81 protein-coding genes and 3 pseudogenes are annotated in these 91400 nt (G+C 39.2%); 35 read left to right on the top strand and 49 right to left on the bottom strand.

The genetic code is table 11. The features are described 5' to 3' along the window. Nucleotides 1-66: 66 nt before the first annotated feature. The 4 genes and pseudogenes from MTF64_RS17790 (at nt 67) to MTF64_RS17775 (ending at nt 3554) form a co-directional block, all read left to right on the top strand. The gene (locus MTF64_RS17790) at nt 67-756 is read left to right on the top strand and encodes a hypothetical protein (RefSeq protein ID WP_248452196.1); all 690 of its coding nucleotides are present in this window, start codon (nt 67-69) and stop codon (nt 754-756) included. A 99-nt stretch (nt 757-855) separates the two neighbouring features. Then, nucleotides 856-1212 carry a hypothetical protein gene (locus MTF64_RS17785; protein WP_248452195.1) on the top strand — a complete coding sequence of 119 codons (357 nt, stop codon included), beginning with the start codon at nt 856-858 and terminating at the stop codon, nt 1210-1212. A 76-nt stretch (nt 1213-1288) separates the two neighbouring features. Then, nucleotides 1289-2261: pseudogene (locus MTF64_RS17780) on the top strand (transposase). A gap of 489 nt (nt 2262-2750) precedes the next feature. After that, a complete protein-coding gene (locus tag MTF64_RS17775) occupies nt 2751-3554 on the top strand; it encodes a Stf0 family sulfotransferase (RefSeq protein ID WP_248452194.1) in 804 nt (267 codons plus the stop codon). Nucleotides 3555-3666: 112 nt separating this feature from the next. Here MTF64_RS17775 and MTF64_RS17770 read toward each other — a convergent pair whose 3' ends face one another. After that, nucleotides 3667-4698, bottom strand: coding sequence for a methionine synthase (locus tag MTF64_RS17770; protein WP_248452192.1), 1032 nt, complete (start codon nt 4696-4698; stop codon nt 3667-3669). A gap of 29 nt (nt 4699-4727) precedes the next feature. Beyond that, a complete protein-coding gene (locus MTF64_RS17765) occupies nt 4728-5702 on the bottom strand; it encodes a DUF1852 domain-containing protein (protein WP_248452191.1) in 975 nt (324 codons plus the stop codon). Between the two features lie 556 nt (nt 5703-6258). Here MTF64_RS17765 and MTF64_RS17760 point away from each other — a divergent pair. From MTF64_RS17760 to MTF64_RS17745, 4 genes are all read left to right on the top strand, one after another. Beyond that, the gene (locus tag MTF64_RS17760) at nt 6259-7272 is read left to right on the top strand and encodes a DUF5924 family protein (protein ID WP_248452190.1); all 1014 of its coding nucleotides are present in this window, start codon (nt 6259-6261) and stop codon (nt 7270-7272) included. Between the two features lie 71 nt (nt 7273-7343). Then, nucleotides 7344-7580: a hypothetical protein gene (locus MTF64_RS17755; protein ID WP_096041770.1), complete on the top strand. Its 237-nt coding sequence runs from the start codon at nt 7344-7346 to the stop codon at nt 7578-7580. Between the two features lie 17 nt (nt 7581-7597). Further along, nucleotides 7598-8053 carry a hypothetical protein gene (locus MTF64_RS17750; RefSeq protein WP_248452189.1) on the top strand — a complete coding sequence of 152 codons (456 nt, stop codon included), beginning with the start codon at nt 7598-7600 and terminating at the stop codon, nt 8051-8053. Between the two features lie 76 nt (nt 8054-8129). Next, a complete protein-coding gene (locus MTF64_RS17745) occupies nt 8130-9035 on the top strand; it encodes a cation diffusion facilitator family transporter (RefSeq protein ID WP_138685729.1) in 906 nt (301 codons plus the stop codon). A gap of 13 nt (nt 9036-9048) precedes the next feature. Here the strand turns inward: MTF64_RS17745 and MTF64_RS17740 are convergent, their stop codons facing one another. Continuing rightward, on the bottom strand, nt 9049-10248 hold the full coding sequence (locus MTF64_RS17740; RefSeq protein WP_248452188.1) for an Nramp family divalent metal transporter: 1200 nt from the start codon (nt 10246-10248) through the stop codon (nt 9049-9051). A 429-nt stretch (nt 10249-10677) separates the two neighbouring features. Here MTF64_RS17740 and MTF64_RS17735 point away from each other — a divergent pair, with 429 nt between their 5' ends. Together MTF64_RS17735 and MTF64_RS17730 are read left to right on the top strand one after the other, a co-directional pair. After that, nucleotides 10678-11478, top strand: a complete 801-nt coding sequence (locus tag MTF64_RS17735; RefSeq protein WP_248452186.1) for a hypothetical protein — start codon at nt 10678-10680, stop codon at nt 11476-11478. 157 nt (nt 11479-11635) lie between these two features. Further along, nucleotides 11636-12295: an NAD(P)H-dependent oxidoreductase gene (locus tag MTF64_RS17730; RefSeq protein WP_054982492.1), complete on the top strand. Its 660-nt coding sequence runs from the start codon at nt 11636-11638 to the stop codon at nt 12293-12295. Between the two features lie 60 nt (nt 12296-12355). Here MTF64_RS17730 and MTF64_RS17725 read toward each other — a convergent pair whose 3' ends face one another. Beyond that, nucleotides 12356-14371, bottom strand: a complete 2016-nt coding sequence (locus tag MTF64_RS17725; protein ID WP_248452185.1) for a TonB-dependent receptor — start codon at nt 14369-14371, stop codon at nt 12356-12358. 235 nt (nt 14372-14606) lie between these two features. Between MTF64_RS17725 and MTF64_RS17720 the strand changes: the two genes are divergently transcribed. Then, nucleotides 14607-16424, top strand: coding sequence for a serine/threonine protein kinase (locus tag MTF64_RS17720; protein ID WP_248452183.1), 1818 nt, complete (start codon nt 14607-14609; stop codon nt 16422-16424). A gap of 55 nt (nt 16425-16479) precedes the next feature. Here MTF64_RS17720 and MTF64_RS17715 read toward each other — a convergent pair whose 3' ends face one another. Further along, nucleotides 16480-17004 carry a hypothetical protein gene (locus tag MTF64_RS17715; RefSeq protein ID WP_248452179.1) on the bottom strand — a complete coding sequence of 175 codons (525 nt, stop codon included), beginning with the start codon at nt 17002-17004 and terminating at the stop codon, nt 16480-16482. Nucleotides 17005-17027: 23 nt separating this feature from the next. Then, nucleotides 17028-18023: a YHYH protein gene (locus tag MTF64_RS17710; protein ID WP_248452178.1), complete on the bottom strand. Its 996-nt coding sequence runs from the start codon at nt 18021-18023 to the stop codon at nt 17028-17030. A gap of 164 nt (nt 18024-18187) precedes the next feature. Between MTF64_RS17710 and MTF64_RS17705 the strand changes: the two genes are divergently transcribed. Further along, complete coding sequence (locus MTF64_RS17705) at nt 18188-18619, top strand: DUF3859 domain-containing protein (protein WP_004586517.1); 432 nt, start codon at nt 18188-18190, stop codon at nt 18617-18619. Nucleotides 18620-18874: 255 nt separating this feature from the next. On the opposite strand, the gene MTF64_RS17700 is transcribed toward MTF64_RS17705, so the two are convergent. The 3 genes from MTF64_RS17700 to MTF64_RS17690 form a co-directional block, all read right to left on the bottom strand. Next, complete coding sequence (locus MTF64_RS17700; RefSeq protein WP_004586518.1) at nt 18875-19291, bottom strand: VF530 family protein; 417 nt, start codon at nt 19289-19291, stop codon at nt 18875-18877. A gap of 73 nt (nt 19292-19364) precedes the next feature. After that, complete coding sequence (locus MTF64_RS17695; RefSeq protein WP_248452176.1) at nt 19365-20354, bottom strand: MDR family oxidoreductase; 990 nt, start codon at nt 20352-20354, stop codon at nt 19365-19367. A 50-nt stretch (nt 20355-20404) separates the two neighbouring features. Next, entirely contained in the window at nt 20405-21037 is a 633-nt protein-coding gene (locus MTF64_RS17690; RefSeq protein ID WP_248452175.1) for a TetR/AcrR family transcriptional regulator, read from the bottom strand. Between the two features lie 609 nt (nt 21038-21646). On the opposite strand from MTF64_RS17690, the gene rmf reads away from it, so the two are divergent. Beyond that, nucleotides 21647-21817, top strand: coding sequence for a ribosome modulation factor (gene rmf, locus MTF64_RS17685; protein ID WP_004586522.1), 171 nt, complete (start codon nt 21647-21649; stop codon nt 21815-21817). A gap of 70 nt (nt 21818-21887) precedes the next feature. Here rmf and fabA read toward each other — a convergent pair whose 3' ends face one another. Beyond that, nucleotides 21888-22403: a bifunctional 3-hydroxydecanoyl-ACP dehydratase/trans-2-decenoyl-ACP isomerase gene (gene fabA, locus MTF64_RS17680; protein WP_004586523.1), complete on the bottom strand. Its 516-nt coding sequence runs from the start codon at nt 22401-22403 to the stop codon at nt 21888-21890. Nucleotides 22404-22607: 204 nt separating this feature from the next. Between fabA and MTF64_RS17675 the strand changes: the two genes are divergently transcribed. The 3 genes from MTF64_RS17675 to MTF64_RS17665 are packed head-to-tail and all read left to right on the top strand — an operon-like array spanning nt 22608 to nt 24713. After that, complete coding sequence (locus MTF64_RS17675) at nt 22608-23465, top strand: 6-carboxytetrahydropterin synthase (protein ID WP_024033642.1); 858 nt, start codon at nt 22608-22610, stop codon at nt 23463-23465. Continuing rightward, a complete protein-coding gene (locus tag MTF64_RS17670; RefSeq protein WP_024033641.1) occupies nt 23458-24276 on the top strand; it encodes a M23 family metallopeptidase in 819 nt (272 codons plus the stop codon). The genes MTF64_RS17675 and MTF64_RS17670 overlap by 8 nt, the downstream gene beginning before the upstream one ends. A gap of 5 nt (nt 24277-24281) precedes the next feature. Continuing rightward, the gene (locus MTF64_RS17665) at nt 24282-24713 is read left to right on the top strand and encodes an acyl-CoA thioesterase (RefSeq protein WP_029772286.1); all 432 of its coding nucleotides are present in this window, start codon (nt 24282-24284) and stop codon (nt 24711-24713) included. Nucleotides 24714-24925: 212 nt separating this feature from the next. On the opposite strand, the gene MTF64_RS17660 is transcribed toward MTF64_RS17665, so the two are convergent. The 5 genes from MTF64_RS17660 to MTF64_RS17640 are packed head-to-tail and all read right to left on the bottom strand — an operon-like array spanning nt 24926 to nt 30509. After that, nucleotides 24926-26248: a Na+/H+ antiporter family protein gene (locus MTF64_RS17660; RefSeq protein WP_054982498.1), complete on the bottom strand. Its 1323-nt coding sequence runs from the start codon at nt 26246-26248 to the stop codon at nt 24926-24928. An 8-nt stretch (nt 26249-26256) separates the two neighbouring features. Further along, entirely contained in the window at nt 26257-28218 is a 1962-nt protein-coding gene (locus tag MTF64_RS17655) for a DUF3488 and transglutaminase-like domain-containing protein (protein WP_248452174.1), read from the bottom strand. Further along, on the bottom strand, nt 28211-29206 hold the full coding sequence (locus tag MTF64_RS17650) for a DUF58 domain-containing protein (RefSeq protein ID WP_248452173.1): 996 nt from the start codon (nt 29204-29206) through the stop codon (nt 28211-28213). The genes MTF64_RS17655 and MTF64_RS17650 overlap by 8 nt, the downstream gene beginning before the upstream one ends. Before the next feature lies 1 nt (nt 29207). Further along, complete coding sequence (locus tag MTF64_RS17645) at nt 29208-30113, bottom strand: MoxR family ATPase (RefSeq protein WP_248452172.1); 906 nt, start codon at nt 30111-30113, stop codon at nt 29208-29210. A 12-nt stretch (nt 30114-30125) separates the two neighbouring features. Further along, nucleotides 30126-30509, bottom strand: coding sequence for a response regulator (locus MTF64_RS17640; RefSeq protein WP_029772290.1), 384 nt, complete (start codon nt 30507-30509; stop codon nt 30126-30128). A gap of 465 nt (nt 30510-30974) precedes the next feature. Between MTF64_RS17640 and MTF64_RS17635 the strand changes: the two genes are divergently transcribed. The 6 genes from MTF64_RS17635 to MTF64_RS17610 all read left to right on the top strand — a co-directional run bounded on the left by MTF64_RS17635 (nt 30975) and on the right by MTF64_RS17610 (nt 37716). Further along, on the top strand, nt 30975-32297 hold the full coding sequence (locus tag MTF64_RS17635; RefSeq protein WP_029772291.1) for a hypothetical protein: 1323 nt from the start codon (nt 30975-30977) through the stop codon (nt 32295-32297). 139 nt (nt 32298-32436) lie between these two features. Continuing rightward, nucleotides 32437-33741 carry a sugar ABC transporter substrate-binding protein gene (locus MTF64_RS17630; RefSeq protein ID WP_248452171.1) on the top strand — a complete coding sequence of 435 codons (1305 nt, stop codon included), beginning with the start codon at nt 32437-32439 and terminating at the stop codon, nt 33739-33741. A 122-nt stretch (nt 33742-33863) separates the two neighbouring features. Next, on the top strand, nt 33864-34736 hold the full coding sequence (locus MTF64_RS17625) for a sugar ABC transporter permease (RefSeq protein WP_024033631.1): 873 nt from the start codon (nt 33864-33866) through the stop codon (nt 34734-34736). A gap of 2 nt (nt 34737-34738) precedes the next feature. Continuing rightward, the gene (locus MTF64_RS17620; protein ID WP_004586533.1) at nt 34739-35569 is read left to right on the top strand and encodes a carbohydrate ABC transporter permease; all 831 of its coding nucleotides are present in this window, start codon (nt 34739-34741) and stop codon (nt 35567-35569) included. Between the two features lie 10 nt (nt 35570-35579). Beyond that, nucleotides 35580-36593, top strand: coding sequence for a sn-glycerol-3-phosphate ABC transporter ATP-binding protein UgpC (gene ugpC, locus MTF64_RS17615; RefSeq protein WP_121637477.1), 1014 nt, complete (start codon nt 35580-35582; stop codon nt 36591-36593). A 163-nt stretch (nt 36594-36756) separates the two neighbouring features. Beyond that, nucleotides 36757-37716 carry a sugar-binding transcriptional regulator gene (locus tag MTF64_RS17610; RefSeq protein ID WP_064385369.1) on the top strand — a complete coding sequence of 320 codons (960 nt, stop codon included), beginning with the start codon at nt 36757-36759 and terminating at the stop codon, nt 37714-37716. A 902-nt stretch (nt 37717-38618) separates the two neighbouring features. On the opposite strand, the pseudogene MTF64_RS17605 reads toward MTF64_RS17610, so the two are convergent. The 15 genes and pseudogenes from MTF64_RS17605 to MTF64_RS17535 form a co-directional block, all read right to left on the bottom strand. Beyond that, a pseudogene (locus MTF64_RS17605) lies at nt 38619-39134 on the bottom strand (DNA/RNA non-specific endonuclease); the annotation flags it as partial. 238 nt (nt 39135-39372) lie between these two features. After that, a complete protein-coding gene (locus tag MTF64_RS17600; RefSeq protein ID WP_248452170.1) occupies nt 39373-39660 on the bottom strand; it encodes a DNA/RNA non-specific endonuclease in 288 nt (95 codons plus the stop codon). 467 nt (nt 39661-40127) lie between these two features. Continuing rightward, nucleotides 40128-40952: an alpha/beta hydrolase gene (locus MTF64_RS17595; RefSeq protein ID WP_154944449.1), complete on the bottom strand. Its 825-nt coding sequence runs from the start codon at nt 40950-40952 to the stop codon at nt 40128-40130. Nucleotides 40953-41289: 337 nt separating this feature from the next. Next, nucleotides 41290-44121 carry a response regulator gene (locus MTF64_RS17590; protein WP_248452169.1) on the bottom strand — a complete coding sequence of 944 codons (2832 nt, stop codon included), beginning with the start codon at nt 44119-44121 and terminating at the stop codon, nt 41290-41292. Further along, nucleotides 44118-45281 carry a hypothetical protein gene (locus MTF64_RS17585; RefSeq protein WP_248452161.1) on the bottom strand — a complete coding sequence of 388 codons (1164 nt, stop codon included), beginning with the start codon at nt 45279-45281 and terminating at the stop codon, nt 44118-44120. The genes MTF64_RS17590 and MTF64_RS17585 overlap by 4 nt, the downstream gene beginning before the upstream one ends. Before the next feature lie 9 nt (nt 45282-45290). Continuing rightward, a complete protein-coding gene (locus MTF64_RS17580; protein WP_248452160.1) occupies nt 45291-46106 on the bottom strand; it encodes a type II secretion system F family protein in 816 nt (271 codons plus the stop codon). Then, a complete protein-coding gene (locus MTF64_RS17575; protein ID WP_248452158.1) occupies nt 46103-46978 on the bottom strand; it encodes a type II secretion system F family protein in 876 nt (291 codons plus the stop codon). The genes MTF64_RS17580 and MTF64_RS17575 overlap by 4 nt, the downstream gene beginning before the upstream one ends. Next, a complete protein-coding gene (locus MTF64_RS17570; protein WP_248452157.1) occupies nt 46971-48269 on the bottom strand; it encodes an ATPase, T2SS/T4P/T4SS family in 1299 nt (432 codons plus the stop codon). The genes MTF64_RS17575 and MTF64_RS17570 overlap by 8 nt, the downstream gene beginning before the upstream one ends. A 6-nt stretch (nt 48270-48275) precedes the next feature. Continuing rightward, nucleotides 48276-49043 carry a hypothetical protein gene (locus tag MTF64_RS17565; RefSeq protein ID WP_248452156.1) on the bottom strand — a complete coding sequence of 256 codons (768 nt, stop codon included), beginning with the start codon at nt 49041-49043 and terminating at the stop codon, nt 48276-48278. 64 nt (nt 49044-49107) lie between these two features. Then, on the bottom strand, nt 49108-49497 hold the full coding sequence (locus tag MTF64_RS17560; RefSeq protein WP_024033620.1) for a hypothetical protein: 390 nt from the start codon (nt 49495-49497) through the stop codon (nt 49108-49110). A gap of 395 nt (nt 49498-49892) precedes the next feature. Next, nucleotides 49893-50570, bottom strand: a complete 678-nt coding sequence (locus MTF64_RS17555; RefSeq protein ID WP_248452155.1) for a hypothetical protein — start codon at nt 50568-50570, stop codon at nt 49893-49895. Next, nucleotides 50567-52486: a pilus assembly protein N-terminal domain-containing protein gene (locus tag MTF64_RS17550; RefSeq protein ID WP_248452153.1), complete on the bottom strand. Its 1920-nt coding sequence runs from the start codon at nt 52484-52486 to the stop codon at nt 50567-50569. Before MTF64_RS17550 ends, MTF64_RS17555 begins: the two co-directional genes overlap by 4 nt. A 183-nt stretch (nt 52487-52669) precedes the next feature. After that, the gene (locus tag MTF64_RS17545; protein ID WP_024033616.1) at nt 52670-53242 is read right to left on the bottom strand and encodes a tRNA-(ms[2]io[6]A)-hydroxylase; all 573 of its coding nucleotides are present in this window, start codon (nt 53240-53242) and stop codon (nt 52670-52672) included. Nucleotides 53243-53317: 75 nt separating this feature from the next. Beyond that, complete coding sequence (locus MTF64_RS17540; protein WP_248452151.1) at nt 53318-53947, bottom strand: sulfotransferase; 630 nt, start codon at nt 53945-53947, stop codon at nt 53318-53320. A gap of 11 nt (nt 53948-53958) precedes the next feature. Then, entirely contained in the window at nt 53959-54333 is a 375-nt protein-coding gene (locus tag MTF64_RS17535; RefSeq protein ID WP_054982679.1) for an MAPEG family protein, read from the bottom strand. 118 nt (nt 54334-54451) lie between these two features. Between MTF64_RS17535 and MTF64_RS17530 the strand changes: the two genes are divergently transcribed. Then, complete coding sequence (locus MTF64_RS17530) at nt 54452-55810, top strand: DUF2254 domain-containing protein (protein WP_248442335.1); 1359 nt, start codon at nt 54452-54454, stop codon at nt 55808-55810. Here the strand turns inward: MTF64_RS17530 and MTF64_RS17525 are convergent. From MTF64_RS17525 to ggt, 3 genes are all read right to left on the bottom strand, one after another. Then, nucleotides 55800-56528: an SIMPL domain-containing protein gene (locus MTF64_RS17525; RefSeq protein ID WP_004586601.1), complete on the bottom strand. Its 729-nt coding sequence runs from the start codon at nt 56526-56528 to the stop codon at nt 55800-55802. The genes MTF64_RS17530 and MTF64_RS17525 overlap by 11 nt on opposite strands. Nucleotides 56529-56679: 151 nt before the next feature. Beyond that, a complete protein-coding gene (locus MTF64_RS17520) occupies nt 56680-58374 on the bottom strand; it encodes an NAD-dependent malic enzyme (RefSeq protein WP_248452149.1) in 1695 nt (564 codons plus the stop codon). 142 nt (nt 58375-58516) lie between these two features. Next, a complete protein-coding gene (ggt, locus tag MTF64_RS17515; RefSeq protein WP_248442332.1) occupies nt 58517-60295 on the bottom strand; it encodes a gamma-glutamyltransferase in 1779 nt (592 codons plus the stop codon). A gap of 97 nt (nt 60296-60392) precedes the next feature. On the opposite strand from ggt, the gene rrtA reads away from it, so the two are divergent. Then, complete coding sequence (gene rrtA, locus MTF64_RS17510) at nt 60393-60977, top strand: rhombosortase (protein ID WP_248452148.1); 585 nt, start codon at nt 60393-60395, stop codon at nt 60975-60977. Between the two features lie 78 nt (nt 60978-61055). On the opposite strand, the gene MTF64_RS17505 is transcribed toward rrtA, so the two are convergent. The 5 genes from MTF64_RS17505 to MTF64_RS17485 form a co-directional block, all read right to left on the bottom strand. Next, nucleotides 61056-63560, bottom strand: coding sequence for a prolyl oligopeptidase family serine peptidase (locus MTF64_RS17505; RefSeq protein WP_248452147.1), 2505 nt, complete (start codon nt 63558-63560; stop codon nt 61056-61058). Between the two features lie 104 nt (nt 63561-63664). Next, the gene (locus tag MTF64_RS17500) at nt 63665-64828 is read right to left on the bottom strand and encodes an endonuclease/exonuclease/phosphatase family protein (RefSeq protein ID WP_248452146.1); all 1164 of its coding nucleotides are present in this window, start codon (nt 64826-64828) and stop codon (nt 63665-63667) included. A 115-nt stretch (nt 64829-64943) separates the two neighbouring features. Beyond that, nucleotides 64944-66095, bottom strand: a complete 1152-nt coding sequence (locus MTF64_RS17495; RefSeq protein ID WP_248452145.1) for a 5-(carboxyamino)imidazole ribonucleotide synthase — start codon at nt 66093-66095, stop codon at nt 64944-64946. A 2-nt stretch (nt 66096-66097) separates the two neighbouring features. Continuing rightward, entirely contained in the window at nt 66098-66580 is a 483-nt protein-coding gene (gene purE / locus MTF64_RS17490) for a 5-(carboxyamino)imidazole ribonucleotide mutase (protein ID WP_024033606.1), read from the bottom strand. Between the two features lie 150 nt (nt 66581-66730). Beyond that, nucleotides 66731-68320 carry an ABC-F family ATPase gene (locus MTF64_RS17485; protein WP_083901794.1) on the bottom strand — a complete coding sequence of 530 codons (1590 nt, stop codon included), beginning with the start codon at nt 68318-68320 and terminating at the stop codon, nt 66731-66733. Nucleotides 68321-68957: 637 nt separating this feature from the next. On the opposite strand from MTF64_RS17485, the gene MTF64_RS17480 reads away from it, so the two are divergent. Both MTF64_RS17480 and MTF64_RS17475 read left to right on the top strand, forming a co-directional pair. Then, nucleotides 68958-70169 (top strand): porin, encoded by a 1212-nt coding sequence (locus MTF64_RS17480; RefSeq protein WP_248452144.1) that lies wholly within the window; start codon nt 68958-68960, stop codon nt 70167-70169. A gap of 204 nt (nt 70170-70373) precedes the next feature. Beyond that, nucleotides 70374-71510 carry an MFS transporter gene (locus tag MTF64_RS17475; RefSeq protein WP_248452143.1) on the top strand — a complete coding sequence of 379 codons (1137 nt, stop codon included), beginning with the start codon at nt 70374-70376 and terminating at the stop codon, nt 71508-71510. 497 nt (nt 71511-72007) lie between these two features. On the opposite strand, the gene MTF64_RS17470 is transcribed toward MTF64_RS17475, so the two are convergent. From MTF64_RS17470 to MTF64_RS17460, 3 genes are all read right to left on the bottom strand, one after another. Continuing rightward, nucleotides 72008-72892 carry an alpha/beta hydrolase-fold protein gene (locus tag MTF64_RS17470; protein WP_248452142.1) on the bottom strand — a complete coding sequence of 295 codons (885 nt, stop codon included), beginning with the start codon at nt 72890-72892 and terminating at the stop codon, nt 72008-72010. 30 nt (nt 72893-72922) lie between these two features. Then, the gene (locus MTF64_RS17465) at nt 72923-73534 is read right to left on the bottom strand and encodes a MarC family protein (RefSeq protein WP_096041735.1); all 612 of its coding nucleotides are present in this window, start codon (nt 73532-73534) and stop codon (nt 72923-72925) included. Nucleotides 73535-73706: 172 nt separating this feature from the next. Next, the gene (locus MTF64_RS17460; RefSeq protein WP_248452141.1) at nt 73707-74189 is read right to left on the bottom strand and encodes a GNAT family N-acetyltransferase; all 483 of its coding nucleotides are present in this window, start codon (nt 74187-74189) and stop codon (nt 73707-73709) included. 99 nt (nt 74190-74288) lie between these two features. On the opposite strand from MTF64_RS17460, the gene MTF64_RS17455 reads away from it, so the two are divergent. Continuing rightward, complete coding sequence (locus tag MTF64_RS17455; RefSeq protein WP_004586614.1) at nt 74289-74492, top strand: hypothetical protein; 204 nt, start codon at nt 74289-74291, stop codon at nt 74490-74492. A 63-nt stretch (nt 74493-74555) separates the two neighbouring features. On the opposite strand, the gene MTF64_RS17450 is transcribed toward MTF64_RS17455, so the two are convergent. Next, complete coding sequence (locus tag MTF64_RS17450) at nt 74556-74750, bottom strand: CPXCG motif-containing cysteine-rich protein (RefSeq protein ID WP_004586615.1); 195 nt, start codon at nt 74748-74750, stop codon at nt 74556-74558. A gap of 236 nt (nt 74751-74986) precedes the next feature. Here MTF64_RS17450 and msrA point away from each other — a divergent pair, with 236 nt between their 5' ends. From msrA to MTF64_RS17435, 3 genes are all read left to right on the top strand, one after another. After that, nucleotides 74987-75586, top strand: a complete 600-nt coding sequence (gene msrA / locus MTF64_RS17445; protein WP_138576380.1) for a peptide-methionine (S)-S-oxide reductase MsrA — start codon at nt 74987-74989, stop codon at nt 75584-75586. Nucleotides 75587-75822: 236 nt separating this feature from the next. Next, nucleotides 75823-76737, top strand: a complete 915-nt coding sequence (locus MTF64_RS17440; protein ID WP_248452140.1) for a 2OG-Fe(II) oxygenase family protein — start codon at nt 75823-75825, stop codon at nt 76735-76737. A gap of 137 nt (nt 76738-76874) precedes the next feature. Beyond that, nucleotides 76875-77633, top strand: a complete 759-nt coding sequence (locus MTF64_RS17435; RefSeq protein WP_096041731.1) for a transporter substrate-binding domain-containing protein — start codon at nt 76875-76877, stop codon at nt 77631-77633. 53 nt (nt 77634-77686) lie between these two features. Here MTF64_RS17435 and MTF64_RS17430 read toward each other — a convergent pair whose 3' ends face one another. The 4 genes from MTF64_RS17430 to MTF64_RS17415 all read right to left on the bottom strand — a co-directional run bounded on the left by MTF64_RS17430 (nt 77687) and on the right by MTF64_RS17415 (nt 83420). Then, nucleotides 77687-79795, bottom strand: coding sequence for a TonB-dependent siderophore receptor (locus MTF64_RS17430; protein WP_248452139.1), 2109 nt, complete (start codon nt 79793-79795; stop codon nt 77687-77689). A 90-nt stretch (nt 79796-79885) separates the two neighbouring features. After that, entirely contained in the window at nt 79886-81148 is a 1263-nt protein-coding gene (locus tag MTF64_RS17425; protein ID WP_096041729.1) for a DUF3526 domain-containing protein, read from the bottom strand. Next, on the bottom strand, nt 81145-82593 hold the full coding sequence (locus tag MTF64_RS17420) for a DUF3526 domain-containing protein (RefSeq protein ID WP_248452138.1): 1449 nt from the start codon (nt 82591-82593) through the stop codon (nt 81145-81147). Before MTF64_RS17420 ends, MTF64_RS17425 begins: the two co-directional genes overlap by 4 nt. Next, the gene (locus MTF64_RS17415) at nt 82593-83420 is read right to left on the bottom strand and encodes an ATP-binding cassette domain-containing protein (RefSeq protein ID WP_248452137.1); all 828 of its coding nucleotides are present in this window, start codon (nt 83418-83420) and stop codon (nt 82593-82595) included. Before MTF64_RS17415 ends, MTF64_RS17420 begins: the two co-directional genes overlap by 1 nt. 307 nt (nt 83421-83727) lie before the next feature. Here MTF64_RS17415 and MTF64_RS17410 point away from each other — a divergent pair, with 307 nt between their 5' ends. The 5 genes from MTF64_RS17410 to MTF64_RS17390 all read left to right on the top strand — a co-directional run bounded on the left by MTF64_RS17410 (nt 83728) and on the right by MTF64_RS17390 (nt 88918). Continuing rightward, nucleotides 83728-84990 (top strand): hypothetical protein, encoded by a 1263-nt coding sequence (locus MTF64_RS17410; RefSeq protein WP_248452136.1) that lies wholly within the window; start codon nt 83728-83730, stop codon nt 84988-84990. A 2-nt stretch (nt 84991-84992) separates the two neighbouring features. Beyond that, the gene (locus MTF64_RS17405; protein WP_064387305.1) at nt 84993-85433 is read left to right on the top strand and encodes a hypothetical protein; all 441 of its coding nucleotides are present in this window, start codon (nt 84993-84995) and stop codon (nt 85431-85433) included. Next, complete coding sequence (locus tag MTF64_RS17400; protein ID WP_248452134.1) at nt 85426-87057, top strand: sensor domain-containing diguanylate cyclase; 1632 nt, start codon at nt 85426-85428, stop codon at nt 87055-87057. The genes MTF64_RS17405 and MTF64_RS17400 overlap by 8 nt, the downstream gene beginning before the upstream one ends. 154 nt (nt 87058-87211) lie before the next feature. Further along, the gene (locus MTF64_RS17395) at nt 87212-87913 is read left to right on the top strand and encodes a metal-dependent hydrolase (RefSeq protein ID WP_064387306.1); all 702 of its coding nucleotides are present in this window, start codon (nt 87212-87214) and stop codon (nt 87911-87913) included. Between the two features lie 402 nt (nt 87914-88315). Next, nucleotides 88316-88918, top strand: a complete 603-nt coding sequence (locus MTF64_RS17390) for a hypothetical protein (RefSeq protein WP_064387307.1) — start codon at nt 88316-88318, stop codon at nt 88916-88918. 367 nt (nt 88919-89285) lie between these two features. Here the strand turns inward: MTF64_RS17390 and MTF64_RS17385 are convergent, their stop codons facing one another. The 3 genes and pseudogenes from MTF64_RS17385 to MTF64_RS19960 all read right to left on the bottom strand — a co-directional run. Next, the gene (locus tag MTF64_RS17385; RefSeq protein ID WP_064387308.1) at nt 89286-89513 is read right to left on the bottom strand and encodes a hypothetical protein; all 228 of its coding nucleotides are present in this window, start codon (nt 89511-89513) and stop codon (nt 89286-89288) included. 119 nt (nt 89514-89632) lie between these two features. Continuing rightward, nucleotides 89633-90820, bottom strand: a complete 1188-nt coding sequence (locus tag MTF64_RS20005) for an RNA-binding domain-containing protein (protein ID WP_348984476.1) — start codon at nt 90818-90820, stop codon at nt 89633-89635. 105 nt (nt 90821-90925) lie between these two features. After that, nucleotides 90926-91312 (bottom strand): annotated as a pseudogene (locus tag MTF64_RS19960) (DUF262 domain-containing protein); the annotation flags it as partial. Between the last annotated feature and the right edge of the window lie 88 nt (nt 91313-91400).

Here is a 91400-nt window from a genome sequence, read left to right as displayed (position 1 = left end):
TTTTTCACCCAAATTTGTATGCTTATTAGCATAACATTTCTTTCTTAATGGGTGGCCAAATTAACTATGCCACTACAGGTAAATAAATTTAAAGAATCAGTACTTAAAGAAAAATTTAATGTTACTCAGCAAAGGCTAAAGAGTCGCATTGAAAACGCTTTTAAAGTCGATAAGAAGAATAAAACAGCCACTTTAAAAGATGGCAAGTTATCTCAACAAACATTAGAAGCTATCCAACATATTATGGGGTTTCTAGTTTCTGATGTAGCATTTACGCAAGAAGAATTGATAACCGAGCTTGTAAATGTCATTGTTTCGAACAAACTTCAAATAGACAAAGATCTATTTCTAAAGCAATCAGATAAAATTGCTCTTTGTACACTTCTATTGTTGCATAACGCTACTTTTGATTTTAAAGGTCATAAACTTGGCTATACCAAAATAAGCACAGAGAAAGAGTCAATTTCTTATAATACAAAATTTGTCGATGCAGATGAAAATGAAGTAGAGCATATCGAGTCTTTTGGTAATTTGCATGTAACTGGTTGGGTGGTACTAAACAATAACGGCAAAGATGTAACTATGGGTCATCCTATTATGTCTACAAATTTAGACGCTGAAACTTGGTGTGTAGAAGAACTGTTTCATATAGAACCATTTAATGATGACATGCCAAATCACATGTGCAAAAGAATAAAACTTAAGGGTGATTTAACTATTTCGGACTGTTTTCGCATAGGGGAAATTGCCGTTTAACAAGTCGTTTAAAAGGACAAAAAAACAGTTGGCTTTTGCTCCTTCGTCGCTAATTTTAGCCAACAATTCTTTGCCTCTTAACGAGGCGTTAGTTTTCTTATGATGATTCGTTTTATATTTTTAAGTTTGTTTATGATTGCAGGGACAACTATGGCTTCAAATGAAATAGGAGCACCTGAAGGAGTTTCGGCTGAAGATTGGGAAGCCTACCTAAAGCACAAAAAGGATTGGGAAGCCATGCTTCAGCAAAGGTTTGAAAGTGAACTCAAAGCGAATCCTCCTTTACCTCCTTGGGAAAAATTCCCTGAATATGAACCTAGCAATATATTTTGGCGAATGGGAACAGGTGAAGAGTATCTAATCGATTATTTTGGCGTTTATTTAAAGTACGCAAGTAAAGACGATATTCAAGCATATAAATTGAAATACCCCGCTCCTAATAAAAAAATAAATTAGACACCCAACTTAAATTTTGCTCTTTTTAAATTGAAGACTACGTTTTAATCAGTGTGAAAAACGAGCAGGGTGTCTTATGGCAATTGCAAGAAAGCGACAAGTAAGTTTGGTTGATACAAAATACTACCATTGTATTTCACGGTGTGTTCGTCGTGCTTTTTTATGTGGGGAAGACCGTTTTACTGGTCAATCTTACGAGCATCGACGAGGGTGGGTTGAGGATAAGTTGCTTGAATTAGCTAAGGTATTTTGTATCAACGTGTGCTTATGCCGTTATGAGTAATCACACGCACTTAGTACTGTATGCAGATGATAAAAAAGCGAATAGGCTAAATGATAAAGCGATTATTATTCGCTGGCATAAACTCTGTAAAGGCACATTGTTAACACAAAAATACATACAGGGTGAAAAGCTAAGTAAAGTTGAACTTATCTTTTTTAATCAAACAGTAAAGCAATACCGAGAGCGCCTATCAAGTATCAGCTGGTTTATGCGGTTGTTAAATGAAAACATTGCTCGCAGAGCAAATAAAGAAGATAACTGCACAGGGCGTTTCTGGGAAGGTAGATTCAAATCTCAAGCACTTCTTGATGAAGCAGCACTTGCAGCCTGTATGGCCTATGTCGATTTAAATCCCATTAGAGCTAAAATGGCTAACAAACCAGAAGAATCAGACCATACCAGTGTACAAAATCGCTTAACATGCGCGGCAGAAGGTAAACAACCTAAGCAGTTACTACGTTTTGCAGGTATGCCACGTCAGATTATGCCTAAAGGACTGCCGTTTGAGCTTAAATCGTACCTTGAACTCGTTGAGCTAACAGGGCGAATAATGCGAGAGGATAAGCTTGGGCATATAAATAATATGACCATTCCTTTGTTAGAAAGGCTTAATATATCGCCTGAAAACTGGTTAAAACTTACCACACAATTTACGCGCGTATTTCATGGTGCAGTAGGGAGGCCCACTTCACAAGCAAGTTACTGTGAAAATTTAAAGCGCAAACGGCGTTCAAATATTAGCAATTGCGAAAAGCTACTCGCATAAATTAAAAATTACTCAGTAAAAATTAAAACTGCAATCTTGCAGTTATTTTCATGCGTGTAATTCAGGTTTGGGAATGCTAATGACTTCTTTAATGGATGAAATACAAGTGACTCATGGTTTATTAGCTCGCCTTTTTTTAGTCAGTACAAAATAGTTATCGATTTTGCTATTTGTACCCTTAACTAATAAGGCCCTAGAGGTTTTTAAAAATTGGATTGTTATTTAAAATTCTCTGTTTATTTAAAATACGGATCTAATATATTTTCAATACGATAGGATTTATCGTTTTTTTAACAAAATTATAGAATGTAGATTATTCTGAAGAATAATGCGTGTGTACAATATTTAAACTTTTTAATCCCTTTATTATCAATCTATTGCACTATATATGTTGCTAAATGAAAATATACAATATTTACAAGCCTATTCTATAGGTGTAGTATTTTTAATGATTTATTATTATTTTCACTAAACAACAAGGATCTGTTTATGCACTTATATGAGGAACAGTTTTTAGAAGAGCATGATTACCCACGAGTTTCTAAACCTACAAAAGTGCTTATTATCGCATCAACTGAACGTTGTGGTAGTCATATGCTTGGTCATGCTTTACATAATACGCATGCGTTCGGTTTTCCCCTAGAATATGCGAATCCTGCTAATTTAAAAAAATGGAAAGAAAAATTTAAAACCGATGATTTTTATGAGGTTTTAGATGAGATACAAAAACGCAGAACATCACCCAATGGGGTATTTGGAATAAAGTTACATTATCAGCACATTGAAGAGTTTGGTGGATTTGAACAATTAGTTAATTATTTTCCTGATGCTTATTATGTTTTGTTATCAAGAGAAAATGTGCTTAATCAAGCTGTCTCTTTATCAATAGCAAGCCAAACTGGGGTATGGATTGCGGGGCAAGAGCCTGTAAACGAGAACCCTGAATATGATTACTCGAGTATTGATAAAAGTCTTAAAAGTATTATTAAAAATAACTCGTCTTGGCGATATTCTCTCGCGGCGAGTGACTGTAATTATATGGAAATGAATTTTGATAATGTCAAAAATAATTTGGATAAGACTATTTCTGATATCGCTAAATTTATGGGGGTTTCCGTAAATGTTGAAGATATTCCTACTGAACAAGTTACGAGTAAACAAAGTAATAAGCTAAACAAAGAATGGGAAGAACGTTTTTGCTCAGAGTTTAACTTATCAAGTAAATTAATTTCTGAACAAAAACCTGAACTTATAAAAAAGATTAAGAAAAAGGTTAAGAAAGTGTTGTCTTAATTTGTATATTTATAGGTTAAGCGATTTTTTTCTCGATTTTTTATATTTAATGGCCCATTAGTAAAAATATACTAAAGGGCCAATTTAATGATAGTCACTTTAAGATAAAGCTTTACTGCACTAATAGCTCTTTTCTTACTATTTCCGCGCCTTTGCTCAATGCATTAAGCTTAGCGTTTGCAACTTCGCGCGAAAGCGGGGCCATGCCGCAGTTTGTGCAGGGGTAGAGTTTGTCGGCATCTACAAACTGTAGGGCTTTGCGTAAAGTAGCGGCTACTTCTTCGGGTGTTTCTATTTCATTGGTGGCAACATCAATAGCGCCTACCATTACTTTTTTACCGCGAATTAGTTCAAGTAAGTCCATAGGTACGTGTGAGTTGTGACACTCAAGTGAGATAATATCAATATTTGATTGCTGTAATTTAGGAAAAGCTTCTTCGTACTGGCGCCATTCATTGCCAAGTGTTTTTTTCCAATCGGTGTTGGCTTTAATGCCGTAGCCATAACAAATATGCACAGCAGTTTCGCATTTTAACCCTTCAATTGCGCGCTCTAAACAGGCAATGCCCCAATCGTTTACTTCATCAAAAAAAACATTAAACGCGGGCTCATCAAATTGGATAATATCAACACCTGCGGCTTCTAGTTCTTTGGCCTCTTGGTTGAGTATTTTGGCAAATTCCCAGGCTAGTTTTTCGCGGCTTTTGTAGTGGTCGTCATAAAGTGTATCTATCATGGTCATTGGGCCGGGTAGTGCCCACTTTATAGGTTGGTTAGTTTGCGAGCGCAAAAACTTAGCGTCTTCTACAAATACAGGTTTTTGGCGGCTAACAGGGCCCACTACGCTTGGTACACTTGCATCGTAACGGTCGCGTATTTTTACGGTTTTTCGTTTTTCAAAATCAACACCGTTAAGGTGCTCTATAAATGTAGTTACAAAATGTTGGCGTGTTTGCTCGCCATCGCTCACTATGTCAATACCAGCGAGTTGTTGTGAGTGAAGTGCAATGCACAGGGCGTCTTTTTTGCCTTCAATAAGTTCGTTGTTTTGAAGCTTCCACGGCGACCAAAGTGTTTCTGGCTCTGCAAGCCATAAGGGCTTTGGTAAACTGCCTGCTGTAGATGTAGGTAATAATGTTTTCATAATAAGAGTGGCCCTTTATTAAAATAAGGTTAAACGTTTGCTGATGTAAATTGCTCAAGCACTGATTTATACGGTTTTATAAAATGCTCTTCAGCAAACTTGCCTTGCTCGGCGGCTAATTTACTGCGCTCATCTCTGTCGTAAATAATTTGCGTGAGTGAGTGGTCGGCATTTTTTAAATTAGGCTTAAAGGCGTTACCCGCTTTGGCATTGGCGTTATAAATTTCTGGGCGATAAATTTTTTGAAAGGTTTCCATTGTGCTAATGGTGCTTATTAGCTCAAGGTTGGTGTAATCGTTTAGTAAGTCACCAAAGAAAAACAAGGCAAAAGGTGCGGCACTATTTGCAGGCATAAAGTAACGCACCTGTAGGCCCATTTTTTTAAAGTATTGCTCTGTTAACGAAGATTCGTTTGGTTGGTATTCAATACCTAAAATAGGGTGCTCGTTGGCAGTGCGATGATAGGTTTTGTTATCTGACACACTGAGGCATATTACCGGTGGCTTTTTAAAGTGTTGCTTATAGGTGTTTGAGCTTACAAACGATTGAAATAATTTACCATGCAGCTCACCAAAATTATCGGGAATACTAAATTGTGGTTTATTTTTATTATGTTGCTGAAGTAACACGCTAAAGTCGTAGTCGCGAACGTACGATGAAAAGTTATTACCAACAATACCTTCTATGCGCTTGTTTGTTTTGGTATCAATAATATTCGTTTTTAATATTTCTATAGAAGGAAAGCTTTGGCTGTTTTCATCTAAACCAATATCTACAGAAATAATCTCAAGCTCTACGCTGTAGCGCTCAGCGGTTGGGTTATCCCAATTAGCAAGGGTGTTAAAGCGGTTGTTGATCATATTTAGCGCTTTTCTTAAGTTTTGTTGGCGGTGTTCGCCTCGTGCTAAGTTTGCAAAATTAGTGGTAATACGGGTGTTTTCAGCGGGTTGGTAGTTTTCATCAAGGCGCTGACTTTTAATATTAAATGTAATGTTTTTACTCATGGTGACTCTATCCATATTGTATATTTAAAACCTGAGCCTTTAGCGTGCTCAAAGGGTGGTTTTGTAATAAACAGGCTTAATGCTTATAAGCGCTGGCCGATAGATAATTTATACGTTGATTGGTGCTTTAATAAAAACGGTTTAATTTCACATAAAACATGAGTTTGATTCATTTATATAAATTAAATGTGTTACTGAGAGAACATAAACCTGTTTTTAGGCATGTAAAAAAATAGTGCAGCGTATAATATATAGGTGTTTAGACGTCTAGATGTGTTTGTTGTGGTAAATTCACGTTAAGCATTAATAAAATTCAGGCACGGCTGTAACCCTTATTTTAATTAACGCTTAAAGTTACAGTTTTAAAAATTACTGTAGTTTTACGGCGAGTTATAGGCACTTATTAATTAAGAAAGCGGTTAAAAGGGAGTGGTTTTTAATGCAACAACTAACAATAATACCTGCAGGCATCTATGTGTTGTTCATCTACGCTTAGTTACACTGATTTAGCTAACTTGATAATAATAAAGTACATTATGTACGGACACTAAAATAAATGAACAAACTAAAAAATCTCATTACTCAATTTATAGTGGCAATGCAAAAGCGACCAGGGCTATTAGCTGTATTGGCGTTTTGCTCAGGTGTTGCAAGCTATGTAATGGTTGATAGAAAAGAGTCTTTCTCGCAGGTTATTGCCATTGTTTTACTGGTGAGCTGGTTTTGGTTGATCATCGACAACTGGCTACGCGATAAAGTACAAGAGCGCTTTGGGGTAGCCGTATCTCCTAATGTAATGCGCTTTGCACTGCAAATGGTGCAACAAGAAAGCCTATTTTTTGCGTTACCGTTTTTTTTAGCGGTTACTCAGTGGGATCACCCACAAGCACTCTTTACATCGCTGATTATTATATGTGCCTTCATATCGGTAATAGATCCATTTTACTATAAAAAGTTAGCTAAAAACCGCACGCTGTTTACAGTATTTCATAACTTTGCATTATTTGTGGTTTTGCTTGTTACGTTACCTATTTTATTAAACCTAACTACGAGCCAAAGCTTAGCAATTGCGCTTGTAACCTCAGTGCTTATTACTTTACCTAGCTTAACAAACTTAATGCCTGATGCGCGCTGGTGGCGTTTTCCTATTTTAGTTTTAATTTTATGTGTAATAAGCGCCGGGGTTTGGCAGCTTCGCAGCTTTGTACCGCCAGCAGCTCTGCGTTTAACCGATATTACCTTGGCACATAAAGTAGATGTTGAGCATAAAAAACCGCTAGGTAGCATTGATACTCTTGATTTATATACACTTCATCATGAAGGGTTATACACATGGACCGCAGTAAAAGCGCCAAGAGGCCTAAACGAAAAAATATTTCATGTATGGATACACAATAAAAAAGAGGTCGACAGAATTACGCTCAATATTAATGGCGGGCGAAAACAAGGCTACAGAGCATGGACTCATAAAGTAAATTTTCCGCATGATGCTAAAGGTAAGTGGCAAGTAAAAGTGATAACTGAGTCGGGACAATTAATAGGGCTTACGAAATTTATTGTTACACCTTAACGCTATAAATTCGCTGATAATCAACTATAGATTTGATACGTTGTTTTTACATTACTTAATGGATGAGTGTTATGAGCATTGCTTTAGATATTGTTATGTGGCTAATGATAGAAACCATTTTAGGGTTTATTTTGTACTCTACCGGCTGTGCAATTTTAAACGTATTCACCTTTGGTAAGTTTAAAGCTGACATTAAAGATTATATGAGCTTTAAGGCAAATAAAGCTAAAAACGTTTACCTAATATGTTTACTTGGTTTTAGCTTTTACGCAGCGTTAATTGGTTTTGTTGCTTACCTAAGCCAATAACTTAGGTTTATAACTATATGAAGTTTAATAATCTATTGGTTATAGCGGGGGTTTTAAGTTTTATAGCGTCACTTTTACATATTGCCTGTATTTTTGGCGGCCCTGATTGGTATCGCTTTTTTGGTGCTGGTGAACACATGGCGCAGTTGGCTGAGCAGGGAAGTACGTATCCTACCTTTGTTACATTAATTATATCAGCCATACTGGCTATATGGGGCATGTATGCGCTCTCTGGCGCAGGTGTTATTTTAAAGCTGCCTTTATTAAAAACGGCTTTAGTATTAATAACAGGCGTTTATTTACTAAGGGGGATAGCAGGATTAATCGCTCCTTTTGTAACAACCAGTCAGTTAATTCATCACAACTCAATTGTATTTTGGATTGTAAGCTCAATTGTATGCAGTATTTATGGGCTGTTTTATTTATTAGGTACACTTAAACTTTTCCGAACACATACCTCATTAACCTTATAAATTAAACACAGCGAGCGCTAAAAATAGATTTTTCACAGCTCAGGTTAATCAAGTTATTTACTATGTAAGGAGCAACATGAGTCACGATCACAGCCATCATATTAGTCACTATAATCGCGCGTTTGCTATAGGCGTTTTACTCAATCTTATATTTGTCGTGATAGAAGCCGGGTACGGTTTTTTTGCCAACTCCCTCGCGCTTTTAGCCGATGCAGGACATAACCTAAGCGACGTGGTTAGTTTATTACTTGCGTGGGGGGCAAATGTTTTGGCAAGTAAAGCAGCTACCGACAAGCGCACCTTTGGCTATAAAAAATCAACGGTGTTAGCGTCTTTAATGAGCTCTGTTTTACTTATGGCTGCCCTTGCTAGCATAGCCTGGCATGCCATAGAGCGTTTTGAAAACCCTCAGCCGGTTACAGGCATGACAGTTATAGTGGTTTCGCTTATTGGTGTGGTAATTAACACATTAACTGCGTTGTTGTTTGTGCAGGGGCAAAAGCACGATTTAAATATTAGAGGTGCTTTTTTACATATGGCGGCCGATGCAGCGGTGTCTTTAGGTGTGGTAATTGCCGGCATTGTTATTTTATTTAAAAACTGGCAGTGGGTAGACCCTGTTGTAAGTTTGAGTATTGTCGTGATTGTGTTTATTGGCACGTGGGGATTATTTAAAGACTCGCTTAATTACGCCACAGACGCCGTACCCAAAAATATTAGTATAGAAAAACTAAAGCAGTATTTTTTAAGCATTGAGCATGTAACAGGTGTGCATGGGCTACATGTGTGGCCACTAAGTACCACAGAGTCTGCGCTTATTGTTCACTTAGTAACGGACAACAACGCATTAAATAACGACTTTTTAATTGAAGTACAGAGCCATTTACATGACCACTTTGACATTGAACACGCCACCATTCAAGTTGAAAGCAGCCAAGGCAGCGCAGGTTGTATGTTTAACCATGGGCATGCCCATGGTTAAACGTTAATTGGTTTTAAAAAATTAACCCTGATAGCTTGTAACAACTTAACGAAAAAATGAGTAGTAGCACGGGTAATATAACTACATTTAAAAGTGTTGAGTTGGTGTATTTTCCCATGACTGATTTTTGATTCACTAACCACACCAAATATGCGGTAATGATGGGCAGTAGTAATCCATTTGCAGCTTGTGCAAATATAATTACCGCAACAGGGTCAAGCCCCAGTGAGGCCACAAACGCACCAAAAGCTAAAATAGTAATGGCGACTGTTTTAAAACGGGTGTTACTCATTTCGCTTGACCAACCAAGCATGCCACATACCGCATACGCGCCTGCTAATGGGGCTGTTATTGCGCTGGTTAATCCTGCGGCAAATAAGCCAATAGCAAAAAAGTAATGCGCTGCTTCGCCAAGTAATGGCTCAAGTTGCACGGCCATATTTGCTGCACTAATTTTACCGGCATCGGTGCCATAAAAGGCAACAGACGCGGTTGATAAAATGGCAAGGGTGATCACCCCACCTAGCGTAATTGATAAACCTGTATCTAAGTTAGTTTGTTTAATAACAGTGTCTTTATCCCTTTTAGAATGATCTTGCGCTGCTAAAACACCAGAGTGCAAAAATAAGTTATACGGTACAATGGTTGTGCCAATGAGGGCCAATACCGTTGTAATTGAGCCAGTTGGCATTGTAGGTATAAACCCTGCGAGTACTTTAGCCATTGGTGGCGCAGCCATAATTAGGGTAGATATAAATACCAGGCTCATAAGGATCACCAGCAGTATTAATGCATTTTCTACCACTTTGTGCTTACCACTGTATAAAAGAATAGCGCTACATACAGCAATTAACGGCGTCCATATTTGTGCACTTACCCCTGGGAAAATACCAACTAGCCCCATACTTGCACCACTGAGGTTTCCGGCTTCATATGCAGCGCTACCCACACCAATTGCACTTATTACTAAAAAACTAGCAAGCGCTTTAAGATAAGGGGTTATAATGTGTGCACGTAACGCTTGTGCTAAATCTTGCCCTGTTGCTACTCCTAATCGAGCAGCCATAGACTGCAACAAAATAGTGGCAATAACCGAAAAAAGTAATGTCCAAATTAATGCAAACCCAAAGTTTGCACCGGCAACACTTGCCGTTGTGATTGTTCCGGGGCCAATAAATGCGGCTGTTACAAGTAATCCTGGGCCAAATCGCATACTGTTACCTTAATATTTGCTTTTAAATTTAGAACAACGTTTTATTACGTTGAACCTAGATTGCTGCCACTTTACGTGCCATGCAGCGAGAGCCCCACCTTGGCTAATTAACCTTAAACTCTGGGTAATTATTTTAATATGACTATCAAAAAGCCGCGTAGGATACCAACTTATATATAGATTTAAAGAGCCAAACGATTACCTGCTTGTTAATTGCACAATATGCGCGAGTTATATTTATAAATCAGCCATGTGCGTTGTTGGTTTCTCATTTTTATCCTACCTTATAGATTGTAAAATGAGCAAGTTACTTAGTTTTTTAATGATGTGAGCCATTTTTTAAATAAATTGTTTAAAAAGGCATCTTTTTATTGCTGAGCTTCGTTAAATAGCACTATTATGCGCAACTTTTTGGTTTTGGACCTTTTAATGAAAACTAATTTAAAAATCTCTCACTTGATCTGCATTATGTCGCTGGCTTTAGGTACGAGTAAAAGCGCTGCGAATGAATCGCTACACGAGCTTGAGGTAGGTGTAGGTGGGAATATAAAAAGCGTTGCACACCCTGATCACGAAAATGAAAAATTAAATATTCATATTCATCCTTTATGGGAAAGCCATTATGTGACAGAAGGGCGCGATAACTTGCCCGGTAGCGCTTTAGCCTCTATTGCGGGCGAAATAAATTACAATGACTTTACGTTTATCCCTTGGTTAGCAACAGACACTGATAATGACTACGATGAGCTAAATTTAAATGCTATTTATTCAACTGAGCTTGCAGAGCACCTAACTTTGTATGCAGGTTACAACCATATAAAAGCACGCGAGGAAGGAGTAAATTCCCATGATAATGAGCTTAGCCTAGATATAAGCTATGCATATGATTGGGATATACATGCAATGGCGAGTATTTACCACTCGTTATCGCTCAGTGGCTCTTTTATAGAGCTGGCAATTACAAAAGAGTATGCATTTAGTGATTTAATGCGATTGGAGCTGCAAACTGCGGCGGGTTTTAATAGTGGTTATGTAAGTGATGGCCACAATGGCCTTAATAACGTAAAACTTGCTGCTAATTTATCTTATCAACTATTAAATAATGTCATGCTATCTGGCTATGCCAGTTACAGCGTTGCAATAAACAAAGATGCTGCACACTATAGCGGTGATGAGCATTTACGCTCCTTATTTTGGGCAGGGCTTGGTGTTAGTTATCAATTTAATTAGGGGAGATTAGGCGTAAGCATTAAAGCGTAAGTGATGGCCCCCTTATTAATTTTTGTTTAGAGTGCTAAAAATTGTGCAAACAAATAAAAGTCTCGCATTTTTAATATGTTTTAGGTTTAAGGTATAGTGGGTACAACACTCAATTAAGGAGGCTTTTATGAAATTTTTAGTTTTTTTAGGCACCGTTAGAGATAGCACACCCCCTAAGCCAGCACGATTAGGAGAGCGAGTGGCTGAGTCATGCCTCAAATGTTTAAATCAGCGCTACAGCGAGCACGAGTTTGAACTTATAGACGCGCTCGACTTTCCTTCAGAAGATGTATTTAAACCTCATTTTGCCTATGCAAAAAGCCAAGCTCCAGCACATTTAACAGCCTTAGCAGATAAAATTACCCAAGCAGATGGCTATATAATGGTAAGCCCAGAGTACAATCATAGTATGAGCCCGGCATTAGCTGATTTGCTAAACCATTTTGGCAGCTCGTTGTTCTCGTACAAGCCAAGCGCTATTGTCACCTATTCGGCAGGGCAATGGGGAGGATTACGTGCGGCAATTAGTTTACGTACCTTTTTATCTGAACTTGGGTGTTTACCTGTCTCTGCAATGGTTCATGTACCAAAGGCGCAAGAGGTGCTAAATAGCGATGGTTCAATGCAAGAGGGTGAAGAAGAAAAATCGTGGTTTAATTATTATTCGCGTACTTTTAGCCAACTGATGTGGTGGGCACAGGCGAGCAGCCAACATAGTAAAAACGTAGATCCCCACGCTATGTTAAAAAGTTTTAAAACAGCGCCATCTCAGCGAAATGCACCTTAAAAAATGTATTAAGGTGCGCTTTTATATGTATACTGTTTTTATATACAGTGTTTTGCTCGGTTAAAACAATAAGCTAATTGATAAGCGGGCTGTGCGAGGCTCAATAGGATGAAAGTGGTTATCTTCTACACCTTGTGCAGGCTCGCCCGGTAAGCGCGAAGCGTAGTAGTAATCTATATCGTGATCGTTACTATCAAATAAATTCAGTAGTTCAAAATCGACTTTCCAGTGAGTTTGTTTATAGCTAATAGCACTATTAACTACCGTTAATGGTTCAGAGCGAATATCACCATAGTCAGAAAGCGTACGTTTACCTATGTGGCGTACTCTAAATGATGATTGCCACATTTGACTTATATGCCAATTTAAACCTGCACTTGCAACAACAGGTACTGCGCCTTCTATATAGTTTTTGTCAGAGTTTATATTTAATCTTGAATGAGTAAACGAGGCTTCCATGTCTAGGCTAAAGCGTTCATTAATCCAGTAATACGCGCTTAGCTCTAGACCATAACGTTTTGATGCATCACTTGGCTCTGTATTACCCGCATCACCTACAAATAAAAGCTCTGAGTCGAGTGTAAGCCACCATAAAGCGGCTGATAAATTAACGTTTTGATCATCGGCAAAACGCAGGCCTAGTTCAGCACCTTCACTTTTTACCAGTAAATCTACTTTTTCGGAATTTTGTTGGCTAACAGGGTCAATATTAATGGTAGTGCCGCGGGCATCGTTTGAATGAAAAGACTGCCCCCAGTTTGCATAAGCGACTAACAAATCAGTAAGTTTATAATTTAAACTGCCTTTAAAGCTTACTAAGTCATCGTTTGCTTTGCCCGAATTTACCTGTGTGATACTGCTTACATCGGTATCAAAATAGTCGTACCGCACGCCTGCTGTTGCCTCTAATTTAGGTGTGAAAAGTATTTTTGTTTGCCAATAACTCGAATAGCTTGTTTGTTTTATGGCATCTTGTCTTATTGTATTGAGTCTCTCTCGCGCTTTAGTGTTATAAAGTCCTACCTTGTCTATATCGTCATGGCGAACCTCAAGCCCTGCAGTGTGCTGCATATTTAAACCAGCAGTAAGGGAGTCTAATTGATAACTTAGCTCACCACCATAAATAGTGCGGCTATCTTGTTGGTTAAACTGATCGCCATTTATAGGGTCGTTTAAAAAATAGCTAAAGTTAGAAAACAGTGTTAAATCGTAATTTATGGCATAAATACTGGTTTTTATATGCTTGCCTTGCCAAACACTTGATAGGCTATAGCGACTCGAACTCCCCCCAAGGGTGGTATCAAGCGACCCTAAGGGTGACGTTATATTTTGTGACACTGCGCGCTGTGGAATTTGATCGGCTGATTGCCATGTGTTGTCGTAGGCCATTGCTGTAATAGATAAATCTCCATTTAAAGCTTTGCCAACATAACGAAGTAGGGCATTTTTTTTATTTACGTTTTCGTTTATATCATCCCATGGGCCATCGTAGCCTTGCCACTCAGCTGCTGCTATTAACTTGGCATTAGATACATCAACCGCACTAAGCACAACTGCACGTTTATAGTTATCTTCACCAATGCTTAGCTCTATTTGCTTGTGCTTTAAGTTATTAGCTATATTAAATTGCGCACTCCCCGCACTTGAAAAGTCGCCTTGTGTAGCGCTGTATGATCCTTTTTGGTAATTTATAGTTGAAATAGCTTCTGGAATAATAAAATTAAGATCGGTATAACCTTGCCCGTGTCCATGGCTTCGCATATTTATGGGCATGCCCTCAATGCTGGTGGCAAAGTCGGTGCCATGATCTAAATTAAAGCCTCTAATAAAGTATTGATTAGCCTTACCCGAGCCACTGTGTTGTGTAACCGCCATACCTGGAATAAGCTCTAACATTTCGGCGCTTCTGAGCATGGGACGCTGCTGTATTTCTCCTTGACCAATAATACCGCTTGAGGCACTGATAGACTCGCCAATTAAACCATCTCTATGTCCATAAACAGTAAGGGTCTCTATATTCGCGTAGCTGCTAGTGCTATATAACGTGCTCAGTGTAAGTAAGGCTAATCTATTCATCGCTAAAATCCCTATGTATTTACTATCTATAATAAGCAGATAATTTAAATACGGCTTAGCTGATCGATTGGATGCAACATTTGTTATCAAGGTGTAATGGTGCATGTTTAGCACTTAGCTAGTGAGCTTTTTAGGTATGAGTAAAAACTACCTGGTGAGTATTGTAATCTGGCTATATAACACTAATAATCATGTGGCTAACTCACTATTTAACCTATAAAACAAAGAGCCTGTATTGAAAGCCAAAGGAATTCGCAATTTTTATATTAACGAAGAGCAATCTGTTTATTTGCTGTCACATAGAGATGCCAAAAAACACCGTCAATGGCTTAATATTTGTATTAAACAACTGACAGCACTTGGCTATAAAAATGTAGAGATGATTGGGTCAGGCGCGTTTGGGTTTGTGTTTGCTGGCAATGACGAAAATGCCTTACCTTGGGTGTTTAAGTTCTCGCGTATTACGCTTGCCCAAAGCGTGCGCGACCGCCTAGAAGACGAAGCGTATATGCTCTCGCAAATTAATAACCCGCTAGTGCCCACCTTTTATGCTTTTGAGCGTATAAAAAAGCAAGGTATTTTAATGATGGCCCGCGCCATTGGAGAAGACCTTGAAAAAGTATCGCTAAAAAAAGGGCGTTTTAGTGCCGCCCATATTATGCAATTAGCGGTGCGGCTGCGTAATGTATTAATTGACCTGCGTAATCATAAAAATGGTTTAACCCCTCAACCTATAGTGCATGGCGATATTAAACCTTCTAACTTGGTATGGGATGAGCAAAGCGATGCGCTGTCTTTAGTTGATTGGGGAAGCTCTGTTTACGCACAGGTTGATAGTAAGGGTGAGCCTATAGCCAGTAATTTTATGGATTTAATGTCGGGAGATTTAAGCACTACTAATGCCAGAATGGGCGATGTGTATTTTATAGGTGATGCGCAAATGTCCGGTGAGCAGTCATCACCACGCTTTGATGAACAAGGTGTGGCTTCTACTTTATATGCACTTGCCTCCGCTCAGTCGTGTCGTTTTGGTGCGCAAGCCATTCCTGCAAGCTCGCTTGGCTTACCCAAAGAGCTTGCCAATGTAATTGATGGCATGCTGTCTAAAAATAAAACCATACGCGATGGCGCAGGCGATTACTTTATCCGTAACATTACCAAAATGGCTAAGGCGTATTTACCTGAGCTTAAAAAAGCGGAGCCTCGTCCTGCTATTCCGTATTGGTTTGGTAAAGGCGATAAGCCCGACACCGTAGTATATAGCTCGCGAAAACAGTTTTTACGACAAGCCGATCATAATCAACAATTGCTTGATGTAAACGATGCTCAATTAGATCGCTACTACAAAGAGTTTTTGTTTGATACCGGCGATACCGAAAAAGCCTTTTTGGCCTCTATCAGCCGCCTAGCTAAATATCCTGTAGTGGGTGGATTGAGCTTTCATTGGAAAGATGAGTCGTTGTTTGTTGAGTCATCGCTTATTATGCATGATGAAAGTTTAAAAACAGCCTTTACCGATGCCATTAATAATACCGTGATGCTTGCTCAAGCAATAAGTCAAAAAGGTTTATTTAAGTGTTGTTTATTTGATGCGCGTAAAACTATTCAATTAGAGCGAGATGGAACCGGGGCGTTTAAATTTGATAATCTCCCTGAGCTTGATTATGAAGTTGTCAGTATGAAGGCAAACGAAATTGCACGTCCACATTCTTACTTTGAAGACGGTAAAGACCCTGATGAGCAGCTGCAACTTCCTAAAAAAGTGATTAGATGCGTGTTTGAGCTAAACCAAATTCATCATACTGGCTGTATTATATTTGAAGCCCTGCCAGATAGAATGAAAATACACCATTACTATCGCTTACTCGATGAAAGCAAAGAAGTAGAGTTTAAACGGTTACTTAATAAATTAATGCAGTATGCAGTTAATATTACTGATGTAGGGGTAGCAGGATTTATGAAGCTTCCTTATAAAAACACTCGCGAATTTTCGCTTTGCGAAAAACAACCAGAGAATTTCTTTCCTAAAAATCCAAAATTATTAGCGCAGTAAAAATAAAAAAGGGCAGCTTAATATTAAGTCTGCCCTTGGCTACTTAATTGTTAGTTTAAAACACTGTGCTAAAAGGCGTACGCGGTGTTAAGGCAAACTGATGAGTCATTTTTTGCTGTTTGTTAGTGGCGGTAATGTGGTACTTATTTAAATCAGGGTTTTGACTAAATAACCTAACGTTTAATTTTAGCTGTGCGCTAATATCGGGCACTGTATATCGGCCCGTAATCGTTATGTACTCAATGTTATTAGTATCAGTATGCGACACTTCAGGGTTTAGTAATAAGCCCTCTAAAGAAAACTTATAATGATGATCGTTTAAATAAACCCCTCGCATTATAGTTTTGCTGATTTGCTTTTTATGGGCGTTAAATTCATCCATAGATACTTTTTTATTTAAATCATCATCAAGGTTATTAAATGCAGAAATAGGCAGCGAGAGCACAATAAAGGCATGGTTATCAATCACGTTTAATGTTCCGTGTTGAGCCACTATTAAATGTGCATAAACAACCGGTGCTATAACAATGTTGGCCACTAAAATAAGCGCAACCAGTGCTTTTTTATGTAATTTCATCATGCTCACTTTGCCTATAAGTAAATTTATAGCTCGCCTTTAACACAGCGTTGAAAAAACGGATAAGTATCGGTTGCATAGTAATGGTATATGCCTTGTGGAAATTCAGGGGTCACACCAAAGCGCCCGTTACACTCATCTAAATCGCCAGAGCCAGCTACATACTCCCAATCTTGTGCAAAAGTTCCCAGTGGATAAATATCGGTAGAAGGGCGGTTATCGCTTACAGTACTAATATGTTGGTAGCTACCTGTCATCACTTTAAGTGACGAACTTGCATCATCCGCGGTGCTATAGCCATAACGCGCATAAATGGGAAACCCATCAGCCGCCCATGCAATTAGAGTCATTGTTGAGCTGTTGCCGCCTTTAAGGGAGATAAATCCCTCCGGCATGCCATGATAATGATATGTGCCATCGGGCTGTACGTGTGCGTTGTTATCGTCAGTACCAAAACTAAAGGTATCTTGGCTTAGTGCTTCAATACTCCAGTTGCCACTGTTATCGCCAAGCGAGCAATTATCGCCAGAGTCATCACAACTGCCGCCGGTACCGGCATCAATTTTAACGCCATTTAGTACTATGCCTAACACGCCCCGAGGGCCGCCCATTAAGGTTGCTGTATCGCTTTGTATAGGCGTTAACGTAAAGCTCTCACTCACAGTTTGCTCAGAAATGGTGTTTGGATTGTCGGGGTTAGGAAACGTGCCCACATCATGATCTGGAATGCCATTAGCAACTACATCGCGTGTTGTACCTGTGCATGCCCAATCAGCAGAGCTGGTGGTTTGCACTGATGTTGAGTCGTTGTATTCATTGTAACTGTATTCACATAGCACTTGCTCGGTTGAGCTGGTGCCACTTGTTGCTGTTGTACTTTCACTGCTTGAACTTGTACTTTCATCAGTGGCGGTTGTTAGGTTTTGCTCATCACTGCCACATGCAACAAGAGAAGAAATTGCTGCGCTTAAAAACGAAATTTTTAATAGTTTAACTTTATTACATAGAGAGTGATTCATCATACACAGCCAATTAAGTACTAATTGACGCTATTTTTGATCTCAAATGTGCAAGCAATGTGCAAAAATAAATCAACATTGAGTATGTTTGTTAATCAGGTGATTTTACTTAAGCTGCATGTATTATAAAATCAGTGCATTAACAGCCTAAAGTAAAGAATGGTGTAATGGCAAAATCAAAACCTGAGGTGTCGATTCAAAGTTGTGGGATTTATTCTACATGGGATAGCAAAAGTAAAGCATTGCCACAAATTGAGCAGTTTACAACCAATGTAATTGCCAAGCTTGATGTTGAATTTGGTTTAATAATTAATATCAAAAAAGCAAAAGGCGAAAAACTTCACTTTTGTATTTATCACCCCGATATACCAGACAGTAATGGCGAAATAATGCCGCCCTTTGAAGGCGTTGAATACATTAAAGAGAACGACTGGCAGTTTTATTTAGGTGATACGCTGTGGGAGCCTATTGAAAATAAATTAGGTGATTGGCGAATGACACTCACCCTAAATAATAAAATTATTGCCGATAAAACATTTAACGTTGCACTTGAAGAGCAAGGCTCTGTTAATGATTTTTGGCGTAAACGAGGTTACTAAGCCCTAAAACTGCAGAGCTAAAAAAAGCCAATATACATTGGCTTTAAAAATATAACTTAACCTGAACTCTGGTTAAGAGATATACCAACATAATTTATCATGATGATCTTTAAGCTTAATTCTCTAGCCAGCGGTTTTCGGTGAAAACAAGGCGAATTTACGCGTCAATAGCTAGCCTATTGCAAGTAAATTCAACGCTGTTAGCGCTGAAAATAGCTGCTAGAGATAGATTTATTATCCAGAGTTGAGGTTAACTTAGTTACCCCACGGGTTAGTTGCATTTGAGCGTTGTTTTCGTGCCCTGGCGCGTTGTTTAGTGGCCTTTTTTTCCATAATTCGCTTTGCATCACTAAAACTTAATTCGCACGGCTCCCCCGGTTTATGATCCGCAGGAATAACTCTATCTCGTGGTGGTAACTCGTATTGCACATCGTCGGGTTTAGGTAAGTTTTTAAGGCGGTATAGGTAAAAGTTATCTACCTTTTCTTGTGCCCATTGTGTTTTACGTAAAAACTTAACCGCCGATTTTACATCTGGGTTGTTTTTAAAACAGTTTAATTGCAAATAAGCGTGTAGTAGCTCCCACCCATATTGCTCAACCAGTTCTTCAACCACTTGCTCTAATTTTACGCCTTGCAGTGGGTTATTACTGTAAAGATCTTGGTTGCTCATAGGTGTTGCCTCATTAATAAAAATACAAATGCCATTATAAATTTAATAACGAGGCTTTAATAGATAAAATTGCTTAACTTTGGCAATTAACAACTACGCGGCCGCGAATTTTACCTTCCATAAGTTGCTCGGCATTTTCGATTACTTGCTCAAGTGTAATTTCGGTTGAAATTTTATCAAGGTAATCGGCTTTTATTAAGCTTGCTAGTCTGTCCCATGCTTCTACTCTGTCTTTTTTAGGGCGCATAACGCTGTCTATACCAATTAAAGATACACCACGTAAAATAAAGGGCGCTACTGATGCGGGTAAATCCATGCCTTGGGCTAAACCACACGCAGTAACCACACCACCGTATTTAAGCGATGCACAAATATTAGCAAGCGTGTGGCTCCCTACCGAATCTATAGCACCCGCAAAGCGTTCTTTTTGAAGTGGCTTACCTGGGTTTGAAAGCTCATCGCGGCTAATAATTTGTGACGCACCTAGTTCTTTTAAGTAATCGCTTTGCTCCATTCTTCCTGTTGCAGCGGTTACGTTATAGCCCAGCTGATTTAATAAATAAATAGCAAAGCTGCCAACACCACCGTTTGCACCGGTCACTAATATTTCGCCATCACTTGGAGTGATGCCTTGTTTTTCAAGGGCAATAACACTCAACATTGCTGTGTAGCCTGCGGTGCCAATTTGCATTGCTTGTTTTGGCGATAGCGCTGCAGGGAGGGGGATTAACCAATCACTATTAAGCGATGCCTTTTGTGCTAAGCCGCCCCAGTGTTTTTCGCCCACACCAAAGCCATTTAAAATTACATTATCGCCAACAGCAAATTCATCCGTACTTGTTTCACTTACTGTGCCCACTAAATCGATGCCTGGCACCATAGGAAAACTGCGCACAACAGGGCCTTTACCTGTAATGGCTAACCCATCTTTGTAATTGAGTGTGCTGTAAAGTACATCAAGTTGCACGTTTTGATCTGGTAGGTCACTTTGCTGCACTTCACTAAGCGCCGCAGCGTAGTTTTCGTCTTTCGTAATTACAATAGCTTTAACTGAGTTACTCATAACATATCCTTTTAGACCGATCGGTTTTTAATGGCTAATTAAAATGCGCATTAGGTGAGTAATGCGCGTAAAAACATTTCTGTATACAACGTAAGGGGTTTATTTGATTGGGTAAGTTTAGCGCGCATAACGGCGCCTTCCCAGCCAATCCAAAAATATTCACTCATAAGCTGCGTATCAACAGTTTTAGCAATCGTGCCTTGTTGCTGTGCTTCATTTAAACACTGCTCCACTTGCTGCTGCCATGCTACGTAGCTTTGTAGTAGGCGGATTTTAAATTCATCACTTAAATGATTGAGCTCTTGATTTAAATTGCCGACCAAACAACCGCGTTTGTACTGGTATTTTTGCATGCCCATAATGGCACTTTGCGTAAAGTGAATTAAGCGCTCGAGGGGCGGGGTATTGCTATCGGTTAAATATTTTTTGAGCTTAGTAATAAAGTAGTCATCGTAGGCATTTACTAACGCAATACCAAACGCTTCTTTACTTTTAAAGTAATGATAAAACGAGCCTTTAGGCACGCCGGCTTTTTTTAAAATGGTATCAAGGCCAGTTGCGCTAAAACCAAATTCGGTTAAGGTTTCTAGGCCAACCCTAATAAGGTGCGCTTTGGTATCGGCGTTTTCGCGAGGTATTTTAGGGGGTCTTCCGCGCCGTGCAGGTGCCTGAGCAGTGTTCATTATAAGTAACCCCTAATAGCCTTTTTTATAGTTAATTCATATTAGACCGATCGACTTTAATTAATCAAGCATAAATACCAATTGTTTAAAAATAAATCGTTAAAGCTGTTTTTTAAACAAAAGGGCAAATTGCAATAAAATCGTCATGATTACATTTTTGTTTGGAACTTAGCCAAAAAAGCTGTGTCGGATAAATAGGTCGTGTTGATTTTTGCTGGTTAAAGTTGCAGTGGAGTTTGGCATTTAGACAAGGCGATAATGCACCATAAATACCAACTATATGCTGCCCATTAGGTGCTTTCATTAAGCAGTTATTTAATCGCTCTAATGGAGATATTTAAATCAGCAAAGTAGAACACGCCTTAGCACATAAGTGCATTTAAGCGGTTAGATAGCCGTATTGTAAATTAAAGAAGCAGTACGAAATGAAGTGGTACGACCACTGTGTTTTTATTAATGTTAAATTATTTTTGCATCAGCATGTTAGTTAATGTCAAACAAATTAATTAATTTTGCTATTTGAATTTAACATTTTTATTAACTATTCATTAAATGTAGATTTCACTAATGCTACAAAATTTATAATTAAAAAAGGTGAGGATATTACCGATGAAGAGACAAAAAAGAGATCGTTTAGAAAGAGCTCATTCTCAAGGTTTTAAAGCAGGTTTAGCCGGGCGCTCAAAAGAGCTATGCCCTTATCAGCAAATCGATCCTAAGTCCGAATGGTTAGGCGGTTGGCGTGAAGCAATTGAAAACCGAAACATGTATAAAACCTAATTCATCAGATAAGAATTAACGTAAAAAGGCCTCCAACTGGAGGCCTTTTTGCATACATCCATTACTAATTTTAGAATGCGCTTGTGTCTTGAAATAAGCCCACTTTTAAATCTTTTGCTTCGTAAATTACGCGGCCATCTACTTCAACTGTGCCATCAGCCATGCCCATAAATAATTTACGCTTAATTACACGTTTCATATCAAGGCGGTATGTTACTTTTTTAGCGGTAGGTAAAATTTGACCGGTAAATTTAACTTCACCCACACCTAAAGCACGGCCTAAACCTGGGCCACCAGACCAGCCTAAGAAAAAGCCAACGAGTTGCCACATAGCATCTAGCCCTAAACAACCTGGCATAACTGGGTCGCCTTTAAAATGGCAATCGAAAAACCATAGGCTTGGGTCAATATCAAGCTCAGCTACAATTTGGCCTTTACCGTGCTCGCCGCCATCAGCAGTGATTGAAGTAATACGGTCCATCATTAACATGTTGTCGCTTGGTAAACGGCAGTTACCTTCACCAAACATTTCACCTTGACCACATAGGATCAAATCTTCTTTTGTATAGCTATTTTTAGGTTCCATAACACTTATCTTCGCTTAGAAATTGCCAAGTACTTTAGCGTACACTTGTACGCTAAACAACTCGGAGCAGTTGAAAAAAAGACTTTTTTGCGTGATTTATCGCCAATCAGTAGTGGCGATTGCTTTTTGCACTATAAAACCGCGCAATTACAATCAGAAATCATTATAATTACCCCTGACTTATAACCAGTTTAAAGGAAGTTTATGATCCTTTTTGTTAACTCACTAACAGTGATTGATTTTTCTTACTTATGTAACAAACGCGGCGCCGTTGGCGAGAGCTGGATTGTTGACTTAACGTTGCATGGCAAGCTAAATGAAGAGTCTATGGTGTTAGACTTTGGCTTAGTTAAAAAGCAAATTAAAGGCATAATTGACGACTGTTTAGACCACAAATTAGCAATTGCTAAAGGTTTAAATGGCACAGTACAAGAATTTGATTCGCACAAAACGCTCGATTGCACATTTGGTGATAACCACCATTTAGCAATGAGCGCACCACATCAAGCTTATTGCATGATAGATGCACCAGAAATTAGCGTTGAATCAGTGACTGAATTTTTAATCGACACTATTTTACCAAAACTGCCAGGAAACATTGAAAAAATTGAGTTATCGCTTAAACCAGAGCACAGCCAAAGTTTTTATTATCATTACAGCCATGGCCTTAAAAAGCACGATGGTAACTGTCAGCGTATTATTCATGGCCATCGCTCGCAAATTGGTATTAGTTTAGATGGTATGTCTATGCCACGCTTACAAAAGCAATGGGCAGAAAAATGGCAAGATATTTACTTAGCCACGCGTGAAGACCAAATCGCTGCAAGCGAATTAAAACACATAAGCGCTAAAAACGATGATGTGTGTTTTGCTTACACCGCTGCACAAGGTTACTTTGAAATGGCGATAAGCGAGTCACGCTGTGACATTTTACCTGTTGATACAACGGTAGAATGTATTGCTCAACACCTTGCTGAGCAGGTTAAGGCAGAATACCCAGACAAAGACGTAAAAATTACCGCTTATGAAGGCGTAGGAAAGGGATCGATTAGTTATGCTTAAAACTCTTTTAGCAACAGCGCTTGTAACCACAACTAGCTTTAGTGCATTAGCGCTTGAGCTAAAAGGGCACCTAACGCAGGGCGGCTTAGTGACAGGCAAGCTTGAAAATGTAAAGTCTGTATCGCTAGATGGTAAAACATTAAAGTTATCAGACTCTGGCAATTTTGTGTTTGGCTTTGGTCGCGACGCGAAAGCAAAACACGCCCTTACGTGGGTAGATAATAACGGTAAAACACACACGCAAGATTTAATGATCACTAAACGCGATTATAAAATTGATAAAATTACCGGTGTGGCTAAAAAGTATGTGTCGCCCCCTAAAGAAGTAAGCGCACGTATTAGCCGTGAGGCGCAAGCAATACGTAAAGCGCGCGCAGTTAACTCTGATTTACAGTACTTTTTAGACCCGGTATTAAAGCCTGCACAAGGACGTATATCGGGTGTTTATGGTAGCCAACGTTATTTTAACGGCGAACCGCGACGCCCACATTTTGGTTTAGATATTGCCAATAAAACCGGCTCGCCTGTTTATGCTCCGATTAGTGGCACCGTGGTGTTTGCCGACCCCGATTTATACTACTCGGGCGGTACGCTTATTATTGACCACGGCCATGGCGTTACCTCTACATATATTCATTTAAGCAAATTAGATGTAAAAGTAGGCGATACAATAAGCCAAGGCGACAAAGTTGCCGAAATAGGTGCGACTGGGCGTGTAACAGGCCCACACCTTGATTGGCGTTTTAACTGGGAAGGCGAGCGCCTAGACCCAGCATTATTGATGCAAGATAAGCTTGCTAATAAAAAGTAGATACTATGACAGACATTAACCGCGATGCAATTATTGCAAAGCGTATTGAAGACTCAACGACCTCGGTTACTAAAACGGTGTTTCCTGGGCGCACTAATCATCACAACACATTATTTGGTGGCGATGCGTTAGCATGGATGGACGAGGTTGCTTTTATTGCCGCCACTCGTTTTTGCCGAAAGCCGTTAGTGACTATTTCATCTGATAGAGTTGATTTTAAAGAGGCTATTCCAGCGGGGACTTTTGCTGAGCTAATTGCTAAAGTTGTGCATGTGGGCAATACATCACTTAAAGTGGATGTGGATATTTGTTTAGAAACCATGCATAAAGATGATAAGCACTCGGCGATTTCAGGCAGCTTTACCTTTGTAGCCGTAGATGATGACCACAGACCGACACCGGTTGTGTGCGATAAAATGATTTACGGTTTTGAATAAATAAATATTAAGGCAAGCAGCCTTTAAATAAGCATCTTTATTAGGTGCTTATTTAATTACAGGAAAAGAACACATCATACTAGTTAATTGTAAAAGCAATCTTAGCAGCTATAAAAATATATAGATTAAGTCAGCAAAGAGGGAGGTATAAAAAAGGCATGAAATACATGCCTTAAAAATAATGAATTATACACACTATAAGTGCAGAGGTGCTAAAGCACCATAGCCGCAATCCAACCAAATATAAGTAATGGAATATTAAAATGTATAAAGGTGGGGATCACCGAATCTCGTATATGGTCATGTTGACCATCGGCATTTAAACCCGAGGTTGGTCCAAGTGTAGAGTCAGAGGCTGGAGAGCCCGCATCACCTAATGCACCCGCAGTACCCACTAAAGCCGCAGTTGCCATAACCGAGAAACCTAAATCTAAACATAAAGGCACAAATAAGGTAGCTATAATTGGCACTGTAGAAAACGAACTACCAATACCCATTGTTATCAATAATCCCACCAATAAAATAGAGGCCGCAGCGAGAGGCTTATTGCCATCAAATAACGCCGCGCCACTGTGAACTAAACTTGCTACATCACCGGTTGCTTTCATTACTGAGGCAAATCCTTGAGCCGAAATCATAATAAAGCCAATCATCGCCATCATGGCGACGCCTTTACTAAATACGTCGCCGTTTTCTTCCCACTTAACAACACCAAATACACTAAATATCATTACGCCAACAAGGCCGCCTAATATCATAGAGCCACTTAGGTTTTGTGCAACCAATGATGAAAGCACAGCAAACAAACCCACGATCATCACTTTTTTTGGCTTCTCAATGTCGCTAGCTTTGCTTTGTGTTGTTAACGGTTGCGCTTGGTAGTCACGGCGCTTTGCGTAACTTATAAACACCGCGATAATTAACCCAACCAACATACCGCAGGCAGGAATAATCATTGCCATAGGCACTTGTGTGTTAACTATGTCTAGGCCGTTATCAACTAAGTTTTTATGCAAAATAGAGTATAAGTAAATGCCACCAAATCCATAAGGCAATACCATGTAAGAGGTAGCTAAACCAAACGTTAATATACAGGCAATGGCGCGGCGGTCTAAACGTAGTTGATTAAACACAACCAGCAAAGGGGGGATTAAAATAGGTATAAAGGCTATGTGCACAGGCACTAAATTTTGAGAAGAAATAGCGCAGCCTAATATAATTAATAAAATAAAATAGCTTAAAAAGGTTTCGCTGCCTGCACCTTGTGCATTCACTTTGTTTAATAGCTTTTCGGCGAGGATACGGGTTAATCCCGATTTTGAAATAGCCACTGCAAAGGCACCTAACATTGCGTAACTTAGTGCAATTTCAGCGCCGGCCGACAAACCAGAATTAAATGCATCAACACTTTCTTTTATTCCTAAACCCGCTGTTAAACCAGCTACAAGTGCACTAATTATCATAGCTACAATGACATTTACACGTGCTAAGGAGAGCCCAAGCATTAAAATAACGCCTATAACAACCGCATTCATAGTTTTCTCTATTTTGAAGATTTAATTAATTTTATCAGATCTTTAGCCTGATTTTTACGTTCTTTAGTAAAAGGTTTTTTAGCGTAGCGCACTTGATTAAATAAATAGCTAAATTCGCTTAAAGGTTCCGCAGTATCAGGGCTTTGCTCAGCAAAGTATATTAACTGCTGATTAGGTGAATAGTGACTAGGCGCCGCTATGTCGTTTTTATCTGCCCAGTGCTTAATTGCCTCAAATTCTGAAACTAACGGCGGGCGTTTACTTTTATTGCGTGGCCAATTTAAATAAATAAAGTAAGCAGCAAAGCTAAAAGCAAGTCCTAAAATAACCGCTAAAGGTACCAGCCAAAGATGTTTACTACCAAAAAGTGATTTTAAAAAGTTGCTTTGCTTTTCTTCGTCAAAGCCAAGTACCCAGCTGGTCCATTGGTAATCAAGGGTTTCTAGTTTGAGCCTTAACCAATTAACGGCTGCAAAGTTACTTAAACTCACTAAGCCAAAATCGAGATTACTTTTAAATTCATCATTGAGTTCTTCGTTTTGTGAAAGTGAACCATTTAAACGCTCGGGGGCGACCACCACAGTGGCATCAAAAATTTGCCACTGATTATTAATATACACTTCAACCCAAGCGTGGGCATCGTATTGGCGAACCGATAAATAATTATTTGTTTGGTTTTTTTCGCCACCTAAATAACCGCTGGCCAAGCGCGCGGGAATACCGGCGCTTCTAAAAATATACGCTGCTGCACTGGCGTAATGGCCGCAAAAGCCGCGTTTTTTATCAAATAAAAATTGATCAATAGTGCTGTCACCGGTCATAGGCTCGGGGGTTAACGTGTAACTAAATTCTTGTTTAGCAAAGTAGCTAAGCAATGCATTATAAAAGTCACTTTGCGAGGTTGTTGATTGTTTAAGTTCGGCAGCAAGCTTGGCTGCTTGTTGGTTTGTTTGGTTATTTGAACGTGTGTAATAAGCGGTTTGCCAATCTGAAAGTTGCTCTGTACTCAGTGCTGCACTTGATACCTGATACTGCAAGCTTTTAGCTTGATATTGTTTTTTTCGAAGTAACCCTAGCGCATTACTTTCAACATTTTTATTGTTACTGGTTGCGTAATCAAGCCCATATAACCATTTTTGATTAGCAGGCTCGGCAATAATAGTGTAGGTGTGTTGTATCGTAATTTGTTTATTGGGATCAGCGCTTTGATTATTATATTTTAATAAATCAGATGTTTTCCACGCTTTACCATCAAAAGTATCGTGTACAAGTGCTCGCCAATAATAAGGCGAGGCGGGCGTGTCGTTATCAAAACGCGCTCTAAAAACCAGTTCATCAGAATTAGACAGCTTTGCAATATCAAACGGATCTACCTGTTCAGAGAGCCCTGTTTTAGCAAGCTTTGGCCCAGGTAACTGCCAAAAAGCGGGCATTTTAGGTAAAAACAACAGCAAAAATATTGCTAAAGGCAAAGCAATAAATAACAGCTTAGCACTTTGTTTAGAGGCTAATTTTAAACTATGAGAAGATTCAATTAAGCTCAATACAGCAAAGTTGAGTAAAAATAGGGCGCTCATGGTTAAGGTGGTTATTATGCTTTGGTTAAACAAATACGCCGATGAAATAGAAAAAAACGTGAGTGTGACAATAATATGGTAATGTTTTTTTGTTTTAGCCTGCAGTAATTTAAAAATACTAGAGAGCAATAACATAGCAACAAACAATATGACTGTATCGCCTATACCTATGGTGTAAATCATTAATATTAAAGCTAATCCAGCCAAAATATTTGCAAGCCACGCGTTAGGTTTAGGGTTGTTAGTCAGTGTTAAGTACACGTTCCAAAGGCATAAAAGCGATAAAACCCCAATAAACAATATGGGCATATGCGATAAATAAAACGCAAATAAGCAGGCGTATATAAAGCTCATTGCTAAATTAATTGCCCGGTAATTTAATAGCTCAGCCATTAGTTGCTCCGCCGTATTCGCTCAGAAGTGCTAAACACTGTGATTTATCGTGCGTGTCGTTAGTTGCTTTGTAACTTGCTGAGGGCAAAATTAGTGTAAACGGTGTGTTGTTTTCGCATGCATTACACACTAAAAAGCAAAGCTGACTCAAGCGTTGCTCGGTGTTACCCGTTAGCAGGTTAAAATCAAAAACAATATCGGACTTTTTATAATCTATAAATTCTTTTACGAGTAACTGCTGTGATTTAGCGTAATGTTTCCATGAAATTCGCTGCAATCCCATTTCTGGTAAATGCGTAATTAGCTCATCAAACTCTTCGCTGCCGGGCTCTTTAATACTGCCTGTTTGCGTTGTGTGTTCAAACGTACTGTTGTAAGTGTCGTTTAATACATGCTCTGGCGCAGGGTAAACGTAAACAGAGTCATTGGGTTGTATATAACTCCACACGCTTACCAGCCCAAATGGGTAATTACTGTGTATTTTAAAACGTTCAAGGGTATATTTACCGCGGGCATTATAAGGTAGGTTAATAATTAAAGCGCTGTCTTTGGGCGTAACTTGCGCTAAGTGCTTTGCATATTCAGGGTCACTCGAGTAGCTAAGCGATACTGATTGCGTAAGTGTAGGGGCTTTTAAAATAAATTTAACCGAGCCTTTATTTGGTGAGAAGCTGGCAAAACTTTTTATATATTCAACTTTTAGCCCTTTGGCATTTGTATAACCAAGCAGAACGGCAATAATCATCACCACAAACATTAAATAAGCCATCACCAAAATTAAGTTATTTTGATAATTAATGCCCATAACAAAATTTAAAATAGCCACAATAATAAAGTAAAAGCCGAGTTGCGAGGGCACTACATATATATTGTTATGAGCCAGCGTAATGGATTGCTTTGAATGCTTGTTTTTAAGTAGTTTATTAAGTAAACGCTTTTTTAATGCGCCTAATATACTGACCTTTTTGGCTTTTTTTTTAAATAACACGTTAAACTGGCACAGCAACGGTTTTTAAGATTTCATTTACTTGCGCTTCTCCCGACTCGTTATGCAGTCCTAAGCGGTGTTGGCACACACTTGCAAATACAGCTTGTACATCGTCAGGGGTTACAAACTCTCGCCCTTCAATAAATGCCCACGACTTAGCCGCTTTTGCCAGCGCCATACTTGCCCGAGGGGAGAGAGAGCCTGCAAATGCTGCGCTTTGACGGGTATGCGTTACTAATTCAATAATGTAATCGGTTACAGGGCTACTTATCACAATTTGGTTAATTAAGGTTTGAATTTGCTGTAGCTGCTTAGCGTCTATTCTTTGTGGTAATTGGCTGTAGTCTCGCGGTTTGATGTTTAAAATAAGTTGTTTTTCAGCCTCTTTAGGAGGAAAGCCTAAACTTATACGCATTAAAAATCGATCTAACTGCGATTCTGGAAGTGGGTAAGTACCCGACTGATAAAGCGGGTTTTGCGTGGCAATTACAAAAAAAGGATTTGGTAACGTGTACTTAGTACCATCTACTGTAACTTGCTGCTCTTCCATCGCCTCAAGCAATGCACTTTGCGTTTTAGGGCCCGCGCGGTTTATTTCATCTGCTAATACAACTTGGCTAAAAATCGGCCCTTTATGAAATGTAAACGTGTGCTCATTAGCGTTAAATACATTAGTTCCTAAAATATCGGCAGGTAAAAGATCGCTTGTAAATTGTATACGCTGATACGACAGCCCAAGCACAGCAGCAAGTGCATGTGAGAGCGTAGTTTTGCCCATACCGGGTAAATCTTCTATCAGTAAATGTCCTTCACTGAATAAGCAGGTGAGTGCTAGTTTTATTTGTTGTTTTTTTCCAAAAATAACACTCGATAAATCGTCGATAATTGCTGTAACAGTGCTTTGCATACTGACCTTATATTATTCGCTTAGTTCGAGGCGCTTCATAACAGAATTAACTTTTTTAGCGTTAAAAGGTTTTTCTATAAAGCCTTTAGCGCCTAATTCCCATGTGTTTTGCACGTTTTCAAGGGTGTTATGACCCGAGCACATAACAACGTGAGCGTGAGGGTAGCTATCATTAATATGTTCTAGAATATCAGAGCTTTCAGAATCAGGTAAGTCCACATCCAAAAATATGACATTGGGTGATTTTTTATCAAGAAGGGGTTTTGCAGAAAGGTAATCGTTGCTTTCTAAAATATCTTCAAAGCCTAGCTCCGTTAATATTTGGTTTAGGTAGTCACGTATTTCCTTAACGTCATCAATAATAAGTATAGGCTCAAGCGGGCGCACAAATTCCATATGTTAATTACTTCTATTTTTTATACATCTAAAGTAATTTAATTTTATGCTAAGCACTGTATAAGCTCAAGAAAGTAAATCAAAAAACAACCAATTAGCGCTTTACGCGCCTAAACCTGCCGTATTAATTAAACGCCCATACCATTTAATTGGTTAATAAATGTTAAATAACGATCATCAATAGCCCTCTACAGAACATTTTAAATAAGACTTTAGTCATAACTGGCAATTTTATTTTGGAATTCAAAACTATTAAACCATTGTTTATAAATGTAAATTTTTATAAACACGATTTCATGTAAATGTTTTGTAATAAAAGATGTTGACGTTACATTATTCATTTGTGATTATGCTCACTAGCTGAGCCAATGCCCATTACGAAGTTTAAAAACACATTTAAATAAAATGCCCATTTGCTTTAGCTGCACACTGAAAATACACAACACACTAAATAGAGAGTTCATTATGTTAAATAATAAGAAAGCTAAATTTGCGCTAACTTTAGTAGCAGCAGCGTTGGCGGCGCCTGCACAAGCAGAAATGTCAGATTACTTTGACCGCCTTGACGTTAACTTTCTAGCAATGCAAAACTTTCAGTCTATTCAAGCTAAAGACGGTGCATTTCGTCCTGGAGATGAAGAGCAATCATCAGGTTTTGGCCGTATTAGAGCTAACTTAATGCTTAAGTTTCATATAAATGAATACATTACTGCCGACATTGATATAGCCGAAGAGCCAAATGATTTTGGCGGCGGCGACCGTGATTTTTCGTTCCATAACGACTTTGCAGGTATTGAATTTGATTTACTTGGCTTATACGGCACACCAAACGAAAACGAAAATTTAACGCTTCGTTTAGGTAATATTGGCGCGTCTCCATTTCAGTTTAAAGGTTTTCAAGACGGCGCAGATAACCAAGGTAATGCCTTAATTGGTAACGGCATTAACGACTACGCAACCGCAGAAAACGGTGCACAATTAAGCTACACAGAAACTTTTGACAGTGGTGTACTTCGTTCTTATAACGTAGCGGGTCACATTACTACATCAAGCTTTGGCGAAGCATTTCAAGAAGATAGAGGCTTTAATTACCGCTTACAAGGTACATTAGAGTTTGAAGGTGGCTTTAAAGTTGGCTTAAATTACTTACAAGCTAACCAAGGCGACCAACTTCGTTTTGAAAATGGCGTAGCGAGCTTAGATGGACTCACAACAACAAATTACCGTTTTGGTGATGGCGAAAACTATAACTTTTCGGCTTCTCCTTCTAGCGAACGTGATACTCACGTAGGTGTTATGCCAGGGCTTGATCAGTCTATCATTCAATTAAATTTAGCGTATCAGCCATCAGATCAAACCAGCATCATTTTAATGTTGGGTAAATCGTCTGACGATTACACCTTTGCAGACTCTGCAGGTAACGCAGTGGCAGGTATTACCTACTTTGGTACAGATGGCGTGGCAGACGAAAACGGTACCACGTTTGATTCTAACAGTGTAATTAAAGGCGAAAGCTCAGTAGAATATTACGCCGTTGAAGCACAGCAATATATCATTCCTGAAAAACTTTACGTAGCCGCGCGCTATGCAGAATCAGAAAACACTTCCGATTTAATCAGCCAAAACGATAACACCGTTGAGCGCTTACAAGTAGCCGCAGGTTACTGGTTTACAGATTCAACACTTTTAAAAGTTGAGTATGTAAACCAAGAAGAAGGCGCAAACTCAGGCGGCCAAATTGGTCGTGGTTTTGACGGTTTCACCTCAGAAATCTCAGTTAAATTTTAAATAGCTTACTAACTTACTGTTTGGTTTAAAGGTAATTTCAGCGCTGTAAATACGTTGAAATTACTCACCGCTTTATTTACTAAGGCGCTTTACAGTTATTTTTTAAGCGTCATTTAACATATTTATGAGGGTTAACCCGATGAAAACTAAATTATTAATGCTCGCGTGTTCAGTTATGGCTATTAACGTAGCCGCTAAAGAAACCATAACCATTGCCACTGTTAATAATGGTGACATGATCACCATGAAAGAGCTAAGCAATCATTTTGAAGAACAAAACCCAGATATTTCATTAAAATGGGTAACACTAGAAGAAAATATTTTACGTCAACGTGTAACAACCGATGTTGCCACAAAAGGCGGCCAATACGACGTAATGACAATTGGCACATATGAAGTGCCAATTTGGGGTAAACAAAACTGGCTAACTGAGCTTGATAACCTAGGTGAAAATTACGACGTTGATGACTTACTACCGGCTATTCGCAGTGGTTTAACCATAGATAACAAATTATACGCGGCCCCATTTTATGGCGAAAGCTCTATGGTTATGTACCGTACAGACCTAATGGAAAAAGCCGGCCTAGAAATGCCAAACGCGCCTACGTGGAGCTTTATTCAAAAAGCTGCAAAAGCGATGACCAATAAAGATGAAGGTGTTTATGGCTTTTGCTTACGTGGTAAAGCAGGTTGGGGCGAAAATGTTGCTTTAATTACTTCAATGGCAAATTCGTTTGGCGCTCGCTGGTTTGATGAAAATTGGAAACCACAATTTAACACCCCTGAGTGGAAAGCCACACTCCAGTACTATGTAGATGTTATGAAAGAGTCTGGTCCTGCGGGTTCGTCAGCGAATGGGTTTAACGAAAACCTAGCGTTATTTCAAACGGGTAAATGTGGTATTTGGATTGATGCAACGGTTGCTGGCGCATTTGTAACCAATAAAAAAGATTCTGAAGTCGCTGATAAAGTAGGCTTTGCACTTGCACCAGATAATGGCTTAGGTAAACGCGGTAATTGGCTATGGTCATGGACACTTGCAATTCCTTCTAGCAGTAAAAAATCTGATGCTGCAATGAAATTTATTAGCTGGGCTACATCAAAAGAGTACAGCCAATTAGTTGCCGATAACAAAGGCTGGGCAAAAGTACCGCCGGGTACTCGCGCATCACTTTATGAAAACGAGCAATACATGAATGCAGCACCGTTTGCACAAATAACGCTTGATTCTATTAATTCGGCTGACCCGAAAAACCCTACTGTTAAACCCGTGCCTTATGTTGGCATTCAGTTTGTTGCTATCCCTGAATTTCAAGGAATTGGCACTGCTGTTGGGCAGCAGTTTTCCGCTGCACTTACTGGGCAAATGACTGTTGAGCAAGCGCTTAACACATCACAACGCCTAGTTGAGCGCACAATGCGTAAAGCACGCTACCCAAAATAAATAAATAAGTAGGCGGGTAAGTTTAACGCTTACCTCGTATTTTTCGTCAGCATTAGCATGTTATCTAGTAGCCGTTTGTCGTTGTTGCTAAGGTTAATGCTGACTTTTTGAAGGTCACTGATATGGCAACTACACAGTCTCGTACGCTTGCACGCATAATGCTATTTCCTAGTGTAATTTTATTACTAGGATGGATGATAGTGCCGCTGTGCATGACACTCTATTTCTCGTTTGTAGATTACAACTTACTTATTCCTGGTGAACGCGAATTTGTAGGCTTTTTAAACTACGAGTTTTTTTTAACAGATCCCGCGTTTGTTGAATCCTTTTTTAATACCCTTTATTTAGTAACGGGTGTATTAGCTATCACAATTTGTGGTGGTATCGGTTTAGCTGTTCTCCTCGACCAAGCAATATGGGGGCGAAACTATGTTCGTATTATGGTTCTCGCCCCATTTTTTGTTATGCCAACCGTATCGGCTTTGGTGTGGAAAAACATGTTTATGAACCCTGTAAATGGATTATTTGCACACTTTGCAATTTGGCTCGGGTTTGAACCTATCGACTTTTTTGCGCAAATGCCTTTGTTTTCAATCATTATTATTGTTTCTTGGCAGTGGTTACCGTTTGCAGCGTTGATATTACTCACGGCAATTCAATCCCTTGACCGCGAACAACTCGAAGCTGCAGATTTAGATGGTGCAGGGCCTTTTAGTAAGTTTTTTTACATCGTGCTGCCGCATTTATCACGCGCTGTTACCGCTGTTATTTTAATTGAAACTATATTTTTACTGTCTATTTTTGCAGAAATTTTAGTGACAACCAGTGGCGGGCCTGGGTATGCATCCACCAATATTACTTACTTAATTTACACCCAATCGTTATTACAATTTGATGTAGGCGGGGGCTCAGCAGGGGGCATAGTTGCAGTAATTATTGCCAATATTGTAGCCATATTTTTAATGCGCCTTATTGGTAAAAACTTAGAGGGTTAATCATGGCTAGTGCAGCAAATAAAAAATCAAAACTAATTTATACCCTGGCAGCATGGACCATCAGTGGGATGATATTTTTCCCAATTTTATGGACATTAATCACCAGTTTTAAAACCGAAGCAGAAGCAATATCAGCCACACCAGCGTTATTTGCTTTTGATTGGACACTGGAAAACTATCAAGATGTGTTAGCCCGCTCGCCGTATTTTGATCACTTTTGGAACTCGGTGGTTATATCACTCGGTTCAAGTTTATTGGGCTTATTAATAGCCGTACCAGCCGCGTGGTCAATGGCGTTTGTGCAAACGAAAAAAACTAAAAACCTACTTATGTGGATGCTTTCTACAAAAATGCTACCACCGGTAGGGGTGTTAATTCCTATTTATTTACTCTTTAGAGACTTTGCCTTATTAGATACAAAACTGGGCTTAGTTATTGTTATGACCTTAATAAACTTACCGATTATGGTATGGATGTTATACACCTACTTTAGAGAAATTCCGGGTGAAATTTTAGAGGCGTCACGAATGGATGGTGCAACTATTGGCGAAGAAATATTTCATGTATTACTGCCAATCGCATTACCCGGCATAGCCTCAACATTACTGTTAAACGTAATTTTGGCATGGAACGAAGCATTTTGGACACTCATTTTAACCGCTGCGAATGCCGCACCACTAACGGCATTTATTGCCAGTTACTCAAGCCCAGAAGGGTTATTTTACGCCAAGTTGTCGGCAGCTTCTGCCATGGCCATTGTGCCAATATTAATTCTTGGTTGGTTTAGTCAAAAACAATTAGTGCGCGGCTTAAGCTTTGGCGCAGTAAAGTAGGAGAACACACATGGGCAGCATCACACTAAAAAAAGTAACTAAAAGTTTTGATGAAGTTAACGTAATTAAACCGCTTGATTTAGAGATAAAAGACGGCGAATTTATTGTATTTGTAGGGCCATCGGGTTGTGGTAAATCAACATTACTACGTATGATTGCCGGATTGGAAGACACAACCAGCGGCACAATTGAGATTGATGGCCAAGATGCCACACAGACGCCACCGGCAAAACGTGGTTTAGCTATGGTATTTCAGTCGTACGCTTTGTACCCACACATGAGTGTACGCAATAACATTGCGTTTCCACTAAAACGCGCAAAAGTAAGCCCTGCTGAAATTGAAAGTAAAATAGAAAATGCCGCTAAAATACTTAATTTAACTGATTACTTAGACCGTAAACCAGGGCAATTATCGGGCGGGCAACGCCAACGTGTAGCAATAGGGCGCGCAATTGTTAGGCAACCGTCGGCTTTTTTGTTTGACGAACCGCTTTCAAATTTAGATGCATCACTTCGTGTAAATATGCGCTTAGAAATTTCTGAACTACACAAAAGCTTAGCTACAACAATGATTTATGTAACACATGACCAAGTTGAAGCGATGACAATGGCAGACAGAATTGCGGTATTTAATGGGGGGATTATTGAGCAAGTCGGTACGCCACTTGAGCTTTATCAGCACCCGGTAAATAAATTTGTAGCAGGCTTTATTGGTTCACCAAAAATGAACTTTATTGAAGTAGATAACGATAGCCATGCACAAACGCACAGTTTGGGAGTACGTCCTGAGCACTTTGAAATTTCAACTGAGTCAGGAACTTGGCAAGGTACTGTAGGCGTAATCGAGCATTTAGGTTCTGAAAGCTTTTTACATGTAACTATTAACGATGGCAGTACGGTTACGGTAAAAGCAGATGGTGATTGCCCACTACAATATGGCGATACAATTTATTTAAGTGCACCTGAGCACAAGGTACATAGATTTGATAAAAATGGTTTAACGATTAAAAACCCAACAGTTTAATCCGCCGTTTTAAGCCAATACTTTAAGAATAGCAAATTTACCTAAAGTATTGGTTATTAAATTAATGTGACACTTCGGCATTTTATAAATGAATGATATATTTGCAAATATTATAAAATGATTATCGCTAAAACTAAGCGGCTTATCAAAATAAGAGGTTTATGTGGCAAAGCTATCAAATACAGAAATACGTAAGCTCGATGATGCAGCTAGAGCAGGGTGGCTCTATTATGTTGCGGGTAAAACACAAGACGAAATTGCCAAAAAGCTCAATGTATCTCGTCAATCGGCTCAACGTATGGTGGCATTATCTGTAAGCCAAGGGCTTATCAAAGTAAGGCTCGATCATCCTATTGCTAAATGTATGGATTTAGCAGAAAAAATCAAAAGCCGTTTTGGCTTAGACTCTTGTGAAGTAGTGCCTAGCGATGGCTCAGATCCAAACTCAACAGTGGGTTTAGCGCAAGCCGGTGCTGCTGAAATACAACGCCATTTAAAATCAGAAACACCGAAAATTTTAGCTATGGGTACTGGGCGCGTATTACGTGCATGCGTTGATGAACTGCCAACGCTAGATTGTAGCCAACACAAAGTAGTGGCGATGCTAGGTAACATGGCACTTGATGGGTCGGCTTCACCTTATGATGTAGTCGTTAGAATGGCCGAGCATATAAATGCAAAGCATTACCCAATGCCGCTTCCTGTATTACCAAGAAGTGTTGAAGAAAAACAGCAATTGCATTCACAACATAATATTACCAGTAACTTAAAATTGGCCACCCAAGCCGACGTAACGTTTGTGGGTGTAGGTAGCCTAGGCGAAAAATCGCCATTGCATATTGATGGCTTTGTTGATGAGCAAGAGCTAAAAGAGCTACAAAGTTTAGGGGCTGTGGGCGAAATGATCAGCTGGGTTTACGACAAACGCGGCCAATTAATTGACTGCACTGTAAACCAACGTGTTGCCAGTACGCCATTAAAAATTGAAGGTAATAAACAAATTTACGCTATAGCCGCCGGTGAAGATAAAGTACTTGCGATACTTGGTGCAGTTAGATCGAATATGATCAGCGGTTTAATTACTAACGAATACACAGCAGAACGTATTTTAAGTATGGATTAGCTAAGGTTGTTTAGCTAGCTTTTTAAAATCTACGGATAATAACTGACTGAATGAGCCTTTATTTTTCAAATAAAGAAAATTAACAGGCTCATTTAAAATACCAATAAAGTTTTAATAAATTTAGCCTTTTCATAAAACGTTTTAAATAGCGCTTTAATAAAAGAGCGCCGAACTGAAAGAACGTTGATGAAAATAGCAAAGCAAAAACTGCTGTGGTAAAAATTTTAAAGTAGCCAATGCTTAAAGTTCTTTGTAAGTAATATAGTTAGTAAAGTTTTAAGTGTAATGGATAATAAAAGCGTAATGACCAGAAATAAACTAAAAGCACTTAGCAAAGTAAGGCTTGGTATAGCTTGGTATAGCTTGGTAAAAATAAGCCTAATGTCCGATACCGTCTAGTATTGGACATAGTAGGAGTGTAATACGCACTCCTTATTATAATATAGATAACTACCTATAATTTATATTATGTTAAATAAGGTAAATTAATACATAATCAGAGTAAGTAGCTTCTATTATTTACGTTTAAACCCCTATTTCTTGTGTTTTGTAATAGTCTTTTAAAGTTGGTCTTTCAGTTAACCGTTCAAATTGTTATGTACAGTAACTTTTAACAACACTTACGCACTACATTTTACACCGATATTTTCGCTAATGTTTATTTAGTATTTCAATCTTATAAAGCCTAGCAATTACAAATTCCATATAGCTGCCTCTATATTCCCTTTATAAAAATTAATTACCTTTTTTAAACAGGCTCAAATTTTGTAATTTTCGTTTCTATCATTTTATTTAAAGCTAACTTATTGCTACAAGATTTTTTGCGACTCATATCAGGTTTAATTTAAAGCCTTAGATTTAAGTTCTTCAAAACCTAAGGCCTAACGCAAAAATAATATGGCTTAGTTACAACCTAGTTCAGACCTTAAACCATACATTGATGATTCAATTGTTTGTGCACTGTTATACGATAAGTTTGGCATTACATTTATACCCGAGCGCGATTCAACTTCATCAATACTTACCTCGGTATTACAAAAGTTATCACTGCGATTTGCTGTTTGCTCCATAATAAATGCCGATGCTTTAATTGTGCTACCAGTTTGCTGCATAACAATTTTAAAATAGCCACTTGGAATCGTATGGGCTTCGTTAGCTTGTGGTAACTCTGCAAAATAATATTCGTATAATGGACCTGTTACTACATATAAATCATTTCCATTTCCTACGTGATTTCGCACTGCAGATTCAAGCCTAACCCATGGGCCTTGATTTAATGCGGATGATTGCGGCGTAATATTAGAAAGTAAGTTTGTTAGTTTCCAATCAGCCGTATTGCTAAAAGATGCTAATGGAACTTGATGGCCTATATCGGTATTTATTGTTGCATATGCATCGGTGTAATCACTAGGTTTAAGGGCGTGCCAGTCATTCGAGATTGAATTTGCAACAGTGTGTTTGGTTTTTAGGCAAGGCAGAGCCTATGTAGTGTGGTTATTCCACATAAATTGGCGATAACGCCGCATAAATACCAAACACGCGTTGCCTGGTAAGGTTCTTTCTAGGGGCGATTTACTCTTTGTTACTCGATTTTTACTTAGCCCACTAGGTTACAAAACTCGTGCCGCGATTAAATAGCCCCTAGTTCGAACAAATTTAATCCTGAAAGACAGGCACGCCCTTTGTATAGTGAGAATATAAATCTGGATCGGCTTTCCAACTTCTGCTTCTCGATGGTCCACTCATAGTGCTAGTCGTAACATGGTAAGCCACCCAATCTGCAAACTTTGTATAACGATTATTTTTTAAAGTATAAATACTTCGCTCAATTGTATTACCATTATCTAAACCTGTTGGGCAACCTTGTAAACAATTGTCTGCACTTGCACTGTGCGCAAAACATAAACCTGTAAGTACTATTGATGCCTTTATTATTGTCTTCATTGTTTTATCCTCAATTAAATGAGGGTAAAAATTAGCAGTACATTATTACAGCAATATGTATCTAACTAATTGTTTATAAATACAATAATATCGTCTTAGGCTTTTGGTATTACTAATAAAAGTCGCGAGTATACAGTTACCCTCGCCTTATATTCAACGTAGTAACGTCAGTTGTAGACCTAGCGAATAAAGGGGTTTTTATATACCTGCATGTATTATGTTAAATTGGCTGCTTTATTTTTTTCTATGCGTAATCACCCTAATATAAAGCGTATACGCACACTTTTAATGTGTGAATATTGAGCAATTAATAGCGACTTTACTTAAATGGTTAAATACAAAAAAATAGATGAAAATAAAAAAGCCGTTTGAGTAACTAATTTATAAAAATTAATACAGCTCAAACGGCATGGTTTTATATACATGTTAGCCAAAGTGGCTAACTAGGCCTTTAAAACTAAGGTGTTTTAAAACTTTTTATCAGCCAAAAATTCACCCATTAACGAAGTTACTCGTTCTGGTTTTTCATCTATAACCCAGTGCCCTGCTTTTTCTATCCAAGTTAGTGTTGCATTTGGTAAGGTTTGAGCTAACTGAGGTGCATATTTAGGTTTTTGAAAGTTATCTTCATCACCCCATAAAATGAGGGTTTCATGCTTTAAGCTTTTAAGCTCACCGGCAATTGCTTGTGTGTACTCTTTATTAAGTCGGCGCATATTATTAAATAACGCTGCTTTACCTTGCTCATTACTCCATTGCTTTAAATACTGTTTTTTCAGCTCATCGGTCATTATGCTTTTATCGTATACACCTTTTGGCATAAAATCATTTAGCGTATCAACAAACTCATCAACCGATGTTTCTTGCTCTACACCAGGCTCAAGCAAAGGTTCAAACTCGGGTATTGGCCAAGAATCAAAGCAAACACTATCAATTAATATTAAGCTGTTTACTTTTTCTGGGTAATTTACCGCCATGAGTTGTGCTATTCCGCCACCTATATCATGAGAGGCAATGTTTGCTTTAGCAATACCTAGCTCATCCATAAATTGACTGATTATTTTGCACTGGGCATTAATTGATACATCGGTATTTTTTGGCATATCCGATTCGCCGTAATTGAGTAAATCAGGTGCAATAACACGATGTTGCTCACTCAGTGTTGGCATAACATTTCGCCATAGCGATTTGTTAGTCGGAATACCATGTAATAATAGTAGAGGTGTGCCCTCGCCCATTTCTTGATACGCTATTTTGTGGCCTTCAACGGTAATGGTTTGTGTTTTACTCATACTTAACATCCTCATCAATATTTAAAATTTAGCCTAAACCTGTGTATGTATAGTGATGAGCAATTATCATCCCAGCTTGTTTTTAAAATATTTTTTTTGATGCTTTAATAATTACAAAAACCTGAGAGCGTTTTAAAATGCGGTCTGCGGCTATTAATAGTAAGTAGGATTTATTTTGAGTTAAGCGAAAAGAGTAAAATATAAAGAGTCTAAAGTAACCTTCATTTTTAAAATTATGAAATAAAGTAGCAGCTACATGAAATAATTACTGCCAGTTTGGGCCTATTAAAAATAATAGGCCCTGTGTATTTTACAGTTTTATATTGTTTAATTTGGACTAGCTTAGCAAATGCTTAATTTTATTAATTAATACTTGCTGCTTTACTGGTTTTTCAAGCATGTCGTCAAACCCAAGTTCAACATACTTTGCATTACTATTTGTGTCAGAATCTGAAGTGTGGGCAATAATTTTGGTTTGCTTGTCTGCGTTATGTTTTTTTATTTTAAGCATCGCGTCAGTGCCCGAGAGTTCTGGCATAACAATATCCATTAAAATAATATCGTAATTATTTTGCGACACCATCAACATAGCTTCTATTGCATTACTTGCATAATCTATTGCTACGTTTTCATCTTTCAGCATGGCTTTAATAACCATTTCTACGAGCGGTTCATCATCAACTAATAACAACGATTTGGTGTTGTTAAATTCTGTATGCGTTGTAGTTACAGTAATGGGTTCTTGCTTGTTTGCACTTACGGGTAACAATTCTACGATGTTAACTAATAACGATAAATTAATAGATGTTGTTTTACCGCGCTCGTTCACAGTAATATTTTTACCGCCGAGCATTTTAAAAATTGAGAGAAAAAACCGCAGCTCTAATGTAGCATCAAAATTAATATCACTTTCAAAAGACTGTTGTTTGCATACCATTTGTAACTGACTATAAAAACTCCCCTGATTTGCTAAGTTATTTATAGAAAAACCCAGCGACAAATAATGTTTACCTTGCTCGTTAATTAGCTCAGAATTTAACGACAATTTACCTTGATGTGTACTTTCTATAAGCTCACTAGCCAGCTGAATAATTAATTGCATAATCAGTTTTTCATCACTGCTTATGCCTTTATCTATGGGCACATTGTTATTAATAATTATATTTTTATCATCAGAGTCTTTATTAAGAATATCGGCCGTATTTTTAAGTAAGTCAGATAAATTAATAGCGCTCATTTTAAGCTTTAATTTACCGGTATCGGTTTTATTTATATTAACTAATTGCTGCACAACACAACTTAACTGTGTGCATGCATTTTCTAACTCATTGTTAAAATTGCCTTTACTGTTTTTATAATTAAGCTCTACTATGGATTGCAGTGAACTAAGTGGCGCTTTTAATTGCATTGCTAAGCGTGCTACAAATTTATCTTTGAGCTGGTTAGCTTGCTTAGATTTTTCTACTACTTGGGCAAGTAATAACTCTTTTTGATGCGCTTGTGTTTCATCTCTAAAGTAACAAACAAAGCCACCAAAGTCGGTATGCCTTTGCACAACGGTGATCCAGCGGCCGTCGCTAAATCCTATATCTATTAATTGGCTATGTTCATTAGCTAATTTATTATGTTCTTGATAATGGGTAATAATATTATTTTGTTGAGAAATACTCATTATTTGGCTGTAACTTAATTGCTTATTGTTTTGAATAACATGAGAAAACAATTCGTTAAATGCCTGATTAGTTATTACCGGAAATTCGTTACTATTAAAAATGGCAAAGCCATGCGGCAGCGCATCAAGCGAGCTTGAAAACAGCGATTCTCTATTAAGTATAAGGGTATTTTTTTGTTTAATTTCGTCATGTAAGCGCCTTGGTAAACGTAAAAAATAATAAACAAATGCAAATATAGCTAAGCTAATTAATGCCAGTTTAAATAAGTCGAACCTAGATACATTAGCAGGCGTTATCGGTTTAATGGGTTGCACATGCAAGCGCCACGTAGCAGGAAAACGGCTACTTGCTGCGCTTATGCTGTTAGGGATAGTTTTAACATTTAGCTCCCCCCTACTTCCTAATATAAACTGAGGGGTTGATATAAATAAATTATAATTTTGCGTATTTAGCTTACCTATTATGGCATTTAAAAACTTACTTAAATCAAAGGCTGTGAGTGTATAAATAGCGCTATTACCCATGTTTATTTCTGAAATTAAAAACGCTGTATCGGCTACCGTAAATACCTCTACTGATTGTTTATTTGCTCGCATTGAAAATGCGTTTAGCCAATTAGTAAAGCCATAAGCTGCTAAATCAAAGTTGTTTTTAGACCATATGGCAAGTTGTTTATAGTCATTATCAAATACAACAAAACCTTTATACGTTAAACTGCTTGATACCTGCGTTTTTACTAAATCACTTAATTGTTGCTGAGTATAACTTTGTTGGCTTTTTAAAAAGCCTGCGACAATTTTATCTTTTTGAGTAATATAAAGTGCTTGGTTGTCAAAACGCTCTAATGCATCAAACAGCGTTTGCCTTAACTGCTGAGTTTGTATGGCATAGGCACTTTTTTTGTCTTTTTTATCTAACGTATATAAAAGCAAAGCCGAGAACGAGCAAATAACCAGCGCAATTAAAAAGGCCACCGGCGCTAAGCTAAATAAGTGAACAAATCGATTTAGTGATTTTGTCTCACTCGGTTTAATTGCCTTAGTTGGGGTAAAATGCTTATTAAGCTGGGTTTGCAGTAATTGCGCAAAAGATACAAATTGTTCTTTTTGAGAGCCAATAAGTGTTTTAGGTGAAATATCGGCAATGATCAGTACGCCAATTAAGCTGTTATCTAAATTATAAATGGGATATTGAGAGTAAAAGCGTACCTGTTGGCAGCGCCCTTTTGTTAGTGGGTCAAATAAGGTGTCTTCAATTATGTAGAGTTTTTCTTGTGTGCACGTTTGTGCCAAGCTATTTAATTCACTGTCGGCTTTGTATGGGTCATCGCAGCTAATAATTTGTTGCGTATACAAGGCATTATGATCAACGAATTTAACAATAGAAACATCATAAAACTGCTTCATTAGGGTCAGCGTTTCGGTTATTTCTTTTTTTATTTCATCTATTTGTGTGTTGTTAAATTCATTTATATTATTTGCATATGAGCTGTTCATGGGCGCACTCCTTCACCTTTCGGCGGTGTAGAAATCCAACGCGTGCTGTTAGCACTTGTATGTGATGGAAGTTTTACTCTAAATGGCGGAAGTAAGTTATTTAAAGCAGGTTCGCCTTGTGCATTTAACACCGGCTCTGCCGAGGTTAAATTGAGCGAAGCCTCGCAGTAAGTTACGCCAGGCTCTATGCCAATAAGGGCCAGCGTTTGAATAATTATGTCGTTATTTATTAAATCGATACCTAGCAGCTCAAAGGTTGTTTCTAAAATTGTAAATACCAGTGTTTCTACTATATTTTCATCTTCTTCTAGTTGCGTACCTTGGGGGCAGCAAATACTGCCTAGCTCTACATCTACACTGCTTGCTACACCTATGAGCGACAGTGCATCAAGCGCGGTTCCTAATAACACTTCAACTTGTGGCAAATATAAATCAAGAATATCGCCTTGCGGCTCATACCCTGTTTGGCAACTATTGCACGACTGCGATAATTGCTGACTGTCTATGCCTAGTAACGGATTACCAAGTGCAGTTACACCAACCAAACAACTACTATCGGCTTGTTGTTTAGCAATTGAAAAGCTTTCGCATGGGTTACCAGTAATTACCTTTTGAGACATATAGCGCGATACAATTTCGTCACCTGTTGCGGGGCACGCTAATGCTGTACTTTTTAGTAATTGCCCCATTACGGAGTTACTTAATTGCCCAATGGCATAATTAGGGCCTTGCTGTAGCGCATTGATATAACTTACATTGCCACTATTAGCGGTGTTACTAACTCCTAAACTATCTGAAAACTCATCACTTAAACTTTTTATACACGGGTTGCCTTGGCAGTTAGGCGCATCGTAATAAATGGCTTCTCGTGAGGTGAACCTGTCATCGCGTATCCCAATTAAAGCGCGATATGTTGCATTTGCTTGGCGGTCTGTGTAAAAAATTAAAGGCGCTTGGTGCTCGTCAAACCCAATGGCGATACCTAAAGGGGTGTTATTAGCATCAACCACTGTTATTTGGTTATCTACTTTTGTGTGATAGCGCTTAATAAGTGCATCGCGCACTAAAATAACACCACCAATTGAGCCAATAATTAAAATGGTAATAATTAAAATCAGCTCAATAGTGAGTATGTAGCCCTGTTGGTATTGTTTATTCATAGAGCGCTCCTATAGCACTTCAACCAGCATTTTTAGTACATTCATTACCTGCAGCGCCGCAGGAAAAAACACCAGTACTAAAAACATAGGAAAACAAATTAAGATAATGGGAAAGGTGGTATGCAGTGCTTTTTTATTTACTTTTTTAGCTAATAAAATATTTTTTTTAAGCGCCAAGCTTTCTAACTGTGACTCAACCGCCTGTATTAACGGGGTGCCAAGCTTAGAGCCAATAAGCATTAAATTAGCTAATTTTTTTAAACCCGAAACCCCTGTTCTGTCATATAACGAATTAAAGGCTGTTTCACGGTCTTTACCGGCACTGAGCTCAAACAAAAATAGTTTAAGCTCTTTATATAAAGGGTGTTTTTTACTTAACCCGTGATCAACCGCTAAAGCAAATGCGCGCTCTAGCGAAAAGCCAGCGCGCATATACACTAACAGCACACTTAAAAAAAACTCTAAGCTATTGTTTATTTGTACTTTACGCTGGCCTTTTTTAAATAAAAACCACATATCAGGCGCAAAAAAGCTAATAAAACAGATAATGGCTACAAGCGGTGTACTTAATACATAACCAGTGATCTCTATGGCAGTATAAGCACAAAATGTGGCGGCCATTTTAAAGCAGTACATGCTCAATAAAATTTTATTTAACTGATACCCTGCTTGTCTAAATTGGCTTTTTGAAATAACAATTAATGGATACCAATTTATATTGGTTTTGATAGATTGCTGAACCTCAGCCTTTAATGACTGCTTTTGAATATGGATAAATGCACCCATACTTACCAATAAGCCAACAAATAAAAATAGGTCTATCATAGCGTTACCCTCAAGCTTAGGCGAAGCCATAAAAAGCCAAATAACTGGCAAAGCACCGCAACGGTAATAAAGGCCATGCCATTGGGGTTATTTAACAGCGGATCGAACCAGGTTGGATCGGTGTAATTAAATAAAGGCACTAAAGCGTAGGGTAAAACGCCACTAAACAGCGCAGCGTATTTAGTACCAGAAAGCTTAGCTTTGAGCTGCTGGCGATCTAGCGTTCTTAACGACATCATTTTGCATACACTTTTAAGCATGTCAGTTAAATCGCACTGGCTTTGTGTATGAGTAATTATGCTATGTGCAAATAACCGCACGGTTTCACAGTTGTAGCGTTTAATTAAAGGGGCAAACGAGCTTTGTATATCACTGCCCATATTTAAGCGCTGCAGTAATAAATGACTTTGCGGTTTAATGTATTTATCGGCGTGTTCGTCGGCAAATTGCATAGCCTGAACAAGTGAAAGCCCAGTACTTAAACACGATTGTACGGTTTCTATGTACTCTAAAAATAAGTGCTCAAACTTGGCTAATTTATAGTGCGCTAAATCAATAATCACAATAAAGCAGGTTATAAATACAACCAAAGAAACGATTAATGCACTCGTAGTTGCTTGAGGGTAAAAATACTGTGCAACATACCAAGTACTGGTGGCAAGCGAGCAAGCAACGCTTATAAATAAAGCATTACTGATGTTAATCCCAAGTACCCGCAGTGACACTGTGATAATGTCTTTTTCTTCAAGTACATCGACCTCGTGCTTAGTATTTGCAGCGTGTGTTTTTACTTTAAGTGTTATAAAAACACTCAGTGCTAAAGTAAATGACATAACACTTGCTATGGCCAGTAAGTAATCAAGCTTATTCATAATTACGCTCCCTGGCCGGTTGCAGTAATGCACTTATTTCGTTTGCGTTGGCACCTTGGCTTTGCATAAAGCTCACCACGCTTGAGGTACTAATTGCCTTATCATTTACTTGCTCGGTATCACTTACGCTATACAGCGCAGAGTATTGCGCACGTGCGTCTACTCGCTTTATTTCGCCAATACTTTTTAGGGTTCTTACACCGTTTGTATTTCGAGAAACATGCACAATTAACTGAATGCTTGATGCGATTAATGCGCTGGTGTGGGTATCGTTTAGCTGCGCGTTATGTAATTGCACTAGCGTTGATAATCGGGTTACCGCATCGCTTGCACTATTAGCATGTACGGTGGTCATTGAGCCTTGGTGACCGCAGTTCATGGCTTGCAGCATGTCTATTACTTCACCAGCGCGTACTTCGCCTACAAGTATTCTATCGGCGCGCATTCTTAGTGCCGCTTTTACTAAATCACGCAGGGTAACGGCGCCTTTGCCATCGCTGTTGGTGTCGTGCGCCTCTAACTGCACAACATGATTATGGTGCAAATTTAGCTCTGCACTTTCTTCTATAGTTACTACCCGCTCGTTGGTATTTATTGAATTAGCCAGTACATTTAACAAAGTAGTTTTGCCTGCGCCAGCATTACCACACACTAAAATATTAACCCCTAAGGCCACCGCGGTTTTTAAAAAAGTGAGGCAGCTTTTGCTTAAAAACTTATTGTCGATTAAAAAATCATCGTTAATTTTTTTGTGGTTAAATTTTCTAATCGAAACAATAGCAGCACTGGTGCATGCCGGTGGCACTACAATATGTACCCTGCTGCCATCTTTTAGTTTGCCATCTACAATGGGATTCAGAGCGTTGACTTGTCGAGCGCAACTATCAAGTAATCTATCAACAAAACGACGCAAGTGACGTTCATCGTCAAACTTACTGGCTGTACATAGCAATTTACCTTGCTTATCTATCCAAATATTTTGCGTATCGTTAATTAAAATATCGCTTACTTGGTCATCCAGCATAAATTGCGCTATTGGTCCTAAACCTTGTATTTCGTCGTAAACGGCTTGTACTACTTGAGCTTGTTGATGGCTGTTAAATGATGATTGTGCAAATTCGTCAATATCACTGCAAAGGGCAGATATTTTTTCAAGCAGCGCATCATTCAGTAAAGCACTTGGGTCTTGCTCGTATTCTTCAATTACTGCATCGTGGAGAATTTTTTTAAGTGATTCAAAGGTATTTAAATTGGTTTCTACAAACTCTGGTTTACTTGATAAATTAAACATAGCGCCTCACTTAGCTACATAAACAGCTTGGTTTTTAACGCCTTTAACCACTTGAATTGTTCGACTAGTTTGTAATTGGGAGAAATTTTGTAAGCGCCCTTGTTCAATGTCATAAGCGCTGTGCACAATTATCGATACCTTATCTTGGGTATCAATTGCGGCTAACGAATACACATCTTTAGGAAGTACAGCCAACACTAATGACACACCCGCGCTGGTTGCTGGCTCTTTTTTTGCTAGGCTGTCCATGACGCCATTTTTTTGTGCTTTACTGCCAGGACCTTTTGAAATACCAATAAGCTGCACATCGCGCGCAACGGTTCTTACAAGCCGGTTTGTTTTAGCAACAATATCTAAGCGGTCGCCTTTGTGCACCCGCGATAATGGAATATCTAAAGTGGTTAATTTTAATGTATAAAGTACTCTGCCTGCGGGGATCGCCTCTGATAAATTTTGGCTTTTAACCTGCATAAAATCTGTTTCAAATAGTGGTTGTTCACCCATTTTATTAGTGGCTAATTGCTTACCAATAAAGGCGCGGGGATTTTGTATACTTAGCGCCATATTTGCATAGTTACTGGGGTTTACATCTTTTTGGACAATGTCGTGCACACTCACTACTTGCCCCGCCGACATATTTTTATTTACCACCCAGGCAGTAACTAAGTCTTGTTCGTTTACTTGTCTGATGCCAAGCGCTGAGGCCAACATGCCAGAGGTGATAAGTAAGGTGAGTGCAGCGGTAGTCGCCCCTTTATTATTTTTACTTTTCATAATTTCCTCCTGACAAATTTCACTGCCACACGGTTGTGGCAGTGTGATTTAGGTAGTTATAATTTTAATTACCTTGTGAACCACCTGCTGCTGTACGTGTTGCAGCATCGCCGCTTGGCGTTGCATTAATAAGTGCAGCACTTTCACTAAAGTCAGAGGCAACAAAAGTAAACGAGCTACCATCACCTGCGTAAACATCTACGGCATCAACATAGCCAGAGCCTGAAATTTCTGCAGTGCCTTCGGCGTTGATCATGCCATCAAATACATAGCTTTGATCTAACGAGCCAATTGCTTCTGCTACATCTTCAAGCTCGCTGGTTACAGAGTCTCGTAAGGTTGATAAACCAATTACCAGCGCTGCCACCATAGAAGTTGAAAGTATAATTAGCTCAGAAGTAAGTACAAAGCCTTGTTGTTTTTTACCGTTTAAGTTGCTTTTCATAGTTTTCATAATGATCACCTTAAATGTGTTAGAGCTTATGCCCACTTTATATATAGCGAGGACCGTGCCATTAATTAAATCATTAAAAATCAACAGTTTAATTTTATTATTTAAAATATGCTTTGCTTATCCTTGTTATGATTCGCATTTTGCAAATCATTATTAAAGTGCGTTAAAACGCAAGCAGAGATTAATTAAAAGGCAAGCTGTTAACTCATTTATACAAAGCTTTTAAAAGTAAGAGAGACGAGCAATTAGTTGGGATTATTCACAAAGCGAGATAGGTTTAAACAACGCCGAGTAAGGCTATTTTAATTGTTTAGGTAGGTACGTTATTTTTACTTTTTATGAGCGGGTTTAACTAAGGAGTGCGCAGTTTTATAAAATAAAAAGGCCTTGCGGCCTTAACTTTCACAATTACCAAGTACCAAAAGTTTCGCGTAGCGCGCTGTGGCTTGGCTGTGCTGCGCATCATAACCTATTGCCTCATTAAAATAATGACACGCCAATGCGTTATCAGGTGTCGCCTCAGCTATTAGCCCTTTGTGATAGTAATAATGGCTTTTATGCGTGCCAAATTTATAGGCAAGCTCTAAATAGTTAGCTGCAATAACATAATACCCTTGCGCATAATAAATAGACGCCATTTGTAAATACGGTGAAGCCTCAGTACCAAATTCATCAATAGCGTATTGGGCAATTTGTTTTGCTTTGGCTAAATTACCTTGCTCAATAGCCAAGTTAATACCTAAAGATAGCGCGTTTAAAGGTGGATTAGGTAAATTAAGAAGCTTGTTTATTAACGATTGCGCCTGATTAGCACGTCCGCTTTTATACAGCGCATAAGCTGATACAGATAAAATAACCTTATTGTTTGGGTGCTCAAGCATTAACTGGTTAAGCTCATGCACTAAGGCTAAACAATTAACCGCGCTTGCCCCTTCACAAGTTAAATCACTGCTGTTTAGTGCATACTTAGTAACAATATCACTGATTGCAGTATGTGGGTTTACACTGGGCGCATAATCTATATGTGCGCAGCCCGATACACTCAGTAAAATAACGATATATATTATTCTCATAACCCTTGCTCCTGTATAAAACTGGCCATTTGGCTATCTAAATCAACTGTTTGCCATACGCGTAAATTATTAACCGGCTCGCGGACTAAATTAGGGGTAACCACAATAATCAACTCGCGGTTGTTTTCGCTTTTACTGGTTGTTTCGCTTAATTTACCAAACAGGCTCTCGCCGTTTGCATCGGGTACAAAGTCGTGACTAGCGTTGTTATCTGTACTAATTAAGCCACCAATAATTAAAGGTTGCCCATCTTGTAAACGGGTAGATGTTTGCATGCTGCGCGTATTAAATGCACTGCTGTTTAAACTGCTGCCGGTGCTTTGTGCTATTTCTGCTGTGAGTGTGGTGTCTGGCAATGAAATAACCGGATTTAAATCAAGGGTTATGCGGTCTTTGTCATCCACTAAAGCACGTACATTGAGCTCAACGCCGAACGATTTAAACTCAGTACCACTAAACACTGAACCGCTGTTACCTTGTTGCCCGCTGGTAACGCCAGATGGGCTATAGCTTGTAGGTACTGGTACTTCGCCGCCTACTTTAAATACCGCGCTTTCGCCTGCAAGTACGGTAAGTGTAGGTCGCGAAAGCGTTCTTGAAATTCCCTCTTGCTCTAGCAAAGAAAACAACATATCAATGGCAAATTGCGAGGTTGATAACTGCAAGTTATTTGTTAATTGTCCGCCAATTAATTGCAGTGCGTTTTCTATTGATGCTGAGCCAGACTCACGGGCATTCATGCCTTCTAGGCCAAATAAACCTTGCTCGTTGTTATACCCATTCGAAAGCACACTAATATCTGGACGCCATTGCTTTAAGCGGCGCTGATTAACTTCATAAAGCTGCACCGACACCCTCACTTGAGGTAAGTCTTCTACTTCAATGCTTGAGAGCACTTTACCTTTAGCCACCGAAAGCAAAGTAGCCCGCGCTACGTTTGAATTTACATTGCTTAAAGTCAGGCCAGAATCGCCATTTAATAAGCCGCCAGACTCATTTGCGAGTACTTCAATAGCGCTTGTTTCGTTTTGCGTTGTGCTATTGATAAGCCCGTTTGGATCTAGTGCCGAAGTGGGTGCTTGGCTTGCTTGCTCTGGTTCAAATAATTTATTGATGGTATTTAACAAACGCACCAGTTCAATTTGATTTTTAACTGTGCCGCTGAGCATAAACACATCGTTATCATCGTTTGATAACTCATCAACCGAAATACGTTTTACAGTTACTTTGTCAGCCCCCATCGATTTTAACACCTGCGCTATGCGCGCTTCCTTAGGCTTTGGCGCTTGCGTAACTTTAATAAGGTTAATAATCGCTACTTTACTTGAGCTTTGTGCTAAGCCATTGTTTAAATTACCCATGCCCTGTAAACGCTGCGCTAAAGAATTAAACATTCCTTGGTTAGGCGCAGAGGTAATAACAGGTTGCGCCGATTGCGAGCTACTTGCATATAAATAGTTTTTTGCTGCTTCGTGGGCTGCATGGCGATAATTAAGCGTAGGTACTTCGCCGCGTAGAACTACTGCGTGTCTATCAGGTGCGATGGTGAGCGCTAAGTTAGGGTGAATATCGTTAAGGGCATTTTCAAGTACACTGTAGTCTTCGGTCACGCCTAGTAAAAATGTTTCTGATGTGTTGTCGTCATACCACACCATCATAGAGGTGCGGCCCAACTTTTTAGCTAAAATTAACAGCTCGCGCCCGTTTACTACGTTTACATCGAGTGTGGTTTCGTGGCCTAGCGCAACACGTGCTATATCGCGGTTAAATACAAAGCGAGTATGGGTCCACTTAACTAAGTGGGATACTTTTTTTACTCTATCGCCATTGGCGTTTTCTATGTAATTTAAATTGCTTTGCTTGGCGTATACACAGCACGGTAAAAAAAATATTACAAAAATAATGGCTTTAAACATATGCGTGTCCTCAAGTATGCGTTGAATTAACAGAGCAAGTTTAAGACCAGCAAATATTTATCTTTAAATTCAATAAATTAAAATGGTTGGAGATATAAGCACAGGCGGCTTTAGTATTTTGATTTGCAAAATGCAAATGAAGTTAGGAGAGAAGGCACAAAGCAGTGCTTTGTGCCAAAAGTATTAATGCAGTGCGGCAGTAAAAGGAATGTTTTTACAAATTTCAGCTTCAGCGACTAGTAGCTCTTCTAAACGAACATCAACTTCTTCTTTATCAAAGTATTCGTACGCTAACTCTACAAATAAGTTTTTATGTTTTTCTTCTGATTTAGCAATCGCCACATAAAAGTCTTTTTCTTTACCCTCTGGTAATGCTTGAGCAACCAATGAAAAGCGCTCGTGGCCGCGGGCTTCAATAACGCCGCCAACCAGTAATCTATCCATTAAAAATCCATCACGGCCATGTCTAAATAAAGCGCGTATTTGTTTTATGTATGGATCTTTTTTGTCATCACCTAAATTAGTATCGCGTTCAATAAGCAGTTTAAGCACTTGTTTAAAGTGGATTAACTCCTCAAGCGCTAAATCGGTCATGGCTTTTACCAGTTTACGTTTGTCTGGGTAATGAGACAGCATAGAAATAGCCATGCCCGATGCCTTTTTCTCAGCAGCAGCGTGGTCTTGTAAAAACGTATTAAAGTCGGCTAAAACCGCTTCGGTCCATTCAAAGGGGGTGTTGTATTTTAATTCAAACATTTTTTGTACTACTTAAAAAATAATGCGGGGATTTTAGCGTATTTAATAGTAAAAATCTTGCAGCGCAGGGCAAAATTAACGCATATAAGGTAAATGCTTATCTATGCGCCCTTTTGCTGTTGAGTCAATTTTTAACGGGTGTTTAATATCGTTCCATGCGGTCACTTTGCCGCCTATGTTCATTTTTTCAAAGTCGGTACGCTCGCTTTTAATGCCCAAAAACGCAGTAAGCTCGGCAAAACTTTGTGGCTTTGCTATATCAATTTCTAAGTAGTCGTTACTGCGGTGCTTAAAATACTCACGCGCGTTTGCTAAATGTGTGTTGTAGCACTTTGTTAAATAATCATCTTGGTTAATATTATCAATCGATAAGTCAGTAAAGGTCGTTAAGTAACAGCGCTTTATATGAATATTAAAACCACCGTCTGGGCGCGTTAAATTAGTATGCATTCGCAGCAGCAACTGCCTAATTGAGGCAACCCAGGGTGTTTTTTCGCGCGCTAAATATATAAATTTAGCGCCGGGGTAATGGCTATCTAATGCTCGGTAGTCATTAAATACGGGGGTATCGGCTATGGCTGTGGCGTTTTCAAAACAATACGAAGTGTACGCGGTGTGCGCCGTGGCAATGCCAAACTCTAAAAAAGCGTGGCATACACTGGTGGTGCCTGTACGCGGAAGCCCTATTATAAATATTTTACTCATAACAGCTATTACTAACTATTGCGTGTTACAAGCAACAAAAAGGCACTAATAACCATCACTAAAAAGGTGGCAATGGTACCAATTTGGCGATACTTAAGGTTGTTTTCAACAATGCCTAAATTGTGAAAAACGCGCCCTATTAATAATGCGCCCCCTAAAATATTACAATAATGACTGGCGAGGCCTTGGTATTCGGCTAAAAAAAGCAAAATAATCGCAAAGGGTACGTATTCCATAAAATTAGCATGGGCACGCACAGCACGTTGTAATTTAGGGTTGCCGTTATCGCCAAGCGACACTTGCTCACTGCGGCGCACTTTGATCACATTAAAACTTAAGTAAATATAATAAAACGCTAAAAGCGCAGCATACGTAGAAACTATCACGGTGTTGTCCTGTTTTATTTTTGGCAATAATAACATAGTTTTGCACAATCATAAGTTTACTTAGTAACTATGCTACAGTGTGTATTAGTTGAATTTTATAACGTAATGAAAGGAATTTATGTTTGTCCCTCGCAAAGTAGCCGACCGCTATCGTGAAATGATCAACAGCATTGGCTTTTACCCTTCTGTACTTTCGGTTGGTTTTTTACTTTTTGCTGTAATTACCATGTCGCTTGAATACATAGCGCCTGTAGAGCAGCTCAAGGCGTTTATATCTGTTGTGCTCGTAGATAGCGCCGAAAATGCCCGCACCATTTTAAGCACCCTAGCAGGCAGTATTATATCGCTTACGGTGTTTAGTTTTTCTATGGTGATGGTGGTTTTAAATTCGGCCAGCGCCAGTTTATCTCCGCGGGTTGTACCTGGGCTTATTACTCGTAAGTCGCATCAAATGGTATTGGGCTTTTATTTAGGCAGCATAATTTACTCAATTATTATGCTCATTAATATTAATAAGCTTGAAGGTGGCGATACTGCTATTCCATCGCTTGGGGTGCTGCTGTCATTGGTGTTTGGCTTAGTATCGCTTGGCTTGTTTGTATTTTTTATTCATTCAATATCTAAAGCCATTCAAGTAGATAATGTACTTAACGGTTTATTTAGCCAAACTAAACGCGAAATTAAAGCCATTATCGATAGGCAATCAGAAAAACCGTTCACTGACTTTCCTGATTTTACACAATGGCACTCAGTTAATAGCACCACCGAGGGTTATTACAAAGGGGTGCACACAGATAAGTTATGCGCCATATTAGCCGAGGAAAATATTCGGGTGTATATCTCGGTAAACCAAGGTTACTTTACCGTTAAAGGCTATCCGTTTTTAAAATGCGATAAAGACATTTCTAACAACGAAGAACTTATTGCAAAAATTTTAGACTGCTTTATTTTTTATATAGAAGAGTACATTAGCGATCATTACCGTTATGGATTAACTCAAATTTCAGAAATTGCCGTTAAAGCAATGAGCCCAGGTATTAACGATCCTGGTACAGCGGTTAAATCGATAGATATGCTGAGTATTTTATTAATTGAGCGCCTGTCGCTTAACGATACAAATTATTCGTTTAAACATAGCGACAACGCCCCGCTACTCTTTATACACGAAACCAGTTTTGATGAGTTACTGCACGATAACTTTACGCCACTGCGAAATTATGCAAAAGGCGATGCGTATGTAATGACGAACGTTTTAGAGGCATTTAAAAATATATTGTTTGTAGCGCATGGCAATGATGCAGCCCGAAACAGCCTATTTAATTACTTAAATGCCATTGTAGATGACATAAACGAGCATGTAAGTAACGAATACGACAGACAAGAAATTACCAACATGCTTAACGCGATTGCCCGCATTAGCAAGCCACAAGGGGATAAACTAGTGGCTCGTTTTACCTGCCAACATACTAGTCAATAAAGTAAACCGCATAGCTAGACGCTGTTACTTTAATTTCTCCAGCATGATACGCATCAGGAACAAAATTACCGGGTGCGCTATCTGCTACCATCATGGTTTTTTCTGAGCGTGCATAAGGCTGCGCAGGTACGTTCATTGGGCTTAGCGACGCCGTATATAACCCTTTTAGCTCAACGCCGTAATCGGCACTTAATTCTTTGGCGGCTTTACGGGCATCTTGAATGGCCAGTTTTTGCGCCTGTTTGTGTAGCTCTTCATAGTTGCTCGCTAAAAATTGCGTTTGGTTTATTTGGTTAATGCCGTTATTTACTAGGTTTTGTAACAGCTGAGGGTATTTTTCGATTTGCGAGAGTTTAACGCTTAACGTGCGCGACACTCTAAAGCCTTTAAATTCTTGCTCGCCGGAGCTTCTGTTGTATTGGCTTTCGCGATTTATAGAAATATGCCCTGCATTAATATTACCGTCTTTAATGCCAAGCTCTTTTACTAATTTGATCGCTTTGGCCATGGTTTTATCGGCCTTGTTTTTAGCATCAATTAGGTCTTTATCTATTTCCACAATGCCTACGCTTAATTGTACGTAATCAGGCATAGTGGTTACGGTTGCTTCACCTTTAACATAAATATGAGGAGCGTTAGGTGTTGAGTTTGCATGCGCATCAACACTTAAGGTACTTAAGGCAATTGCGCTACTTAATAAAAGAATGTGTGTTTTCATTGCATTATCCATTGTATTTTTGTTGTCACCATTAAAGAGCCTACGTGGTTAATAATAAATGAACAAGCACAAAAAACAGGCAATTGCCTGTTTTTTGTAACTGGCTGTAACGCAATGTACAGCCTTATTTACTTTACATTACTTAGCGTAATTAAATGCTACAACGTTTGTAGTTACGGTATTTAGGTAACCAGTAATTTCTATCAATAGCAGCCCACAGTGCATCGTCGCTAATCTCAAGAGCTACGCCCTCTTCAATTGCTTTTTTAGCCACTGCAAATGCAATACGCTTACTTAATGTTTCAATTTCAGTCAGTGCAGGTAATAAGCTGCCTTTACCGGTATTTGCACGTGGTGATGACTCAGCAAGCATTTCGCTCGACATACTCAGCATTGCATCGGTAATGCGTGTTGCTTTTGCTGCAATTACACCTAGGCCAATACCTGGGAAAATATAACTGTTGTTACATTGTGGAATTGGGAACACTTCACCATTAAATTCTACTGGCTCAAATGGGCTACCCGTTGCTACAAGTGCTTTACCTTCAGTCCATTTAATAACATCAGCTGGGTGTGCTTCAACCTGCTTAGATGGATTACTTAATGGGAAAATAATCGGTTGTTCACAGCCTGAATGCATAGCGCGGATAACTTGCTCGGTAAATAAACCCGGTTGACCCGATACACCAATTAAAATATCAGGTGCTGCACAGTGCATTACATCTAATAATGAAGCGTATTCACCGCTGTAAGTCCACTCGCTTAATGCAGCTTGTGGTTGCGCTAGTGCTTGTTGGAAATCGCGTAAGCCTTCCATGCCTTCAGTGAGTAGGCCAAAACGGTCAACCATAAATACTTGGCTGCGCGCTTGTGCTTCGCTAATGCCTTCAAACACCATTTGGCTAATAATTTGCTCTGCAATACCACAACCGGCTGAGCCTGCGCCAACAAATACCACTTTTTGCTCGCTAAGGGTTGAGCCTTTAACACGACACGCAGCTAATAAAGAGCCCACAGTTACCGCTGCAGTACCTTGAATGTCATCGTTAAAGCTACAAATTTCGTTACGGTAGCGTTTAAGTAATGGCATAGCGTTTGGCTGTGCAAAATCTTCAAACTGCAGTAATACATTTGGCCAGCGACGTTTAACCGCTTTAATGAATAAGTCTAAAAACTCATCGTATTCATATTGCGCAATACGCTTATGACGCGCGCCCATGTACATAGGGTCATTAAGAAGTTTTTCGTTGTTAGTACCTACATCAAGCATTACAGGTAATGTGTACGCTGGGCTAATACCACCACACGCTGTGTAAAGTGATAACTTACCAATAGGAATACCCATGCCACCAATACCCTGATCGCCTAGGCCTAAAATACGTTCGCCATCGGTAACCACAATTACTTTTACTTTGCCTTTGGTGGCATTGCGTAGAATGTCGTCAATTTGATAGCGATCTTCGTAAGAAATAAATAAGCCACGTGCACTGCGGTAAATATCTGAGAATTTTTCACAGGCATCACCAACCGTTGGCGTGTAAATAATTGGCATCATTTCTTCAAGATGATCACGCACTAAACGGTAGTAAAGTGTTTCGTTGTTATCTTGAATGGCACGCAAGTAAATATGCTTGTTTAAGTTATCGTTAAAGCTTGAATACTGCTGATAACAACGCTCAACCTGCTCTTCAATTGTTTCAAAACGTGGAGGAAGCAAACCCGCAAGGTTAAAGTTTTCGCGTTCTTTTTTACTAAACGCGCTGCCTTTGTTTAAAAGCGGAGTTTCAATTAGGCCAGGGCCAGAGTAAGGAATATAAAGGTAGTTAGGATCAGTATTAGTTGTCATATTTCCAGGCTTTAACGGAGTCTTAAGTTATGATCTGCCATTATCATTGTAAAAGGTTAAATTGCAATGACAATTAAGCTTGTCAGACCATTGAGAGAAAACACATGCAGGCTTCACTGCCTGCATGGCTATTATACATAAATTAAAATTTGATAGTGGCGTTTTTGTCAGTTAAATCCGACAAAGCAACCCCTTCACGGCGCGGATCGGCACCGCCATACAATTTATTGTTTTTAACCTCTACGGCATGTAAGCCAGAGTTTAAATCAAGTACACGTACAGCATGGCCGCGTTTAGTTAATTGCGGGGCTATGGCTTCAAGCGCAGTGCCTTTTTCAAGGCTCGTGTAATCGTTACGATTGGTGGTTCTTGGCAGGTTAATCGCCTCTTGTGCCGATAAATTCCAATCCAGCACACCAATAACCACTTGCGCTACATAATCAATGATACGGCTGCCACCTGGCGAGCCAACCACTAAGCGTAAGCTGCCGTCGTTGTTAAACACCATTACTGGCGACATAGAGCTGCGTGGGCGTTTGCCCGCCTCAACGCGGTTAGCTACTAATTTGCCGCCAATGCGTGGCGAAAGCGCAAAATCGGTTAATTGGTTATTTAAAATAAAGCCATTAACCATCACAGTTGAGCCAAACGCCATTTCAATTGAACTGGTCATTGATACGGCATTACCAAAGCTATCTACAATGGATACGTGTGATGTTGATGGCAACTCAAAAGAATCATCTTTTGCGTAGCTTAAATAGCCTACTGGGTTACCTGCTACTGCTTTTGTGTCTTGCTCAGTAATAAGCTTGGCGCGCGATGCAATGTACTTTTTATTTAACAGCTCTTTGGTAGGCACTTGTGTAAAATCAGGGTCGCCCATGTACATATTGCGATCGGCAAATGCTATGCGTGAGGCTTGGCTAAAGTAATGAATTGCCTCTTCGCTATTAGGTTTAAGCGCGCTCATGTCTTTGTGTTCAAGCAAGCCTAAAATTTGTAATACCGCTACACCACCACTACTAGGAGGTGCCATAGAGCACACATTATAAGCACGGTATTTAATACATACTGCGTCGCGTTGCTTGCTTTTGTAATTAGCCAGGTCTGATTCGCTTAATGTACCCGGTGCAATTTTTGAATTTTGCACTGCGTTTACCATTTGCTTAGCGTTATCGCCTTTATAAAATGCATCAATGCCTTGTTTAGCAATGTCTTTGTATAAATTAGCTAAGGGCTGATTTTTTTTAATCGTACCGGCTTTAATTAATTCGCCATTAGGGTAAAAGTACTCGTTAATCACCGGCATACTCATTACACCTGGGTTTAATTGGCGTGCTAATAAACCGTGTAAACGTGGCGACACCTCAAAGCCCTGCTCGGCAAGTTTAATAGCGGGTTTAAATAACTCGCTCCACGCAAGTTTACCGTATTGTTGATGCGCACTTGCAAAGGCATGCAAAATACCAGGCACACCCACAGAGCGACCGCCAACAACTGCTTCAATCCACTTAACGGCTTTACCGTGTTTATCTAAAAAAAGGTTTTCGTCTGCATTTTGTGGCGCGGTTTCACGGCCATCAAAGCTTGTAAGTAGGTTATCGGCTTTGTTGTAGTACATCATAAATGTACCACCACCAATGCCCGATGATTGTGGCTCAACTAAGGTAAGCACTAATTGCGTTGCAATTGCCGCATCTACCGCGCTTCCGCCTTTAGCTAAAATCTGTTGTCCGGCTTGTGAGGCATACGGGTTAGCCGCGGCCACCATGTATTGATCACCGGTTACTAATTGTTTTTGTACAATTGAGGTGGTGGCTTCTGGCTCGCGAATTTCTAATTTTGCAGGTTCTTTTGCTATTGTTGGCAGCGTTACTGCAAACAAACCAATAGTAAATAATGACTTAAGTTTAAAATGCATAAAAATACTAAAAACACTTAATTACGTAGTTGTATTTGGCATCTTAAAGTTAAACGGGCACAATATGCAAAAATTTTGACTAAAAAAACATAATAAAATGCTTAATTTACCGCTACAACCTCGTTATTTACTTCCGCCATTATTTTTGATGCTTTTTAGTATTGTTTTTGCTGCATTTGATTTAAATAATTTACTTGAATTTAACCGAGCGCTCATTGAAAACGGCGAAGTTTGGCGAGTGTTTACCAGTCAATTTGTACATGCTAACTGGGCGCATTTAGGATTAAACGCATTAGGGATATTTTTAATTTGGTTACTGCATGGCGAATACACATCGCCTGCACATTATGCCTTTAATGTGTGTTTTTTAGCACTGTGGTGTGGGCTCGGCGTATTATGGTTTTGCCCTGCTATATCTATATACACGGGCTTAAGCGCCCTATTGCATGGTGTTATTATTTGGGGAGCGGTGAAAGACATTACCCTGTCGCTTAAATCGGGTTATTTATTATTTATAGGCGTGTGGATAAAAATAATAATGGAGCAAGTAAACGGCCCCGATGCAAGTATTGGCCAATTAATTGATTCAACCGTTGCCATTGATGCGCACTTAATTGGCGCGGTGGGCGGCGCATTACTTGGCATACCTTTAGCAATTAAATACTTAAAAAATAGCGTTTAAGCTTCTCAATATTAATAAAAACGCCGCGTTAGTTAACGCGGCGTTTTTGTTTATACACTTTAATTTTTAAATTTAAGATTAAAGTGTTTCTTTAAATAATTTATGAATACGACGGTATTCATCTAGCCAGCTTGATGGCTGTACAAAGCCATGCGGCTCTACCGGGAAGATGGCCGTTTCAAAGTTTTGTTTTTCCAGTTCAATTAATCGCTGTACTAAACGTACTGAGTCTTGAAAAAACACGTTATCGTCAACCATAGGTGCGTTAATTAATAAGCGCTTGTTTAAGCCCTCTGCGTAATAAATTGGCGAGCTTCGCTCATACGCTATGGGATCTACATCTGGGTGATTTAAAATATTAGCCGTGTAAGCGGTGTTGTAATGCGCCCAATCGGTTACTGGACGAAGTGCTGCCCCCGATTGAAATAGCTCAGGGGCAGTAAATAGCGCCATAAAGGTCATAAAACCGCCGTATGAGCCACCGTATGTGCCTACTGCGTTGGTATCAACATTTGCGTTTTGCGCCATCCATTTAACGCCATCTGCTAAATCTTGCGTTTCAGGTGTACCCATTTGGCGATAAATCGCAGTACGCCAATCGCGGCCATAACCTTTAGAAGCACGGTAATCCATGTCCATCACTATGTAACCTTCATCGGCAAGTAATGAATGAAACATAAACTCACGAAAATACACAGACCAACCCATGTGTGAGTTTTGTAAGTACCCTGCTCCGTGGTTAAAAATAACCGCTTTACGGGTTTTGCCTGTTTCACCTTCTACATAGTCACTTGGGTAATATACCTTGGCATAAATAGGTTGCTCTGTGTGGCTAGAGGGTACGGCAACAATTTTAGGTGCGGTGAGCTTTTTAGCTAAAAATTCATCCGACACTGTATGGGTGAGCTGTGTCGCTGTGGTGTTTGCTTTAGCATCGGCAACAAAAAGCTCTGTTGGCATTGTTATTTTAGAGTGCTTAAGCAGTAATTTACTTTCGTCTGGGCTTAACGTGTAATCGGTCATACCGTTAAGGTCTGTCACTTGCTCGTTTTTACCTGTTTGTGGGTTAACACGGTAAATTTCGTAAAGGCCTGGGTGCTCTACGTTTGCCTTGTAATAAATAGCGCTATTATCATGAGTTAACGTAATGTCCGATACTTCAAACTGGCCACTAGTTAAAGCGGTTGCTTTGCCGTTAAGCGGTTTTTTGTAAAGCTGACTATAGCCCGACTCTTCTGATAAGTAATACAGAGTGTTTGAATTATGTAACCAGCCAAAATTGTTAAACGCGTAAGCTATCCAAGCATCATCATGCAGGCGGTGCTGCGACACAAGCTCGTTTTTATCAAAGTCGATTGTGACTATCCAGCGGTCTTTGTTATCCCACGCCTCTAGCATAATGGCAACTTGCGTGCCGTCATCGTTCCACACTATGGGGGCTTGGTTTAAACCCCAATTAGTAATTAAGTTAATACCGCGTGGCGCTTTTTTAGATTTATACGTTTTGCCATCACGCGCGTAGTTTTCTTTTTTAACCTCGGCTAAAACATCTTCATCAAAGCCCGGTAGCGTATCAAAGCTCAGTGGCGTTTGTGTTTTATCTACAAGGTTAATGTGTATCACCGATGATGTTTGCTCTTTTGCATCAGCCACACGACGGCGCACTTTTTTAGGCTCAATAGTGGCATCATCGGTGATGTAGTTAGGCATAATATCGCCTTTATCACGCCACGATTGCTGCTTTTGCAGCACAACAATTAAAGCATCACCGTTTGGCGATAGTTGCGCTTCTTTTATTACATTGCCATCACCTAAATAAAAAGCGGTGTTAGCAATGGAGCTATTTTGCGCATTTAATTGCTCATTGCGTGTTTGCGTATCCTGTTTGTTTTTATGTTGCAACGCCACAAACTCAATCAGTTTATGCTGCTCTTTTGCTATGTAACTAGTTGGCTCTTGTAAGCCTTTTGGCTCATCGGCCAATTTTAAGTTAGCAAGCTCTGTACTTAGCCCTGTTTTTAAATCAACTTTAAAAAACACATTACCTTGGCGGTAAACTAAATCGCCATTGTTTAAAAACTGTGGTTTAGACTCATTTGCTGAGGTGGCTGTTATTTGTTTAAGTTCACCCGTTGTTAGGTTTTTAACAAATACATTGCCTTTAAACGTATAAGCTTGAAGTGTTCTATCTGATGAATAAACCGCTTTAGAAGCACCTACAGTATGCAGTTTATCAAGTGATACTTGCATCGCTTTTTTGCTGTTAATTGGCTGGCTATAAATATCGTTTAGGTTACTGCCTTGCTGCTTTTGAGCATAAATAATGGTGGCTGAATCACTTGCCCAGTACGCATTTTTAGGCTGGTTGCCTATCCAATCAGGATTTGCCATGGCTTGTTCTAGCGTAATATTTTGCGAGCCAGCATCAGCAGGTGTGTTTACAACCGCAGCAACAGGAGTTGCTGGTAAAGCGCTTTGCTGTGATGAAGAGGTATTAGCGGTAGCACTACAACCTGCAAGCATAATGCTAGAGGTTACAGCAAGCGCTACTAATGTTTTTGATGACGATAGGTTAAAAATCATAGTGCTTCTATACGGTTATTATAATTGAGCCGTATTTAAGCAGAAGCACTTGAGTTATTGCAATTTTTTAAGATAAATAACGCATTTTCACGGTAAAGCTGAGTTTACTCTATTAGCAAATCGAGCCACACCAATCGGTGATCGCTCGATGCGTTTCTATCTTTTATTAATCTATATTGCTCGCTGTTTTTAGTGGGCCAAAACACCCCACCATCGTGTATTTTAAACCCATAGGTAGAGGGTAAAACATAATCTACACGCGCCTGCCAGTTAGCGGTAAAGTACTTTGCATATGGCTGCGGGTATTGCTCTTTAGCCCCGGCGCTTTGCGGTATAAATTGCGAATTTATAAGTGGATTATTTAAAATTTGATTGGTGGTTTCAACCCGTGCTTTATCCCCTTCAGGCGCGGCGTTTAAGTCACCTAAAATAACAAACCGCGAGTTTGCTTTTAATCCGCCTTTTTGGCCGTTATCGTCGTAAATATAGGCTTTATTAGCAACATAATCGGCAATTAACCTAACTTCGTCATGATTACGTTTGCCGTTTCTGTCTTCGTCGCCATCAAACACCGGCGGTGTTGGGTGCGAGGCAAGTACATGCACTGTTTTATTGTTTACTACAACAGGTACATCCCAAAACGATTTAGAGCTAAGCCTAAGCGCTTGCCATTCTTGCGTGTTATACCAATTCTCTTTTGTTTTTGGGTCTATTGGCATTTGCGCATTAGGCATATCTTTATATTTAAACGTTTGAAGCGTGCGCAGTTTCTCAAGGTTAATGGGATATTTAGATAAAATAGCCATTGCGTAATGCCCTTCAAAAAAACCAAAGCCTTGAGCATCGCCCATTACATCGGTTTTTTTACCGTTGTTATCAAGGTCAAAATCAGTAGCAAGGCCTGTATTTACAGGGGCAATAAAACTGTATGGGTAATCAATGGGGGCTTGTTTATTTTGGCTTACATTTAAAAACTGGCGTTTAAAATAATCTATACCTTGCGCTTTGGGTACGTAGTCAAACTCGTTTAATAAAATAATGTCAGGGCGAACACGCTGAATTATTTCGGCTATATTTTTTATTTGCTGGTGGTTTGATTTTAGTGCATTAACTAGCGCATCGGGGTTAACTTGCTCGCCTTTTGGCGTGTGATTAGTTGCATCCATACTCACATTAAAGGTGGCAATACGAAGGCTTTGGCTGGCTGTAGCATTTAAACTAAATGAAGCGGCAATGGCTAATGCGCCATAAAGTATGTTTAGTTTCATTTTTTTACTTCAAAAAATTAAAAAATAGACTTTACCAGTATTACACAATTAATACCTATTTTTATGACAAAAAAATACCGGCTTAAGCCGGTATTTAATAAGTTAATTACAGCCTTTACTCACTTAGCATAAGTGCAGTAGCAGCTTTTAAAATGCCGGGGTACGCTTGCTCAGGTAGGTAATCGGTAAGTTGCCCAAGCTTATCGGCAAGGTTATTAATGTTATCTGCAGATACATTAATATGCCCCATTTTACGCCCAGGTTTTGCCGTTTTTCCGTACCAGTGGCTGGTTACATCACTGACTGTTAAAACCTCGGTAGGAATACATCCTTGGCCCAGCACGTTAATCATGGCAGTAATATGCTTAAGCTCTGTATTACCTAGCGGTAAACCCGCTACAGCTCGCATGTGGTTTTCGAACTGCGAACAATGGCAGCCTTGCTGTGTCCAGTGCCCTGAGTTATGAACTCGCGGCGCAATTTCGTTAACCAGTAAAGTACCGTTTACATCAAAAAACTCAATGGCAAGTACGCCAACATAATTAAGCTCGTTGGCAATTTTTGTAAATGCACTATGGGCCTGCTGCTCAACCAGCGTGTTATTTTTACCCGCAATCGACAAAGTAAGCACGCCGTTGGTGTGCTCGTTTTCAGTAATTGGGTAAATAGCCACATTACCTTGCTTATCGCGTGCACCAATAATAGAGACTTCACGGTCAAACGGGATCATTTTTTCAGCAATAATGCTGTGTGGCGCATCCTGTGTGCCAGAGGCAATAAAATCAGCCATTTCTGACCAAATTTGCTCTATTTGGTCATCTGATTTTAAACGCCACTGCCCTTTACCATCGTACCCTGCTTGGCACGTTTTAATAACCAGCGGTTTGCCTAGGGTTTTAACCGCTAATTCTAAATGCGCTTTTTCTGTGATCAATTGATACGGCGCACACGCTACGTTTGTTTTATCTAGTAACGCTTTTTCTAATGCGCGGTCGCCACCGGTTTTAATGGCAGCTTTACCTGGGTAAAATTTATTACTGTTGCAGCACAGTGTAAGTACATCATCGGGGATATGCTCAAACTCTGCGGTAATCGCATCAGCGTCACTAATTGCCAGCTCAAGTGTGGTTGTGTAAATTTCACCGGTTAGCGGATGCATAATTTTTTGGCTGCCTACATCGTACGCAACCACATTTAAATTAAGGGGGGCGCCTGCTAGGCTCATCATTCGTGCAAGTTGGCCGGCACCTAAAATTAAAATTTTCATTTTTACTCTGCAGGATTAGGGTTAGCTAAAATAGTCTCGGTTTGCTCTTTACGAAATGCTTCAATTTTTGCAAAAATTTCTGGGTTTTGGCACCCTAAAATTTGTGCAGCAAGTAAACCTGCGTTAGCAGCGCCTGGCTCACCAATTGCCAGTGTACCTACGGCTACGCCTTTTGGCATTTGGCAAATAGATAACAATGAATCTACACCGTTTAAAGCTTTAGATTTAACCGGTACACCAAGCACAGGGAGTGATGTAAATGCCGCTGCCATACCTGGTAAATGCGCAGCACCACCGGCGCCAGCAATAATCACTTTTATGCCACGATCTGCGGCTGAATTTGCATAATCTGCAAGAAGTTGAGGAGTGCGGTGCGCAGAGACCACTTTTGTTTCGTACTCAATACCAAATTTTTCGAGCATGAGCGCTGCGTGTTCCATGGTTGGCCAATCTGATTTAGAACCCATAATAATGCCAACAGTCATAAATACTCCTCAGTAATGTATTTTAAAAATAGCGGACTTATGTCCGGTTTTAGGCGGGTATTATACCCAAACCAAGTTTAATTGCGACTCACAAAAACAAAAAAAGCCACGTTTAAACATGGCTTTTAAAGGGTTGCAGTTACAAAGTGCTTATACTTCTTTGCTTGCTAGGTATTCGCTGTAGTTGCCTCTAAAGTCGATCACCTGGCCGTCTTTTATCTCCCAAATACGGGTGGCAACCGATGATACAAACTGGCGATCGTGCGATACAAACAGTAAAGTGCCTTCGTACGCTTCTAATGCAAGGTTTAACGCCTCGATAGACTCCATATCCATGTGGTTTGTTGGCTCATCCATTAACAGTATGTTTGGTTTATGCATCATAATTTTACCAAATAACATACGGCCTTGTTCACCACCTGAAATAACCTTTACAGACTTTTTGATATCGTTTTGCGAAAACAACATGCGTCCTAAAAAGCCACGAACCACTTGCTCGTCGTCGCCTTCTTGTTGCCATTGCTCCATCCACTCAAACAAGTTCATGTCTTTTTCAAACTCGTCAGCATGATCTTGCGCGTAGTAACCAATATTGGCATTTTCAGACCACTTAAACTCGCCCGACTTAGGTGCTAAACGCCCAGCAAGCGTATTAAGTAAGGTTGTTTTACCTACACCGTTTTCACCGATAATAGCAATGCGCTCGCCTACTTCTACTAAGCCTTCTAAATTTGAAAATAGCGTATTGTCTTCAAAACCTTGGCTTAGGTTAGTCATTTCTAGTGCGTTACGGAATAGCTGTTTTTCTTGCTCAAAGCGAATAAACGGCGATTGGCGAGAAGAGGCTTTTACTTCTTCTAGCTGAATTTTATCAATACGTTTTGCGCGCGACGTTGCTTGTTTAGCCTTTGACGCGTTTGCAGAAAAGCGCGATACAAACTGTTGTAGTTCAGCAATTTGGCTTTTCTTTTTCGCGTTTTCACTTAATAGGCGCTCACGTGCTTGTGTTGCTGCAAACATGTACTCATCGTAGTTACCTGGGTAAATACGAAGCTCGCCGTAATCAATATCGGCCATGTGCGTACATACTGAGTTTAAAAAGTGACGGTCATGCGAGATGATGATCATGGTGCAGTCGCGTTGATTAAGCACATCTTCTAACCATTTAATGGTGTAAATGTCCAAGTTATTGGTTGGCTCATCAAGTAGCATAATATCAGGGTCAGAAAACAGCACTTGCGCAAGTAACACACGTAGTTTAAAACCGGGTGCTATTTCAGACATTGGGCCGTAATGCTGCTCTGTCGAAATACCTACCCCTAATAAAAGCTCACCCGCTTTAGACTCAGCTGAATAGCCGTCCATTTCGGCAAACTCAGTTTCTAAATCGGCTACTTTCATGCCGTCTTCTTCACTCATCTCTGGTAATGAGTAAATGCGATCGCGCTCTTGTTTAATATCCCATAATTCTTTATGGCCCATGATTACAGTATCAATTACAGAGTATTCTTCGTAAGCAAACTGGTCTTGGTTTAGTTTAGCCACACGTTCATTTGGATCTGTACTTACGTTACCTGCAGAGGGCTCTAGTTCGCCACTTAGGATTTTCATAAATGTAGATTTACCACAGCCGTTTGCACCAATTAAACCGTAACGGTTTCCTTCGCCAAACTTTGCAGATATGTTTTCAAATAACGGTTTAGCACCAAATTGCATGGTGATGTTAGCTGTACTAATAATAGCGCTACCCTCCAAGGGGACATGATGTATTTAAATTGCGCGCAGTTTAAACTAAATACAGCTTTTTTTCTATGAAAGTTTAAGGTTGAAAGTGCATGAACTATGCCCTATTCCACTCATTAAAGGCGTAAATTAATGCCTAACAAATAGTGCCTAAAAACGTAATTAAGCCAGTGAATGCTTATTCAACTAAAAAAATGCGCTTAGCTAAAAATAATAGCGCGGTTTGTGCGCCATATCAGGGTTTAAATTTTAATTAATAAACCCGTTTAACTTAATAAGTCGATTGTTTATCGCAAAGCATTTTAAAAAACAGATAACTGGGTATATATTTATGATATAAAATGCTTTTTAGAGTTTTTGCACTAGCGTTTTATTTTTATCCAACATGAAAAAAACTCAATTTAAAACCCACTTACTTGCGCTATTTTCAGCACTATTTACGTAGTTTTTAATCAAAAAAAACCTATCCCTTAACAGATAAAAAACACCATTAACCTCCAGTGAATATTTATTCATTTTTGGCGCTAATTTCATTGATTATTTTTCACTTTTGAGCCCATTAGGGCTTTGTTAGTCTTCATGCCTTCTAAATTTAATGTCACTTTTTAAAGTTAATACACACAAGGCATCACAAATGATTAAAAACTTTGTAACCCTACTATTAGGAACAAGCATAGTAGTCGCGCCAGCTGCTTCAGCAGTAGAGCTCTATAAGGATGAAAAGAACACTATTAAAGTAGGTGGTTACCTTGATGTGCGCGTTATTAATACGCAAAACCAAACCGAAGTGGTAAATGGTACATCGCGTATAAACTTTGGCTTTACTCGCCAACTTAAAAAAGACTGGTCGGCACTGGCGCTAGTTGAATGGGGTGTAAACCCTGTTGGTAGTAGCGATATTATTTACAATAACCGCTTTGAATCTATTCAAGATGAGTTTTTATATAACCGTTTAGGTTATGCTGGCCTTTCGCACGAAAAGTACGGACAAATTACCATTGGTAAACAATGGGGTGCGTGGTACGACGTAGTTTATGGCACCAATAACAGCTTTGTATGGGATGGTAATGCTGCGGGGGTTTACACATACAATAAAGACGACGGTGCTGTAAATGGTACTGGCCGTGGTGATAAACTAATTCAATACCGTAATAGCTACAACGACTTTAGCTTTGCAGTTCAAGCGCAACTTAAAAACAGCGAATTTTATACCTGTGATGTTGATGATATTTCTGAAGAAGCGTGTGAAGCCCTGTGGAATGATGGCGACAGCGCAGCTCAAGAAGTAGAGTTTAACTACACCTTTGGTGGTTCTGTAACTTATAACGCAACCGACATGCTAACATTAACAGCAGGCGTAAACCGTGGTGAATTTGATGTAACGTATGGCGATGGCACAACACAAACCGTTGAAGACTTAATTTTTGGTGCGGGTGTAATGTGGGGCAGCATTGAAAAACCAGGTTTATACGTTGCCGCTAACATAAATAAAAGCGAAAACCACGATACCGATAACCTAGGGCGCTTAATTAAAGACTCTATTGGTGTAGAAACCTTTATGTCGTACCGTTTTGATAACGATGTGCGCCCTTTTGTAGCTTATAACATTTTAGATGCCGGTGACGATTACGTTATTCAACCTAACTTTAATACCGATCCTAATGATGTATTCAAACGTCAATTTGCTGTGATTGGTGTTCATTACTTAATTGACGAAAACACCATTGCCTACGCTGAAGCCCGTAAAGATTTTAGCGACTTTGAAAGTGATGACAAAGACCAGCAATCGCAAATGGAAGCCTCAGAAGACGACGGGATTGCATTTGGTTTTAGATACAAATTTTAATTTCCCACCATAACAACACACAAAGCCCAGCTATATGCTGGGCTTTTTTATTTTAAACGTTAAATGATGAAAAAAATTAAATGTTTGAAGGCGTTAACAATCGCTATTATTTGTTATAACACTTTATAAAAGCTGTGTGCGCTGCGTATTATTTATTCCTTGTAAGCATGCTTATAAATTCACCCGAAAATTAATGGAGAGAAAATGAGTTCACTCAAAACCGCCGGTAATTTTACTCTACTATGTATTGCCAGCTTAACCATAATGGTTGGCACCCTATTAGCGCCGGGTTTAGTTACCATTGCTGATGGCTTAGGCATACAAAGCAACAGCGTATTATTAATTACTTTACCTTCTTTAGGTGCGGTGGTGTTTGCCCCCCTAGCCGGAAGATTAATAGACAAGTACGGCGCATACCCTTTACTTATAATAGGTTTATTTTTATACGGATTAGTGGGTGCATGTGCCTACTTTTTACATGGCCCAACCTTAGTATTTATTAATCGTTTTGCATTGGGTGGTATTACAGCAATAGTGATGGCAAGTTGCACCGTTTTAATTTCAACGTGGTACAGCGGCGAAGCCCGACTGAATATGATTGCCAAACAAGGCATGGCGATAGAGCTAGGTGGCGTTATATTTTTATTTTTAGGCGGTGTTTTAGCGTCAATGTATTGGGGATTACCCCTTGCTTTATATTTAATTGCTTGGCTATTTTTAGCTATGTTGCTCATGTTTGTCCCCCGTAAGCAGCAATTGAACGCCCAAAACACAGAGCAAACTCAACAAATAAAAAAGAGCCATTCAAACGCATTAACGCTTAAAGGGGTGTATATAGTATCAACCCTAGCTATGACCATATTTTTTACCTCAACCGTGCTTTTACCTATTACCTTGCACGCACTAAATTTTAATGAATCAGAAATAGGCCAACTATTGGCTTTTATATCGTTAGTTGCGGTATTTACAGCGGGATTTATGCCTAAAGCAACTAAACGCCTTAGTGAGAAAAATGTATTAGCAATCGCATTTTTTGCCTTTGGTTTATCATACCTTTGCTTTATACAATCAAGTACATTGATATTAGTATTAGGCGCGCTATTAATTGGTATTGGCTTTGGTTTTAGCATTCCGCTTTTAAACCACATGACCGTAGAGCTAAGCCCTGAAAATATTCGCGGACGTAACTTATCGTATTTTACAATGGCGGTGTTCTCCGGCCAGTTTTTTACCTCTTTTATGGAGTACATACCTGGGGGTGAACATAACGTATTTATAATATGCAGCATTTTAAGCGCTGTTGTAGCTATCGCCCTTCTTGTAAAACCTAAAGCGCACTAAGTAGCAATCAATAACCGGTAAAATTATCAAATTAAGTAGCCAATTATCCCCTATTTATTGGCTACTTTTATTCCTCCTCACTCTTTAGCTAAGTTTATTATTTAACGATAACTTAGTATGATGTGTTCTTTTACCATAAAGCCACCAGCTAATTTATATTAATTGCATTAAGAGTTTATAAAGATGGTGAAAATAAACTTAAATGGCAAAGTAATTAAACAGATTATCGCTGATCACAAATGCGTAAGGATGATTAAAAGCAATAACAGTGAGTTTGGTATATGTCTATATGTACTGATGGCATTCTAACTCAAGAGCAATATACTGTATATAAACACAGTTTAATTTATTTTTTGTGCAAAAATAAATTAAAACAACTTCCCTCTGTAACTCGTTAATAACATTTAACTAAGTGAAGTGCTATCCAGTTAATTCGTTATCATAAATAGATAAAACACCGATAGCTGTATATGCATACAGTTACCGTTTGAGACTATCTACCTATTTTTAATAAATGTACTATAACCAGCTAACCCCTTTGATACACTTAGTGTTGGATTATCTGAATGTTCAGCACCTTCGTTTATAGCGCTTTGCCACACAAGGTTGTTATTAGGGTTTGCTATTAAAGCAGACTCTAAATTATCAAACGCTTTTAACATTAACGGATGTTCTGCTCCACCCACAGAAAGGTATAAATAAGTAGGCGACTTAATTTTATTTGCTTGAGTAGTTAAATATGCTTCTACATTATTAACCACTGTCATATCGTCATACCAAGCCGCTGGGCTAAAAGCAAAGTAGCCATTAAACAGTTCAGGTTTTGTATGCAGTGTATAAAGCACAAAGCTGCCACCTGCCGAAAAACCACTTAATACACGGTTATTACTAAGCTTATATTTTACCGATAAATACGGAAGTAACTCAGTTTCAATAAACGCTAAAAACTTGTCAGCTTCACCATTTGGCTCTATAAGTGTTTCATTTTCTGTGCGCGCTTGTGTATTTACATCTTGGCGAGCATAAGGAGGCACTAAATCGCGATTACGTGTATCTGTAAAAAACAAATTAGGAATAGACACCAATATAGCCTTATCCCCTTTTTCACTCTTAGCTTGTTTTGTAAGTGCTTTATCCCATGTATCTAAATTAAAGTTACCATCGGTTTTAATAATTAACGAATACGCTCTTTTAGGATCGTAATTAACGGGTAATCTTATAAACACTTTGCGCGACTCATTAAGCACGCTTGAGTTAATTGTTACGTCGGTATAGTGCGATACATAATGGTTGTAATAGCGTATGGCTAAAATACCGATAGCAAAAATGACTACGGCTAAACTTAAATTAATAAAATAATGTTTTGTTATTGTTATTGCCATGCGTCATTCCTTTAAATGTTTAGGAGTTATTTAATCGAGCTTAACCCACTGCTTAACTTCAAGTGCAGTCATTATCAGCTCTACAGAAAATGCAGCCAGTATCATCCCCATCACACGCGTTAAAATAGACGCCCCGCCAATACCAATAAGCTTTATAATTTTGCCCGACAGCAACAACAAAATTAAGGTTACACCCAACACTGCCAGTGTAATTAACGCTGTGCCTATTTGGGTTGTAATTGGGTGAATGTGATTATCGGTAAGTAATATAACGGCTAAAATAGCCCCAGGTGTGGCGGTAGCAGGTATAGCAAGCGGAAACACTGCAATATCGTGCCCTGGGTCTTGTTTTGCTTTGTTAGAATCATTGCCAAATATCATTTGTAAGCCAAACAAAAATAAAATTATCCCGCCCCCTAACTGAAACGATACCAGCCGTATACCCATCGCATTTAAAATAAGCTGCCCTATTAAAATAGAGCCAAGTAACACAGCGCCTGCATATAGCACTGTTTTAAACGCAGTTTTACGACGTTGTTGATCAGTTAAATGAGAAGTGAGCGCAGCAAAAAGCGCCATAGTCCCTATTGGGTCAATAGTGGCCCAAATAACGAGGGCATCTTGAGATAGTTTTTCTAGCATATAAAATCCTTGTTAAGCGAACACGTTTTAAAAACTCGGGTAACAAATTCATTTGCTTACGCTTAACTATAAGCCAAATTGGCTATTTTTTATATTGCATTTGTTCCTCTTATGATGAAATTTACTAACGTGTATAATGCAAATGCAGCACTAATACATTACTAATGCAGTACTAAACGTGTTTATACCAAATAGAATGCTCACCCAAGCTAAAGCCTAATTTAACTAATAAGTTATGCGAACGCGCATTATGTGCACTTACCTGCGCCGCTAAGTAATTAAGCGGTATAGTCTGTTTAAGTGTTTTAACAAAGCCAGTTATTACCTCAAACATAATGCCCTTATCCCAATACATAGGATCAAGCTCAAACCCTATAAAAGCCCTACTTTTACAAGGCGATAAATTATAAAGCCCGCAGGTGCCCATAAGTTTGCCATTTATATTATGTTCAATAGCCACTCTTATCACTTCGCCTTCGTAATAGGCGGTAATATCGTCTTGTATTAATTGCTTAATTTGGCATTTACTTAAGGGGGTTTGATAGTCGTTAAATTCGCTCACTTGCGGGTGATTCAAAATAGAAAATAACTGCGGGGCATGCTTATGAGTAATTAAACGCAATGTAACGCGTTCAAGCTGAGTTGTTTTAAACATTTTATACAGGAGTTAAAATAGCGCTTTATGGTTAAGCATTATTAACTTACCATAGCGTATTCACAAGCATTATCTTTATAGCCAATATTGAGAGCAATAATGAGCGACGATTTTAAAGTAATTCAACCTACCACAACCGTATACTGCCCTAAACGTGGTGAGGGCTGGACCCTAACAGGCATTACTAATATAAACGAGTTTACCTCGGTAATGTTTGACGGCACACGTTATACACTCCCCGCACGCGAAATAGTAGAAGAGCTGTTACCAAACCAACTAGCCCGAGAGCAAAATAATAGCTAGCGCCCGTGTATAAACGGAAGTGGCTGCCACTGTGCAGCCACCTATATAAAGAGCAACGAAGGATTAAAATGTATCGTCTTCACTGTATACATTTACTTTTAACTCGTCTTCATCTTCAAAAACAACAAACGAAATAGGCTTACAACATACTTGGCAGTCTTCTATGTATTGCTCACCAATATCTGCAGCGTCTAATAATACTTCTATGCTTTCGCCGCAATACGGGCAACTTATCGATTTTTCGGTTAACTGGTTCATTTAACACCTGCTACTTTTATCTCAATGCTTTCACTTTAATAAACACACTCTGATAATACAACATTGTGCTACAGAGGTTGCCCAATGTACGTATGGCCATAATTAAAAACCATTACGTATATTACTTTTTCCGCTATTCACGTTAGCCTACTAAAAACAATGAAATAGGTTTTACAGTTAAAGGGTCTAACTATTAAGAATATGTATTTAAACTCATACTAGAGGTAGATTATTATATGAAAAAATCACTTACGCTTGCATTAACATCTGCCGCAATGTTGTTTAGCACCTTTTCACATGCAGCCAAAACCGAAAAAGCAGTTTTAGCCGGTGGATGTTTTTGGTGTATGGAAAGCGACTTTGAAAAGCTCAAAGGCGTAAAAGATGTTATATCGGGTTTTACCGGCGGTAAAATTAAAAACCCGACCTACAATGGTAACCATCAAGGTCATTACGAAGCAGTACAAATTACTTACGACCCTGATGTAGTAAGCTACAAAGGCATACTTGATCATTTTTGGGTAAATATTGATCCCTTTGATGCCAAAGGCCAATTTTGCGATAAAGGCCCAAGTTATTTAAGCGCCATATTCGTAGCTAACGAGCAAGAGCGCAAAATAGCAGAGCAAACTAAACAAGCCGTAATAGCAGAATTCCCAAATCAAACAGTGGTCACGCCAATACTTAATGCCAGCACTTTTTACCCAATTAAAGGTAAAGAAAGCTACCATCAGGATTATTATAAAAATAACCCCATACGCTACAATACTTACCGCTGGCGCTGCGGACGCGATAACCGCCTAGAAGAAATTTGGGGCGATAGAGTCACACATTAAAAATCTATAGTTAAACGCTTGATGGGTTTACACAAACCCATCCCCATTACAGCTAACAGCTAACAGCTAACAACTAACAACTAACAACTAACAGCTAATTCTATTCATTCCGCCCCTAATTATAAACATTATTTTGATACTGTTTCCTAAAACAGCTTATTTATCTAACTTTATAAATATAATAAATTGCACTCCTAGATTGATAAAACCTAATTCAACAACTGGAGTTACACATTATGTCTGCCACCCAATTACAACTTGCTCGTGCTCTAGCGTTACCTTCAAGAGAGGCCATGTTAAATCGTGAGCACTCTGTACAGCATTTTTGGTACAACAACGACCAACTACTTACACAAGCTTGGAAAGAGTGGGAAGAAACCGAAGTAGATACAACCACCTTTACCCTTGACGATTCATTACTAGATAAAAACTTACGTGAAGCCGTTAATGCTGCATGGCAAAATCCATCTAAAGAGCATTTAGTAAAATCACTACTAGAAGAAGTAGCGACCGATGTGTATCAGTTTCAATTTTTTGATCCTGAGCGCCTAGCTGTTTTACGTGGTTACCTAGAAAAAGTATGGAATGCTAACATTCCTATGCGTCCACCGTACGGTATTGTATTAAACCGCCGCGGCGCCATGCTCGACAAACGCTCAGAGGGCTATTTAGCTGCTCCTAGTTTTCAGGCATTTTATAACCAAGTATTAAATACATACATGCGCCCTATTTCACGTTTATTGTTTCCTGAGATCATAGGTTACGATACGCAAACGTTTGGTTTTTCTATTTATTACGACCCAAGTACAGATGCGTCTATTCGTCCGCATACCGATGCATCATCAGTAACATTAAATATTAATTTAAACTTACCTGGCGAAGAATTTAGCGGATCAGAGCTTGATTTTTACGACCAAGTAAACGAAAAAGTTGTGCAACTTAGCTTTAAACCAGGCACCGCCATGATCCACAAAGGCAATGTACCACACGCGGCAAAACCTATAACCAGTGGCGACAGAACAAACCTAGTGTTATGGCTTTTTGGCGATAATGGCCGTATACCAGCGCCGGGTTCTAAACGTACAGATATTGATGCAAAAGAGCGTTGGACTACGCCAAAAACAACGCCAGACGGCTACGCACCTTTTTAAACGGTGCCAAGTTTAACCTTTTGTGCCTAATACTTGCCCATTAAAGGTATTTAATCATACTTTAATGGGCTATTTACTTGTTACATAACCACTTAGTTACTATCTTTTTAGTATGCTAAGTTAATTTAAACAGCCTAATGAAGTTAAACTTTTTAATAATAACGACAATAACTACCCTGCTTGTATCCTCTTTTGCCTGTGCATCGCCTACTAAACAAAAATTAGTTGTAGGTTTTGGCGAAACCCTACCACCTTTTGTAATGTCACATACCAACAGCGGGCTAACCCTCGATATTATTAAAGCCGCGTTAACCCCTTTAGGCTATGAAATAGAGCCACGCTATTATCCTTATACTCGCCGCGCTAAAGAGTATATAGATGGAAAGCTCGACATACTAGCCGACATAAACTTAAGCACAGAAAACGGTAATCTCCTAAGCGGTTATATATCAAATGAAGCCTATGAATACGAAAACGTTGCGATAGCCCTAAGGAGCAAGCATTTTAACTTTACTAAAATTTCAGATTTAACACATTACAGCTTAATCTCGTGGCCCAGCGCCGGCATACATTTAGGTGAAGAATATGCAAAAATGGCAAAAGCCAATACACAATATTACGAAGTGCACGACCAATCTCTTCAAGTTAAAATGCTTTTTTCAAACAAGGCTAATGTGATTCAAATGGATAAACAAAGTTTTAATTACTATCGCTCAACCCTTAAAGGTATTGATAGCACACAACCTGTAGATCACTTTGCGCTGTTTGGTAAAAGCCCTAGTGGCTATTTATTTAAATCAAAAAAATTACGTGATGACTTTAATATACAGCTGCAAAAGTTAAAAAATTCAGGCGAGTACTCTAAAATATTAAAAAAATACAAACACGCCAAATAAAAAAGGTCGCTTTAGCTAAGCGACCTTTTTACGTTTACAGTGCAAAATACCAATTAAAACTTATAAGAGGCAGAAAATTTAACGTTACGCGGGGTACCAGGTTGTACCCATGCATCGGCAAACGAGTTTGTGTAATACGTTTCATCAAACAGGTTATTTACCTCAGCCGTAACACCAATCGCGTCTGTTACATCGTAATTTACAAATACACGCGCGGTTGTATAACTGGGTAGTTTAAAGTCGGTACCAAAATAGCCATTGCGTTCATCTACAAATAATAGCCCGCCACCAAATTTAATTGCATTGCCATATAACTCGCCCGATTTAACAAGCTGCAAGCTAAGTTGATGCTCTGGTACATTTAAAAGTGACTCGCCGGCCTCTACTGTGTAGCCAAAGTTAGCATCAAAAAATGAGTTTTCTATTTGGGCATCTACATACGCATACGACGCCCAAATTTCTAAACTATCGCTAAGCTCACCTGTTAGGTCTATTTCTATTCCCTTACTTTGCGCTTCACCAATGGCGGCATAAGTAAACGCTGTTGGGTCATCTACTACTAGCATGTTGTCTTGATCTACTTTAAATACAGCAACGGTACCAAATAACGCGCCATCGTTAAGGGTAAATTTTACACCTAGCTCTGCAGAGGTAGATTGGTTTGGCTCAAAACCATCGCCATTGGCATCAGCACCCGAAAGCGGGCGAAAGTTTTCGCCATAGGCTGCATAAACAGATACATAATCACCGGCTTCATACACCACACCAAACTGGGGGCTCACGCGTGACTGCGTTTGTTTTGTATTAGTGCCTGCTAAACGGTTATTTAAGCGCTGCTCGTAATCATCAAAACGGGCACCAATACGAATATCTAACTTATCAGTTACGCTTATTTGGTCTTGAATAAATACCCCTACCGACTCTTGAATCTCTACGCGGTCGGTATTAGATGTAGGCGTTGGTAATTCGTACGCGCCGTATACAGGGTTAAATACATTAATGTATTGATCGCCCCGTACACGTAAAATAAATTGATCGTTTTCAAATTTATCAGCGTCAACACCCATAATTAAACGGTGCTCAAAACCGCCCAGCTCAAGGCTGCCGCTTAGCTCTGCACGCAATACATGGTATTGAGCATCAAAATCGCGGTAGCGCCTAAAGCGGTTTACTTCGCAATCAACTACGCCGCCAAAACCGGTTTCGGTTGCAAAGCCTTCCATAGAGGTATCACGGTAGTTTGCACCAAATAAAATGCTCCAGTTATCATCAAAGTCATGAATGTACTCTAACTGATGCCCTAGTACATCGGCTTCAATTGGGCCATCGCCCGGCTCACCTAAAAAGCGACTTTGTGGTATAAGCCCAAGTTCGCCATCTATTGCTAATACGCCTCTATCAAACGGCACTTCTTGGTCGCTGTATTCAAGCTCGTAAACAAGTTGGCTGCTGTCGTTAATATTCCACACTATTGACGGGCTAAAACCGTGTTTAGTGGTTTCTATGGTGTCTCTAAAGCTCTCGGCGTCTTCGTAAAAACCAACCAGTCTAATTGCAACGTCATCGTTAAGCGCCGTGGTGTAATCAAAATCGGCGCGGTAAGTATCAAAACTCCCTACCGAGAGCTTAATTTCACCTTGCGTATCAAACGTTGGGCGTTTAGTAACTAAGTTTACTGTACCACCTGGCTCACCACGGCCAAATAAAGCCGCACGCGGGCCTTTTAAAACCTCAACCGACTCAATACCCGACAAATCACGCGAGCCACCAAAACCGCGCCCAGCATTAAAACCATTTACTAAGTAGTTACTCGGTAGGTTTTCATCGCCTACAAAGCCACGTACCGAAAAACTATTCCAAAGCCCACCAAAGTTGTTTTGGCGTGCAACAGAGGCCGATAAATCAAGCGCTTGGTTAAGGCTTACTGCACCTGCATTTTCAAGGGCTTCTAAATCAATTTTAAGCTCTGATTGTGGAGTTTCTAGTTGGCTAAAGTTACCTTGGTAAGCTTGGCGCGTAGCAACTACAGACAGCCTTTCAATGCTTGTGTTAGCACTGTGTGTTTGCTGTTTTTGCTCAGCAGCCAAAGCCTGGCTGCTAAATAAGCTTACTAGGCACGCACTTAAATAGGTGAGCTTAAGCCCTGTTGTGTTGGTTTTCATTGTGAACCTTGTTAGTAATATAAGTATTTTATAATTATGGTGTTGTTACTAGGTGCGCTAAACAACGGCGTTTAGCGCACCTAGTAAGGATTACTTTGCTATAGCCTCAAAGCGAGGCATGTTATTGAGAACTGATTTAGGCGGGTTACCCTTATAAAATAACCAAGGGTAATAAAACTCACGTAATTGCTGATGATAATCACGAATTTGCTGCTCGTATGCATACGCCGCTACTGAGTCGGTTTGGGCGGCTCGCGTTAAGCTGCGCTGCAATAACAGTGGTGGCGAAAACCACGACACAACGCCTGCTAAGTCATATTTTTTAGCGGCTGCGTCTCGGTATGATTTTGAAAGCGACGCTGCTTTTAAATCGCCCATTTGCTGAAATCCGTAATACCATTTCCACTCAAACTCACTGCTCATAGTAATGTATGGCGCAAGTGCTGGGTACTCTTTAATAAAAGGCTGCATAGTGGCAGATTTTGGTAAATCCCAGGCATCATTTACCGCTTCACGCTGAGTAAGCATAATGTCGCCACCCTTAGGCGAATGTACCGACTTGTTTATAGCAAGGTCGCCTAAAATAGGAATAATAAAAGCAAATAATACCCATAAACCAATTAGGCCAGAGGCAACGCGCGGCGCACTAGTCGCGTTTTTGCCCCACCACACACTCAGCGCAGTCCAAAATGCAAGGTATGCAATACAAAGTATCGATACATACGCAATTTCAAACGCGCTTGCCCCAGCTATAAATGCACCTATAAAAAATGGCAGCATTAAACACACTATTACTGCTAAAAACCTTACCGTTATACGTGCGCCCCACAAAGCAAAGTACGATTTAGCCGTAGTAACCAGTAAGTCGTGCCTGCCGCTAGTGCGCTCATTTGCAAATAAGTCATGAAACAGCAAAATAATAACCAGTGGTGCTAATGCGCTAATTACAAATACAAAATCAATTTTACCGGCTTGTGCCAGCTCGGCATTTTGCGCATCGCTTTCGTAAATTTGCCCTTCTATGGCCAATAAATTAATACGGTGTTTCCACGGGAATATATCGCGTTCCCCTAATGCTGCAAAAGCAAGGTTAGATGGCTGAGAATACGTTAAATGAAAACTGTAATAAGCCAACATGCCCGGATCGTCTTGCTTTTTTTGCACTTTAGCGCGATCGCTTTGATCTGCCTCTTTTAAACGCTCTATTGTTTGCTGCTGCGCGCTTACTTCGCTAAGCCCGCTATATATTGCAAAGCCCGATAAAACAAAGCTACATAACAGCAATACCACAAGGTACTTTTGACGCAGTAAAAAGCCCCATTCTCGTGTAAGTTGTGTAATTAAATAACTCATATCAAACGTTTTCCTACCAATTTAATACCGCCTACAAGTACTACAATCCACAGTATTAACTGTAAAAAAGCAGGTACACTTCTTTGCGCGCGAACATCTGCGCTATCTACATCAAAGGTAAAGTTTTGCAGTATTTGCCAGTTCTCTGATCCTACGCGTGCTTTTTTAGTGGCCTCGGTATTGGCGTTACGGTTCATATCAACTTGGTAATCAAGCTTTTCAATGTGTACTTTGTTAAGCCCTTGCACAAAATCAAAGCGCAGCTGTTCGGTTTCGCGTAAAAAGCGATGATGGGTTTCTATGCTTGTGCCAACTACAATCATCGACAGCGAGCGAATAGCCACCATAGGCGATACCCAACCAAAGTAACGCGATACCTGCGTTTGTTTAAGCTCACTTTGCATGCGCTGCTCGGCAAACTGGTTTAATACCTTAGTTTGTTTGGCCTCTGATTCACTGGCCACTAACCCTCTAAAGTTTACTGGCAGCTCATCAATGCTGTTTACGTTGTATTTTTTAAGCAGAGATTGTTTAAATTGCTTAAAGGCGGGGTCGTTGGTGTTATGGCCATCACCTAGTTTTCTAAGTTCAGCTTTTACTGCAAAGTCGGTTTCTATTTTACCGGCCGATGGCACAGCCGTAGAGGCACTGGTACTTGCTACGCGCGGCATAACAATGCACAGTAAAATCCACACAAACGCAAGCGCTGTAAAGCTACCACTATTTTTACTAAACACGCTCGATGCTAATAAAACAACTAACACCCACACGCTTAAATACAATGCATAGCCCACAATAAAACTAACAATGGCTAAAAGGCTCTCACCCGCGCTAAGCGTAAATAACGCCGACACCGCTAATGGCGCAATGATTAACCCAACAACACACAAAAGGGCCAGCCCTTTACCCGCAATAAGCGTGCTGCCCTTGGTGCCTTGCGCCAATAAATACGACAACGTTTGCGATTCGCGCTCACGACTAATAGAGCTGTAACCAATTAAAATAAGCAGTAATGGCGCTAATGTTTGCACAATAAAAGCTGGCGTTAAGCTGCCAAGTTTTGTTAAAGCTGTGCCTTGGCGCTGCTCGGCAAACATTGCACTATTTTGCCTATGCCCTTCTAAAAATATTGAGTTACCTGTGTAGGCATCTATACCTGGGTCGAGTGTGCTCAGAGGGGTTGGTGTTCTAAAAGCGTAATGCCCGTAATGCACCATTCTGTGTGGGTGGCGGTCGGGCTGCTCAGCAAAGCTTTGCTCGGCATTGCTTTGTAATTCATTACGAGTGTGGCTAAGTTCGTGCATTGTAATGGCAGTAACCACCACAGATGAAAGCGTAAGTAATAAACCAATGGCTAAAACGGTCATCGCCAGTTTAGAGCGAAGCCAATAGCGCCACTCATCTTTGGCAACTATCACCATCTTTGAAAAATTATTTTTGCTCATTACGCGCCTCTTTGTGCAAACGCTGCGTGCACTTGCTCGGTATCAATTCGGCCGTTTTCTGGCGCGTCAAATTCGCCCACCAGCTCGCCAGCTCTTAATAAACCAATTCGGTTTGCAACTTGGCATGCGCCGTATACATCGTGCGTTACCATTAAAATAGTAGCGCCGGTTAATGCCAGCTCACGCACTAACTGGTTAAACTCATCAATAGCAACAGGGTCAAGGCCCGATGTTGGCTCATCGAGTAAAAATATGGGTGCTTGGCGTAAAATAGCCAGTGCAATCGCAGTTTTTTGCCTCATGCCTTTAGAATACGTTTGCATAGGACGCTCCCATGCAGCTTGCTGTAGCGCTACACGGTTAAACGCAGCATTAATTTGCTCATCGGTTTTTTTAATATCAGCAAGCGATAAAAAATACGCCACGTTTTCGCGGGCAGTTAAATGCGGATATAACGTGGCCGACTCTGGCAAATATGCTGTTTTGCCGCGTACAAAATCAAGTGCCTGTGTTACCTCTTTGCCCGCTACTTTTACAGAGCCTTGAGTGGGTTTATTAAACCCAAGCAAAGTTTTTAACGTGGTTGATTTACCCGCCCCGTTACCGCCAAGTAACGCGTAAATTTCGCCTGAGCCTACGCTAAAGTTTAAGTTTTTTAAAATAGCGTTGTTTTTAATGCTAAAACTTAACGAGTCCACTTCAATAATGGCTTCGCTTTTAACTGTTTGAGTAGCGGCTTGAGTTGTATTTAGGGCTTCATTACGTGTTTGTTCCACACGTGGAGATTCTTTCGGTGATGTTTGATTAACAGCTGTAGGTGTACTCACATTCAAACTCTATTAAGGGAAATTAGAATGCGGTGAATGTTATACTATATCAAACAGATATTGCAACGCTATAACATCCTTATAGTTAACAAATGATGCCAATTTTTTAGTTATGTAAAACAACCCCTTTTTAAATTTAAACCTATTAGCCTTTATTATTAGGTAAACTTAAAAACAATCCTAAATACTGGGTGATTTTTTTTGTTATCAGCCTAATTTATTCAGTAAAAACTGTGTAGTTAAGTTGGGTATCTAAGATATTGTGCTATCTTTTTATTATATTAAATTTAAATAAATATGGGCTAACATGTTGCTTCGAAGCACAATTGTCATCGCTTTACTGACAATTTCTGCGGCTAATAAAACCTATGCAAACGACATTGACGTGCAATTTAGTGGTTTTGCATCCTTAACCCTTAGTTACACTGACGATTCAGATATTGGTTTTGCATCTAGTTATTCAAATGTGAACGAATCTGGTTTTTCAGCAACGCGTGATTCAATTTTAGGTGGTCAGGCTAATATATCACTGGCCAAAAATTGGGACTCTGTAGTTCAACTAGTAATACAAGATCATGCCTATAAAAGCTTTGATAATTTTTTAGAGCTCGCCTTTGTACGTTATCGCCCATCACGTAACTGGGCCATCCGCGCAGGTAGGTTAAACAGCGACCTTTACTTACTATCTGAATACCCTTACGTTGGATACGCTTACTTATGGGTGCGCCCGCCTCATTCGTATTACTCGTTTGCAAATATTGCCGGTAATTTTGATGGTGTTGATGTTGAGTACAGTAAAGTTATTAACGATGGATTTTTACGTTTAAAACTCGCTTACGGTAGTTCTACAGCAAAACTACAAGCCTATAATGACGACTTTTTTATTGATTTTGATAATTTAACAACCCTTAGTGCAACATACTCTTTAGATGCATGGACAATGCGTTTTTCGTTATCAAGGTCAAATTTTGGCGATTACAAACTGACTGCGTTGGACGAATTTATAACCGCACTCGATTTAGTACCACAAAGTATATGGCCGCAAGCACAAAGTATATCTAACAAATTTAACACCAAAGGCAACAGCATTGAATACGCAGCTTTTGGCACTACTTACGATAATAATAATTGGCTTATTCAGTCTGAGTTAGGGGTTTCAGAGTCTGATTGGATAGTCGCGCCATCTGTAATTAGTGGCTACATCAATGTGGGATACAGAGTAGATAATGCAATATTTTACACAGGCTTTACGGCAGCTAAAAACCGCCATGACGTAGTTAAAATAAACAACCCTGTTTTTTTACCAGGCACAGCCGAACAAATTTCAGTACCCATACAGCAACTTGCAACTGCAACTCAAGCAGCGACTAAAATTACCAATGTTCACCAGCACTCGGTTAACGTAGGCGTAAAATGGCATTTTTCGGATGGTTTAGTATTTAAAGCGCAGTTAGACCGCTTTGATATAAAACCTCAAGGTGCAGGCCTTTGGAGCCTTAGTGATCCGTCAGACGCAAATAAAAGCAATAAAGTACATATACTTAGTTTAAATGCTAGTATGGTGTTTTAGTTATGATAAGCACACGTAACCTAACCCTTAATGTAATGCTCCCCTTATGCCTGCTTTTTGTGAGCTCTTATGCAAAATCGACAGAGTTTGTTGTAGTAGTAAATAAAAGCAACACTATTAACGCATTATCAAAACGGGAAATTATAGATATTTACATGGGTAGATATTTAACTTTTCCAGATGGTGAAACCTCAAAGCCACTTGATTTGCCGGCTAAATCAACACTTAAAAACGACTTTTACTTAAAACTGGTCAATAAAGACGAGCAAAAAATAAATGCGTATTGGGCAAGGTTGTTGTTTTCTGGCCGTGCAAAGCCCCCTACACCGTCAACATCCGTTGAAGATGCAATAAATAAAATTGCAGCATCGCAATTTGCTATTGGTTACATTCCGCTATCGCAAGTGACAGATGCAGTAAAAGTGGTATACACATTTGATTAAAATTATTAGCCAAAAACTCTACATACGCGTTGCTATAGCAATTGCGTTAGTCGCTATTGTTGTGACTTTAGTCTCGTCAATGCTGTCTTATTATTCAGGCTTTAAAGAAAAGAAAAACACTAACTACTTACTCGTCCAACAGTTAGCCCAAACAATGGGAAAAACAGCCGCCATAGCTGCTTATTTAAACGATAAAGAGTTAAGCCAAGAAATAATTAATGGCTTGCTAAGTAACGATTTAGTGCAAGGCGCAAGCCTAGAATCAGAAGCAAACGTAAAAGGCGAAATGGAGTTGTTTATTGCAAATGGCACTATTAACAAACAAAAAGAAGCAGTGTTAGTTAAGCTAGTTCATCCTTTTTTAGATGACAACTTTATAGGTGTTTTATCAATATACCCCGACGATAATTTTATACAGCAACAAGCACAGGCTGCACTTAAAAAAGAATTTATTTTAATGCTAATACAATCTATCGTTATCGCATTTTTTGTATCGCTTGTAGTACAGCGTTGGCTTACTCAACCTATTCAAAACCTTACCGACAGTTTTGCTAAAATTAACCCTAGCGAGCCAGAAACCCTTAATATGCTGACCTTTAAGCAAGGCAAACGAGACGAAATAAGCCGTTTAACACACGGTATAAATGCTCTAATGCACGAATTGCATTTAACTATTAGTAATGAGCAAACACTTCGTAAAAAAACCCAAGAACTAGAAGCTAAATTTAGACTTATTTTTGAGCAAGCAAGCGCTGGTATTTGTTTACTCGATAGCAAAAATAATATCACCACCTTTAACCCCGCGTTTAAACATTACTTTACCGTACCCGGTGAAAAAGAGTTATCAACCCTGCACTTCCCTGAATTATTAAACAACGTTGATGAATTACACAGCCTACTGGAAGAAATTCGCTTTGCTCATAACCCACCACAAACTACGTTAGATGTAGAGTGTAAAGTTGGTTATAAAACGCTCTGGTTTCACTGCTTATTTGTAAGATTAACAGACCAAAGAAATACCAACCGAGGCCCACAACAAGAGCAACTAGTAGAAGTAATTTTACACGATGTAACCGAGCGCGCAGAGCGCGAACTTAAAACCCGCTTTGAAGCCGACCACGACCCGCTCACCGGCCTATTAAACCGCCGCGCCGGTGAAAAACGCCTTCAAAAAACGCTACGCGAATGCATAAAACATAATAAGCACTTAGTTCTTATGATGATCGATTTAGATAAATTTAAACCCATTAACGACACCTACGGCCACGAAGCCGGAGACAAAGTACTTATAGAGACAGCGCACCGATTTAAAACACTATTTCACGAACAAAACGATATGTGTATTCGCCTAGGCGGTGACGAATTTATTGTTGCAAGGCAGGTAAATACATTCAACAAAGCTGCAACCCTGGAGCAAGCAACTACCTTACTAAAGGAGCTACAACAGCAGGTTAGTATTTCAAATACTAAAACATGCGCAGTAGGTGCAAGCATAGGTATTGCAGTAGCGCCTACTGATGGCACTGAGCTACACGAATTAATGCACAACGGTGATAAAACCCTTTATCACGTAAAAGAAACAGGCCGAGGAAAAGTCGCCTTTTACGACGATATAAAAAATTAGATAGCGAATGCTATAGCGTTTTTATGGCTTTCAAATAGTCTTTATTATAAAAATACGTCGCTAAACCAGATTTACATCCAAACCTTTAAAGTAAATTGAACAATTAAGTTTTTGATTGCTAAAATGCCAACCTATTTTTCTATCAAGAGATACAATGGCAAATTTCAATACTCATCTTAATACTGCAGTCATCATCACAGGTTTAGGCTCGGCCACTTTATTAACTGCAGGCCATATTGATTTAAACGGCGCACTTTGGTTATGGTTTTTAGGCTCAATTGGCGGCTTATTACCCGACATAGACTCAGATAACTCAACCTCGCTCAATACTATTTTTAACTTATTCGCACTAAGCGCTGTATTACTGGTGCTGCATTACATAACCACCGAGCTAATAATCGAAATTAGTTTTATAGAGCTAATCGTAGTGCCGTTATTGGTGTACGGGTTTATGAAATACATTATTAGGCCTATTTTTGAATGGATCACCGTGCACAGAGGCAGCTGTCACTCATTATTATTTTTAGTGCTATGCGCGCTGTTAACAACGCAAGTAACGTGGCAATTAAACGAGCAAACAACCACACAAGCAGCCACCTTTGCCTGGTTAACAGGTGGGTTTATTTTACTCGGCGGGCTAATTCATTTATTCCTCGATGAAATTTACAGTGTAGATTTAAGCAATGTCACCATTAAACGCTCCTTTGGCACCGCGTTAAAAATAGCCGACTTCGACAATAAATTAATTACCTTGGCATCAATAATTGCCATTGCAGGTTTAATCTATGTAGCCCCGCCTACAGAACAAACTATTATCGCATTAAGTGATTGGTCGCATTTTAGGCTTTTATCTTAATAAATAACATTTATAGGCTTAGTCACACAAAATACCCATAAACATTGTTTGTGGGTATAAATGCTTTATTAAGCGATTGTTTTAATTACCTCTCTAGTAAACAGACGCCTTAGTTAGTCGAAGTCACTCCAACATTTAATTTAAAAGACGATTCACAAAGAGGATAAGAGGCACTGAATTTTTAAAGGCTTAACAGCTTAACTCAATGCGGCTTTGCCAATCTAAGTTTCATTAAAAGCGCAAGTTTTAGCCTATTTGATATTAATTATTATTTTTATTGGTTTTACTGAAATAATTACTCCGCTTTACCTGTCTTATAGCAGCAATACTTCCATCTGTTTGATGTATGCAAAGTGACTGCAACTTTTAAAGCGTCAAATATAAAATTATAAGAGGACCATAATGGAATTTACACATAAACGCACCACCCTAATTACAGCATCGTTATTGTTAGCGTTGGCGATAACCCAGGCTATTTTTACTGCCCTTTACAGTGCTGAAATTAGCTTTTCAAGACAATATGCATGGGGACTAGAAGCCGTGCTGTTTACTGTGCTTGTGGCCTTTGCAAGTACCACTATGGTGCAAGCTAAAAACGCTCAACTAGGTTGGTCGGCTATCACATTTAGCGCAATATTAAACATAGTACAGGTAAGCATTGGCCTTACGTTGTTTTCTACATTTGGTAAAGTAGCGGGCGCAGTAGAAGGCGCACAACCTTTAATTGGTGGCGTGGTGTCTTTATCATTCATGATTTACTACGCAGCTAAATTATTATTAGGATTAGCAGCTGTTGTTTTTGGCCTGTCTTACTTAGCTAAAGGTGGCAAAGCCATTGGCGGCCTTTCAGCCCTAGCAGGCGCGGTTGCAATGCTTGCAAATGCTATTTTAATTATTGCTGGGCGTGATGGGTTCTTACCATCAGGCGTTGCTGGTGCATCAGGTATGATTGCAACATTACTTTTAGCAATCTGTTTATTTAGCCTTAACCGTAAAGCAGACTAAGGTTTAATACCTTACAAGTAATGTGCTTATTTGAATAAGTTATAAACATCGGCGTGTATTAGATTGCTAATTCGCCGATGTTTTATGTTTAGAGTCATAGAAATTAAAGTGCCAGCAACCTTAATTATTTATAGCTAGTTCACAAAGAGGTTATGAGGCGCTGCGCTTTTAGAGGGCGTTGATAGCTTAATACAAAAGGTTTTGCTAATTTAATTTTGGTGTATGAAGTCAAGATTTGAACCTATTCGCCCTAAATACAAAAAGGCAAAAGAAAGACCTGACCCCATATTTTCGTCATACACTACTGTAATGAAAGCGCAGCCGCAACGAAAAGCCCATCGCCGCGACTGCGATTATTACGTTCTAATTACTTGATTTTCATAGCATATCTATTTTTAACTACTCTACCGATGTAGCTATTTAAGCCTTGCCCAGCTATTGCTAGCCTATGCATTTCGTTGATGGTGGCTGCACCTGTACTTTGATTCGTGTATAGATAGACTGAGCCATCTCCGAACTGAACAGTGATTTCACCTGCTCCAATTTCGTATGAAGCCACATTAGTGTTACCACCCAGGTTTTTATATCCCTCCATCTTCCTTCCCCTTTAGTTGATAATAGATCGGTTGGAGCTAAAGCCCCTTAACGCCGTGCCCTGCTATAATTTAGGAACGCTAGCGAGTAAATTTCCCGCGGCAGCGCCTTGTTATAACTTTACTTTGCAAACCGTGAATATAATCGGCCGAAATTCTCAGGAGCCACCTCATCAACATTACTACCGTGTCGTACGTAATATTTACCATCGTATATTGAAGGCTGATCGTCGGACTCAATTTTTAAAATTATGACGTCTTTTTCAAAATATCTAACTGTTGTTATATTCCTCGCTAGATTATCTTTATCTCTATCACTTATAGGTTGATTCTTAATAAGTTGCACAAGCTTAGTAAAGTATTTATCAATATTCGAGTGGTGTTTATTAGCTTCAGCATCAACCCCAGTAATATAAAAAGAAGAGTATGATACGTACTCATTGCTATAAATTGATTTATAGCGATCAGCTGTACTTTTATTATCAGCCACACCTAATAGACAATATCCTGATGAACCTGGAAAGGTATTAGCCATAGAGGTTAATGTCTTTATTATTTTTGAAAAAGTATCTAAATCTAATTTACTTGAATCTTCTGTTAATGCATGAAGCCCTACCTTAAAATCATATAGCGCTTGCTCAGTTGAAGATTGCATTAGAATATTTTCAAATCTAGTTACCCATTGATTTCTTGCTGGGTCGTTTTCCTGCGCTTCACTAAAGCAACCTCTAATAACTCCATACAAAGCATCTGACTGTGTTTGTTTTTCTTTAGCAGACCAGTTTCCCCCGCCTGATGCTAGTGAAATTGTTTTATCACCAGCTTTATTTAAATGACCTATCAAGCTAGCTTTATCAGTAACTTCCATGTTTTCTTCAATTAATAGCTTATAGAAAGCGTAAAATACAATCTGAAAATATCTAGATATTTTTGCTTGCTGACTATCAAATAACAAAGAGTTAAATGTCTTGCCCGACTGTTCAACAATATCAATAATTTTGTCAAAAACATGCTGAATATTTGCAATAACGGCTTCTTCATTTACTTTTTGAATTTGTAGCTCTACGGTTTCAGAAAGAGATGATTCCTCACTATTTAACAAAGAAAAACCATATAATTGATTTAATATATCTGAACTTGAACGAAGCCCTTTTTCCATTGAAACCCAAGCTACAATGTCAGCTATCACCTCTTCATCTTGAGATTGCCTTAAAGCTTCTTTGGTTATTATATTATTTTTAATCCAAAATATATCCTCAACAGATATTCCATAATCCAAATTTCTATTGGTTATACTAATATTTTTCATGGCATTTAAATCTAGAATGTCGGATGCACTTGAGTCACCTCGAATATTGCTTGCTAGCTTCCTAACTATGGATGCAAATTTGCTAATAGCACCTGCTTGCCTTAGCTCTTGTTTAGAAAGGTGTCTACCACCAGAATTTAAACGTCTAAATACTTCATCAATATGACTATCACCAGACTCTTGAAATACTGATAATGGGATTTGGTATCTAACAATTTCTGCACATATTTCACGATTAAGAGGTGTTCCTTTTTGAGTAACTTTATTGCTATCCATCAGGAATTTAGTATCAGCCATTGTATCTAGGTTAAAGTATTGGCCATTCAAATCAAACTCTTGATCAATAAAAGACATGATTGCATTCATTCGTTGCATTCCATCAATTATCTCAAGCTTCCTTCCCTTTTCAGTAGAGACTTCTGCAAGCAATATCAACGGTACAGGATACCCACTAACGATAGAGTCAATAAAAGACCTTTTTTCCTCAACCGTCCAGACTAGCTTTTGTAGTGGTCAACTAATTTTGGCCACAGTTTTAGAATCTTGGTATCTAACCTCAGATTCATTTGGCGCTAAACCA

Origin of the sequence: Pseudoalteromonas sp. 2CM41L (genome assembly GCF_023161905.1) — a bacterium.
GTDB classification, from domain to species: Bacteria; Pseudomonadota; Gammaproteobacteria; order Enterobacterales; family Alteromonadaceae; genus Pseudoalteromonas; species Pseudoalteromonas atlantica.
Note: the sequence above shows the minus strand (reverse complement) of the source record. Positions and strands in the feature narration are given on the sequence as shown.

Coding starts and splice junctions, on each gene's coding strand:
- rmf (WP_004586522.1), top strand. CDS start 21,647: ATGAAGAGACAAAAAAGAGATCGTTTAGAAAGAGCTCATTCTCAAGGT.
- MTF64_RS17470 (WP_248452142.1), bottom strand. CDS start 72,892: ATGGCAATAACAATAACAAAACATTATTTTATTAATTTAAGTTTAGCC.
- MTF64_RS17430 (WP_248452139.1), bottom strand. CDS start 79,795: ATGAAAACCAACACAACAGGGCTTAAGCTCACCTATTTAAGTGCGTGC.
- MTF64_RS17480 (WP_248452144.1), top strand. CDS start 68,958: ATGATTAAAAACTTTGTAACCCTACTATTAGGAACAAGCATAGTAGTC.
- MTF64_RS17670 (WP_024033641.1), top strand. CDS start 23,458: ATGCTTAAAACTCTTTTAGCAACAGCGCTTGTAACCACAACTAGCTTT.
- MTF64_RS17475 (WP_248452143.1), top strand. CDS start 70,374: ATGAGTTCACTCAAAACCGCCGGTAATTTTACTCTACTATGTATTGCC.
- MTF64_RS17530 (WP_248442335.1), top strand. CDS start 54,452: ATGTTTGTCCCTCGCAAAGTAGCCGACCGCTATCGTGAAATGATCAAC.
- MTF64_RS17395 (WP_064387306.1), top strand. CDS start 87,212: ATGGCAAATTTCAATACTCATCTTAATACTGCAGTCATCATCACAGGT.
- purE (WP_024033606.1), bottom strand. CDS start 66,580: ATGACTGTTGGCATTATTATGGGTTCTAAATCAGATTGGCCAACCATG.
- MTF64_RS17760 (WP_248452190.1), top strand. CDS start 6,259: ATGAACAAACTAAAAAATCTCATTACTCAATTTATAGTGGCAATGCAA.
- MTF64_RS17550 (WP_248452153.1), bottom strand. CDS start 52,486: ATGTTTAAAGCCATTATTTTTGTAATATTTTTTTTACCGTGCTGTGTA.
- MTF64_RS17770 (WP_248452192.1), bottom strand. CDS start 4,698: ATGAAAACATTATTACCTACATCTACAGCAGGCAGTTTACCAAAGCCC.
- MTF64_RS17435 (WP_096041731.1), top strand. CDS start 76,875: ATGAAGTTAAACTTTTTAATAATAACGACAATAACTACCCTGCTTGTA.
- MTF64_RS17635 (WP_029772291.1), top strand. CDS start 30,975: ATGTTAAATAATAAGAAAGCTAAATTTGCGCTAACTTTAGTAGCAGCA.
- MTF64_RS17655 (WP_248452174.1), bottom strand. CDS start 28,218: ATGGCTGAGCTATTAAATTACCGGGCAATTAATTTAGCAATGAGCTTT.
- MTF64_RS17575 (WP_248452158.1), bottom strand. CDS start 46,978: ATGAATAAGCTTGATTACTTACTGGCCATAGCAAGTGTTATGTCATTT.
- MTF64_RS17495 (WP_248452145.1), bottom strand. CDS start 66,095: ATGAAAATTTTAATTTTAGGTGCCGGCCAACTTGCACGAATGATGAGC.
- MTF64_RS17520 (WP_248452149.1), bottom strand. CDS start 58,374: ATGACAACTAATACTGATCCTAACTACCTTTATATTCCTTACTCTGGC.
- MTF64_RS17695 (WP_248452176.1), bottom strand. CDS start 20,354: ATGAGTAACTCAGTTAAAGCTATTGTAATTACGAAAGACGAAAACTAC.
- MTF64_RS17740 (WP_248452188.1), bottom strand. CDS start 10,248: ATGCGATTTGGCCCAGGATTACTTGTAACAGCCGCATTTATTGGCCCC.
- MTF64_RS17790 (WP_248452196.1), top strand. CDS start 67: ATGCCACTACAGGTAAATAAATTTAAAGAATCAGTACTTAAAGAAAAA.
- MTF64_RS17715 (WP_248452179.1), bottom strand. CDS start 17,004: ATGATGAAATTACATAAAAAAGCACTGGTTGCGCTTATTTTAGTGGCC.
- MTF64_RS17725 (WP_248452185.1), bottom strand. CDS start 14,371: ATGAATAGATTAGCCTTACTTACACTGAGCACGTTATATAGCACTAGC.
- ggt (WP_248442332.1), bottom strand. CDS start 60,295: ATGCATTTTAAACTTAAGTCATTATTTACTATTGGTTTGTTTGCAGTA.
- ugpC (WP_121637477.1), top strand. CDS start 35,580: ATGGGCAGCATCACACTAAAAAAAGTAACTAAAAGTTTTGATGAAGTT.
- MTF64_RS17600 (WP_248452170.1), bottom strand. CDS start 39,660: ATGAAGACAATAATAAAGGCATCAATAGTACTTACAGGTTTATGTTTT.
- MTF64_RS17750 (WP_248452189.1), top strand. CDS start 7,598: ATGAAGTTTAATAATCTATTGGTTATAGCGGGGGTTTTAAGTTTTATA.
- MTF64_RS17645 (WP_248452172.1), bottom strand. CDS start 30,113: ATGCAAAGCACTGTTACAGCAATTATCGACGATTTATCGAGTGTTATT.
- MTF64_RS17405 (WP_064387305.1), top strand. CDS start 84,993: ATGATAAGCACACGTAACCTAACCCTTAATGTAATGCTCCCCTTATGC.
- MTF64_RS17665 (WP_029772286.1), top strand. CDS start 24,282: ATGACAGACATTAACCGCGATGCAATTATTGCAAAGCGTATTGAAGAC.
- MTF64_RS17735 (WP_248452186.1), top strand. CDS start 10,678: ATGAAAACTAATTTAAAAATCTCTCACTTGATCTGCATTATGTCGCTG.
- MTF64_RS17765 (WP_248452191.1), bottom strand. CDS start 5,702: ATGAGTAAAAACATTACATTTAATATTAAAAGTCAGCGCCTTGATGAA.
- MTF64_RS17675 (WP_024033642.1), top strand. CDS start 22,608: ATGATCCTTTTTGTTAACTCACTAACAGTGATTGATTTTTCTTACTTA.
- MTF64_RS17460 (WP_248452141.1), bottom strand. CDS start 74,189: ATGTTTAAAACAACTCAGCTTGAACGCGTTACATTGCGTTTAATTACT.
- MTF64_RS17640 (WP_029772290.1), bottom strand. CDS start 30,509: ATGGAATTTGTGCGCCCGCTTGAGCCTATACTTATTATTGATGACGTT.
- MTF64_RS17710 (WP_248452178.1), bottom strand. CDS start 18,023: ATGATGAATCACTCTCTATGTAATAAAGTTAAACTATTAAAAATTTCG.
- MTF64_RS17590 (WP_248452169.1), bottom strand. CDS start 44,121: ATGAACAGCTCATATGCAAATAATATAAATGAATTTAACAACACACAA.
- MTF64_RS17565 (WP_248452156.1), bottom strand. CDS start 49,043: ATGAAAAGTAAAAATAATAAAGGGGCGACTACCGCTGCACTCACCTTA.
- MTF64_RS17620 (WP_004586533.1), top strand. CDS start 34,739: ATGGCTAGTGCAGCAAATAAAAAATCAAAACTAATTTATACCCTGGCA.
- MTF64_RS17570 (WP_248452157.1), bottom strand. CDS start 48,269: ATGTTTAATTTATCAAGTAAACCAGAGTTTGTAGAAACCAATTTAAAT.
- MTF64_RS17630 (WP_248452171.1), top strand. CDS start 32,437: ATGAAAACTAAATTATTAATGCTCGCGTGTTCAGTTATGGCTATTAAC.
- MTF64_RS17700 (WP_004586518.1), bottom strand. CDS start 19,291: ATGAGCAACCAAGATCTTTACAGTAATAACCCACTGCAAGGCGTAAAA.
- MTF64_RS17755 (WP_096041770.1), top strand. CDS start 7,344: ATGAGCATTGCTTTAGATATTGTTATGTGGCTAATGATAGAAACCATT.
- MTF64_RS17440 (WP_248452140.1), top strand. CDS start 75,823: ATGTCTGCCACCCAATTACAACTTGCTCGTGCTCTAGCGTTACCTTCA.
- MTF64_RS17580 (WP_248452160.1), bottom strand. CDS start 46,106: ATGATAGACCTATTTTTATTTGTTGGCTTATTGGTAAGTATGGGTGCA.
- MTF64_RS17585 (WP_248452161.1), bottom strand. CDS start 45,281: ATGAATAAACAATACCAACAGGGCTACATACTCACTATTGAGCTGATT.
- MTF64_RS17545 (WP_024033616.1), bottom strand. CDS start 53,242: ATGTTTGAATTAAAATACAACACCCCCTTTGAATGGACCGAAGCGGTT.
- MTF64_RS17500 (WP_248452146.1), bottom strand. CDS start 64,828: ATGAAACTAAACATACTTTATGGCGCATTAGCCATTGCCGCTTCATTT.
- MTF64_RS17540 (WP_248452151.1), bottom strand. CDS start 53,947: ATGAGTAAAATATTTATAATAGGGCTTCCGCGTACAGGCACCACCAGT.
- MTF64_RS17595 (WP_154944449.1), bottom strand. CDS start 40,952: ATGAGTAAAACACAAACCATTACCGTTGAAGGCCACAAAATAGCGTAT.
- msrA (WP_138576380.1), top strand. CDS start 74,987: ATGAAAAAATCACTTACGCTTGCATTAACATCTGCCGCAATGTTGTTT.
- MTF64_RS17525 (WP_004586601.1), bottom strand. CDS start 56,528: ATGAAAACACACATTCTTTTATTAAGTAGCGCAATTGCCTTAAGTACC.
- MTF64_RS17505 (WP_248452147.1), bottom strand. CDS start 63,560: ATGATTTTTAACCTATCGTCATCAAAAACATTAGTAGCGCTTGCTGTA.
- MTF64_RS17385 (WP_064387308.1), bottom strand. CDS start 89,513: ATGGAGGGATATAAAAACCTGGGTGGTAACACTAATGTGGCTTCATAC.
- MTF64_RS17420 (WP_248452138.1), bottom strand. CDS start 82,593: ATGAGCAAAAATAATTTTTCAAAGATGGTGATAGTTGCCAAAGATGAG.
- MTF64_RS17560 (WP_024033620.1), bottom strand. CDS start 49,497: ATGAAAACTATGAAAAGCAACTTAAACGGTAAAAAACAACAAGGCTTT.
- MTF64_RS17785 (WP_248452195.1), top strand. CDS start 856: ATGATGATTCGTTTTATATTTTTAAGTTTGTTTATGATTGCAGGGACA.
- fabA (WP_004586523.1), bottom strand. CDS start 22,403: ATGGAACCTAAAAATAGCTATACAAAAGAAGATTTGATCCTATGTGGT.
- MTF64_RS17625 (WP_024033631.1), top strand. CDS start 33,864: ATGGCAACTACACAGTCTCGTACGCTTGCACGCATAATGCTATTTCCT.
- MTF64_RS17465 (WP_096041735.1), bottom strand. CDS start 73,534: ATGCTAGAAAAACTATCTCAAGATGCCCTCGTTATTTGGGCCACTATT.
- MTF64_RS17690 (WP_248452175.1), bottom strand. CDS start 21,037: ATGAACACTGCTCAGGCACCTGCACGGCGCGGAAGACCCCCTAAAATA.
- MTF64_RS17390 (WP_064387307.1), top strand. CDS start 88,316: ATGGAATTTACACATAAACGCACCACCCTAATTACAGCATCGTTATTG.
- rrtA (WP_248452148.1), top strand. CDS start 60,393: ATGCTTAATTTACCGCTACAACCTCGTTATTTACTTCCGCCATTATTT.
- MTF64_RS17730 (WP_054982492.1), top strand. CDS start 11,636: ATGAAATTTTTAGTTTTTTTAGGCACCGTTAGAGATAGCACACCCCCT.
- MTF64_RS17705 (WP_004586517.1), top strand. CDS start 18,188: ATGGCAAAATCAAAACCTGAGGTGTCGATTCAAAGTTGTGGGATTTAT.
- MTF64_RS17775 (WP_248452194.1), top strand. CDS start 2,751: ATGCACTTATATGAGGAACAGTTTTTAGAAGAGCATGATTACCCACGA.
- MTF64_RS17425 (WP_096041729.1), bottom strand. CDS start 81,148: ATGAGTTATTTAATTACACAACTTACACGAGAATGGGGCTTTTTACTG.
- MTF64_RS17455 (WP_004586614.1), top strand. CDS start 74,289: ATGAGCGACGATTTTAAAGTAATTCAACCTACCACAACCGTATACTGC.
- MTF64_RS17555 (WP_248452155.1), bottom strand. CDS start 50,570: ATGAGAATAATATATATCGTTATTTTACTGAGTGTATCGGGCTGCGCA.
- MTF64_RS20005 (WP_348984476.1), bottom strand. CDS start 90,820: ATGAAAAATATTAGTATAACCAATAGAAATTTGGATTATGGAATATCT.
- MTF64_RS17745 (WP_138685729.1), top strand. CDS start 8,130: ATGAGTCACGATCACAGCCATCATATTAGTCACTATAATCGCGCGTTT.
- MTF64_RS17660 (WP_054982498.1), bottom strand. CDS start 26,248: ATGAATGCGGTTGTTATAGGCGTTATTTTAATGCTTGGGCTCTCCTTA.
- MTF64_RS17450 (WP_004586615.1), bottom strand. CDS start 74,750: ATGAACCAGTTAACCGAAAAATCGATAAGTTGCCCGTATTGCGGCGAA.
- MTF64_RS17410 (WP_248452136.1), top strand. CDS start 83,728: ATGTTGCTTCGAAGCACAATTGTCATCGCTTTACTGACAATTTCTGCG.